Source organism: Cryobacterium gelidum, from assembly GCF_004403985.1.
GTDB classification, from domain to species: domain Bacteria; phylum Actinomycetota; class Actinomycetes; order Actinomycetales; family Microbacteriaceae; genus Cryobacterium; species Cryobacterium gelidum.
In genome coordinates this window covers 1-113,603 of record NZ_SOHL01000003.1, presented here as the reverse complement: position 1 = coordinate 113,603, position 113,603 = coordinate 1, and the positions used below count along the sequence as shown (strand labels likewise).

Annotated in this window: 114 protein-coding genes, 5 tRNA genes and 3 pseudogenes (1 of these 122 running past the window's edge); 69 read left to right on the top strand and 53 right to left on the bottom strand. The window is 64.2% G+C overall.

The features are described from left to right. The 3 genes from E3T50_RS00720 to orn form a co-directional block, all read right to left on the bottom strand. Positions 1-170, bottom strand: partial view of a metallopeptidase family protein gene (locus tag E3T50_RS00720; RefSeq protein ID WP_134462352.1) — the 5' end (the start) only. 181 nt of this gene lie to the left of the window's left edge; 170 of the gene's 351 nt are visible here — the first part of the coding sequence; the start codon lies at positions 168-170; the stop codon falls past the left edge of the window. Between the two features lie 52 nt (positions 171-222). Next, positions 223-298 (bottom strand) — tRNA-His (locus E3T50_RS00715). A gap of 44 nt (positions 299-342) precedes the next feature. Further along, a complete protein-coding gene (orn, locus tag E3T50_RS00710; protein WP_134550131.1) occupies positions 343-1,017 on the bottom strand; it encodes an oligoribonuclease in 675 nt (224 codons plus the stop codon). Between the two features lie 82 nt (positions 1,018-1,099). Here orn and E3T50_RS00705 point away from each other — a divergent pair, with 82 nt between their 5' ends. The 12 genes and pseudogenes from E3T50_RS00705 (at position 1,100) to E3T50_RS00655 (ending at position 10,595) form a co-directional block, all read left to right on the top strand. Then, positions 1,100-1,360: a thioredoxin domain-containing protein gene (locus E3T50_RS00705; RefSeq protein WP_134462332.1), complete on the top strand. Its 261-nt coding sequence runs from the start codon at positions 1,100-1,102 to the stop codon at positions 1,358-1,360. A gap of 3 nt (positions 1,361-1,363) precedes the next feature. Then, complete coding sequence (locus tag E3T50_RS00700; protein WP_241990678.1) at positions 1,364-2,875, top strand: ABC transporter substrate-binding protein; 1,512 nt, start codon at positions 1,364-1,366, stop codon at positions 2,873-2,875. A 102-nt stretch (positions 2,876-2,977) separates the two neighbouring features. Then, positions 2,978-3,925, top strand: coding sequence for an ABC transporter permease (locus tag E3T50_RS00695; RefSeq protein WP_134550130.1), 948 nt, complete (start codon positions 2,978-2,980; stop codon positions 3,923-3,925). Next, positions 3,922-4,803, top strand: a complete 882-nt coding sequence (locus tag E3T50_RS00690; protein ID WP_134550129.1) for an ABC transporter permease — start codon at positions 3,922-3,924, stop codon at positions 4,801-4,803. The genes E3T50_RS00695 and E3T50_RS00690 overlap by 4 nt, the downstream gene beginning before the upstream one ends. Next, positions 4,800-6,575, top strand: coding sequence for a dipeptide ABC transporter ATP-binding protein (locus E3T50_RS00685; protein WP_134550128.1), 1,776 nt, complete (start codon positions 4,800-4,802; stop codon positions 6,573-6,575). Before E3T50_RS00690 ends, E3T50_RS00685 begins: the two co-directional genes overlap by 4 nt. A gap of 51 nt (positions 6,576-6,626) precedes the next feature. Further along, a tRNA-Arg gene (locus E3T50_RS00680) sits at positions 6,627-6,702 on the top strand. Between the two features lie 190 nt (positions 6,703-6,892). Further along, positions 6,893-7,513, top strand: a pseudogene (locus tag E3T50_RS16905) (IS3 family transposase); the annotation flags it as partial. Between the two features lie 4 nt (positions 7,514-7,517). Then, a pseudogene (locus E3T50_RS16900) lies at positions 7,518-7,688 on the top strand (IS3 family transposase); the annotation flags it as partial. Positions 7,689-8,200: 512 nt separating this feature from the next. Continuing rightward, entirely contained in the window at positions 8,201-8,653 is a 453-nt protein-coding gene (locus tag E3T50_RS16080; protein WP_166784161.1) for a hypothetical protein, read from the top strand. A gap of 399 nt (positions 8,654-9,052) precedes the next feature. Beyond that, on the top strand, positions 9,053-9,571 hold the full coding sequence (locus tag E3T50_RS00665) for a GNAT family N-acetyltransferase (protein ID WP_134550126.1): 519 nt from the start codon (positions 9,053-9,055) through the stop codon (positions 9,569-9,571). A 75-nt stretch (positions 9,572-9,646) separates the two neighbouring features. After that, positions 9,647-10,111, top strand: coding sequence for a cytidine deaminase family protein (locus E3T50_RS00660; RefSeq protein WP_198417917.1), 465 nt, complete (start codon positions 9,647-9,649; stop codon positions 10,109-10,111). Positions 10,112-10,193: 82 nt separating this feature from the next. Further along, positions 10,194-10,595 (top strand): NUDIX domain-containing protein, encoded by a 402-nt coding sequence (locus E3T50_RS00655; RefSeq protein ID WP_134550125.1) that lies wholly within the window; start codon positions 10,194-10,196, stop codon positions 10,593-10,595. Between the two features lie 22 nt (positions 10,596-10,617). On the opposite strand, the gene E3T50_RS16895 is transcribed toward E3T50_RS00655, so the two are convergent. The 5 genes from E3T50_RS16895 to E3T50_RS00630 form a co-directional block, all read right to left on the bottom strand. Continuing rightward, a complete protein-coding gene (locus E3T50_RS16895; protein ID WP_420898703.1) occupies positions 10,618-11,109 on the bottom strand; it encodes a GNAT family N-acetyltransferase in 492 nt (163 codons plus the stop codon). Between the two features lie 147 nt (positions 11,110-11,256). Then, entirely contained in the window at positions 11,257-12,453 is a 1,197-nt protein-coding gene (locus E3T50_RS00645) for a Fic family protein (protein WP_134550124.1), read from the bottom strand. A 316-nt stretch (positions 12,454-12,769) separates the two neighbouring features. Beyond that, on the bottom strand, positions 12,770-13,162 hold the full coding sequence (locus E3T50_RS00640) for a hypothetical protein (protein WP_134550123.1): 393 nt from the start codon (positions 13,160-13,162) through the stop codon (positions 12,770-12,772). A gap of 646 nt (positions 13,163-13,808) precedes the next feature. Further along, the gene (locus E3T50_RS00635; RefSeq protein WP_241990677.1) at positions 13,809-14,261 is read right to left on the bottom strand and encodes a DUF6176 family protein; all 453 of its coding nucleotides are present in this window, start codon (positions 14,259-14,261) and stop codon (positions 13,809-13,811) included. A gap of 134 nt (positions 14,262-14,395) precedes the next feature. Continuing rightward, entirely contained in the window at positions 14,396-14,884 is a 489-nt protein-coding gene (locus E3T50_RS00630; RefSeq protein ID WP_134550122.1) for a MarR family winged helix-turn-helix transcriptional regulator, read from the bottom strand. Positions 14,885-14,949: 65 nt separating this feature from the next. On the opposite strand from E3T50_RS00630, the gene E3T50_RS00625 reads away from it, so the two are divergent. Continuing rightward, entirely contained in the window at positions 14,950-15,831 is an 882-nt protein-coding gene (locus tag E3T50_RS00625; protein WP_134550446.1) for an EamA family transporter, read from the top strand. A gap of 49 nt (positions 15,832-15,880) precedes the next feature. Here the strand turns inward: E3T50_RS00625 and E3T50_RS16715 are convergent, their stop codons facing one another. From E3T50_RS16715 to E3T50_RS00595, 8 genes are all read right to left on the bottom strand, one after another. Next, positions 15,881-16,012, bottom strand: a complete 132-nt coding sequence (locus tag E3T50_RS16715) for a hypothetical protein (RefSeq protein ID WP_255409517.1) — start codon at positions 16,010-16,012, stop codon at positions 15,881-15,883. After that, the gene (locus E3T50_RS00620; protein ID WP_134550121.1) at positions 16,009-16,524 is read right to left on the bottom strand and encodes an RNA polymerase sigma factor; all 516 of its coding nucleotides are present in this window, start codon (positions 16,522-16,524) and stop codon (positions 16,009-16,011) included. Before E3T50_RS00620 ends, E3T50_RS16715 begins: the two co-directional genes overlap by 4 nt. Beyond that, on the bottom strand, positions 16,521-17,123 hold the full coding sequence (locus E3T50_RS00615) for a hypothetical protein (protein WP_134546472.1): 603 nt from the start codon (positions 17,121-17,123) through the stop codon (positions 16,521-16,523). The genes E3T50_RS00620 and E3T50_RS00615 overlap by 4 nt, the downstream gene beginning before the upstream one ends. A gap of 192 nt (positions 17,124-17,315) precedes the next feature. Continuing rightward, positions 17,316-17,471: a hypothetical protein gene (locus E3T50_RS16075; RefSeq protein WP_166784164.1), complete on the bottom strand. Its 156-nt coding sequence runs from the start codon at positions 17,469-17,471 to the stop codon at positions 17,316-17,318. 415 nt (positions 17,472-17,886) lie between these two features. After that, on the bottom strand, positions 17,887-18,279 hold the full coding sequence (locus tag E3T50_RS00610; protein WP_134550120.1) for a HipA domain-containing protein: 393 nt from the start codon (positions 18,277-18,279) through the stop codon (positions 17,887-17,889). A 9-nt stretch (positions 18,280-18,288) separates the two neighbouring features. Next, positions 18,289-18,936, bottom strand: a complete 648-nt coding sequence (locus E3T50_RS00605; RefSeq protein ID WP_134550119.1) for a dihydrofolate reductase family protein — start codon at positions 18,934-18,936, stop codon at positions 18,289-18,291. 1 nt (position 18,937) lies between these two features. Then, positions 18,938-19,276: an ArsR/SmtB family transcription factor gene (locus tag E3T50_RS00600; RefSeq protein WP_134550118.1), complete on the bottom strand. Its 339-nt coding sequence runs from the start codon at positions 19,274-19,276 to the stop codon at positions 18,938-18,940. Between the two features lie 189 nt (positions 19,277-19,465). Then, complete coding sequence (locus tag E3T50_RS00595) at positions 19,466-20,047, bottom strand: AAA family ATPase (protein WP_338145323.1); 582 nt, start codon at positions 20,045-20,047, stop codon at positions 19,466-19,468. Positions 20,048-20,234: 187 nt separating this feature from the next. Between E3T50_RS00595 and E3T50_RS00590 the strand changes: the two genes are divergently transcribed. Beyond that, a complete protein-coding gene (locus E3T50_RS00590; RefSeq protein WP_166784160.1) occupies positions 20,235-20,930 on the top strand; it encodes a DUF6578 domain-containing protein in 696 nt (231 codons plus the stop codon). Positions 20,931-20,985: 55 nt separating this feature from the next. Here the strand turns inward: E3T50_RS00590 and E3T50_RS00585 are convergent, their stop codons facing one another. Genes E3T50_RS00585 through E3T50_RS00575 form a run of 3 tightly spaced genes read right to left on the bottom strand, consistent with a single transcriptional unit; the run spans position 20,986 to position 22,504 of the window. Next, positions 20,986-21,330 carry a YciI family protein gene (locus tag E3T50_RS00585; protein WP_134550115.1) on the bottom strand — a complete coding sequence of 115 codons (345 nt, stop codon included), beginning with the start codon at positions 21,328-21,330 and terminating at the stop codon, positions 20,986-20,988. Positions 21,331-21,376: 46 nt separating this feature from the next. Beyond that, positions 21,377-22,165 (bottom strand): alpha/beta fold hydrolase, encoded by a 789-nt coding sequence (locus tag E3T50_RS00580; protein ID WP_134550114.1) that lies wholly within the window; start codon positions 22,163-22,165, stop codon positions 21,377-21,379. Between the two features lie 42 nt (positions 22,166-22,207). Continuing rightward, complete coding sequence (locus E3T50_RS00575; RefSeq protein ID WP_241990676.1) at positions 22,208-22,504, bottom strand: DUF1905 domain-containing protein; 297 nt, start codon at positions 22,502-22,504, stop codon at positions 22,208-22,210. 115 nt (positions 22,505-22,619) lie between these two features. On the opposite strand from E3T50_RS00575, the gene E3T50_RS00570 reads away from it, so the two are divergent. Next, on the top strand, positions 22,620-23,282 hold the full coding sequence (locus E3T50_RS00570; RefSeq protein WP_134550113.1) for a TetR/AcrR family transcriptional regulator: 663 nt from the start codon (positions 22,620-22,622) through the stop codon (positions 23,280-23,282). Between the two features lie 304 nt (positions 23,283-23,586). Here E3T50_RS00570 and E3T50_RS00565 read toward each other — a convergent pair. Continuing rightward, positions 23,587-24,083, bottom strand: a pseudogene (locus E3T50_RS00565) (hypothetical protein). Between the two features lie 360 nt (positions 24,084-24,443). Here E3T50_RS00565 and nadE point away from each other — a divergent pair. Next, positions 24,444-25,265: an ammonia-dependent NAD(+) synthetase gene (gene nadE, locus E3T50_RS00560; protein WP_134550112.1), complete on the top strand. Its 822-nt coding sequence runs from the start codon at positions 24,444-24,446 to the stop codon at positions 25,263-25,265. An 80-nt stretch (positions 25,266-25,345) separates the two neighbouring features. On the opposite strand, the gene E3T50_RS00555 is transcribed toward nadE, so the two are convergent. Together E3T50_RS00555 and E3T50_RS00550 are read right to left on the bottom strand one after the other, a co-directional pair. Next, positions 25,346-26,110, bottom strand: coding sequence for a hypothetical protein (locus tag E3T50_RS00555; RefSeq protein WP_134550111.1), 765 nt, complete (start codon positions 26,108-26,110; stop codon positions 25,346-25,348). An 85-nt stretch (positions 26,111-26,195) separates the two neighbouring features. Beyond that, positions 26,196-26,444, bottom strand: a complete 249-nt coding sequence (locus tag E3T50_RS00550; RefSeq protein ID WP_241990675.1) for a DNA mismatch repair protein — start codon at positions 26,442-26,444, stop codon at positions 26,196-26,198. 143 nt (positions 26,445-26,587) lie between these two features. On the opposite strand from E3T50_RS00550, the gene msrA reads away from it, so the two are divergent. The 5 genes from msrA (at position 26,588) to E3T50_RS00525 (ending at position 30,616) form a co-directional block, all read left to right on the top strand. Next, entirely contained in the window at positions 26,588-27,112 is a 525-nt protein-coding gene (msrA, locus tag E3T50_RS00545) for a peptide-methionine (S)-S-oxide reductase MsrA (protein WP_134458931.1), read from the top strand. Positions 27,113-27,317: 205 nt separating this feature from the next. Further along, positions 27,318-27,848 carry a single-stranded DNA-binding protein gene (locus E3T50_RS00540; protein WP_134550110.1) on the top strand — a complete coding sequence of 177 codons (531 nt, stop codon included), beginning with the start codon at positions 27,318-27,320 and terminating at the stop codon, positions 27,846-27,848. A 134-nt stretch (positions 27,849-27,982) separates the two neighbouring features. Beyond that, positions 27,983-28,438 carry a DUF6993 domain-containing protein gene (locus E3T50_RS00535; protein WP_134550109.1) on the top strand — a complete coding sequence of 152 codons (456 nt, stop codon included), beginning with the start codon at positions 27,983-27,985 and terminating at the stop codon, positions 28,436-28,438. Positions 28,439-28,443: 5 nt separating this feature from the next. Beyond that, positions 28,444-30,126 (top strand): energy-dependent translational throttle protein EttA, encoded by a 1,683-nt coding sequence (gene ettA, locus E3T50_RS00530; RefSeq protein ID WP_134458937.1) that lies wholly within the window; start codon positions 28,444-28,446, stop codon positions 30,124-30,126. A gap of 19 nt (positions 30,127-30,145) precedes the next feature. Beyond that, positions 30,146-30,616, top strand: coding sequence for an acyl-CoA thioesterase (locus E3T50_RS00525; RefSeq protein WP_134550108.1), 471 nt, complete (start codon positions 30,146-30,148; stop codon positions 30,614-30,616). A gap of 21 nt (positions 30,617-30,637) precedes the next feature. Here E3T50_RS00525 and E3T50_RS00520 read toward each other — a convergent pair whose 3' ends face one another. After that, positions 30,638-31,117, bottom strand: coding sequence for a Rieske (2Fe-2S) protein (locus E3T50_RS00520; RefSeq protein WP_134550107.1), 480 nt, complete (start codon positions 31,115-31,117; stop codon positions 30,638-30,640). A 142-nt stretch (positions 31,118-31,259) separates the two neighbouring features. On the opposite strand from E3T50_RS00520, the gene E3T50_RS00515 reads away from it, so the two are divergent. After that, entirely contained in the window at positions 31,260-31,769 is a 510-nt protein-coding gene (locus tag E3T50_RS00515; protein ID WP_134458943.1) for a sigma-70 family RNA polymerase sigma factor, read from the top strand. Further along, a complete protein-coding gene (locus E3T50_RS00510; protein ID WP_134550106.1) occupies positions 31,766-32,482 on the top strand; it encodes an anti-sigma factor family protein in 717 nt (238 codons plus the stop codon). Before E3T50_RS00515 ends, E3T50_RS00510 begins: the two co-directional genes overlap by 4 nt. 6 nt (positions 32,483-32,488) lie before the next feature. Here the strand turns inward: E3T50_RS00510 and E3T50_RS00505 are convergent, their stop codons facing one another. Next, positions 32,489-33,364 carry an acyl-CoA thioesterase gene (locus E3T50_RS00505; RefSeq protein WP_241990674.1) on the bottom strand — a complete coding sequence of 292 codons (876 nt, stop codon included), beginning with the start codon at positions 33,362-33,364 and terminating at the stop codon, positions 32,489-32,491. A 65-nt stretch (positions 33,365-33,429) separates the two neighbouring features. On the opposite strand from E3T50_RS00505, the gene E3T50_RS00500 reads away from it, so the two are divergent. From E3T50_RS00500 to E3T50_RS00485, 4 genes are all read left to right on the top strand, one after another. Continuing rightward, positions 33,430-34,110: a DUF8185 domain-containing protein gene (locus E3T50_RS00500; RefSeq protein WP_338145322.1), complete on the top strand. Its 681-nt coding sequence runs from the start codon at positions 33,430-33,432 to the stop codon at positions 34,108-34,110. A gap of 39 nt (positions 34,111-34,149) precedes the next feature. Next, a complete protein-coding gene (locus E3T50_RS00495) occupies positions 34,150-35,571 on the top strand; it encodes a flavin monoamine oxidase family protein (RefSeq protein ID WP_338145321.1) in 1,422 nt (473 codons plus the stop codon). Positions 35,572-35,638: 67 nt separating this feature from the next. After that, complete coding sequence (locus E3T50_RS00490) at positions 35,639-36,286, top strand: FMN-dependent NADH-azoreductase (protein WP_134550104.1); 648 nt, start codon at positions 35,639-35,641, stop codon at positions 36,284-36,286. Positions 36,287-36,363: 77 nt separating this feature from the next. Further along, entirely contained in the window at positions 36,364-36,942 is a 579-nt protein-coding gene (locus tag E3T50_RS00485; RefSeq protein ID WP_241990673.1) for an alpha/beta hydrolase family protein, read from the top strand. Between the two features lie 136 nt (positions 36,943-37,078). Here E3T50_RS00485 and E3T50_RS00480 read toward each other — a convergent pair whose 3' ends face one another. The 4 genes from E3T50_RS00480 to pepN form a co-directional block, all read right to left on the bottom strand. Then, entirely contained in the window at positions 37,079-37,588 is a 510-nt protein-coding gene (locus tag E3T50_RS00480) for a DinB family protein (RefSeq protein ID WP_134550103.1), read from the bottom strand. A gap of 179 nt (positions 37,589-37,767) precedes the next feature. Further along, positions 37,768-38,175: a globin gene (locus E3T50_RS00475; RefSeq protein ID WP_134459414.1), complete on the bottom strand. Its 408-nt coding sequence runs from the start codon at positions 38,173-38,175 to the stop codon at positions 37,768-37,770. 98 nt (positions 38,176-38,273) lie between these two features. Continuing rightward, positions 38,274-39,389 carry a mechanosensitive ion channel family protein gene (locus E3T50_RS00470; RefSeq protein ID WP_174844706.1) on the bottom strand — a complete coding sequence of 372 codons (1,116 nt, stop codon included), beginning with the start codon at positions 39,387-39,389 and terminating at the stop codon, positions 38,274-38,276. A 225-nt stretch (positions 39,390-39,614) separates the two neighbouring features. Beyond that, positions 39,615-42,161 (bottom strand): aminopeptidase N, encoded by a 2,547-nt coding sequence (gene pepN, locus E3T50_RS00465; RefSeq protein ID WP_134550102.1) that lies wholly within the window; start codon positions 42,159-42,161, stop codon positions 39,615-39,617. Positions 42,162-42,251: 90 nt separating this feature from the next. On the opposite strand from pepN, the gene E3T50_RS00460 reads away from it, so the two are divergent. Beyond that, positions 42,252-43,265 carry a DUF2332 domain-containing protein gene (locus E3T50_RS00460; protein WP_134550101.1) on the top strand — a complete coding sequence of 338 codons (1,014 nt, stop codon included), beginning with the start codon at positions 42,252-42,254 and terminating at the stop codon, positions 43,263-43,265. 134 nt (positions 43,266-43,399) lie between these two features. Here the strand turns inward: E3T50_RS00460 and E3T50_RS00455 are convergent, their stop codons facing one another. From E3T50_RS00455 to E3T50_RS00435, 4 genes are all read right to left on the bottom strand, one after another. Continuing rightward, positions 43,400-44,992: an AAA family ATPase gene (locus tag E3T50_RS00455; protein WP_134550100.1), complete on the bottom strand. Its 1,593-nt coding sequence runs from the start codon at positions 44,990-44,992 to the stop codon at positions 43,400-43,402. Positions 44,993-45,163: 171 nt separating this feature from the next. Further along, the gene (locus tag E3T50_RS00450; RefSeq protein ID WP_134458963.1) at positions 45,164-46,669 is read right to left on the bottom strand and encodes an SDR family oxidoreductase; all 1,506 of its coding nucleotides are present in this window, start codon (positions 46,667-46,669) and stop codon (positions 45,164-45,166) included. Positions 46,670-46,839: 170 nt separating this feature from the next. Further along, positions 46,840-47,265, bottom strand: coding sequence for a GNAT family N-acetyltransferase (locus E3T50_RS00445; protein ID WP_134550099.1), 426 nt, complete (start codon positions 47,263-47,265; stop codon positions 46,840-46,842). Between the two features lie 839 nt (positions 47,266-48,104). Further along, positions 48,105-49,673: an MFS transporter gene (locus tag E3T50_RS00435; RefSeq protein ID WP_134550097.1), complete on the bottom strand. Its 1,569-nt coding sequence runs from the start codon at positions 49,671-49,673 to the stop codon at positions 48,105-48,107. Positions 49,674-49,836: 163 nt separating this feature from the next. Between E3T50_RS00435 and E3T50_RS00430 the strand changes: the two genes are divergently transcribed. From E3T50_RS00430 to E3T50_RS00415, 4 genes are read left to right on the top strand one after another with little or no spacing between them, the layout of a single operon-like run. Continuing rightward, complete coding sequence (locus E3T50_RS00430) at positions 49,837-50,457, top strand: mycothiol-dependent nitroreductase Rv2466c family protein (RefSeq protein ID WP_134550096.1); 621 nt, start codon at positions 49,837-49,839, stop codon at positions 50,455-50,457. Between the two features lie 9 nt (positions 50,458-50,466). Then, positions 50,467-50,970 (top strand): ribose-5-phosphate isomerase, encoded by a 504-nt coding sequence (locus E3T50_RS00425; RefSeq protein ID WP_134458973.1) that lies wholly within the window; start codon positions 50,467-50,469, stop codon positions 50,968-50,970. Position 50,971: 1 nt separating this feature from the next. Beyond that, complete coding sequence (locus E3T50_RS00420; protein ID WP_134550095.1) at positions 50,972-51,973, top strand: Fpg/Nei family DNA glycosylase; 1,002 nt, start codon at positions 50,972-50,974, stop codon at positions 51,971-51,973. A 60-nt stretch (positions 51,974-52,033) separates the two neighbouring features. Beyond that, positions 52,034-53,626, top strand: a complete 1,593-nt coding sequence (locus tag E3T50_RS00415; protein ID WP_134550094.1) for a multicopper oxidase family protein — start codon at positions 52,034-52,036, stop codon at positions 53,624-53,626. Between the two features lie 71 nt (positions 53,627-53,697). Here the strand turns inward: E3T50_RS00415 and E3T50_RS00410 are convergent. After that, positions 53,698-53,771 (bottom strand) — tRNA-Gly (locus E3T50_RS00410). Positions 53,772-53,955: 184 nt separating this feature from the next. Here E3T50_RS00410 and E3T50_RS00405 point away from each other — a divergent pair. The 5 genes from E3T50_RS00405 to clpX all read left to right on the top strand — a co-directional run bounded on the left by E3T50_RS00405 (position 53,956) and on the right by clpX (position 58,388). Next, positions 53,956-54,029, top strand: a tRNA-Pro gene (locus E3T50_RS00405). Positions 54,030-54,072: 43 nt separating this feature from the next. Beyond that, positions 54,073-55,473, top strand: coding sequence for a trigger factor (gene tig, locus E3T50_RS00400; RefSeq protein ID WP_166784163.1), 1,401 nt, complete (start codon positions 54,073-54,075; stop codon positions 55,471-55,473). A 181-nt stretch (positions 55,474-55,654) separates the two neighbouring features. Beyond that, on the top strand, positions 55,655-56,251 hold the full coding sequence (locus tag E3T50_RS00395) for an ATP-dependent Clp protease proteolytic subunit (protein WP_134458979.1): 597 nt from the start codon (positions 55,655-55,657) through the stop codon (positions 56,249-56,251). A gap of 27 nt (positions 56,252-56,278) precedes the next feature. Continuing rightward, the gene (locus E3T50_RS00390; RefSeq protein WP_134550093.1) at positions 56,279-56,977 is read left to right on the top strand and encodes an ATP-dependent Clp protease proteolytic subunit; all 699 of its coding nucleotides are present in this window, start codon (positions 56,279-56,281) and stop codon (positions 56,975-56,977) included. 133 nt (positions 56,978-57,110) lie between these two features. Further along, entirely contained in the window at positions 57,111-58,388 is a 1,278-nt protein-coding gene (gene clpX / locus E3T50_RS00385) for an ATP-dependent Clp protease ATP-binding subunit ClpX (protein WP_134458983.1), read from the top strand. A gap of 37 nt (positions 58,389-58,425) precedes the next feature. Here the strand turns inward: clpX and E3T50_RS00380 are convergent, their stop codons facing one another. Further along, on the bottom strand, positions 58,426-59,196 hold the full coding sequence (locus tag E3T50_RS00380; protein WP_134550092.1) for a hypothetical protein: 771 nt from the start codon (positions 59,194-59,196) through the stop codon (positions 58,426-58,428). Positions 59,197-59,289: 93 nt separating this feature from the next. Beyond that, positions 59,290-61,353 (bottom strand): M3 family metallopeptidase, encoded by a 2,064-nt coding sequence (locus E3T50_RS00375; RefSeq protein ID WP_134550091.1) that lies wholly within the window; start codon positions 61,351-61,353, stop codon positions 59,290-59,292. Between the two features lie 63 nt (positions 61,354-61,416). Here E3T50_RS00375 and E3T50_RS00370 point away from each other — a divergent pair, with 63 nt between their 5' ends. After that, complete coding sequence (locus tag E3T50_RS00370) at positions 61,417-62,250, top strand: methyltransferase domain-containing protein (RefSeq protein WP_134550090.1); 834 nt, start codon at positions 61,417-61,419, stop codon at positions 62,248-62,250. A gap of 35 nt (positions 62,251-62,285) precedes the next feature. Here the strand turns inward: E3T50_RS00370 and E3T50_RS00365 are convergent, their stop codons facing one another. The 7 genes from E3T50_RS00365 to E3T50_RS00335 all read right to left on the bottom strand — a co-directional run bounded on the left by E3T50_RS00365 (position 62,286) and on the right by E3T50_RS00335 (position 70,903). Continuing rightward, on the bottom strand, positions 62,286-62,498 hold the full coding sequence (locus E3T50_RS00365) for a hypothetical protein (RefSeq protein WP_241990672.1): 213 nt from the start codon (positions 62,496-62,498) through the stop codon (positions 62,286-62,288). Between the two features lie 60 nt (positions 62,499-62,558). After that, positions 62,559-63,005: a GNAT family N-acetyltransferase gene (locus E3T50_RS00360; RefSeq protein ID WP_134550088.1), complete on the bottom strand. Its 447-nt coding sequence runs from the start codon at positions 63,003-63,005 to the stop codon at positions 62,559-62,561. Between the two features lie 8 nt (positions 63,006-63,013). Then, positions 63,014-65,608 carry a valine--tRNA ligase gene (gene valS, locus E3T50_RS00355; RefSeq protein WP_134550087.1) on the bottom strand — a complete coding sequence of 865 codons (2,595 nt, stop codon included), beginning with the start codon at positions 65,606-65,608 and terminating at the stop codon, positions 63,014-63,016. 126 nt (positions 65,609-65,734) lie between these two features. Continuing rightward, on the bottom strand, positions 65,735-67,384 hold the full coding sequence (locus E3T50_RS00350) for a dipeptide ABC transporter ATP-binding protein (protein WP_134550086.1): 1,650 nt from the start codon (positions 67,382-67,384) through the stop codon (positions 65,735-65,737). After that, on the bottom strand, positions 67,381-68,241 hold the full coding sequence (locus E3T50_RS00345) for an ABC transporter permease (RefSeq protein WP_134550085.1): 861 nt from the start codon (positions 68,239-68,241) through the stop codon (positions 67,381-67,383). Before E3T50_RS00345 ends, E3T50_RS00350 begins: the two co-directional genes overlap by 4 nt. Beyond that, positions 68,238-69,215: an ABC transporter permease gene (locus tag E3T50_RS00340; RefSeq protein WP_255454245.1), complete on the bottom strand. Its 978-nt coding sequence runs from the start codon at positions 69,213-69,215 to the stop codon at positions 68,238-68,240. Before E3T50_RS00340 ends, E3T50_RS00345 begins: the two co-directional genes overlap by 4 nt. After that, positions 69,200-70,903 (bottom strand): ABC transporter substrate-binding protein, encoded by a 1,704-nt coding sequence (locus tag E3T50_RS00335; RefSeq protein WP_134550084.1) that lies wholly within the window; start codon positions 70,901-70,903, stop codon positions 69,200-69,202. The genes E3T50_RS00340 and E3T50_RS00335 overlap by 16 nt, the downstream gene beginning before the upstream one ends. Positions 70,904-71,289: 386 nt before the next feature. On the opposite strand from E3T50_RS00335, the gene ileS reads away from it, so the two are divergent. The 4 genes from ileS to ndk all read left to right on the top strand — a co-directional run bounded on the left by ileS (position 71,290) and on the right by ndk (position 76,964). Next, the gene (gene ileS, locus E3T50_RS00330) at positions 71,290-74,700 is read left to right on the top strand and encodes an isoleucine--tRNA ligase (RefSeq protein WP_241990712.1); all 3,411 of its coding nucleotides are present in this window, start codon (positions 71,290-71,292) and stop codon (positions 74,698-74,700) included. A 100-nt stretch (positions 74,701-74,800) separates the two neighbouring features. Further along, the gene (locus E3T50_RS00325; protein WP_134550438.1) at positions 74,801-76,171 is read left to right on the top strand and encodes a bifunctional folylpolyglutamate synthase/dihydrofolate synthase; all 1,371 of its coding nucleotides are present in this window, start codon (positions 74,801-74,803) and stop codon (positions 76,169-76,171) included. Continuing rightward, complete coding sequence (locus tag E3T50_RS00320; RefSeq protein ID WP_134550083.1) at positions 76,168-76,545, top strand: DUF4233 domain-containing protein; 378 nt, start codon at positions 76,168-76,170, stop codon at positions 76,543-76,545. The genes E3T50_RS00325 and E3T50_RS00320 overlap by 4 nt, the downstream gene beginning before the upstream one ends. Then, positions 76,542-76,964, top strand: coding sequence for a nucleoside-diphosphate kinase (gene ndk, locus E3T50_RS00315; protein WP_134550082.1), 423 nt, complete (start codon positions 76,542-76,544; stop codon positions 76,962-76,964). Before E3T50_RS00320 ends, ndk begins: the two co-directional genes overlap by 4 nt. 74 nt (positions 76,965-77,038) lie before the next feature. Here the strand turns inward: ndk and E3T50_RS00310 are convergent, their stop codons facing one another. Then, positions 77,039-77,638 (bottom strand): vitamin K epoxide reductase family protein, encoded by a 600-nt coding sequence (locus tag E3T50_RS00310; protein ID WP_166784162.1) that lies wholly within the window; start codon positions 77,636-77,638, stop codon positions 77,039-77,041. A gap of 316 nt (positions 77,639-77,954) precedes the next feature. On the opposite strand from E3T50_RS00310, the gene E3T50_RS00305 reads away from it, so the two are divergent. Beyond that, a complete protein-coding gene (locus tag E3T50_RS00305) occupies positions 77,955-80,831 on the top strand; it encodes an Rne/Rng family ribonuclease (protein WP_241990711.1) in 2,877 nt (958 codons plus the stop codon). Between the two features lie 232 nt (positions 80,832-81,063). Then, positions 81,064-81,441, top strand: coding sequence for a hypothetical protein (locus E3T50_RS00300; RefSeq protein WP_134550081.1), 378 nt, complete (start codon positions 81,064-81,066; stop codon positions 81,439-81,441). Positions 81,442-81,475: 34 nt separating this feature from the next. Here the strand turns inward: E3T50_RS00300 and E3T50_RS00295 are convergent, their stop codons facing one another. Beyond that, positions 81,476-81,748 carry a DUF4031 domain-containing protein gene (locus E3T50_RS00295; RefSeq protein WP_134550080.1) on the bottom strand — a complete coding sequence of 91 codons (273 nt, stop codon included), beginning with the start codon at positions 81,746-81,748 and terminating at the stop codon, positions 81,476-81,478. Between the two features lie 242 nt (positions 81,749-81,990). Between E3T50_RS00295 and rplU the strand changes: the two genes are divergently transcribed. From rplU to E3T50_RS16885, 15 genes are all read left to right on the top strand, one after another. Then, on the top strand, positions 81,991-82,299 hold the full coding sequence (gene rplU, locus E3T50_RS00290) for a 50S ribosomal protein L21 (protein WP_104081810.1): 309 nt from the start codon (positions 81,991-81,993) through the stop codon (positions 82,297-82,299). A gap of 18 nt (positions 82,300-82,317) precedes the next feature. Next, positions 82,318-82,575: a 50S ribosomal protein L27 gene (gene rpmA, locus E3T50_RS00285; protein ID WP_035836705.1), complete on the top strand. Its 258-nt coding sequence runs from the start codon at positions 82,318-82,320 to the stop codon at positions 82,573-82,575. Between the two features lie 162 nt (positions 82,576-82,737). Next, complete coding sequence (gene obgE / locus E3T50_RS00280; protein ID WP_134550079.1) at positions 82,738-84,420, top strand: GTPase ObgE; 1,683 nt, start codon at positions 82,738-82,740, stop codon at positions 84,418-84,420. Continuing rightward, a complete protein-coding gene (proB, locus tag E3T50_RS00275; RefSeq protein ID WP_134459017.1) occupies positions 84,417-85,223 on the top strand; it encodes a glutamate 5-kinase in 807 nt (268 codons plus the stop codon). Before obgE ends, proB (E3T50_RS00275) begins: the two co-directional genes overlap by 4 nt. Positions 85,224-85,368: 145 nt before the next feature. Further along, entirely contained in the window at positions 85,369-86,175 is an 807-nt protein-coding gene (gene proB, locus E3T50_RS00270; RefSeq protein ID WP_134550078.1) for a glutamate 5-kinase, read from the top strand. A gap of 45 nt (positions 86,176-86,220) precedes the next feature. After that, positions 86,221-87,489 carry a glutamate-5-semialdehyde dehydrogenase gene (locus E3T50_RS00265; RefSeq protein WP_134550077.1) on the top strand — a complete coding sequence of 423 codons (1,269 nt, stop codon included), beginning with the start codon at positions 86,221-86,223 and terminating at the stop codon, positions 87,487-87,489. A 119-nt stretch (positions 87,490-87,608) separates the two neighbouring features. After that, positions 87,609-87,824 carry a hypothetical protein gene (locus E3T50_RS00260; protein WP_134459023.1) on the top strand — a complete coding sequence of 72 codons (216 nt, stop codon included), beginning with the start codon at positions 87,609-87,611 and terminating at the stop codon, positions 87,822-87,824. Positions 87,825-87,839: 15 nt separating this feature from the next. Next, positions 87,840-88,433, top strand: coding sequence for a nicotinate-nucleotide adenylyltransferase (gene nadD / locus E3T50_RS00255; RefSeq protein WP_134459025.1), 594 nt, complete (start codon positions 87,840-87,842; stop codon positions 88,431-88,433). After that, entirely contained in the window at positions 88,430-89,434 is a 1,005-nt protein-coding gene (locus E3T50_RS00250) for a hypothetical protein (protein ID WP_134550076.1), read from the top strand. Before nadD ends, E3T50_RS00250 begins: the two co-directional genes overlap by 4 nt. A 124-nt stretch (positions 89,435-89,558) precedes the next feature. Then, positions 89,559-89,960, top strand: coding sequence for a ribosome silencing factor (gene rsfS / locus E3T50_RS00245; RefSeq protein WP_134550075.1), 402 nt, complete (start codon positions 89,559-89,561; stop codon positions 89,958-89,960). A gap of 73 nt (positions 89,961-90,033) precedes the next feature. After that, positions 90,034-90,109, top strand: a tRNA-Ala gene (locus tag E3T50_RS00240). A 318-nt stretch (positions 90,110-90,427) separates the two neighbouring features. Then, the gene (locus E3T50_RS00235; protein ID WP_134459031.1) at positions 90,428-90,772 is read left to right on the top strand and encodes a histone-like nucleoid-structuring protein Lsr2; all 345 of its coding nucleotides are present in this window, start codon (positions 90,428-90,430) and stop codon (positions 90,770-90,772) included. 36 nt (positions 90,773-90,808) lie between these two features. Beyond that, positions 90,809-91,213: a YchJ family protein gene (locus E3T50_RS00230; RefSeq protein ID WP_134550074.1), complete on the top strand. Its 405-nt coding sequence runs from the start codon at positions 90,809-90,811 to the stop codon at positions 91,211-91,213. Between the two features lie 113 nt (positions 91,214-91,326). Further along, positions 91,327-91,524: a PGPGW domain-containing protein gene (locus E3T50_RS16890; RefSeq protein WP_198417916.1), complete on the top strand. Its 198-nt coding sequence runs from the start codon at positions 91,327-91,329 to the stop codon at positions 91,522-91,524. A 3-nt stretch (positions 91,525-91,527) separates the two neighbouring features. Then, positions 91,528-91,668: a PGPGW domain-containing protein gene (locus tag E3T50_RS16885; RefSeq protein WP_420898702.1), complete on the top strand. Its 141-nt coding sequence runs from the start codon at positions 91,528-91,530 to the stop codon at positions 91,666-91,668. Between the two features lie 35 nt (positions 91,669-91,703). Here E3T50_RS16885 and E3T50_RS00220 read toward each other — a convergent pair whose 3' ends face one another. After that, complete coding sequence (locus E3T50_RS00220; protein ID WP_134550073.1) at positions 91,704-92,084, bottom strand: hypothetical protein; 381 nt, start codon at positions 92,082-92,084, stop codon at positions 91,704-91,706. A 181-nt stretch (positions 92,085-92,265) separates the two neighbouring features. On the opposite strand from E3T50_RS00220, the gene E3T50_RS00215 reads away from it, so the two are divergent. From E3T50_RS00215 to E3T50_RS00190, 6 genes are all read left to right on the top strand, one after another. After that, the gene (locus E3T50_RS00215) at positions 92,266-93,300 is read left to right on the top strand and encodes an LLM class flavin-dependent oxidoreductase (protein WP_134550072.1); all 1,035 of its coding nucleotides are present in this window, start codon (positions 92,266-92,268) and stop codon (positions 93,298-93,300) included. 132 nt (positions 93,301-93,432) lie between these two features. After that, positions 93,433-95,619 carry a glycogen debranching protein GlgX gene (glgX, locus tag E3T50_RS00210; RefSeq protein WP_134550071.1) on the top strand — a complete coding sequence of 729 codons (2,187 nt, stop codon included), beginning with the start codon at positions 93,433-93,435 and terminating at the stop codon, positions 95,617-95,619. An 11-nt stretch (positions 95,620-95,630) separates the two neighbouring features. Next, on the top strand, positions 95,631-98,039 hold the full coding sequence (gene treY, locus E3T50_RS00205; protein ID WP_134550070.1) for a malto-oligosyltrehalose synthase: 2,409 nt from the start codon (positions 95,631-95,633) through the stop codon (positions 98,037-98,039). Continuing rightward, a complete protein-coding gene (gene treZ, locus E3T50_RS00200; protein WP_134550069.1) occupies positions 98,036-99,796 on the top strand; it encodes a malto-oligosyltrehalose trehalohydrolase in 1,761 nt (586 codons plus the stop codon). The genes treY and treZ overlap by 4 nt, the downstream gene beginning before the upstream one ends. 64 nt (positions 99,797-99,860) lie before the next feature. After that, positions 99,861-100,388, top strand: a complete 528-nt coding sequence (locus E3T50_RS00195; RefSeq protein ID WP_134550068.1) for a hypothetical protein — start codon at positions 99,861-99,863, stop codon at positions 100,386-100,388. After that, entirely contained in the window at positions 100,385-101,131 is a 747-nt protein-coding gene (locus E3T50_RS00190) for an enoyl-CoA hydratase/isomerase family protein (RefSeq protein ID WP_134550067.1), read from the top strand. The genes E3T50_RS00195 and E3T50_RS00190 overlap by 4 nt, the downstream gene beginning before the upstream one ends. Before the next feature lie 87 nt (positions 101,132-101,218). Here the strand turns inward: E3T50_RS00190 and E3T50_RS00185 are convergent, their stop codons facing one another. The 7 genes from E3T50_RS00185 to E3T50_RS00155 form a co-directional block, all read right to left on the bottom strand. Continuing rightward, entirely contained in the window at positions 101,219-102,637 is a 1,419-nt protein-coding gene (locus E3T50_RS00185) for an HNH endonuclease signature motif containing protein (protein WP_478213420.1), read from the bottom strand. Positions 102,638-102,962: 325 nt separating this feature from the next. Continuing rightward, a complete protein-coding gene (locus tag E3T50_RS00180) occupies positions 102,963-104,357 on the bottom strand; it encodes a DUF2079 domain-containing protein (protein WP_134550065.1) in 1,395 nt (464 codons plus the stop codon). Between the two features lie 166 nt (positions 104,358-104,523). Further along, the gene (locus E3T50_RS00175; RefSeq protein WP_134550064.1) at positions 104,524-105,921 is read right to left on the bottom strand and encodes a dihydrolipoamide acetyltransferase family protein; all 1,398 of its coding nucleotides are present in this window, start codon (positions 105,919-105,921) and stop codon (positions 104,524-104,526) included. Then, positions 105,921-106,940 carry an alpha-ketoacid dehydrogenase subunit beta gene (locus tag E3T50_RS00170; protein WP_134550063.1) on the bottom strand — a complete coding sequence of 340 codons (1,020 nt, stop codon included), beginning with the start codon at positions 106,938-106,940 and terminating at the stop codon, positions 105,921-105,923. The genes E3T50_RS00175 and E3T50_RS00170 overlap by 1 nt, the downstream gene beginning before the upstream one ends. Further along, positions 106,937-108,091 carry a pyruvate dehydrogenase (acetyl-transferring) E1 component subunit alpha gene (gene pdhA, locus E3T50_RS00165; protein ID WP_134550062.1) on the bottom strand — a complete coding sequence of 385 codons (1,155 nt, stop codon included), beginning with the start codon at positions 108,089-108,091 and terminating at the stop codon, positions 106,937-106,939. Before pdhA ends, E3T50_RS00170 begins: the two co-directional genes overlap by 4 nt. 110 nt (positions 108,092-108,201) lie before the next feature. Then, entirely contained in the window at positions 108,202-108,690 is a 489-nt protein-coding gene (locus tag E3T50_RS00160; RefSeq protein ID WP_134550061.1) for an Lrp/AsnC family transcriptional regulator, read from the bottom strand. Between the two features lie 7 nt (positions 108,691-108,697). Further along, positions 108,698-109,552: an oxygenase MpaB family protein gene (locus tag E3T50_RS00155; RefSeq protein ID WP_241990671.1), complete on the bottom strand. Its 855-nt coding sequence runs from the start codon at positions 109,550-109,552 to the stop codon at positions 108,698-108,700. 194 nt (positions 109,553-109,746) lie between these two features. Here E3T50_RS00155 and E3T50_RS00150 point away from each other — a divergent pair, with 194 nt between their 5' ends. Beyond that, positions 109,747-110,307 (top strand): YceI family protein, encoded by a 561-nt coding sequence (locus tag E3T50_RS00150; protein WP_134550060.1) that lies wholly within the window; start codon positions 109,747-109,749, stop codon positions 110,305-110,307. A gap of 235 nt (positions 110,308-110,542) precedes the next feature. Here the strand turns inward: E3T50_RS00150 and E3T50_RS00145 are convergent, their stop codons facing one another. After that, positions 110,543-110,833, bottom strand: coding sequence for a DUF4287 domain-containing protein (locus E3T50_RS00145; RefSeq protein ID WP_134550059.1), 291 nt, complete (start codon positions 110,831-110,833; stop codon positions 110,543-110,545). A 158-nt stretch (positions 110,834-110,991) separates the two neighbouring features. Between E3T50_RS00145 and E3T50_RS00140 the strand changes: the two genes are divergently transcribed. From E3T50_RS00140 to hxlA, 3 genes are all read left to right on the top strand, one after another. Next, positions 110,992-112,026 (top strand): NAD(P)H-dependent flavin oxidoreductase, encoded by a 1,035-nt coding sequence (locus E3T50_RS00140; protein ID WP_134550058.1) that lies wholly within the window; start codon positions 110,992-110,994, stop codon positions 112,024-112,026. A 168-nt stretch (positions 112,027-112,194) separates the two neighbouring features. Further along, complete coding sequence (hxlB, locus tag E3T50_RS00135; RefSeq protein ID WP_255454244.1) at positions 112,195-112,776, top strand: 6-phospho-3-hexuloisomerase; 582 nt, start codon at positions 112,195-112,197, stop codon at positions 112,774-112,776. Positions 112,777-112,815: 39 nt separating this feature from the next. Continuing rightward, entirely contained in the window at positions 112,816-113,439 is a 624-nt protein-coding gene (gene hxlA / locus E3T50_RS00130; protein WP_134550057.1) for a 3-hexulose-6-phosphate synthase, read from the top strand. Positions 113,440-113,603: the final 164 nt, after the last annotated feature.

Genomic DNA, 113,603 nt, shown 5'->3' with positions numbered 1-113,603 from the left:
TCGGTCAGGGCAACTCCGTCGTACAGACCCAGGATGTCCAGGGTGCCGTCTTCGGGACGGTCTTCGACCACGAAGATCACATTGTCGAGTCCATCGACCATGTCATCGGGCAGCAGGTCGAGCTCATCGACGACGAGTCGCTCGAATTCGGCCGCGTCCAGTTCCAACATCATCAAATCTTGGCCATAGCGTGCACCGATCGTTGAAAGTGCGGTGTTTCATTGGGGTGAGTAACGGGGATTGAACCCGCGACCTCCTGGACCACAACCAGGCGCTCTGCCAACTGAGCTATACCCACCATGCGTCCCTACGTTTACAACGCGGGGCAACTCCGCAATCCTATTACACCTCGGGGGCGAATAAGTGCACAACGTCGCTGGCGTGCGACTTGGCTTCGTCGCTGGTCGGCCCGGGGTCGGCGACGAACACCGTCTGGCGGTAGTACGCGAGCTCGCGGATCGATTCGAGAATGTCGGCGAGGGCGCGGTGTCCGCCGTCTTTGGCCGGGGCGTTGAAGTACACCCGCGGGTACCAGCGCCGGGCGAGTTCCTTGATCGACGACACGTCGACGTTACGGTAGTGCAGCTGGTTGTCGAGGCGAGGCATGTAACGGGTGAGGAAGGCGCGGTCGGTGCCGATGGAGTTTCCGGCGAGCGGGGCCTTCTGCTCGGCGGGGATGAATTTCAACACGTATTCGAGAACCTGAAACTCGGCCTCGGCGGCGCTGACGCCGTTCGGGATCTCGGTGAGGAGGCCCGAGGACGTGTGCATGTTGCGCACGAAATCGCCCATATTTTCGAGGGCGGAATCGTTGGGCTTGATGATGATGTCGAGGCCGGGGTCGAGCACATTGAGGTCGTAGTCGGTAATGACGACGGCGATCTCGACCAGCTCGTCGCGGTCCAGGTCAAGCCCGGTCATCTCGCAGTCGATCCAGACCAGGCGGTCGGGACTTTTCGACGCCGGGGCGGTCGTGGGGGCGGTCGTCGGTGAGATACCAGTCGTGCTGTTCGTCATGGTTCGAGTCTACCGGTGGCCTGCGACACGGCCTGTAAACTTGAAGGCCTCCGATCTTTAACGCGCGACCTGCGAGGCCCTGATGGAATTCACACTGTATTCGTCGTCTTTCTGCGAACCATGTATGCAGACGCGCGCGGTCCTCGCCGAGGCGAAACGACTCGTACCCGGCGCCACCGTGCGCGAAGTCGACGTCGCTGCCGCACCGGAGGAGGCTGAGGAGCTGCATGTGCGCAACACCCCCACCGTCATCGTGACGAACGGGGCCGGAACCGAAGTTTTTCGCGCGGCCGGTGTTCCGACCCTGGCTCAGGTTCTCGTCGCCGCAGCTAAAGCGCTCTGAGCGGTGAGAGCACTCACCCGGCGTCGGGTCGTTGCCAGCATTTCGACGGCCATGCTGGCCTCCCTGGGGCTGGTCGGATGCTCGGTTGGGACCGCATCCACCGGCACCGAGCCCGACACGTCGTTGACCGTGGGCCTGCTGGCCACTCCCGGTAACCTCGACTACACCACGACCGCAGGGGCGGCGATTCCGCAGGCGCTGCTCTACAACGTGTATGAGGGACTGGTGAAACTCGACAACGACGGCACCATCATGCCCCTGCTCGCCAAGTCGTGGACGGTCAGCGGAGACGGGTTGGTGTACGACTTTCAGCTCAACGAGGGAGTCACCTTCTCCGATGGGTCACCGTTCACCGCCGCCAGCGTCAAATTCAGCCTCGAACGGGTGAAGGACAACTGGAGCGCCAACGGTCCCGCCTACCTCGATCCGATTGCCCAGATTGAGGTGGTCAGCGACAGTCAGGTCCGCATCACCCTGTCGAAGCCGAGCAATAGCTGGCTGTTCAACATGAGCGGTCCGGTTGGCACCATGTTCACTGAATCCGGCATCGCCGACCTGGCCACCGATGCGGTGGGTACCGGTCCGTATACGGTCAGCTCCTTCAAGACGGGCGACAGCCTCGTGCTCGCCACCAACGCCGACTATTGGGGTGAGGCCCCGTACATGAGCGATGTGACGCTGCGCTATTTCACCGATGCGACCGCGCAGACCAACGCCCTGCTCAGCGGCGACATCAGCCTCATTTCGGGCATCTCGCAGTTCCAGCTGGTCGACCAGTTCAAGTCAAACGCCGATTTTCAGGTGCTGGAAGGCGCCAGCACGGGTGAGGTCACTCTGTCGATGAACAACGCCGGTGCCGCCTTCAGCGATGTGCGGGTGCGGCAGGCGGTCATGTACGCGATCGATCGTCAGGCCGTCCTGGACACGGCGAACAGCGGCTACGGTCTGCTGATCGGCTCCATGGTGCCGCCAACTGACCTCTGGTACGACGCGAGTCTGGCCGATCTTTACCCGTACGATCCCGACAAGGCGATCGAACTGCTCGACCAGGCCGGAGTCAGCGACTTGAGTGTGGCGTTCAAGATTCCCAACCTTCCCTACGCCGTGGCCGGCGCTCAGGTGGTCAAGGATCAGCTCGACAAAGTGGGCATCACCGCCAATGTGACGGTGCTGGAGTTTCCCGCCGTGTGGCTGGACGAGGTCTTCGCCAACCACGACTACGACATGTCGCTCATCATGCACAGTGAGCCGCGCGATGCGACCAGCTTCGCCGTTCCCTCCTATTACGCGGGCTACGACTCGCCCGAGGTGATAGCAAAATTCGCTCAAGCGGATGCTGCAGACGCGGCCACCCACGTCGAGCTGATGCGGGAGGCGACGAGGACCATGACCGAGGAAGCCGCTGCCAACTGGCTCTACCTGCAGCCGGCCATCTCCCTCGCCGACGCCGATCTGCTCGGCGTGCCGAAGAACACCCCGAGCCTCGCGCTGGATCTCTCGACCATCGCACGCTAGCGCCCGTCGAATCCGGTACGCGTTCGGTTGATGTTCGGGTGGTTGGCGCGACACTGACTCAGTATCGTGCCCACCGTAGATCAGTCAGAGGAAAGTCCCGTTATGGTTCTTGTGGTGCTGCGTCGCATCGGCCTGTTCGCCGCCACGGTCGTCGTGGCGTCGATTGTGACCTTCCTGATGCTGTCTATCCTGCCCGGCAACGCCGCGCGCATAGCTTTGGGCGTGCAGGCGACCGAAGCGGATGTCGCCGCCCAGACCAAGGCCATGGGGCTCGACCGCCCCGCGGTCGTGCGCTACCTGGACTGGTTTGGGCATGTGCTCGTCGGCGACTTCGGCACCTCCACCGTGTCGCGTCGAGCGATCGGCCCCGAAATAACGGATGCCCTCGGCATCACGGTGATCCTCGTACTGACCAGCGTCGTGCTGGCCCTGCTCTTCGCGGTTCCGTTCGGAATCCTATCCGCGGTCCGGCAGCGAAAGCCCGACGGCGCGATCCTGTCGGGCATCAGCCAGATCGGGGTCGCCGTACCCGGGTTTCTGGCCGGGATGCTTCTCGTCACGGTTTTCGCCGTGACGCTGCGTTGGCTTCCGGCCGGTGGGTGGGTTGATCCGGGCGACGATCTCGGGGGATTCCTCCAGCACCTGATTCTGCCCGCGATCGCCCTCGGCAGCGTGCAGGGCGCCGTGCTCAGCCGGTACGTGCGATCGTCGGTTCTCGAGGTCACGCGTGAAGACTTCATCCGCACCGCCCGGGCCAAGGGCCTCGGTGTGGGCAGGGCGCTGTTCCGGCACGGGTTGCGGAACGCGGCCGTTCCGGTGATGACCGTGCTCGGGCTGCAGATCGCCTCCCTGCTGGTGGGCGCCGTCGTGATCGAGCGGGTTTTCAGCCTTCCCGGCCTCGGCAGCCTGCTGCTCGACAAGGTCGCGCTGCGTGACCTGCCCGCAGTGCAGGGCATCGTGCTGGTTCTCGTCGTGTTCGTGCTGCTGCTGAACTTTCTCGTTGACCTCGCCTTCACGGTGATCGATCCCCGACTGCGGAGCGCATCATGACCGCCGTAGATCCCCGTGGCCCGGCCGCGACCGGGCCACGGCGACGCCCCGTGACCGCCGGCAGGAACGGCGGAGCAACGCTCTGGGCCGGCCTGGTACTGGTCGGCCTCGTAGTCCTGGCCGCCGTCGTGTCGGTGTGGTGGACGCCGTTCGACCCGGAAGGCGTCTTCCCGGATTCCATCCTGCAACCGCCCGGCACCGCATACCTCCTGGGCACCGACAGCTTTGGGCGAGACGTCTTCAGCTCCATCCTCCGCGGCGCCCAGATCGCCCTGCTCGTGGGCACCGTTGCGGTTGGCATCGCGGCCGGACTCGGCGTTCCCTTCGGCATCGTGGCCGGCATGAATCCCGGCCGACTCGACCAGTTCATGATGCGCGGTAACGATATCTCACTCGCCTTCCCCGCACTGCTGCTCGCGATCATCTTCGGGGCCATCTTCGGAGCTGGCACGATCACCGCCATGGTCGCACTCGGCATCGGCACGGCACCCGCGTTCGCACTCATCGCCCGCAGTGGCACCATGCAGATCATGAGCCGTGAGTATGTGCTGGCGGCCCGTGCCGCGGGCAAGAGCGGCCTATTCATCGGGGTGCGGCACATCCTGCCCAACATCAGCGGCATGCTCATCGTGCAAGCCTCCGTCTCGTTCGGCATCGCGGTTCTCGCCGAGGCCGCGCTGTCGTATCTGGGGCTCGGCACGCCTCCGCCCACACCGTCCTGGGGGCGCATGCTCCAGGAGGCACAGGGCTACCTCTTCGTCGAGCCGCTGCTCATCCTGTGGCCGGGAATCGCCATCGCCATCTTGGTGCTCGGCTTCAACCTGCTCGGTGACGGCCTGCGCGATCGCTTCGACCCCAGGATGCAGGTGAAACGATGACCCCGCCCACTCTCAGCGTGAGGGACCTGCGGGTCGGTTCACCCTTCGCCGAGCTGCTGCACGGCATCAGTTTCGATGTCGCTGCCGGCGAACGCGTCGGCCTCATCGGGGAATCCGGGTCGGGCAAGTCGCTCACGGCGACATCCGTCATGGGACTGCTGCCGGAAACGCTCACCGCCACCGGCACGGTGCGTCTGAACGGTGTCGACGCCAACCTGCTCACGGCGCCCGAACGCAGCCTGAACCAGCTACGCGGCAACACACTGGCGATGGTCTTCCAGGAACCGATGACCGCCCTGAACCCGCTGATGCGGGTAGGCGCCCAGGTTGCCGAAATCATGACGGTGCATCACACCGAACCGGGACGGCGTCAGGCCTGGGAACGCGCCGTCACCCTGCTGGCCCAGGTTAAGCTGTCGAACCCTCGTGCAGCGGCCCAGGCTTTTCCGCATCAGCTTTCCGGGGGGCAACGCCAGCGTGTCATGCTCGCGATGGCGATGGCCAACAATCCGCAGCTCTTGCTCTGCGACGAACCCACCACGGCGCTCGACGTCACCGTGCAGGCGGAGGTACTGAAGCTCCTCGCAAATCTCGTCGCCGACCGGAGCACCGCGCTGCTGTTGATCACCCACGACATCGCGGTGGTCGCGGAGGTGTGCCAGCGGGTGCTCGTCATGTACCAAGGCAATATCGTGGAGGACGGGCCGGTTGCACGCGTGTTGACCGCGCCGCAGCACGCGCATACCCAGAAACTGATTGCGGCTTCCGATCTCTCCGCGGTCGACGCTCGTGGCCGGCTGCACACCAGGTCACGGCCCGTCATCGTCACCCCGATCACACCGGCCGTAGACTCCGCACAGCGCACGATCGAAGCGGATGCCACCGCAGCGCCGATCCTGCCGCACCGGGCCGCACACCAGCACCTCGAACGCGGTGGACCACCGGTGATCTTCAACGCGGTAGCCGGAGCGCCGGCCATCCGGGTGCGCGCCCTGAGTCGGCAGTATCGGCGGCGCGGGGGCGGCGGCCTGTTCGCCCCGGCACCGGTCGTGCACGGCCTGAGGGACGTGTCGTTCGACGTAGCCGAGGGGCAACGGCTTGGTATCGTGGGTGAATCGGGTTCGGGTAAGTCCACGCTCATGCGCATCCTCTGCGCCCTCGACCGGCCGAGCTCGGGCACGGTCGACGTGCTCGGGCAGCCGATCGGGACAGCCTCGGAACGACAACTGCGCGATTTTCGCAGTCAAGTGCAGATCGTCTTTCAGGACCCGATGGGGTCCCTGGATCCGCGCATGAAGGTGCGCGACATCGTTGCCGAACCCCTGCACAACGTGAACCGGGCCGAAGTACGAGCCCGGGTCGAAGCCCAACTGAGCGCCGTCGGGCTCGACGCCGACGTGATGGGCCGGCATCCACATCAGTTCTCGGGCGGCCAACGGCAACGCATTTCGATTGCGCGGGCTCTCATCTCCCGGCCGCGAATTCTGGTGGCCGATGAGGCGGTCAGCGCCCTCGACGTGTCGGTTCGGGCCCAGGTGCTCAACCTGCTGGCCGACCTCGTCGATGAATACCAGCTCACCCTCGTGTTCGTCTCGCACGACCTCGGCGTCATCCGCCACCTGTGCGACACTGTGGCCGTCATCTCCGACGGACGCATCGTCGAAGGCGGACCCACGGCCGACGTCTTGGACCACCCCCTGCACCCGTACACGCGGCAACTGGTCGGTGCGATGCCGTCGATGCACCAATTGGCCCGGCGCGTCAGCAACTGATCTTCAGCGGCGACCGAAGCACGCCGGCGACCTGTAACCTTGAACAGTCCCGCCCCCGTAGCTCAGTGGATAGAGCACCGGCCTTCTAATCCGATTGTCGTAGGTTCGATTCCTACCGGGGGCACCAAAGGCGATACTGGCTCAGACGCTGTACTTCCCCGTAACTACGCGGATCTTGCGGCATTCTGGACGGTCCTCTACGGCATTGACTCGTGCAGCGTAGTCACAGGCGCAGCGTACTGGGCCGTCCCGTGCCGTAAAGGCTAGGCCCACCTGAAGGCCCACCTAGGCATACCAGGGGGAGCAGGAGAATTCAAATGACGAAAGCCAAGGAGCCGAAAGCTGAAAAGCGGGCGTCGCCAGGGGCCGGGTCCTTCAAATGGGATGCGAAGCGTGAGCTCTGGGTGGGACGGCTGACTCTGCCAATCGACCCGACAACCGGCAAGCCACGCCGACAGGCCAAAACAGTTGCCAGGACCATGAAACGCTTGGGTTTGGCGGGGATCTGCCCGAAGAACTGGAAGACAACCACCGTCATCGACCACGCGGACGCCTACCCGGTGGATGCCGTGAAACGGAAGTGGGATACCGGCGCGTTGAACCAGGTTTGGGTCGGCGATATTACCTACCTGAGGACGTGGGAGGGGTGGGTCTATTTGGCGACGGTCATCGACGCCCACAGTCGCCGCGTCATCGGTTGGGCTACCGCCGACCACATGCGCACCGACCTCATCCAGGATGCCCTCACCATGGCCATAGTCCTGCGTGGGGACCGCCCGGAGACTGTGATTTTTCACAGCGACCGCGGAACCCAATACGCATCGGCTCAGATCACCGAATTCGCCGCTGCACATTGCATCACCCGGTCGATGGGATACACCGGAATTTGCTGGGACAACGCCATGGCTGAGAGCTTCTTCGCAACACTGAAAACGGAAGTTCTACTACCGACGAGTCTGGCCCACCCGGGCCCGAGCGATTCGAGACGTCGCAGCGTGGATCGAGGACCGTTACAACCGTCGCCGTCGCCACTCCTCGATCGGAGACGTCACGCCTGTGGACTTCGAGCTGCAATACTCGTCACAGGCCGCAGGGATCCAACTCGCCGCTTAACCCGTGTCCACTCTCCGGGGCCAAGGCCAAGCCAAGGGGAAACGATCACCCACGCAATACAGCCCAGTGGGACGACGACCCACAGAAGTATGCCGCGCACGATAAGAAGAACGAGGCTAGCGAACACGCCAAGTGTCTTCGAACTCACGGTAAGCCCCCCAGAATTCTTCCGATACATCCACCAAATGGTACGACACCGAGAACGACGTCGCCGCCGAACTCTAACGGGCTCTTTAACGAGCAGTCCGGCGTGGCAGTCTCCCACTTTCACGCCGGGCGCTCCGCGGGCACCGGCACTAAGAACGGAAGTATAGATATCAACGCGTGAAGAGTTACGACGATGTTGCTTACTCTGGGGTAGAGACAGGGTGTTGGTCGACCGTTACGCTGCAGGCAGCTGCATTGGGCAGTTTGCGACGAATTTTATGGTTGTTGCTTGGGGTTTGGGGTTTGGGGTTTGGGGTTTGGGGTTTGGGGTTTGGGGTTTTGGGTTTTGGGTTTTGGGGGATGGCGTGAAGATTCTTGGTGCGATCCTGGTTGGCGTCGTTGTCTTGGCTGTGACTGCGTTTTTCATTGTCAGGTCCCTGGAAGACCGGGCTACCGACGAGTTTGTTTCGCAGGTGTCACGGCTGGATATTCCCCCGGGCTGGACGCTGTTGGATGACATTGTTCGCCGCGAACAGTTCCTGTGCGTGAGTACTAATCCCTGTCCGAGCATTGCCCGGCGTTGGGAGGCGGATACGGCGGTGACAGTCGAGGATTTGGAGCAGATCGCTGCTCCGGCGGGTTTGGTGTTTTCCGTGGAGGGGACGTGCCAGCGGCCAGCTAATGCCACCGGCTCTACGACCTTGTGTAGTGGGCGGGCAGTTCAGGACGGCTATGGCTATCAGTTGAGGGTGAGCAATGATTCCCCCCAAGGAAATCAGCAGATATTTCTATCTGTTCGTCCTTCGAAAGCCTCCTGACTTCACGGGAAACTTGGCAGCGGACCTGATTGGCAGATTGAAGTCGTTCGAACGAATGCGTGGCTGAAGCGTCCTTTTCTTTAGTGCATAGGTTCTGCTCCATCGCGAAACGGGGGTACTTCCGATGGATGTCGGCCTGTCGCGTAAGACCGATTCGGCGCGGCAATGTGCCTGGTCGGCGTTTTAACCTTTTCTAGGTGTCTGCTTGAGCCGCAAAATCGGGAGAATTCTGTGAGCCGAAGAATAATTCTTCTGCTGTCATTACGGCCGAGTCGCCGTCCCGTTCCGTGCTTGCCGCACAAGTAACGCCGTGCACGAGGCCCTGGAACACAGGGCGGCGAATTCGTCCCGCAGACGGTTCGGCTTACGAAGATCTCAGGACTCTGCCATTGTCAAAGAATGGACTGGCCCGCAACTGAACCCATTATTTCTCTGCGACTTTTGTTGGAGCCGCTGTCGGTGGAGCACGCGGCTGCGATGATCGAGGTTCTGGCCGATCCTTCGCTCTATGACTACACCGGCGGAGAAATACCCTCACTGAAGCTGCTGGAAAAACGTTATGCCGCGCAAACCGTTGGGCACTCTGAAGATGGTTCGCAGTGGTGGCTGAACTGGGTTGTCATTGAGCGAGACATAGGAAAACTGGTGGGGTTCGTACAGGCAACCGTCGAAGACGACGGGTCGAATCTCGTGGCTGACATCGCTTGGGTCATTTCACCAAACTGGCAAGGGCAAGGAATCGCGTCTGAAGCCGCTCAAGCGATGGTCGCCTGGTTGCGATCACACGGAGTCCGCTGCCTTACAGCGCACATTCATCCCGACCATCAGGCCTCCATGAAGGTGGCGCAAAATCAAGCCCTACACGCGACCTCATCGAAGAAGGATGGTGAAACTCGCTGGGAATCCCAGCAACCCTAGAGCGTCCGCTAGGGGTTCGGCTTACGGACATGCGAGCCATGCCTTGGGTTCGGTTCGATCCGTAGGATTACTGTCATGCTCCCAAACGCTGAACTCGCAGTACCGACGGCCGAAGACCTTGAGCTCGTTCAGCTCGCAAGGGAGACCATCGACGCAAACACGGATGCCGGGCCCGATGAAGATGGTGCTCACACGATGGGCGCGGCAGTTCGAGACGCCGACGGCCGTATGTTCGCTGGCGTGAATCTGTTCCATTTCACCGGTGGTCCGTGCGCCGAGCTGGTTGCACTTGGTGCGGCGCGTGCACAGGGCGGGCGAGAAATCACGACGATCGTCGCTGTGGGCAATCATGGGCGCGGTGTTGTCGGACCATGCGGGCGTGACAGGCAGGTCCTGTTCGATTACTACCTGGGCATCAGGGTGCTGCTCCCGACCGCCGAGGGCGTTCGGGTCGCCACCATTGAGACCCTGATGCCGTTTGCGGCAGCATGGACCATGGAGGGCGGCACTCAGCAGTTCGACGAGGAGCGGTTTCGCTGACGTTGAGCGGAATTGAATGAGGTTCGACACCCGGGCGTGGGTCCTGTCGCCCCAGCTGGTGGGCTGTCCGTAGGCTCGTCTCATGGAAGAACACGTGACGCATCATGTGTCGTGCGGATTGCTCGTTCGCGCGGGGCGGGTGTTTCTCGTGCATCGATCACCATCGAAGGCCTGGTATCCCAATGTTTGGGACCTCCCGGGAGGTCATCTCGAACCGGGAGAGACGAATCGCCAAGCTCTTGTGCGTGAGCTTCGAGAAGAGTTGAGCGTGGAAATCGCTCCACCCAGCGGAAACGCGTTACTGACGCGTCAAGAAGCTGGCCTCTTCCTGGAGGTCTGGAGGGTCGAGGAGTGGGACGGTGACATCATCAATGCCGCGCCGGATGAACACGATGCCGTCGGCTGGTTCAGTCTGGACGAGGCACTATCTTTGGACCTAGCTGATGGTGACTACCCAGCGCTCTTCAAGCAGGTGCTGAGCTGATTCCTGCTCGGTAGGGGTTTGGCTATCGGGCACCCAAATCATGTAGATCGCGGACATATGCCTGGCTCGGGCGTCGTAAAAGAGAGTGCAGGAAGGGTTCGCCTAGCGGTCGCCATCCCATCTTCTCGTAGAGGTGAACCGCCGTATGGTGATCAGCGAGTACGTGCAGTACGGATTGGACGTGGCCGCGTAGGGCTAACTCGTTGGTGAGAGCCACGAGCAAGTTGGCGCCGAGCCCGCGGCCTTGAGCACCGGGGGCGACGGCGAGGAGGCCGATCACGGGCGCGCCTGGCGGATCACCGACCAGACCGCTGCCGGGCCTTGTGGCGAGCCCGAATCCAACTAGTCCCGCGGATGTGTCCTCGGCCACGATCCAACACTCTGAAGAGCCAAATTTCGGTCGAGCACGCTCTGCTACTCCGACGACAGCCGCGCCGTCGCGCGCCCTGCAAGCGTCAACCCACAATGCAACGCATTCCTCAATATCCGCCGCAGCACCATCCCGATACTTAATTTTGGTCCCTGCGCTCGGATTCTTTATACGTCGAGTTTCTCATCCGATGTGATCGCGTCCTGTCGCGGTGGAGGTTCCCTTTGAGACATTGCGCGCCCCGCCCCCCGGCTCTGCATGTTGTCCCTAACCGGCGACGCGGAACACCCGCTATCGGCGCCTCTTCGCCCGGGCGCCGAAATCGTCAAGGACCCGAACGACGTCTTTGGCGAGCCAGATTCGATTTCGCCGTCCGTCGGTAATTTGAGTCAGAATGTCAGCGTCAACGAGTCGGTCGATAGCGACCTGAGCGTTGACGGTCGAGACGCCAAGCTCAGCCGCGGCTGCGGTTGCTCCGATCACGGGTTGACGAAGCAGAACGCCTATCAGTCGATGGGCCGCCGAGTCTCGTCTTGCGGTGATGCGCCCGCGCCAATCGACCTGCACAGTTTCTAGATCCACTACGAGGATGCGTCCGTTGTGCACCGCGGCGAACGATGCCTCCGCGATGGAGCGGATTATCGGGGCAATATCCCCGGACCGGTATGCGCTGAGGGACTCGAAATATCGACTGGTGTCGTGGAGCAGCCCCGCGGACACCGGAACGGCCACATTGTGAGTGAGCTTCCCCGCGCGCAGCATCGCCTGAATAAGCGCGCGACCGACCCTTCCGTTGCCGTCAGGGAACGGGTGGATTGTTTCGAATTGAGCGTGAGCGATCGCGGTCTGAGCGAGCAAAGGAAGGTCGTCGCGGCTGGCGAAGGCGACGAGATCATCCATGAGCTCGGGGACTCGATCGTGATGCGGTGGCACAAACTGTGCGGTGTGCGGCCCGAGGTTCCCGCCTCCGATCCAGACCTGTCGGTCACGCCAGTGACCAACGATGTCCGGATTGCTGTGCTCGAGGAGTGCGCGATGCATTTCCAGGATGGCGTGTCCGTCGATGGACTCGGACAGTGCCAGGGCCGCTTGCATCGCTCGGACGTTGCCGACGATAAGCTGTGCGTTCTTCGAGGCGTGCTCACCGAGCTCCGCCAGGGCGATCTGGCGTGCTCCGCTCGTGAGATTCTCAATCTCTGAGCTGGAGGCGCTCTCCGTGCGCAGGAGAATGGATGCGAATGGTGCCGCGATCTGTCCCACTTCGGCATCGAAGCGGGCAAGCTCACTGGCGGCCTCTTCGGTCACCGCGTGGAGTTCGCTGCTCAGTGGGATATCGAGATCGGCAATGAATGCGGGCACCGATGCCAAGTACGGCCCGGATGCCAGACGCTTCTGCGTTCGTGAGCCATAGTCGTCTTGGACGCTGCGCCAGGGCCGTTCCTCATAACCGATCGGCGCCCAGGGTAACTTTTCGTCAAACGTGGCCATGGATTGACTATACCAATGCTTAGCGATAGAGCCATAGTTATGTGCTCGTCCTATTCTGACTTATCCCGTACGCCGGATCTAAGGGCTGAAACGCAATTGTTCGTCCCGTAGAGGGTTCCCCTTGCGGCAGTGCTCGAGCGCACGTGCGATGGCCAGTGCTGTGACTGTTGACGCTTTGTGGGGCGTTCATGATCGCTATTTGGCACATCGAACTTGTTGCCCTCGGCGCTCCCGGGCGGGCTTCAGTGTCTTGCATCGCATGGGTTCGAGACATTTACGGCAATGCAGGGCACCCCGACACGGGGCATGCGACGTCTCAGTCGCTCGTGTCCCCAAGGTTTGCAAAGCTCTCTAGGCGGCGATGCAGAGTGAACCGCCGGTCATCGGGCAGCTTTTTCCCGCGCATGGTGACCACTGCCGCACCCAGGTCAGCGATTGCCACAAATCCTGGTGGGTGCATGTGCCGAACTCGAAGAGCAAAGCCAATCCCGTCGACGACGATCTGAGTGAACTCCCATTCCGCCCAGTCCACGGCCCTGGCTTGCTCGGCAATCTCCTGCATCCTTGTGGCCAGCAACTCTCGCGGATAGGTCTCCCTGAGCATCACGAGTAAAGACTCCTCAACCGCTAACCCGGCAATCGTTCGAGCGTCGTCAACGACTCCAGTCACGCGTCCCGCATCGTTCATCAGCTGACCGGTGCGTTCCATTGTGTGGACGATGAAAGCGGATGGACCGACGTCGACTCCCACACGGACTGATATGTCCGAACCGGACGTGGAACCAGCGTCCCAGGCAATCGGAACGGACGGATCAGCGGGGCTCAAGAGGATCATTCTGTCCGCCTTCGTTGGGTAACGCGCTATGACCTGGGCCGCGATGGGTCCCGGGCCTAGGGCCGATCGAATCGCATGGTGGGCCGCGCCGCGGGAGGTGTCGAAGCTTAGGATTCACCTAATCGAGCGCCGGCCGCAACCCTTTTGAACGCTCCCGGTGAATTTGGGGGCAAGTGTCTCGTAACGCAAGTGCCTTAAACCACATGGGTTTTGATCCAAATGATTGCCTTGGTCACTCAGGGGCCGAATTCGTGGCATTTCATATCCCTAGGTCGACAGGCAGACGGGCATCAGTCCGACCAAATGGCGCGGAGGACGCGGATGGCTTCCTCAAGGTCGATGTCTTCGCGTTTGCTGGTAATCCATCACCGACGATGTCACCGAAGCCGCCGCTAGCATCCCCGTCATCGGAAACTAGCGCCACAAAGCGCCGCCACAAAGCGCTAATAGTCACAAACCGATCTGGACTCGAACCTCGCGTCCCGTAAGGGGTTCCCCTTGCGGGCGGGATTGTCGGATGTCAGTCGATGGATCCGGTTTTCGCCCAATGAGTCATGATCGCTCCAATATGGTTGGGAGTCAGCATGAACTTTGGGGTCATTTCCTCCCAACCAGGCGCCTTCACCCGGCGGCTGTAAGCACCGTGATCCGCGCTCATCTGAAGTGACTCGTCAAGTACGCCACCGTTGGTCCCCATCAGGCTTACGTGGTAAATCCATAGTCGCCCATCTGCTTCCTCGTGTTTGAATGTCGCTTCAAAGACCTGACGCTCATTGGAGAGTGCCTCTTCATGTTCGCCGTAACGATCGTTGACGGCCGCCATCCATTCCTCAAACTCGTCTTCTTTCCCCGAAACGACAGGAGCCCGGCTCAGTTCTAAACGCATTCCTTCCGGAACGGAAGTCGGCATAGGATGTCCCGGAAAATCTCGCGGTTCCGGGTGGAACGGGGTGAAGGGCACTTTTTCGGTCATGAGGATAGTTTCCCGCGCTGTTGGTGCATGGCCCGCAGAGGGTTCGTCCAACGGGACTGACCGTGGTTGCATCGTCTGTGAGTGGCGCTCGAAGACACGGTGGTCGGAGAATGCTTTTCCGGACAGGGAAATCATCAAAAACTGGCTGCGGTGCTGAGTCGCTGCAGGAGTTCCGCGAGCAGTGTCTGCTCCGCGAGGCTGAGGACGGCGGTGATGGCGCGCTCGGTTTCGAGGTGATCTGGCAATGCCGTCTCGATAAGATCTCTTCCAACATCGGTGAGCGCGACGAGTGTGCCACGGCCGTCGTCAGGGTTTGCCTGGCGCACGACAAACCCCCGGCTCTCCAATTTGTTCAGTCGCTGGGCCACTGCGCTTGTTGAAATCATGGCCTCACGTGCCAGCTCCAGCGGGGCGATCCGATAGGGGGCACCGCTTCGCAGGAGAGTTGCGAGCACGTCAAAGGAAGCAGCATCCAAACCGTGCTGGGCAAACGTACTGGCCAGTCGCGATTCCACGACGAGGGCGGTGCGACTTAATCGACCGACGACGGCCATCGGTGAGACATCAAGGTCGGGCTTTTCTGTATTCCACTGTTCAATGATTCGATCGACTTGGTCCGGCATAGAGTCATAGTACCAATTGCTAAGCACTTAGGTATAATGGCTAAGTGCTTAGCAATCGAACTTTCATGTTGGTAACAACAGCCTTGGCCCCGGCGCTTTGGGGCACGACCTACCTGACAACCACGATGCTACTGCCGGAGGATCGGCCACTGCTCGCGGCTACGTTGCGCGCACTTCCTGCGGGAATCCTCCTACTCATACTCTGCCGAAGGTTGCCACGCGGCGCATGGTGGTGGAAATCTTGGGTCCTTGGCATGCTCAACATCGGAGCGTTTTTTGCGTTGCTCTTCATCGCGGCCTACCGACTCCCTGGCGGTGTGGCCGCAATCATGGGAGGGATTCAGCCACTCGTCATCGCCCTTCTGGCCAGCCGCGTGCTCCACGAGCGATTGACAAGCCGGGTGGTCACCGCCGGCGCTACCGGCCTGATCGGCGTGTGCCTCATCGTGCTCCAAGCCCAAGCCCGCCTCGACGCCGTCGGCCTACTGGCCGCTATCGGCGGAACACTCTCCATGGCATCCGGGATCGTGCTGACCAAAAAATGGGGACAGCCCGCGCCCCCGCTCACGACCACTGCATGGCAGCTCATCGCAGGAGGCCTCTCCCTCCTGGTCCTTATGCTCGTGATCGAGGGCCTTCCCATCGCTCCGCTGACACCGCCGAACATTATTGGATACACCTATCTCTCGGTCATCGGTACAGCGTTCGCCTACGTCATGTGGTTTCGTGGAATCGCACGGCTTGCCGCAAGCACCACGGCTTTCCTTGGCTTACTCAGCCCCGTCGTAGCCATCCTCCTCGGCTGGCTAATCGCCAGCGAGAACCTCACCCCAATGCAGATAGCCGGGATCGTCATCGTCCTCAGTTCAATCTCCGCCGCCATCATTTCCAAACCCGCACAAGCTGCCCGTGCTTCAAAAACACTTGCCGAGGAGCCTGCCCGTTAGGGGTTCGCGTTACGGGCGGTGTTCTGCGCCGCGCGCCGGTGCCTGGCGGTCAGGGCGTAAGCCGAGCAGCGCGCCTCAGTACCGCATCCTGATCGAGCTCGGTATAGGTCGTTGGAATCTCGATCGACGTAGTGCCGGTCAGTTCGACGGCGGCTGGGTCGACCGTCTTGTGGAGTCTCATTGAATGAGCTCGACCTGGCTGCCCAGAACGTGGGCTAATTCCCGCTTCGCGCGATGGTACCGACTGCGGACCGTCGACGCCGGCAACCCCAGATACTGGCTAATCTCCGCCAAGCTAAACCCGTCCCAGTGGACTGCGCGAATGACTTCCGCGAGGTCCGGGTCGAGGCGTTGGATCGCGTCCAGAACGTCGAGACCGGCAGCGGCATCGTTGTTGGGAGGCAGCACACCCACTGACTCGCGTAGGCGCTCGGCGAGGCGCGAACGGCGCCGTTCTCCACGTGAGTGGTTGAGGACGACATTGCGTGCGATCCCGAATAGCCACATTCGTGCCTCGACGGGATTGGTCGGGACTCTCGCCGCGCCTTTCCACGCGGCGATCATGGTGTCCGAAAGGGCGTCCGGCGCGTCGTTGCTCCCGACGCGGCGTTCGAGGTACCGCAGCAAGTCTCTCGCGTTTTGGTCCAGTGCGTTGGTGAGGCGTTCGTCGCGTGCCCTACGAACAGCGCTCACTGATTCGTGCCCTCGCAGGTGATGACGCCCTCGAAATAAGGTCGCTGAGCGCTGTCGAACCCGTGCTGTTGGAGGTCGGCGTCCAGCTCGTCGGCCATCACACCCACCACCCCCGAGGAGTATCGGCGGTCGCGGTCGCCTTCAGGAGTCTGTGCCAGTGTTTCCCCGTGGACGGCAACGACTCGTGCGTCGACCTGCGCAGTCGTCGGAACGGGTGCAGAGGCAAAGAAGGCGCGGGCCGCGTCCATGATCTCGGGATCTGCGTTCTGCAGGTTCCCGATCAGGTACTCGCACTGCGCGCCGCTGGGAAGAGTGATCTGCATCGTCGCGTCCGGCTGTTGCGCCCAGGAAGGCCACTCAAAGTTCGTGACGGCGGCCGCGACCCCGGTACCCCCGAGGACCAGTGCGAGCGCGACGCCGGAAATGGCAAGCCGCCGGCCCAGACGACTCTTGACATCCCGAGCGGCTTCAAAACGCGCAGCTCGAGTGGCTTCTTGCAAGGCTGCGTCTGTCATCAGCGCCGAGAGTGGCGCCGGCGCCGCGGCGCGATCGAGCAGATCGTTGAGTGCATCGTCGCGAAAACTCGAGGACGGATCCATAGGAACTCCTTACATCGGGGATGTCTACACACTGAATATGTCCACCTGGCGCCGAAACGACGACGGCCCACACTCAATTGGACCGCGACTGGTGCCCGCCACGATTTTTCCGTACTGCTCAGCGCGCAAGCGAGCCGATCCACGTCCGTCCCGGTGAGGGTTCGGCTTACGGAAGGTTTTAAATGTCGATTCCTAGAGGCCTAAGTTTCGGGACGCGCCGATGCCGTACGGGCTGAGCCGCTCAAGGAGTGGCGTTTCGATGATCGCGGCAAGATGCTCGTAGCCGTTGGCGTCCGGATGATCTCCGTCGCCCTCGCGGATTTGGCGTCGCCAGACGGAGTCGGCCACGGTGCTCTCAATACACTCCAAATAAGAGGCCCGTCGGCAAGATGGCCCAACGCTCTGTAAACCGCCAAGAAAGCTCAACGCTGTCGCGTGTCCGAAGTACGGTGGCAAGACTTTCGGATTAGGCAATGGCGACTTCCGCGGAATTCCGGGAGTCCGGAGCTGGCAAAATGTCCGAAATGGACTGTCACGCGACACCTCGTGTCACGCGACACGCCCGTTCGGATTTCTGCCACCCAGTTCGGAGAAACTGCCTACTCAGATCAGACTCGATGTATTTCGATGGCGAGCTCCAGCTTTCCAAACTGCTAGCGCTGATTGAGTCGCCGTGACCCGCGGCTATCTCGAATCTTGGTCTACAAACAAATGACTGTCCTCACGTTAAGTGAAATTGTTCTCTATGCGCGACGCCCGCTCGCTACCGGCGGATACTCCGCAAGTCCGCTGCCACCTCTGCCTGCGCCGCCGCCGGGATACCTGCCTCGGCAGCGTGCTCCGACCAAGACGCCACCGCATCGTTGACCTCCGCAATGATCGATGTGGCTCGCTCGAAGCCGTGCCGTTCGGAGACGACGACGAAGTCTTTAAACTCGGCGTCGGAGAACTTGCCGTTGACGCTCATCAAATGCTGCGAGGTCCAGATACTTTTCGGGTTGTAGGCGTGCGTCACGTCGTAAGCCGAAGATAGGGACCATGCGCCGTCGGAGTCCATGAGGAATGAGTGATTCTTGGTGTGGTCGTCGTCGAGAGGAACGGGGTAGTCGCGGGTCAGGGTGAACCCGGCGCGGGCGAGTCGGCATTCGATCGTCATGAGTGCGTCCTATCGTGCGAAGTCAACGTGGATCGTGCCACTCTCGGCCACTTCCGTTGTTACCTTGTGGGTGAGGTCGAGGCTGGGCAGGTCGTCCCACAGTCGAGTGCCCCGGCCGAGGAGGATCGGGGCGACCATGAGATGCAAGTGATCGACCACGCCGGCGCGCAGGAAGTCGCGCGCGGTGCCGACTCCACCGCCGACGCGCACGTCCAGGCCGCCGGCAGCCTCGGTCGCCTCCGCGAGCACGTCCTCAATTGCGGCGTTGCGGAAGTGGAACGTTGTTCCGCCCTCCATCGGGATCGACGGACGCGGTGCGGTGTGGGTGAGGACGTAGACCGGGGTGCCGAACGGCGGCTGGCCACCCCACCAGCCCTTCCAGTCCGGATCGTCGGGAAACGAGTGCAGGCCGAACATGGTCGCGCCCATGATCTCGGCGCCGACGCCCTCGAAGAACGCGGCGGCGTAGGAGTCGTCGATGCCGGTCGTGCCGTTGCCGCTGGCGTCGTCGAAGACGCGCTCGTGGAAAGTGCGGGTCGCGGCGTAGGCCGCAGTGAGGCGCCCCCAGTCCTCACCCATCGGATTTTCGAGGGCGTGGTCGGTCGTCGAGGTATAGCCGTCCAGCGAGAGGAACAGGTCGATGCGAACGCGGGTCACGTCAGGTTTCCTTCGGGGTGGTACGGGTCATGTGGATGCCGAGCCGGTCGGCTTGGTGTTCGGTGGGGGTTCGTTGCTCGCCGAGCCACAGGTGTAGGACGTCGAGGGCGCCCGGTCGCAGGCTCACGGTGCGGACGCGCCCATGCTTCTGTGACGTGACCAGTCCCGCGTTCTCGAGGACGCACAGGTGCTGCATGAGCGACGGCAACGCCATCGAGAACGGTGCCGCGAGTTCGGACACGACTGCTGGGGCCTTCGCCAACCGTTCCACGACGGCCCGGCGCGTCGGATCCGCGAGAGCGCGGAGCACGGCATCGAGCTCGTCGTGATACTTAGGCACATGCCTAATTATTCTTGAAGGGCAGGGATTCGTCAACCGGCTCACGCCAGGAACGTGTCTCGCATTTGAAGCTTCTCCGGAATTGATCGTTTAGCACCAGTGTCATTTTCCGTCCTCGCCTGCACAAATCATCCACACCGACGTCGACCCTTGCTGCCGTCCTGTATGGGGAACCTCATACGCGACGATTTAGGTTGTGTGGCGGAGGAATCGTTCAGGGGCGTCCAAGAATGCACGCCAGTTCCGCACGAGGTCGAGGTCATCGTATTCACAGGCACGGATACCCCACTCACCAATCTCATACCGATCCGCATCGGGGTAGGCAGCCAGCACTGGGGAGTGCGTCGAGAGAAGAACTTGCGATCCGCCATTGATGAGATCACGGAGGAGACCGATGAGTGCGAGACAGCCAGGAAGAGAGAGCGCAGACTCGGGCTCATCAAGAATCCAAAGCCCGTGCATTTCAGACCGGGCCACCACCAAGTCCAGAAATGACTCACCGTGGCTGCGTTGGTGAAACGAGCCAGTATCGCCGATCGACTCAAGATAGGTGAAGAGTCCGTGCATCGTTTCCGCCCGCAGGAAGAATCCCCGCCGCGATGCTCCGCCGCCGCGAACGAGTTGTAAATGGTCGGCGAGGTTGGACTCGGAAGGATAAGTGCGAGTCATGGCGTTGGTGGATCCGCCCTCGGCGTTCATACCAAATGCCATTGCGATGGCCTCCACCAAGGTTGACTTGCCTGAGCCGTTGTCGCCAACAAGGATCGTCATCGGTCCCAGCTCGAGCCCATCGTCCAGGAGCCGTCGTACCGGCGCGAGGGTAGCCGGCCACGCTGCGCGATCCATGCGATTGGGCGGGTACTCCTCAACGCGCCGCAGAGGCAAAGCATTGATGGGCGAACTAGCTGGCTTCGCAGGCTGTTTCACGGCGTGAGGTGACGGGATTGTGTCTCGGTCAATGCCATTGCCCCAGTTTATGGCTCGGGTGGCCAAGGCCATCGTCGCCCTCAAGACGAACCCTGAGTTGAACTGGTACGAGGTTCCGGCGGTGGATCCTCAAAGGCTTCGGCTCGTCGGCGCGTGTTCGGCTAGCGTGGGCATTATGACGCGCGTGTGGTTGACGGAATGGGAATGGGCGTGCTGCGGCGATCCTTTTGCCGTCGGCGATGAGGTCGACTTCGGTATCGATACGCGAACGCCGCACGCTGCTGTCGCTGACATGCTCGGAATGGAACTTGTCGCCACGGTGGACGCCATGGAGTCGCACCATGAAGAGGAGTTCACCGATCGTGTGCGCGGCAGGGCCGTCGCGGTACATGCGGTCACGCAGGACGTCGTCGAGCGTCGGTCACTACGTCGGCCCGGCCACGGCGCCCCGCCGGCATCGATCAAGGCGTCAGACGGCGACGAGGGGGCGATGGTCGGCCGCTATTTCGACAATGGGGCGTTCCTCGCAACTTCGCCCTCGCGATACATGATCGAGGTCGAGCCAGTTCCGAATACAGCGATGTTGACCCCGGCTCAGGGCGTTCGGCTGCGCATCGATGAAGGTGACGAACCGCTTCCCGACGTCGGAGAGTTCGCCGGTCCACGACCCGAGAAACGCCGACGCTCCCTAGAGGGCTGGCTCGTCGACGTCCAGGAACACGCATAGGGTGTCCGCTCGCGAAACCCTGAGCGGGCGGTGCTGAGGACGAAGTGGTTTTCGATCAGCCATGCACGAGGGCGCGCTCTTCTATCGGTGCGAACCTCGCCTCGACGAATCGACCGGCGAGTTCAGCGGCTCGCTCAAGATGACCGCACTCGGTCAGGTAGTAGCCACCGACAAAGTCCTGGCCTTTCGTGAATGGGCCATCGGTGCGGGTCGTCGCTCCTTCGTGTGTGCGGACGACGGTTGCCTCGACCACGCTCAACTCGCTGGTGTCGATGAGCGCTCCCTCGGCCGCGAGCTCTTTCTGGATGTCGTCGTGAACCTTTCGGAACTCCTCCCGATCAGGACCTTCGATGGCTGCTATCGTGTTGGCATTGTTGTAAAGCGTCAGCAGGAATTTCAATGGACCTCTCCTTCGATACGGTGGCTCATCTCAACGTGCATGGGTGTCATTTCGACGATGTGACGAACGCGGCAAGTTCGACGGCCATCGGCTCGGGCTCCCACGAGTGGTTGGCGCCTGGCATCCGCTTCTGTGTCGCGCCGGGTATCGCCGCGACGATCGCGTCGGCCGCCGTGATCATCACCGGGAAAGTCTCCTGACCAATCAGCACCTCAACGGGAACCCTGATGCTGGCAAACAATTCTGGGAGCGGCGCAGACTCGGCCCACGCGAGCGATTCCCCGTCGGGGCGGAGGCTACCAACTTGGGCAACCAGGCCCGGCCACATCTGAGAGGTGCGCACACCGGCGAGGAACTCCGGCGGCATGTCTTTCATGTAGTGGATCAAGGCACCCTCAAGGTCACCTGCGGAGATTCGTCGGTCCACTTCGTCGGCCCATTCCCGCGCCTCGCCGTCCTGTGGCCCAAGCGGTGCCTCCCAGAGGACAAGTCCGTCGACCGGCAGGCCTGATACGGCAGCCGCCAAAGCGATCGAGCAGCCGGAGGAGTGCCCACACAATACAGCACTTCCGCCAGCGATTTCGAGAAGCGCCACAACAGCAGCAAGTTCCCGCTCGAGGTCGATCCGCCCGTCAACCATGCTTTCGCCGCGACCCAAACGGTCATAGACGATCGTCGAGATGCCTAACTGTGCCGCCAACTCCGCGGTCGTCGTTGTTGACGGGTCGATGGCCCGGAAGGGTCCGGCTCCGGCAATAAAGATCAGCGCGGGACCGGATCCCCGTCGGTCGAAGGCGACCCGATCGCCCTCGGATGTTGTTACGAATTCACTCATGCGAATGTTCCTTGTCTGTGTGTGCCCTATCGGTTGTCATTGTCAGCTCAGTCGCTGTCGTAGGTGCACGATCACCTGATCACCCTCGTCTTTGCCGACGACTTTTCGCAGCTCAGCTTTGATCGGCACCATGTGCGTGCCATCTCCCACAGGCAGCAGTGTCGCGTGAAAGGCATGACCGTCCATGGTGCCGGCTACCTTGACCGGCTTCCGGGTGCCGAAGAACTCGCCTGAGTCCGGCATGACCACGATGGTCCAGCCGCTAGGACCGATATTCCTGCGAATCACAGCGCTGAACACAGCGTCGATGTGCCGGGAGGAATCTTCTGGAGCAATCACGATAGTTAATACTCCCTAAACCGCTGATCAAACTAGACCGTTCAGTACTACATGCAAAAACTAGACTGTGTAGTACGCGAAATCAAGCAATACCCGACCCTGAATGGGATTGTCCATGGCACAGGCCACCGCACGGAACCTTGCGTCGGGTGCGCCCGAGGGTGGGCAACGATCGGCGCGTAAGCGTCAAGCGATCCTTGGCGCAGCGGAGGATGCATTCCTCAAGGGTGGCTACCTCGGTACAAACATGGACGAATTGGCCGCTCAGTCGGGGGTGTCGAAACAGACTGTCTATAAACACTTCGGCAGTAAAGAGGCGCTATTCGTCGATCTAGTGACGACCATGACAAACGAGGCGGGTGGCCGCGTGCACAACGAGGTCCCCGATCCTGCAGATGAGACGGAACTAGCGAACTATCTCCAGAGCTACGCCGAACGGCAGCTTGCCATCGTCACGACCCCGCGGCTGCTGCAGCTTCGGCGGCTCGTCATCGGCGAGGTCGGCAGGTTTCCCGCACTAGCCATGGCGCTCTACGAGAGCGGGCCACAGCGGGCAACGTCAGCACTCGCAATGGTTTTCGAGCGCCTGGCCGATCGCGGCCTGCTCGAGATTGACGACCCGTCCGTCACCGCATCACAGTTCAACTGGCTGATAATGTCCGCGCCGCTCAACGAGGCCATGCTGCTCGGTGATGCAGCTATACCGAACAAAGCCCAGCTCCACAGTCACGTCGCCGAAGGCGTTCGGTTTTTCCTTGCCGCACACGGAAGACGATGAATTCGGATACACCCACCGGACTGCTTTCATCCAATAAGAACAGCGGAGCTTTTCGCGTAGCCTTGCAGCCCGCAAGCCGGACCTTCAACGGGCATTTCCGCGCCGTTACGGACTTCGTCGCTTTCAACGATCCTGAGTGTCGCGTTTGCCCGGCCCGATACAGTGCCCGATGACCGGGGTTCAAACGCATCAACGACAGAAGCCGGACTGCGAGCACCAAAAGACGCGACCGGCCGTACATGTATGCGCGGTCCAGACTGCTGGTGGGCAAGCGCTGATCCGAGTCGCAGGCCCAATCGGGGGATCAGGGAGAGACGGCACGCGCGTAGAAGCTGGCCTCAGCCTCGCGGCGCTTGGAAACGTCGTCCACGACGAACTCCACAAAGTCCTCTTCGCGGTCGTGGATCACGATGTCTACAACGGCGTCCGCGGGTGCCTCGCCTGGCCAGGCCGTCTGGCGCGTCGCCCGGTCCCGATCCAACCGCGTCCCTGACACTGCCACCCAGTCGCGGAGGCGCTGGCGGGCATCCGCAAAGTCGCGATGCCATCCAAACGGGGCGGAGCCGTGCTGGTCGGGGTCGTAGGCACCGAGCCAGTGCAAGTGCAGCGCGGAAAGACCAGTTCGGGGTGCCGGTGCCAGAACGGCGGCACAACGGATGCCGGCAGCCCGTAGGTGCGTCGCAGCCAGTTCACCCACCGGTTGAGCCCGATCCATTCGGCCTCGGCGTCTTCGGCGCTGAGGAGGTTCCAGTTGATCGGATGCGGCGGCTCGGCGGTGGGCGGCCCGTCGAGATCGTCCAAGGAATTCTCTCGGAACGAGTCGTTGTGATCGCCGGACGCCCACTCTGCCGCAAACGCTACCGATTCGTGGTGAGGCGCCGTGGCTGCGCGTCGATTACAGGTACGGCTCACGCGCGCGCCCATTGCCTTAGAGGCGTCCGGCATCGAGCGCGAATCCGGTCAACCCGCCTCACGGGGTACGACGACTCACCCGACGGCCGACCGCGTTTAAGCATGCCTAAATTTGCACCATTTGCAGGGCGTGGTCAAAGGAATTTCTAATCCGATTGCCGAAGGTCCGATTCGCATCGGGGACACCATGGTCGTGGTTTCGTACGCAGGGGTAGCAGCGCAATTTGTCGAGGATTGCTAGATTCAAGTATGCGAGAACAACAGGCGCGAATCATCGCGGAGCTCAACGTCTCACCCATTATCGACCCCGCCGCCGAGGTGCACCGCCGGGTGCAATTTATCAAAGAATATCTCAAGCACACCGGCGCCCAGGGCTTAGTGCTTGGCATCAGCGGCGGGCAGGACTCCACGCTCGCCGGTCGGTTGTGCGCGCTGGCGGTCGACGAACTCGTCGCCGAGGGTCATCCGGCCACCTTTGTGGCCGTGCGCCTGCCCTACGCGGTGCAGCGCGACGAAGCGGATGCCCAACTCGCCCTGGAATTCATCCGTGCACAATCGCAGGTTACCTTCAACATCGAACTCGCTGTCGACGGGTTCGAAAGCGAATTCCTGGCCAGCGTGGACGTGGCGATGAGCGACTTCACGAAGGGTAACGTCAAGGCGCGCTCCCGCATGATCGCTCAGTATTCTCTGGCCGGCCAGCTCGGCCTGCTCGTGGTCGGCACCGACCATGCTGCCGAAGCGGTCACCGGATTCTTCACCAAGTACGGTGACGGGGGCACCGACATTTTGCCGCTGACCGGGCTGACCAAACGACAGGGCCGCGCCCTGCTGACGGAACTGGGCGCGCCCGACCAGCTCTATCTCAAGGACCCCACCGCTGATCTACTCGACCATGCTCCCGGCCAGACCGATGAGGCCAATCTGGGGTTGCAGTACGAGCACATCGATGATTTCCTCGAAGGGCAACCGGTGCAGGACGAGGTGGCCGCAGCGATCGAGTCTCGCTACCTGAGCACCGAGCACAAGCGCCGAATGCCGGCCTCGCTGTTCGACGCCTGGTGGCAGTAGCGTCGACACCACCCGGCGTTGACAACAAACGAGCCGGTCAGCGCGGAGAAGACGCCGACCGGATCGTGCACGTCGTGCTTCTAAAGCGTCGGCGCCGCAGACGACCGCGTGAGCGGGTCCGTACTGCGCACCTCGAGCTTGTTCACGTCGTCGAGCAGGCGCAGCGTCTCCGTCGACGCGTCAGATGTCGACCCCGGAGATGTGGGCGCTGGGGTGCGGTTCACGGTCGCGGGGGTCAGCGGTGAGGCCCGCAACGGAGCCGGGGCAGAATTGGTCGCGTTGTACTGGTCGTGGTGCTGCTGGGCCACCCAGGCGTCCTGCTCGGCCAGCAGGCCCTTCTCGGTGGAGGAGTTCTGGGCGTTCCAACGATCCAGATCGCCCTGGAAGAGTTTGCGTGCCCGTGCCGGCTTGTTCTGCCACTCGACCAGGCGGTCACGAAACTCAACCAGTGCCGGTTCCAGCTGGTAGCCGAAGGTGGCGGAGGTGCGCTTGAGTTCGTACAGTTCGTGGGCGGCCCAGTTCGCAGCGATTGCCGATCCGCGAATCGGCAGCAAGCGCACCTGAATGTCGGCCTGGCCGACCGCCCGGTCGCTCATGACCTGCTCCTGCGGTGTCAGAGAATTCCACACGGATGCCTCGGTGGCGGCATCGACGAGCGTCGCGATCGCGGCCACCCGGGTCTCGCGATCACGCTGGGAGATGAGACGTTTGATGGCCCCCCGTGAGATCAACGCGGCCAGCACGCTCGCGACGACGATCGCGCCAATGAAGACGACCGCCGTGTAGACCGTCGGTTGAGTGCTGACATCGGTAAACCAGGCTACGAAGTTATTCCACCATTCCATGTGGTGGATTTTATCCGCGCCGAACCCTGTTCCCGGGGACCAGACGCGGCGTGCCCCCACGCGGTTGTCACGATTGGGTGCCGCTCTAGCGAAAGCAATCGACCGCGTCTTCGATGCGACAGAACACGCCCAAGTCCCGAGTTCTGGTTGCAAAGACGACGCGCCTGGCACTGAACCGATCGCCGTCGACGCCATCGTGGTGTTCGAGATAGCCGATGACGGCGCCGGACGGGTCGACGATACGCCACAGCCCATCGCGCACACGGATGAAGGTGCGCCCTCGAACGTTGGGAGTTGCTGCTCGAGGAGGTATGGGTGCGATGAGGGTGGTCATGTGTGCCCCTTCGTTGTATCTCAGCTGCCCGCGGTTGGTGCTTTCACGGTATCGGCGACCACTGACATCCGCTCGTGGCGAACACGTCCCGAGAACACGGGTTCGACCTGTGAACCCGGCGACCAAGGAGTTACAGTGGATCGATGCAAACTTTTGTGATCGCAGGTGGATGTTTCTGGTGTCTCGATGCTGTCTATCGGGTCTTACGCGGGGTTAGCGCTGTCGTGTCGGGGTACACCGGCGGTACGTCCGCCAACCCGAGCTATGAAGCGGTCTGCACGGGGCGCACCGGCCATGCCGAAGCCGTCGCGGTGACCTTCGACCCCGAGGTCATTCCAGCCAGCGTCATCCTCGACGTATTCTTCACGCTGCACGACCCGACCCAGCTCAACCGTCAGGGTCACGATGTCGGTACCCAGTACCGATCGGCGATGTTCTACACCGACACCGAGCAGAAGCAGTTGTTCGAAACGGCCCGCGACCGGGCAAGCGAATGGTGGGGTTCCGGCATCACGACCACGATCGAACCACTCGGCGTCTACCACGAGGCCGAGGACTACCACCAGGACTTCTTCGCCAAGAATCCAGGCCAGGGCTACTGCATGGCGGTCGCCGTGCCGAAGGTCAACAAGATTCGCAAGTCGTACTCCGAATACCTCGTCAGCTGACTCCTCCTCCCGAGCCATTCGGCAGCGGAATTGTCCACGGATTCGAAACGGCTCAAATCTGGGCGTCGTTCCGGGCGTCACACTCGCAGTGTGCGACCCGGGATCGACGAAGACTGGCACGAGTTGTCGTTCCCGGGTCGTGTGCGTCGACTGCCTGCTCGACGCTTGCGAACGCGTTCACGCGATAACCGTGCCGGGAGCAACTATGAGCGACCAGATCACGGTATCCGGAATCATCGGCACCGTCCCCCGCAGGACCGTCGCCAACAATGGCGCCCCGATCACATCCTTTCGGCTGGCCTCCCGCCAGCGTCGTTTCGACCGGGCCAAGAACAACTGGGTCGACGACGACACCAGCTGGTACTCCATCACGACGTTTCGTCAACTGGCCCTTAATGCGGCTCAATCGCTGCACAAGGGCGAGCACGTCATCGTGACCGGTCGATTGCTCATTCGCAACTGGACCAACGCGGAACGCTCCGGAATCGACGTGGAGATTGTCGCAGTCTCCGTCGGCCACGATTTGTCCTGGTACACCACCACGCCGGTGCGGAGTGTCGCGCCGGCCCGAGCTGACACAGAGAGGCCTGAGCCGGAGCCGGTTGACTGGATCGAATCGGTCGAATCGACCATCGCGCACGAGGCGGAGAGCGTGCGTCCTGATCGTTCAGGAGACGGCTTCGTTCCAGTCGAGACCGACGCTGATCGGGATGCGTACGCGAGTTTAGACTCGTAGCATCGTCCACGAACGTGGACCGGGGGAGGCGGATCTTGAGCGCGGCAGAACTACGACAGCAGGATGCGAGTGCACATGCGGTTCGAAGGCACGGGCGCTTCAGGCGGTTGACCGCGGCGGCTGTGGGTGCGGTCATGCTCCTCGGCGGTGCACTGACCGGTTGCGCCGTCGGCCCGGCCGAGCCGGCCGCCCCGGTGACCGCGACCTCGGCTGCAGCCTCACCCTCAGAAAAGCCGTCGGCCACGCCGGATCCCGATCCGGCGCTGTCGCCCGATGGAAGCGCGAGCGAGAATCTTGCTTACTTCAACTCTCTGGCAACGGCCGTCACCAAGGCCAACTCCGCCGCCGACGGACGCGCCTACATCGACGCGCTCGTGGTCGGCGGGTTTGACCGCACCGCCATGGAGGTGACCTTCGATCGCACGCAGGCCGGCCTCGTCGCCGACGCGGTGCAGTTCTCGGTGCGTTTCGCTGGCGAATGTCTGATCGGCCAGATTGGGCCGGCCGGCGACGGCTTCCGCAGCATGGTTGCGCCAATTTTGTCGACCGGTTTGTGTCTTGTCGGGGCCACCCGGCAAATAGACTGGTGATTACTATGGCCGAATTTATTTACTCAATGGTCCGCGCTCGCAAGGCGATCGGCGAAAAGCTGATTCTTGACGACGTCACCATGTCCTTTTTTCCCGGTGCGAAGATCGGTGTGGTCGGCCCGAACGGTGCCGGAAAGTCCACCATTCTGAAGATCATGGCGGGCCTGGACACACCCAGTAATGGCGAGGCGAGACTCTCCCCGGGCTACACCGTTGGCATCCTCATGCAGGAGCCGCAGCTCGACGAGAGTAAGACCGTGCTGGAGAACGTGCAGGAGGGCGTCGGGCCGATCAAGGCCAAGGTCGACCGCTTCAACGAGATCAGCCTCGCCCTCGGCGAACCCGACGCAGATTTCGACACGCTGCTCGCAGAAATGGGCGTGCTGCAGGAAGCCATCGATGCAGCGGATGCCTGGGATCTCGACTCCCAGCTCGAACAGGCTATGGACGCCCTGCGTACCCCGCCGGGAGACTCCGAAGTCTCCAACCTGTCCGGTGGTGAGAAGCGCCGCGTTGCGCTGACCAAACTGCTGCTGCAGAAGCCCGACCTGCTCTTGCTCGACGAGCCCACCAACCACCTCGACGCCGAGAGTGTGCTGTGGCTCGAGCAGCATCTCGCCAAGTACCCGGGCGCTGTGCTCGCCGTGACCCACGACCGGTACTTCCTCGACCACGTGGCCGAGTGGATCGCCGAGATCGACCGCGGGCACCTGTATCCGTACGAGGGCAACTACTCCACCTACCTCGAGAAGAAGCAGGAGCGCCTGCTCGTGCAGGGCAAGAAAGACGCGAAGCTGTCGCGTCGTCTCGCCGACGAACTGGAGTGGGTACGTTCCAACGCCAAGGGTCGCCAGGTGAAGTCGAAGGCGCGACTGGCTCGCTACGAGGAGATGGTCACCGCAGCCGAAAGCACGCGCAAGCTCGACTTCGAAGAAATCGTGATTCCGGTCGGCCCGCGACTCGGCGCCCAGGTAATCGACGCGACCAAGCTTGAGAAGGGCTTCGACGGGCGCGTACTCATCGACAACCTCAGCTTCACCCTGCCGCGCAACGGCATCGTGGGCATTATCGGCCCGAACGGTGTGGGAAAGACCACGCTGTTCAAGACCATCGTCGGCCAGGAGCCCCTCGACGGCGGCGATCTGAAGATTGGCGAAACGGTCGACATTTCCTACGTCGACCAGGATCGCGGAGGCATCGACCCGAACAAGACGCTGTGGGAGGTCGTCTCCGATGGCCAGGACTACATCCAGGTCGGCAAGACCGAGATTCCGTCGCGCGCCTACGTGTCGACCTTCGGTTTCAAGGGCCCAGACCAGCAGAAAAAGGCCGGTGTGCTCTCCGGTGGTGAGCGCAACCGGCTGAACCTGGCCCTCACCCTGAAGCAGGGCGGTAACCTGCTGCTCCTCGACGAGCCCACCAACGACCTCGACGTCGAAACCCTCGGTTCGCTCGAGAACGCGCTGCTGGAGTTTCCGGGTTGCGCCGTGGTGATCACTCACGACCGGTGGTTCCTCGACCGGGTGGCCACGCACATTCTCTCCTACGAGGGTACCGACGACAATCCGGCCAACTGGTACTGGTTCGAGGGTAACTTCGAGTCGTATGAGCAGAACAAGATCGAGCGTCTCGGACCCGACGCGGCCAAGCCGCACCGCTCTGCCTACCGCAAGCTCACCCGCGACTGAGACGAAGCACGGACAACTCGTGAAGCTGCACGTACCGATTCGCCTGCGCTGGTCCGACCTCGACGCCTACGGTCACGTCAACAATGCCGAGATGCTGCGCCTGCTCGAAGAGGCGCGCATCCTGGCGTTCTGGGTGACCGAAGACGATGGGGCGATCGGCGCGAGTACAGCGGTGCTCGACGGTCGCCCTGGGGCGGCAACCCTGACGCTCATCGCACGGCAGGAAATCGAATATCTCGCGCCGGTACCCTACCTGCGCCAGCCGCTCGACGTGCGACTGTGGCTCGGCAAACTCGGCGGGGCCAGCCTGGACGTCTGCTACGAGGTCTACAGCCCGGACGGTGTCACGCCCGAGCTGTTGTACGCCCGGGCGAACACCACCATCGTGCTCGTCGACGCGGCAAGCGAGCGACCGCGCCGCATCAACGACACCGAACGTGCGGCGTGGACACCATACCTCGACGCACCGATCGAGTTTGCGCGGCGCTGAGCCGCACCGGATGGCTGGTCGTTAACCAGCCATCACCGCGCCGCCATCGACCGTGATGGTCACCTTGTCGAGCGCCCGCGGGGCCGGGCCGCCCAGTACTTTCCCGGTGGCGAGGTCAAACCGCGATTGGTGACACGGGCAATCGAATTCGGTTGCCGCCGGCGCCACCTTGCATCCTTGGTGGGTGCACTTGGCGCTGAAACCGACGACCGTGCCGGCCGTGGGTTGGGCCAGCAGAATCGGTTGACCATTCAGTGTGGCCGCAATGCCGCCACCGACTGGAATATCGGCGAGTTTTGCGACTTCGGTTGCCGGTGCCGACGCGCCGGAACCAGAGGCCGAGCCACTCGGATCGGTCGTAACAGGGCCGGCGGGCCCTGCGCCCGCGCCCGGGCTGCTGGTGGCCGGGGTGCTGCTACAGGCAGCCAGGGCCACCGCTGCAGCAGTGCTCCCGCCGGCCAGGATCATGTTGCGACGGGACAGGTCGAGTTCCGGTGTCATGATTCTCCTCGAAAGACGTGTTCGCGGGTAGGTTTGCGTTGCTGTACTTATCAACGAAGCGGTATCCGATTCCGTTCACTGAGTCCGGGATGTAATTGAACCACGTTCTCTGGATATCCGTGTTAAGCAGGGGAGGTAGGTCATGGCAGATGAACGCGCCGAACTCTTGCAGGCCCTCCACGACGAGCACGCACCGCTGTTGTGGCGCTATGTCGTGCGGTTGACCCACGACCCTGCCCTCGCCGACGACGTCGTGCAAGAGACTCTGCTGCGTGCTTGGCGGCGCCCCCGCTTGCTCGATCAGACCGAGGTGTCGGCCCGCGCCTGGCTGTTCACGGTGGCCCGCAACCTGGTGATCGATGACCGGCGCTCGGCCAGGGCCCGGCACGAGATATTGACCGACCAGCTTCCCGAGGTGCCCACCGACGACCAGACCGACGCGTTGCTCGATGCCTGGCTGGTCGCGGATGCCCTTCATGACCTCTCACCCGACCATCGGGCGGTCATTGTCTGTGCGTATTATCGAGGCCAGTCCGTGGCCGAGACCGCGCGGGACCTGGTCATCCCCGAAGGGACCGTGAAATCCCGGCTGCACTACGGCCTGCGAGCCCTGCGGCTCGCCCTGCAGGAGCGAGGAGTGACGGAGCGATGACCACTCCAGCAGACCTCTACACCGACTGGGACGGCGCCTATGTGCTCGGCGCACTGTCGCCGGGCGAGCGCCGTGACTATGAACGGCACCTCAACGACTGCGTTGCCTGCAGCCTGGCGGTCGCCCACCTCGTCGGCCTTCCGGGGCTGCTCGCCCAGGTTCCACTGGAACAAGCCCGGCAACTTGGCCATTCGGTCGATAGGACAGCGGAGGTGTCGCCCCCCGCCGATCTGTTGCCCCGGCTGTTGCGGGCGGCCCAGGCGCGCAGCCGGCGAACACGCTGGATCATCGCCGCGGCCGCGGCCGCGGCCGTGGTCGCGGCGGCCGCGATCGCGGCATCCGCTGCCTTGGTGCTGCCGGGCTGGCTTGAGCAGCCGCGCGTCAATGCCAGCGAACCGGCCGTGGCCATGACCGCGGTGGTTCCCAGCCCGCTCACCGCTACGTTTCGCCTGACCGGCGAAGACTGGGGCACCCGGATCGACGCCACCTGTAATTACGCAGAGAGCGGCAGCGATTTCGGTGCGCAGCCCTACGCCCTGTTCGTGACCGACCGGGCCGGCACTGAGAGCCTCGTCGCCAGTTGGATTGCCGGTCCCGGCACCACGATCAGCGCGGCCGGCACCACAAGCGTGGCCGAAGGCGACATCGCGAGTGTGGACATTCGGTGGATGCCCGACGAGCGCGTGCTGCTGGAATCCACGCCGAGCTGGTAGTGCGAGCTATTCCAAAATGATGGGGACGCGCAGCATGCCTTCCTGCGCAACGGTGGCCAGGAGCACGCCGTCCCGACTGAAGATGCTGCCGGTGGCGAGGCCGCGGCCGCCCTGCGCACTGGGTGAATCCTGCACGTAGAGCAGCCATTCGTCGACCCGACCAAATCGATGCCACCACATGGCGTGGTCCAGGCTCGCCACCTTGAGGCCGGGCGACGACCAGGCGACACCGTGCCGGCGCATGATCGGCTCCATGATCGAGTAGTCGCTGGCATAGGCCAGGGCCGCGCGGTGCAGGTCGGGGTCGTCGGGCAGCGGGGAGAACGTCTTCATCCAGACCGCCTGCCGGGAGGTATGTTCACCATTGACCTTGAGGTAGATCGGTGAGGGAACATGCCGCATGTCGAAGGGGCGCTCGCTCGCCCAGTATCGGGCCACCGAGTGGTCGATGTGCGCAAGCGAATCGGATGCCGTCGGCAGGCTTTCCGGGTCGGGGATATCTTGCGGCATCTCCAGGTGGTGTTCCAAGCCCTCATCGGCGTCTTGGAACGAGGCGATCATCGACAGGATCGGCACGCCACCCTGGTAGCACTGCGTGCGACGGGTGGAGAACGAGCGGCCGTCGTGAATACGCTCCACCGAAAAGGTGATCGGCGCTTTGACGTCGCCGGGACGCAGAAAATAGCCGTGCATCGAGTGCACGTGGCGTTCGTCGGGCACCGTGCGCATGGCGGCGACGAGTGACTGCGCCAGCACTTGCCCGCCGAAGACGCGGCCGAGGGGCATCCACTGTGATGGACCGGTGAAGATGTCCTCGTTGGTGCGGGCACCGGTGTCGGTCAGATCGAGAACGGCCAGAAGGCCTTCCATCGGCTTGTGCATGTTCTCTCCTCGGGCAAATTCGCGTCCGCGGCATGCGGGTGTTTCGTCTCTTGGTAGTTTAGAAGATGATGAGCCAGTCATTCACTCTTACCGATTCCCAGTCCCTCAGCGACCTGATCGTATTTCTTTCTCGTTCCGGCCGCGTTCTCGACGGTTCCGTGCGCCTGATGGCGTCCGAGGGCGTTCTCGCGGTGTACACCGCCATCTTCTATCCGCGTGGTCTGCTCGATGCGAGCCCGACCGTGCTTGGTTTGCGAACCTTCGCATTGAAGGAGCCGGTCGACCTCGACAAGGTGGTGCCGGTGCGGTCGCTGCTGGAACGCCTCAAGCGTCTCGAATCCACTGCTAGCGACCTGACTCTGCCGGTCACGGTGACCGTTCCCCTCGAGGTGAACACCGTGACCTGGGCGGGGATCTCCCCGCCCAAGGGCGGCTGGGAACCGCACGGCCAAATGTCGGCAGCACACCTCGAGGCGGCCGCTCGGGAGGGGATCGACGAGGTCGCCACCGCCGTGCCGGAGGGCACCGGAGAGCTGATCGTGGAACGCGTGCGCTCCGAGGTCTGGGGCCGTCAGATCGAGGGGATCGAATTCGTGCCGACCGGCGCCGGTTTCGCAGCGTTCAGCCTCGGGTTTCTCTCCGACGTCGAACCGGTGCAGCTCTACGAATCCGGTCTGTGGACCCGCCTCAGCACAAGTCGCGGCCACGTTCTGGTGCGGCGCAAGCCGTGGACCCTCAAGGTCTAGCCGGCTCCCGGCCCCGAGGGCATTAATGAATACCTCTCGATGGAGTACACTCTCGTTTCCGCGTTTGAATTCACCCATCAGCCAGGAGCAACCATGATCACGATTGAGCGCGATGTCGTTGTTATCGGTGCCGGGGCCTCGGGTCTCACCGCCGCCACCGCACTGCAGAAGGCCGGTCTCACCGTGGCCGTGCTCGAAGCTCGTGACCGCGTCGGCGGACGCCTGTGGACCAACGAGATCGAGGGCGCCATGCTCGAGATCGGCGGCCAGTGGGTTTCACCCGACCAGCATGCCCTCAAAGCCATGTTGACCGAACTGGGCCTGACCACCTATCCGCGCTACCGCTCCGGTCGGAACGTCTACATCAACGGTGCCGGCGAGGTCAGCCGGTTCGACGGCGAGATCTTTCCGGTGCCGGCGGGGACCGAGGCACAGATCGTCGGCCTGATCGACCAGCTCGACGCCCTGGTGGCCGAGATCGACCCGGATAGCCCGTGGGAGCATCCGCTCGCCAAGGAACTCGACGCGGTCTCGTTCAGCCGCTGGCTCGAGACGCAGACCGACGACCAGGAAGCCCGCGACAACATAGGCATGTTCATTGCCGGGGCCATGCTCACCAAGCCAGCCCACGCCTTCTCGGCCTTGCAGGCGCTGCTCATGGCGGCCAGCGCCGGGTCGTTCAGCAACCTCGTCGACTCCGATTTCATTCTTGACGAGCGGGTTGTCGGCGGGTTGCAGCGGGTGCCCCTGGTGCTGGCCCAGAAGCTCGGCGCCGATGTGTTCCTCGGGCAGCCAGCGCGCAGCCTGAGCTGGAGCGATACCGGCGTCACGGTCGTCGCTGACGGTATGACGGTAACCGCCCGGCACGCCATCGTGGCCGTTCCGCCGCCTTTGATCAGCCGGATCAGCTTCAACCCTCCCCTCCCGCGTCGCCAGCAGCAGCTGCACCAGCACCTGTCCATGGGCTTCGTGATCAAGGTGCACGCCGTCTACGAAACGCCGTTCTGGCGTGCCGACGACCTCTCCGGCACCGCGTTCAGCCCCTACGAACTCGTGCACGAGGCCTACGACAACACCAACTATGAGGACCCGCGTGGCACCCTCGTGGGTTTCGTCTCCGATGAAGAAGCGGATGCCGTCTTCGCGCTCACCGCGGATGAGCGCAAGGCGCGCATCCTCGAGTCCCTGTCGCACTACTACGGTGAGCAGGCGCTGCACCCGGTCGTCTATTACGAAAGCGACTGGGGCTCGGAAGAATGGACCCGCGGCGCCTACGCAGCGAGCTTCGATATGGGCGGCCTGGTGCGCTACGGCGCCGAACTGCGTAGCGCCGTCGGCCCGATTTCCTTCTCGTGCAGCGACATGGCCGGCAAGGGTTATCAGCACGTGGACGGCGCCATCCGGGTGGGGCAGGACGCGGCTGCGGCCATCATCGCCGAACGCGAGTCGGCCGTCGGATAAGGCTTCTGGTCGGCGAAGCGGCGCACCCGGGTGGTAGCAACGGGCGGCTCGCCCTTAGGCTTTGGGCATGCCCAGACTGTTGCAACTCGATTCGTCCGCAGACCTGACCACATCGCGTTCGCGAGCGATCACCGAGACGTTCGCCACTGCCTGGCGCAGTCTCGGCGAAGACCACACCGTCGTCCACCGAGACCTGCACCGGGAACCGCTGCCCCACCTCAAGGATGCCGCGCTGCACTTTCCGCCCAGGTTGCGACCGAAGGGTGCGAGCCCCAGCCCTCGGCAGGAGGAACTTCAGCGCGTTTTGATCGCGGAACTGGTGGCGGCTGACGTGCTGTTGATCGGCGTTCCCTTATACAACTATTCGATGCCGTCGACTTTGAAGGCCTGGGTCGACTACATTCACCTGCCGACGGTGACAGCCCCGGTCGACGATCCCGCCAGCCAGCAGCCCCTGGCCGGTCGCCCGGCCGTGCTCGTGTCCACCCGCGGAGGGATCTACGACGCGGGTTCACCAACCGAGTTTGACGACCATGCGCTGCCCGCGCTCACCCTGATTCTGGGCAATGCGCTGGGAATGACGGTCGAAACTATTGTGGCCACCCGCACTCTCAGTGAACGATTTGGTGCCCCCACCGACGAGGTCGCCGCGCAACATCGGGAGTTGGCCGCGGCGCACGACACCGCTGTTCAGGCTGCCCGCCGCCTGGGCTGACCGGTTCCTGAATCTTCGAATAGTCCGCTCGTCGAGCTCGAAAGGGCATTCGCTATGCGGGCGGGTTGGCTGGCACCGTGGACAGGTTTCCACCAGTCGAACCATACGACACCGGAATGATGGATGCCGGTGACGGCCATCGTGTGTACTGGGAGACCAGTGGCAACCCCACGGGAACGCCCGTGCTCATCCTGCACGGCGGGCCGGGCTCAGGTACAACACCGGGAGGACGCCGAAACTGGGACCTTGATCGGTACCTCATCATCCAAATGGATCAACGGAACTGCGGCCGCAGCACGCCGCTGGCGAGCGACCCGACGGTGAGCCTCGACACCAACACGACGCAGCACCTCATCTCCGACATTGAGCAACTGCGGCTGCACTGGCTCTACCACGAGACCGGTCGTTATCTGCCCGCGCAGTGGGCACGTTTCCGGTCGGGTGTTCCCGACTCCGATCGGGACGGAGATCTCGTGGCGGCCTACAACCGCCTGCTCAACGAATCTGGTGACGTTGAGGTTCAGCGTTCGGCCGCGCAGGGGTGGTGCGACTGGGAATATGCCTCAGTCTCCTGGGAGCCGGGATGGTCACCGAGTGCCCGATTACACGAGCCCGACTTCCGGCTGCAGTTCGCTTGCATCGTGGCCCGATGCTGATCTTCATGTTATCCACGATGGCGGGCACCAGGGGAATCAACGGATGATGCAGCTCATCCTCGAGGCTGGGCGTCGATTCGAGGATGCTTTGTAGAACAGCCTGGCCCTGTCATGCCGAAAAGCGTATGGTCTGCCGCTATTCGCCGACGGCACCATCGATGGCCTCTCGAAGCAGGTCGGCATGGCCGTTGTGCCTGGCCGCCTCCTCGATCAGATGGAGGAGGATCCAGCGCAGGTTCCAGCGCTGCCCGTCGCGGTTCACACCTACTGAGAGGGTGTCGAGATCAATGCCGGCGACTGCCCGCCGACTGCGCTCGCACGCGGCTCGGTACAGGTTTCGCAGCTCCGTCGGGTCGTCGTGCTGCGCGCTGTGGAACTCCCAGTCCCGGTCGTCGTCCCACGGCGCACTAGCCCACGGTTCCTGCTCCGGAAGGCCGAGGAAACGCGATTGAATCCAATCATCTTCCACGAGTGCCAGGTGTTTCAGCAGGCCGGACAGCGTCAGCGTCGACGTGGCAATCGGCTGACTCAGCTGTGCAGCGTTGAGTCCGTCGGTCTTGATCAGCAGCGTCGCACGGTGAAAGTCGAGAAATTCCAGCAGGGTGCTGCGTTCGTTCGCGGCGAGCTGAGGGTCGGTACGGTCCAAGCTCTCAGCCTCCCACTCCGCAATCACGACACCATGGCCAGCGTGATGTTCCCTGTGGAAATCATATTCCACGGCGTCCAATTGTGATCAGCAACTCGGGCCGCCAGACTGCGCGTCGCGATGCGCGCCAAAACCTCCGGCTACGGAGTAGCGATAGGGCAGTCCGAAACGCGTTGCGCCTATTCTTCGAAGCTGTTCACCATCGCGAAGGCGGCGCGTTCCAGATAATCCCACAGGATGCCCTGTTGCAGCGGCGGCAGGTTGGCCGCGTCCACGGCAACGCGCATGTGGCCAAGCCACCGGTCGCGGGCATCTGGATTCACCTTGAACGGAACGTGCCGCTGGCGCAACCGGGGGTGACCGCGCTGCTCGCTGTAAGTCCCGGGGCCGCCCCAGAACTGCTCGAGAAACATGACCAGACGGTGTTCAGCGGGGCCGAGGTCGTCTTCGGGGTACATCGGCTTCAACACCGGGTCGGTGGCCACGCCCACGTAGAAGTCATGCACGAGCTTTTCAAAAAACGGGGTTCCGCCGACCTCGTCGAAGAACGTCGGTACCGCGGCAGCACCGTGCTCGCCCGCGCGCAGGTGTACGCCGGCGGGGGAAGGAGACTGGTCGGTGGGGTGTCGTTCAGTGGTCACGGGGTGCGGCTTTCTTCTGTGGGCAGTTTGTTTCGGCGCAACGGTCAGTCAATGCCGTCGCCGCGGATTTCAGGGTCTGGCGTATGCAACGGGGCCGGAACGCTCGTAGCCTTGCGCGGCCCGCGGGGCTTTCGCACCGCGACCGGGCCGGCGCGTACGCCGTCGACGTCGGGCACGGCGGCGGCGGCATCTTCGGCCGCGTCACCCTCGGCCGGTTCAATGCCCGAACCGTCGATGGTGCCGTCGCCCGTGGTCATGACCACGCTGTTGAGTGGGGTCAGCGGCACGCCCATACCGTCGAGGGCCTTTTTCATGTGCAGGCGCAGATCACGGGCAAAGTCCCACTTGGCCGAGACCCGGGTCTTGACCACGAGCCGGGTGACGAGGGCTTCGGCGCTAATCGACTCCAGGCCCCAGATCTCGGGCTTTTCGAGAACGAACGCGCGCCACTTACGGCTCGAGGCGAGGGCACTGGCCACGCGCAGAAGTTCGTCTTGTACAGCCTCGACGTCGGAGCTGTATGGAATGGCGAGGTCGATGATGACCCGGGCCCAGCCCTGCGACATGTTGCCGACCCGCAGAATCTCGCCGTTGCGCACGAACCAGAGTGTGCCGTCGATGTCGCGTACCTGCGTGATCCGAATTCCGACCGTCTCAACGACACCGGATGCGAAGCCCACGTCGACGATGTCGCCCACGCCAATCTGGTCTTCCACGACCATGAACAGGCCGTTGAGAATGTCCTTGACGATGTTCTGGGCGCCGAAACCGAGGCCGGCGCCGAGCGCCGCGGTGAGCAACGCGAAGGAACCGAGAATGTCCTTGTTCAAGGTGGTGACGATGAGCAGCAGGGCGGTGATCAGAATGAACACGTTCACGACGTTCGCCAGCACGGCGCCGAGCGTGCGCGAGCGCTGCACGACGCGCACCGCGGCCAGCGGCGACACGTTTAGCGCCTGGGTATCGTCAACCTTTTGATTCTTCTTGACGCCGGAGACGATTTGCTGCACCACCCGGCGAATAACGAATTGCAGGGCCCAGCGCAGCGCGAATGCGACAACGATGATCATCGCGACAGCGAAGATCTTTTCCCAATAGCCGATCCACGGAATTTCAGCAAAGTAGGCACCGAGGTCGGTCCAGAATGTTTCCCAGTTCATATCCAAGCCAGTCTACCGAGGGGCCTCGGCTGCACCCGAGCGGAGGCTACGGCGGCGGTGCTCCGGCCCAGACACGCGGCCTGCGCACCCCCGGTGTGAGCACCGCAGGAGCGGCATCCTCTCGGTTTGCGTGGAGTTTGCTGTGAACGTGAGCGGGAGACAAGAAATCCCGCGACCAGCCTGTGGCCGGCCGCGGGATTCACGGTGTGGTGGAGTACGAGTGAACTAGACGGCGTCGCGGGCCTGTACCTGAAGCGATCGCTCGACCCCGGCCAGATTCTCGACCACGAGACGGCGCAGGGCGGCCGGCTCGGGGTTCGCATCGAGCCAGGCACGTGTCGCGTCGGCGAGAGCCTGGTTGTTCAGCGGTGCCGGGTAGAGGCCGATCACGAGCTTCTCGCCGATCGAGAAGCTGCGGGCCGCCCACACCGACTGCAGCATGTCGAAGTAGGTCGTCACGAACGGTGCGAGCAGGCTCGAGTCGCTTACGCGCAAGAATCCGGCGGCCGTCGTGCGCACTATGGTCGTCGCGGCCGTGTCCACGTCGATGAGCGACGACCAGGCAGCGAGCTTGCCCTCGGCCGTGGGGAGTGCCGCCCGGGCGAGGGCAGCCGACTGAGCGCCGGTGGCAGTGTTGTCGGCGGCGAGCGCCGTGTCGACCTCGATGGCGCTGGCCCGGCCACCGGCCACGAGAGCGGTGAGCAACTCCCAGGCCAAGTCGGTGTCGACGGTGAGGCCCGCCAGCACGATGCTGCCCGAACGCAGGGCGGCCACGTTGTCGAGCTGCGCCGGGGTGGCCGCGACCGAAGCGAAGAACTTCACAAACTGGAACTGAGCGTCGCTGCCGGCCGCCGCGCTCTGGGCGAGCGTCCACAACGCGTCGGCGACCTCGGCCGTGACGGTGGCGCGGTGCGGCTCGGCCACGTAGTAGGTGGCGGTGAGCACGACCTGGCCGAGCACGGTGCGCAGCGTCGTCGACTCTGTCTCGGTGGCCACGTTGTTCAGTACCAGACGCACGAAGTCGCGCGCCGAGGTTTCTGCATCGCGCGTGGCGTCCCAGACCGAACCCCAGACCAGGGCGCGGGCGAGCGGGCTCTCGATAGCCGCGAGGTGCTCGAGAGCACAGGCCTCCGATGCCGGGTCGAGGCGCACCTTGGCATAACTGAGGTCATCGTCGTTGAGCAGGATCAAGTCGGGACGCTGGCGGCCGACGAGGGCGGGAACATCCGTTCGCTCACCGTCCACATCGAGCTCGACCCGGTGCGTGCGCACAAGCTTGTGAGAGTCGTCGAAGGTATAGAAGCCGATGGCCAGGCGGTGCGGTCGAATGGTGGGGTAGTCCGCCGCGGCGCTCTGCAGCACGGTGAAGGCGGTGATCGTGCCGGCAGCATCGACCGCGATCTCGGGGCGCAGCGTGTTGACGCCGGCGGTTTCCAGCCACAGCTGGGCCCATCCGCTGAGGTCCCGGCCGCTCGCGGCCTCGAGTTCCACGAGCAGGTCGCGCAACTCGGTGTTGCCCCACTGGTGCTTCTGAAAATAGGACCCGACGCCGGTGAAGAACGCCTCGATACCCACCCAGGCGGCGAGCTGCTTGAGCACCGAACCGCCCTTGGCATAGGTGATGCCGTCGAAGTTGACGAGCACATCGTCGAGGTCGCGGATGGTGGCGACTACCGGGTGGGTCGACGGCAGCTGGTCCTGCTTGTAGGCCCAGCTCTTCTCCATCACGGCGAAGGTGGTCCAGGCCTCGTGCCACTCGGTCGCCTCAGCGGTGGCGATGGTCGAGGCCCACTCGGCGAAGCTCTCGTTGAGCCAGAGGTCGTTCCACCAGGTCATGGTGACCAGGTCGCCGAACCACATGTGGGCAAGCTCGTGCAGGATGGTCACGACGCGGCGTTCCTTGATAGCGTCGGTTACTTTGGAGCGAAAAATATAGGTTTCGGTAAAGGTGACCGCACCGGCGTTCTCCATGGCGCCGGCATTGAACTCCGGCACGAACAGCTGGTCGTACTTGTCGAACGGGTAGGCGTAGCCAAACTTCTCCTCGAAGTAGGCGAACCCCTGGCGTGTCTTCTCAAGGATGTAGTCGGCGTCGAGGTATTCGCTGAGGCTTTTGCGGCTGAACACGCCGAGCGGGATGGTGCGCCCGTCGCTGGAAACGAGCTCGCTGCGCACGACGGCGTACGGACCGGCGATGAGCGCGGTGATGTAGCTCGAGATGGTGTGCGTGGGCGCAAATGCCCACGTGCTGGTGCCGTTGCCGGCATCGGTAGGCTCGGGCGTGGTGGAGTTGGAGACGACCTGCCACACGCTCGGCGCGGTGACGGTGAAGGAGAATTCGGCCTTGAGGTCGGGCTGCTCGAACACGGCGAAGACGCGGCGGGAGTCCGGTACCTCGAACTGGCTGTACAGGTAGACCTCGTTGTCGACCGGGTCGACAAAACGATGCAGACCCTCACCGGTATTGGTGTACAGCGCGTCAGCGACGACGACGAGCTCGTTCTCGCCCTTCAGATCATCGAGCGCAATACGGATGCCGTCGCTCACGACGGCCGGGTCGAGCGCGACACCGTTGAGGGTCACCGAGTGCACCGTGGCCGTGATGGCGTCGATGAAGGTCGAGGCGCCGGGGGTTGCGGTGAAGCTCACCGTGGTCGTGCTGCCAAACGTCGTGGGACCGGTGGTGAGGTCGAGCACAACGTTGTAGCTCGCAACGGTGACGAGCGCTGCGCGCTCCGACGCTTCAATGCGGGTGAGGTTTTCTCCAGGCAACAGGTTCTCCAATTCGATTCACGATCGTGAGGCTTTGGCATTCGTAGTGCCATCGCACCCCGCAAGCCTAACCATGATTACGATGTCGGCATGAGAGAGAGCACTGATCCGCTGGTCGACACCAGTGCGCGCTATCGGGCCTTCGCCGAGGTCGAAGCCCGCGGAATGAGCGCCTGTTATGAACGGTGGGCTGCTGGCGTCGCGGTCGATCCCCGGCTTGTGACGTTGATCGACCAGCTGCCGCCGACCAAGCGGCAACCGAACCTGCTGTTCGGCGCGGCGCGGCTGCACGGCGCTGCGGCAGGGGAGTACGCGCCGTTCGCGGCGTGGCTGCGCGAGCACTGGGCCGACGTCGCCGCGACCTGCCTCACCCATGTGACGCAGACCAACGAGCCCGGTCGGTGCGCCGTGCTGCTTCCGGCTCTGGCGGCGCTCGCCGGGCCTCTTGCGATCATCGAGGTGGGGGCATCCGCGGGTCTCTGCCTGCACCCCGACCGGTACAGCTACCGCTATCGGTTCGCCGACGATGACGCTGAGAGCGGCGGCGGCGAGCGGATGCTGCACCCGGCTGGCGGTCCGAGCGCGGTGGTGCTGGACTGCACGGTCAGCGGCCCGGCGCCGCTGCCCGAGCGAATGCCCGAGATCGTCTGGCGGGCCGGCATCGATCTGGGCCCGCTCGACGTTCAAAGCGACGCGGACGTGGCCTGGCTCGAGGCCCTGATCTGGCCGGAGCACGACGACCGGCGGGCCCGACTTCGGGCTGCCGTGACCGTGGCGCGCGAGCAGTCGGTCGAGATCGTGCGCGGGGATCTCAATGACGAGATCGCCGCACTCGTGGCCCGGGCACCGGCCGGGGCGACCGTGGTCGTATTCCATACCGCCGTGCTCGCGTACCTGAACGAGACCGACCGCCTGCGGTTCGCTGCGCAGATGATGCGGTTGCCGGTGCGCTGGCTGTCCAACGAGGGGCAGAGCGTGGTGCCCGGGGTGTTGGAGCGGCTGGGGGAAGCGCCGGCGGAGGCATCCGCTTTCATTCTTGCCCTGGACGGCGAGCCGATCGCCTTGACCCAGCCGCACGGCCGCTCGTTACACTGGCTGGGGTAACGGAGGCGGACGAGCCGCTAGCGGCAGAAGTGGCTCGAAATCCGGCGGTGGTCACAGTTGCAACTGCTCAAGAAACACCGTACTCGTTCGGGGAGTTGTCCGTTACGGCGATGGCCTGAACGGACAGGCGCTGGTTATCGGTGTTCGTCACCGTCGTCAGTCTTTCCCGGATCGTCACCCGGAGCGTCGGCGGGTGGCTCGGCTGACGGCTCCGCTGACAACGGCGCCGCGCTACCGGTTGTCCAGCCGAAGGAGGCGGATTGCCGCGTCATCACGGCCGCCGAACCGTGCATCGGAACGTAGCTGCCGTTCGGCCCATCGCTCGACTCCTCGTCGGGCTGCCAACGTTCGGTGTCGCCAGTGCGGGTGCCGAGGAGCCGTCGGGTCAGGGATTCGACCGCCGACAACAGATCGTCGAGGGCCACCTGCAGGTCGTTGTCGTCGACGGTGTCGGCGCGGAGGGCAGCGCGAAGCACGGCCCGGCGAATCAGCTCCTTCGCGAAGGAGCCCGTCACTCCTTCCGCACGGCGGGCAGCGGCGTTGAGGGCAGCCGGGCTGAACGGCAGCCCTCCCGCATAGCGTCGGAACAGTCGCTCGCGTTCGGCAGGGGCGGGCAAGGGTACTTCGACGGCGAGGTCGACCCGGCCTGGCCGTTCGGCAAGGGCGCGCTCGAGCACCTCGACCCGGTTGGTGGTCATGACGAAGGCCACATCGGCGTCGCCGTCGAGTCCGTCGAGAGCGTCGAGCACCTCGAACAACAGCGGCTGCGGAGTGGCATTGCGTTGCATCGCGACCAGGTCGATGTCTTCCATAACGACGATGGACGGCGCAAAGGTGCGTGCGATCTCGGCAGCCGCAGCGATGTGCACGATGCTGCTCCCGGTGAGCAGCACGGCGGTGATGTCCGGTGTTTCGCTGAGCAGGTGGCGCACGGTGAGGGTTTTACCGGTGCCGGGAGCACCGTAGAGCAGTACACCGCGCTTCAAATGTTGCCCGGCGGCGAGCAAGACCTGGCGCTGCTCGCCGATTCCGATGACGTGGTCGGTGATGGTGCCGAGGATGCCCTCCGGCAGCACGATGGCGGCCGTCGGTACGACGGGTCGTTCCAGGAAGGTGATTCCGGCTCCGGCTCCGTATTCGGTTTGCACGAACGAGAGCACCTGTCCGCGCAGCACGCTGTGCTCGATCATGAGTGCGCGCAGGTGCTCGAGAAAACCGGTGACCGTGCGCGGCGACTCGGCCATGATTTCGAGCTCGGCCGTGTTGCGCCCGAATTGCGGGTTCGCTGCGCGTTGCAGCACGGCAATCGGCTCGCCGTCGAAGCGGATGAGCCTCAGGCCGAACGAGACCACCTGGCGGGTCGACGTCGGTCCGGTCGCCCGGGCCGAGTAGTCCACCGGTCCGGGCCCGAAGCCCTGGAACGGGCTGGCCACGAGCTCGGACAGCGTCGAGTGAAACCGCTGCTGCCCGCCCGATACGCCCAGAAGTGCGGCCGGATCCGCGCCGGCCAACGTGCTCAGGGCTATGTCCGCGTCGACGAGGCGATGATCGGCCAGGGTCTCCGACACGACCGGCAGTGTCGACGCGTTGGCGCCGAGAAAGGCGCTGATGCGGTCGCCGAGCGGTGTCAGGCTCGACCCGGCCCGGTCATCCGCCGCAGATACGACCCGTTCCATGAAGTGTTTGAAGGCGCGCACAACGTCTCGGTCGAAAGTGTCCTCGGTCATGTCGTTCTCCTGTTCTCGTGGCAGCCCTGTCGAACCTAGCGGGCCTGGGCGATGATTGCCGAGGCCGAGGCCGAGGCCTAGGCCTCAGCGACCGCGACCGCGTCGGTGTGCGAGTCATCTCGATTTCGACCCAGACGCCTGAGGCGCATTCCAGCAGCTGACGGCCCTGTGCTACCAGGCGCCGGGCTTGTAGTCCTTCAGAAAGACGCCGTAGAGGTCTTCGCCATCCTCGCCGCGCACGATCGGGTCGTAGACCCGGGCGGCACCGTCGACCAGGTCGAGCGGTGCGTGGAAGCCCTCCTCGGCCAGGCGCACTTTGGTGGGGTGTGGGCGTTCGTCAGTGATCCAGCCGGTATCGACGCTGGTCATGAGAATGCCGTCTTCCAGCATCTCCTTCGCGCTCGTGCGGGTGAGCATATTCAGGGCGGCCTTGGCCATATTGGTGTGCGGGTGGCCGGGGCCCTTGTATCCGCGACCAAACACGCCTTCCATCGCCGACACATTCACAATGTAGGTGCGCCGGGCAGTGGATGCGCTCAGCGAAGCCCGCAGGCGGCTTACGAGCAAAAATGGTGCCGTCGTGTTGCACAGCTGCACTTCGAGCATTTCCAGCGGATCCACGTCTTCGACGTTGGCGGTCCAGCTGTTCACGTCGTGCAGGTCGGGAACAAGCCCGCCGGCGTCGATGGCGGTGCCGGCAGCGAGGCGTTCGAGTGAACTCGACCCGGCGGCAAGGGCCAGCCGAGTGAGGTCATCCGCTGTCAGGGCGCCGGCACCGGACGCCGCCGCGAGTAGCGGGTGCGTCGAGACCGACGCGGCGAGAGCGAGCGGATGCGCATCGTTCGTGTGCCCAAACGACACGATCTCGGGCAACGGACCGTCGGGCAGCGGAGAATCTTCGGCCTCGACCAGGGGGGAGTAGGAGCCGCGAGAACGACGCACGGTCTGCGCTGCGTTGTTGATCAGAATGTCGAGTGGGCCCTGGGCGGCGACGGAATCGGCGAGCGCGATCACCTGGGCCGGGTCACGCAAATCGATGCCGACGATGCGCAGGCGGTGCAGCCAATCCTTCGAGTCGTCCATCGCGGCGAAGCGGCGAACGGCATCGCGCGGAAATCGCGTGGTGACGGTGGTGTGGGCACCGTCGCGAAGCAGCCGCAGGGCGATGTACATGCCGATTTTGGCACGGCCGCCGGTGAGCAGTGCGCGTTTGCCGGTGAGGTCGGTACGAGCGTCACGCTTGCCGTGACTGGAGAGGGCGCAGTTCGGGCAGAGCTGGTGGTAGAACGCGTCGACCACGGTGTACTTCTGCTTGCAGATATAGCAGGCGCGCGGAACGAGTAGCTCACCGGCGGTCGCCGCGCTGGTACCCAGGGAGAGCTGAGCGCCGCGCGTCTCATCGTCGATGCGGGTGGGCGCGCCGGTGGCGGTGGCAGCGATGACGCTGCGATCGGCGTCGGCGATCACCGCGCGCTTCTCGATGCGTCGCACCATCTTGACCGACTTGAACATCTTCGCGGTGGCCTGACGCACCGTGACGAAGTCGGGGCTATCCGGGTCGATGTCGGCCAGGGAAGCTAGTACGCGGAGGGTGACGGCGAGCTCGTGCGGGTCGATTCCGGCGAGCTCGGTGGCCGGTGCTGCCGACTGGGCGGCGATAGTGGGCGCAGAGGTCATTAGAGGATTCTACGCGGACCGACTGGGAGCATCCGTTTCAGGGGAACACCTGCGCTCGTGCGCGAGACGCGAACGAGCCGGCCCCACCGTATTCGAGGTCACCACGACTGTACGACGCCTGTACGACGCCTGTACGACGCCTGGCCCGCGGAAATGCCGCGGAGCGCGCGCTAGCGGGCGCCGCTCAAGATCATCAGCTTCTGCGGGTCTGGAAACGGCGTGAATCCCACCTGCTCGTAGAGGCCGTGCGCGTCCAGTGTCGAGAGGAGCACTCGCTTGAGGTGCATGGGCCAGAGAGTGTCGACGACCGCTTGCGCGAGGAAGAGACCGAGACCTCGGCCTCGGGACGGGCGGTCGATGTACACGTCACACAACCACGCAAACGTGGCATGGTCGGTAACAACCCGGGCGTAGCCGCACAAACCGCCAGCGCTATCGTAGACGCCAAAGTTCAATGAGCCGCCAGCTGCGCGTTGAACGGTCTCCTTGGACCGGCCGAGTGCCCAGAACGCATCCGTCGAAAGCCAGTGGTGAACCTGCCGCAGATCGATGCGGCCGAGGTCGGTGTCAACGGAGTACTCCTCGTTCGTGGGCATAGCTCCGCGGTAAACGGTGGATCACGCGCGCCGGCAGTCTGAGGTCTGGGGCGAGCATTTCGGTTGGCTCGCCCATGATCTTCAGAGCCGGATAGTGGCCGCGTCAGGCAATGTCGTTGTTCTCGTGGCAGAAGTTTCGGGTCGGGTCGTTTCGGCCGCCTGGCTCGTCTTCAAAGACGGAACGGATTTCGCTGGATTGTGGGGTGGTTCGACTCTGGTCGAGGGGAGAAGGCCGTCGTTCGACGGTTGGTCTGTCACGCTGGCCGTTCGATGAACCGATACGTACCTCGGTGCAAGGTTGACTTAGACGTGGCACGCCGGTTTAATATCGGTCAGCTGAACCAGAGATTTCATTCTTCTGCGATCAACGTAAGGGGACACGACGTGGAACATTCACCAGTCGCCAGGGAGCTCGCTTTGGCGGACGATCGCCGCATCCGGGTCCGCCGACGCGGGAACCTCCTCGTTGTTCTCGGATCACTATTATTCGTCGGAGCCTGGTTGACGATTCCCTTCGGAATGTTCCTGGCATTAACCGCGGTGTCTGGTGGGTCGCTTGCGCTCCTGGCCGTCGGAGCCATTTTTCTCCTGGCGAGCATCGTGTCGGTTGTCGGGGGCATACGAGTGCGAAGGCAGTCAGTGCGTGACCACGCACCAGCAACAGCGTTCGGGAAAGCCAATCCAGCCTTCGACGGCGATGGCAAAACCTTGCCGACCGGAGGAGTTCCGCTCAGCTGGATCGGAAACGTGCCAGCGTAACGACGATGCACGGCATCAGCCGGACCTGAAAGGGTCAGGCCCGACTGTGCCGATTGTCGCTCGCGGGTGCGGGGAGGCCCCTAGAGCCTCGCCGGCTCCTGCATGGGAATGGCGTTGGTCGGGGGCTCGTAGGTATGGTCAAAGGGCATTTCGTCGGTGTCGAGCAGAGGGTTGTCGTCCTGCGTCTTGACCAGCTCGTGCGCTTCGTGCTCGGTGTTCACACTGGGCATTGAGCCCGGCAGCGGGCGATTCGCCGATTCCCTGAGGAAGTAGATAGCAATCGCGCCGACCAGCGAGGTGCCGATCAGGTAGAACGCCGGCATCATGTCGTTGCCGGTGCTCACGATGAGTGCCGCGATGATGAACGGTGTGGTGCCACCGAAGATAGCGACCGCAAAGTTATACGAAATTCCCATGGCACCGTAACGGCTGGCTGTGGGGAACAGTGCTGGAAGCGCCGAGGCAATGGTCGATACATAGAACGTGACCGGGAAAGCGATCATCGCGAGACCGAGCAGGGTCGACCAGACCGACCCGAGTCCGATGAGCAGAAAGGCCGGATAGGCCAGCACAATCGTGCTGACCGCGCCGATCCACAGCACCGGCCGGCGGCCAACCCGGTCGGACAAACGTCCGGTGAGCGGGATACACAACGCCATGATCACGAGAATCGGAATGGTCAGTGCCGTGCCGTGCAGTTCGTCGTAGCCCTTATTCTCGGTGAGATAGGTGGGCATATACGAGGTGAGGGCGTAACCGACCGTGTTCGCAGCGGCGACGAGCACCATCGCGATAATAATGTTGCGCCAGTACGCCTTGAAGATGGCAATCGGGCCCTTCGGGGTGGCGGCCGTGGCACCGACGGGGTTCTTCTGGGCTTCTTCCTGCGCATCGAGTGTGGCTTGGAATGCCGGGGACTCGTCGATCTTCATACGGAAGTAGATCGCGATCAGGCCGAGCGGTCCGGCGATGAGGAACGGAAGGCGCCAGCCCCAGGCCTCCATCACATCCTGACCGAGCGTGAGCTGCAGCACAGAGACGAGGGCAGCGCCGATGGCGAACCCGAGGTAGCTGCCCATGTCGAGGAAGCTCGCGAAGTAGCCGCGCTGCCTGTCGGGCGCGTGCTCACTGACGAAGGTCGTCGCACCGGCGTACTCGCCACCGGTCGAGAAGCCCTGTACGAGCTTGACGAACACCAGCAGAACCGCTGCCCAGACCCCGATCTGCGCGTAACCGGGGAGCAGGCCGACGGCAAACGTCGAGGCGGCCATCAGAATCAGCGTGGTGGCGAGCACCTTCTGGCGGCCGATTCGGTCACCGAGCCAGCCGAAGAAGACGCCGCCGAGCGGGCGGGCAAAGAATGTGGCGGCGAAGGTGCCGAGCAGAAACAGGGTCTGAACGGAGGCGTCGGCCTCGGGCAGGAAGACCGGCCCCATGGTGGTGATGAGGTAGCCGAAGATACCGACGTCATACCATTCCATCGTGTTGCCCACGATGGTGCCGCCGAGGGCACGTTTCATGATTGGTTTGTCAACGACGTTAACGTCGGACACTGCGATACGGCGGCGTCGGAGACCCTTCTTGGGCCGGAGAAAACCGGAGCTGGTCCGGCCGGAATTCGTGTTGGACGTGCTTCGGTCAATGGGCATGTTATTTCTCCCGGGGAGATATTGTGCTTGCGACGTGTAGCTACACTGCGTGGTGCAGATTTTTTCAACCCCGCTACGATACCCGAATGGGGGGCAAAGCCCTAATAGCAGGTCGCAGAGACGGCGATGACCGAGCCGCAATGAACCCGCCTAGGCTGGTCAGATGACCGATTCAGTGGATTTCTGGTTTGATCCCTCGTGCCCCTGGGCCTGGATGACTTCGCGCTGGGTCGACGAAGTCGCCCGCCTGCGTGAATTCGACGTGACCTGGCACGTGATGAGCCTCGCCGTGCTCAACGAAGAACAGGAGGTGAGCGAGGACTATGCGGCGTTCTTTCCGCGGGCGCTCAAGTACACCCGCCTCGTGGCCGCTGCTGCTGAACTGCACGGCCAGCCGATGGTCAAGGCGCTCTACGACGCGCTCGGCGAACGGATTCACCCGGGCGGCAACACGAACCCCGCTGAGGTCATCCCGGCCGCGCTCGCCGAGGTCGGCCTGCCAGCCGCCTTCGCGGCTTACGCCGACAGCAGTGAGTATGACCGCCAGATGCGGGCGAGTCACTTCGACGGCATCAATCGGGTCGGCCAGGATGTGGGCACCCCGGTGATCGCGGTCAATGGTGTCGCCTTCTTCGGCCCCGTCATCTCCCCGGCACCCATGGGTGATGCTGCACTCGCCCTGTGGGACGGCGTCGTGGCGCTGGCCAGTTACGACGGATTCTTCGAGCTCAAACGCAGCCGCACGCGCGAACCGATTTTCACCCGGGCGGCCAGTTCTAAATAGACTGACCACATGCGCATCCACATCGCCACGGACCATGCAGGTCTCGACCTCAGCCACCACTTGAGCACGCACCTGCGTGCCGCCGGCCACGAGGTCATCGACCATGGGCCCACGGGCTACGACGCCCTCGATGACTACCCCGCGTTCTGCATCAATGCCGCGCAGGCCACCGTCGACGACCGTGAACGCGGAATCGAGGCGCTCGGAGTCGTGTTCGGCGGCTCGGGTAACGGCGAGCAGATGGCCGCGAACAAGGTGTCCGGTGTGCGTGCAGCCCTGGTCTGGAACCTGAGCACCGCCCGGCTAGCGCGCGAACACAACGACGCCAACGTCATCTCGATCGGCGCCCGCGAACACACGATCGCGGAGGCCACCGGCTTCATCGACGCCTTCATTGCCGAGCCGTTCAGTGACGAGGAGCGTCACGAGCGTCGAATCCGTCAGCTCGGTGAATACGAGCAAACGGGAACGATCGCGGGAAAAGGCGTGAACGTCGAAGGCGTCGTGCGCTGAGGTGCCCGAGGGGCACTCCGTTCACCGCATCACCCGACAATTTCAGCGCAATTTCGTCGGTCACCGGGTCACCGTGACGTCACCACAGGGCCGCTTTGCGGCCGGTGCCGAGCAGCTTGACGGCCAGACGATAACGGATGCCCGCGCCGTCGGTAAGCAGATGTTTCTGGAGTTCGACCATGGACTGTGGCTGCGCATCCATTTGGGACTGTACGGTGCCTGGGATTTTAACGGTGAGATTCTCATGGATGCCACGATGGCCTCGGCCAACGGCCGGATGGGCCAGACCAACCAGCACGGTACCGAGCTCCCACCGCGACTCGCAGGCCCGACTTTTGACGTGGATGGTGAAAATTCGATCTTCAGCATCGGGGCGCCGCGCAGTACCCGGGTGCGCATGTCGGAGCGGGAGAAGGAGATCGACTTCACCGACACCTTTCCCCCCGAGCCGGTCGGCCAGGTGCGGGTGCGGCTGCTGACCGACACGGTGTGCGCCGACCTGCGCGGACCGACCGCGTGTGAGGTGCTCGACCCGGCCCAGGTCGCCGCCGTCCTCGCCAGGCTCGGACCCGACCCGGAACTGGACAACACCCCCGAGGCCGAGGAACGCTTCGTGACCGTCGTGCGCAAGAAGCCGACGCCGATCGGCCGACTGCTGATGGACCAGAGCGTGGTCAGCGGCATCGGCAACGTGTACCGCGCCGAGATGCTCTTTCGTGCCGGTCTCAACCCACACACCCCGGGCAAGTCCCTCGGTGACGACACCGTGCGCGCCCTCTGGCAGGACTGGGCACACCTTTTACACATAGGGGTGGCAACCGGTCAGATGATGACCATGGACAAGCTCGAGGGCGCGGGATACCGACGTGCCATGAAGCATCGGGCCGATCGGCACTGGGTATACAAACGCGAAGGCCTGCCATGCCGCGTCTGCGGTACGCATATCGTGCTCGAAGAAATGGCGGCCCGCAAACTGTACTGGTGCCCGCGATGCCAGGCGTGACCGCTCCTGCTCGCCAGCGCGGAGGTGTCAGAGCGTCGGGCAGGCTGCGAAAATAGAACCATGCTCCACCGTCGATTTACCGGCCCCCGCCGTCGAGTTGCAACCCTGGTCAGTGGTGCCGTCGTCGGCGCGGTCGTGCTGGTCGTGGGCGTGACCGCGTGCGCGAGCGACACGGGCGCCGGCGTGATTGACACCGTCGGCACCATCGACTTCGTGAATCCACTCGCGATCCCGCCCCTGGCCAGGTCGACCATGAATGCCGCGGGTGAGCGAGTCTTTGACCTCACCGCCCAGGCGGGTACGACCGAGTTCGTGCCGGGCGTCAGCACCGACACCTGGGGCTACAACGGTAGCTACCTCGGCCCGACCCTCGTCGCCGAGCGCGGCGAAGACGTGCGGATCAACGTGAATAACGACCTCGACGAGGCAACGACCGTGCACTGGCACGGTATGAGCCTGCCCGCCGAAATGGACGGCGGCCCGCACCAGATGGTCGAACCGGGAGTCCAGTGGAGCCCGAACTTCACGATCGACCAGCCCGCCGCGACGCTCTGGTACCACCCGCACCCCGACGGCAAAACCGAGCATCAGGTGGAGATGGGCCTGGCCGGCTTGTTTTTGGTGCAGGACGACGAAGAGGCGGCACTCAACCTACCGCGCAGCTACGGCGTCGACGACATTCCCGTGGTGGTGCAGGACCGGCGTTTTGATGCGAAAGGTCAGTTCGCCACCGACGTGCGCGGCTACATCGGTCCGATCGGCGATGAGCTGCTCGTCAATGGCACACTCGCACCGTTCCTTGACGTGACGACCGAGGTCGTGCGACTGCGCCTGGTGAACGGGTCGTCGGCGCGCGTCTATGACTTCGGGTTCAGCGACGGCCGGTCCTTTGACCTGATCGGAACGGACGGGGGACTGCTCACTGCGGCGGCACCGATGGCGGGCATCCGCTTGTCACCGGGGGAGCGGGCCGAAGTTCTCGTGCGACTGACGCCGGGCGAGACCGTGAACCTGCAGTCGAGCCCGCCCGATCTGGGCACCTCGGCCAAAGCCGCGACCCGCAACGCCGGCGATGACACGCTCGACGTGATGGAACTTCGCGCGGCCGACACACTGAGCAGCATCGGTGACACCTCCAAGAAGCTCGCGACCATCGAACCCTTGCAGCGAGAGGATGCCACGGCCGAGCGCTTCTTCACCCTCAACGGCTACACGATCAACAATCGCCTGATGGATATGACTCGCATCGACGAGACCATCGACGCTGGCGCCACCGAGGTCTGGACCGTCGACAACGCCATGCCGTTGCCGCACAACTTTCACGTGCACGCCGTGCAGTTTCAGGTGCTGCGCGTGGGCACCGAGCCTCCGCCGGTCGAACTCCTGGGGTGGAAGGACACGATCTACCTCGAGCCCGGGGTGCGCTACGAACTCATCATGCAGTTCCCGGAATATACGGACCCTGACTTTCCATACATGTTCCACTGCCACATGCTGTCGCATGAGGATGCCGGGATGATGGGTCAATTCGTCGTGGTGAAGCCCGGAGAACGGGCCGGCATCCCTCCGAGCGCGCACAACGCCAAGGGGCCGCAGTCGAACCTGGCCGTCGACCGCGGACCGCGTGTGCTCGGGGCGGCCCACGGTCACTAGCTGCGAGCATCCGTTTAATGGACGAAAGCCGCCAGCGTGACGCTGGCGGCTCTGGTGCAGTTACCGCACTGTGGAGGGGACGACGGGAATCGAACCCGCGTCATAAGTTTGGAAAACTCAGGCTCTACCATTGAGCTACGTCCCCAGGCCCAATACTTGAGCACTCGAACAGCGTAGTACAGGAAACCGGGTGCGGAATGCCAGTCCGCGCGTATCCGCTCGACAGGCGTGCATTAGACTGGCCGAGGTCAATCCGCCTGTCGTGAGCTTTCGCCTGCGCCAACAGATTGGTTCCCCAACAAAGTAGTACCAACGGGTCGAAGTAGATCCGGGGCGTAGCTCAGCTTGGTAGAGCGCTCGTTTTGGGGGCGAGAAGTCGCAGGTTCAATTCCTGTCGCCCCGACATTACCCGCAGCACACCGTTTCAATACACAGGAGAGTCCCGAGTGAAGTCCACGGTCGAAAAACTGAGCCCCACGCGCGCCAAGCTCACCATCACGGTGAGCCCCGATGAGCTGAAGCCAGCCATCACCCATGCCTACGGCCACATTGCCGAAGACATCAACATCCCCGGTTTTCGTAAGGGAAAGATTCCGCCCGCGATCATCGACCAGCGCGTCGGCAAGGCTGCCGTTCTGGAGCACGCCGTCAATGAAGGTCTCGACGGTTTCTACCGCGCGGCCGTCGAAGAGAACAAGCTGCGCCCGCTGGGTCGTCCCGAGGCCGACATCGTCGAATGGCCGAGCAACACAGACTTCTCCGGTGACCTGCTCCTCGCCATCGAGGTCGATGTGCGCCCCGAAATCGACCTGCCCAGCTACGACGGCCTCAAGCTCACCGTCGATGCCGTCGCGGTTTCCGACGAGGAAGTTGCCGAAGAACTCGACAAGCTGCGCAGCCGCTTCGGCACGCTGATCACCGTCGACCGGCCTGCCAAGACCGGCGACTTCGCGCAGATCGACCTGAACGCTGCGATCGACGGCGAAGAGGTCGACACTGCGAGCGGTATCTCCTACGAGATCGGTTCCGGCGACCTCATCGAGGGCATCGACGAGGCGCTCGATTCGCTCAGCGCCGGCGAGACCACCACCTTTAACTCCGACCTCATGGGTGGAGACCACGAGGGTGAGACGGCCGAGATCACGATCACGGTCATCGCCGTCAAGGAGCGCGAGCTTCCCGAGGCCAACGACGACTTCGCGCAGATCTCGAGTGAGTTCGACACGATTGGCGAGCTGACCGAGAGCCTCAAGGTCCAGGTCGAGAAGTCCAAGGCCTTCGGCCAGGGCAGTCAGGCCCGCGAGCGTCTCATCGAGACGCTTCTCGGTTCGGTAGAGGTTCCGATTCCCGCCGCGATCATCCTCGACGAGGTGAACCGCCACCTCGAAGGTGAAAGCCGCCTCGAAGACGACACGCACCGCGCCGAGGTCACTGAAGCCAGCGAGAAGACGTTCCGTCAGCAGATCCTGCTCGACACGATCGCCGAAGCTGAGCAGGTCAAGGTTAGCCAGGACGAGCTCACCCAGTACCTGATCCAGGGCGCCAGCCAGTACGGCATGGACCCGAGCGAGTTCGTGCAGACGCTCAACACCAACGGTCAGATTCCGTCGATGGTCGCCGAGGTTGCCCGCAATAAGGCTCTCGCTATTGCCCTGGGCAAGGCTGAGGTCGTTGACTCCAACGGCAAGCCCGTCGACCTGAGCGAATTCACCGGTCCGGTTGACGCCGACGACGACGCTGCTGTCGAAGATGCCGCAGTCAGCGACGCCGACGAGGCTTCGCCCGCCGACGCTGACGTCGCGGTCGAAGAGAAGCCCAAGAAGAAGAAAGTCGCTGCCACAAAGTAGGCGCGAGCGCAGCACCGTCTAAGGGCGTGCACGGGCCGACTGGATTCCTTCCAGCCGGCCTTTTGCATGCTGCGAGGAACTGTGTTCGACGGCTCGTAATCTGCCGAGGGCGAACAGAGCCGTTTTGGCTCGCCGGCTCCGATAGATTCATTGAGAAGCGACAACTGAAACGGAGCACGACATGGCCGACCCGACACCCACTAACGGTGTATTTGACCGACTGCTGAAGGACCGCATCATCTGGCTCGGCTCAGAGGTCCGTGACGAAAATGCCAACGAGATCTGCGCCAAGATCCTGTTGCTGGCAGCCGAAGACTCGAAGCGCGACATCTACCTCTACATCAACTCTCCCGGCGGTTCGATCACCGCCGGAATGGCGATCTACGACACCATGCAGTTCGTACCGAACGACATCGTCACCGTCGGAATCGGTATGGCGGCCTCGATGGGTCAGTTCCTGCTCACCTCGGGCACCAAGGGCAAGCGCTACATCACCCCGAACGCCCGGGTGCTGTTGCACCAGCCGTCCGGCGGATTCGGTGGCACCGCCGCCGACATCCAGACCCAAGCCCGCCTCATCCTCGACATGAAGCAGCGACTGTCGGAGATCACGGCAGCGCAAACCGGCAAGACTGCCGAGCAGATCAACGCCGACGGTGACCGCGACAACTGGTTCAGTGCTCAGGAAGCCCTCGAGTACGGATTCGTCGACCACCTCCGCGCCTCCGCTTCGGACGTCATCGGCGGCGGCGGCACCGACCCCGACGCCACCAAGTAGTGCACCGAAACTGAACAGGAAGAAATCATGACTATCCCCACATTCGGTGGAACGGCCTACAGCTCGATGGGCGGCTCGACCACGAACTTGACTAATTCTGGCGCGCCCGAATCCCGTTACATCCTGCCTACCTTCGAAGAACGCACCGCCTACGGGTATAAGCGCCAGGACCCGTACGCCAAGCTGTTCGAAGACCGCATCATCTTTCTCGGCGTTCAGGTGGACGACGCGTCCGCCGACGACGTGATGGCCCAGCTTCTCGTACTCGAGAGCCAAGACCCGGACCGCGACATCACGATGTACATCAACTCTCCCGGTGGATCATTCACCGCCATGACGGCGATCTACGACACCATGCAGTACATTCGCCCGCACGTGATGACCGTATGCCTCGGCCAGGCAGCGTCCGCTGCGGCCGTGCTGCTCGCTGGCGGCACCGCGGGCAAGCGTCTCGCCCTGCCGAACGCCCGCATCCTGATTCACCAGCCCTCGGTTGGCGGCCAAGGCGGCGGCCAAGCCTCGGATATCGAGATCCAGGCGGCGGAGATTCTGCGCATGCGGGTCTGGCTCGAAGAGACCCTCGCTCACCACTCCAACCGAAGCGTTGAGCAGGTCAACAAGGACATCGACCGCGACAAGATCATGAGCGCGGCAGAAGCCCTCGAATATGGTCTCATCGACCAGGTCTTGACCAGCCGCAAGAACCTCCCGATGCTCGTCAAATAGCCTGTGGCCTGAAACAACAGGAACGGCGTGTCGCCTTCGGGCGGCGCGCCGTTTCGGTTTGTGGCGTGCTGCACGTAACTGTCGGATGCACAGGCTAGGCTCGAGTGCAGCGAGACCAATGGAGGAGGCTGACATGGCCCGAATCGGTGAAAGTGCCGACCTGCTCAAGTGTTCCTTCTGCGGAAAGAGCCAGAAGCAGGTGCAACAACTCATCGCCGGCCCCGGCGTGTACATCTGCGATGAATGCGTCGAGTTGTGCAACGAGATCATCGAAGAGCGCCTGGCTGAAGCTGGCTCTGAGGCCAGCTCTGGCGAATTCGACCTTCCCAAGCCCAAAGAAATCTTCGGCTTCCTGGAGGAATACGTCATCGGCCAGGAACCCGCCAAGCGCGCCCTCGCCGTGGCCGTGTACAACCACTACAAGCGCGTGCGGTCCCGGGCGACGCTCACCGCCGCCGAGGCAATCCACGACGACGTCGAGATCGCCAAGTCGAACATTCTGCTGATCGGACCGACTGGCTGCGGCAAGACCTACCTTGCCCAGACGTTGGCCAAACGCCTCAACGTTCCCTTCGCGGTAGCGGATGCGACGGCGCTTACCGAGGCGGGCTACGTCGGCGAAGACGTAGAGAACATCCTGCTCAAGCTGATTCAGGCCGCAGACTACGACGTCAAGCGGGCCGAGACCGGCATTATCTACATCGATGAGATCGACAAGATCGCCCGCAAGGCCGAGAACCCGTCGATCACGCGCGATGTGTCGGGCGAAGGCGTGCAGCAGGCGCTCCTGAAGATTCTCGAGGGCACGATCGCGTCGGTGCCCCCGCAGGGTGGCCGCAAGCATCCGCACCAGGAATTCATTCAGATCGATACTACGAATGTGTTGTTCATCGTGGCCGGCGCTTTCGCTGGGCTCGAAGATATCATCTCGTCTCGCGCCGGTAAAAAGGGCATCGGATTCGGGGCTCCGCTGCACATCAAGGGCGACGACATCAACCTGTTCAGTGAGGTTCTGCCGGAAGACCTGCACAAGTTCGGGCTGATTCCCGAGTTCATTGGCCGACTTCCCGTCGTGACGACGGTCACCCAGCTTGACCAGGTAGCGCTCATGCAGATCCTGACCGTTCCCAAGAACGCACTGGTTCGGCAGTACCAGCGCATGTTCGAGCTCGACGGCGTGGAGCTGGAATTCGAGCAGCCGGCTCTGGAAGCCATCGCGGACCTCGCCGTGCTCCGAAAGACCGGCGCCCGTGGGCTGCGCGCCATCCTCGAAGAGGTGCTTGGCCCGGTCATGTTCGAGGTGCCCTCCAGCACCGACGTGGAGCGAGTCATCATCACCCGCGACACCGTGCTGAACAACGCCCCCGCCGAGATGGTGCTGCACACTACTCGCCAGGTGAAGTCGGCCTAACCAAAATCGGGCACCGGGGCGTGTTTCAAGCATGCGCTCACGGGTATACGGTCGTACATTTCAAGGCAGTGTTGGCCTCTCGGCCGAATCGAGTGCGCACCAGTATTCCAGCGGTCGTGCGTTCAACGGTCAGCGCTGACAGGGCAGCGGCCAGCGCGAGGAGCGCGCCGGTCACCTCGAGCCCCTCCTCGATACCGACCAGCAGATGGTAGGGCAGACTGGTCCGCGCGAGGTCGTCGAGTTGTCCACGGATCACGATGCCGCCGATGGCCTCGAAGCCGACCGCTCCGAGCAAAAAAAAAGTCCCGGCGACGATGAGTCGACGACGCAGCTGTCGATCAATTCTTCGGGCGATCCAGAGGACGATCAGGCCGACCACGATGGCTACGGGCACACCCACGCTGAGCCAGGCGAAAGTGAAATCGGTATCGAAATCAAAGCGGGCAAGTTTTTCGTGCAGTTGCGCGATCTCGTCGGCGGACAGCATGAGGGCGAGGGCGGCGAGTACGAAATAGGGCGCACTGCGGTGTCGCTCATTTCGAGCAGCGAAGCCGACGGCGGCCAGGGATACCCCGATGCCGGCCAGGAGCAGGCCAGAAGCCCAAGCCCACAGATTTGCTTCACCGTCAGCGTAGAGCAGACCAGCCAGCCCGCTCAGACCACGCCAGGTCGGGGCCGTGCTGTCGATGTTCTCCCGTAAGAAGTGCGCGACGAGCCCGACCACGAGCATGGCAGCGAAAGCGGTGGCGGCGACCCAGAGAACCCGCCGCCGACCCGTGCCCTGAGCGAGAACTGTCTGATTGTCCATGGCCATGGAGCCTACTGCCGGCACGCCCGCCGCGCATCCTCAATTTTGGGGCAGACGGATGGTCTATCTCGGTTGGCCGCGAGTGCGCTGCGCCTAGTTGAGACCGCGGCGGTCGAGCAGCGGCTGCAGGTCGGCGTCGCGGCCGCGCCAGTGGCGGTACGCCTCGAGCGGATCCTTGGTGCCACCGACTCCGAGCAGGCGGTTGCGAAAGCGTTCGCCGTTGGCGCGCGTCAGGCCGCCATTGTCCCTAAACCATTCGACGGCGTCGGCGTCGAGCACTTCGCTCCAGATGTAGGAGTAGTAGCCCGCGTCGTACCCGCCCGAGAATGTGTGGGCGAAGTAGGTGCTCGAGTAGCGGGTGGGGACGGACGTGTTGTCGAGGCCGACCGAAGCGAGGGCATCCGCTTCGAACCGCGCCACGTCGGTGATAATCGTGCCGGCGTCGATGCGGTGCCAGGCCTGGTCGAGGAGAGCGGCCGCGAGGTATTCGCTGGTCAGGAAGCCCTCGTTGAAGGCGGCCGACGCCTGGATGCGGTCGACGAGCTGCTGCGGCATGGCCTCGCCCGTCTCGTAGTGGCGGGCGTAGTTGGCGAGCACCTCGGGCCAGAGCATCCACATTTCGTTGACCTGGCTGGGAAATTCCACGAAGTCACGGTAGACATTGGTGCCGGAGAATTTGGGGAAGGTCGCGCGGGCGAGCAGCCCGTGCAGGGCATGGCCGAACTCGTGGAACAGGGTGGTCACCTGGTCGTAGGTGAGCAGCGTGGGCTGGCCGGCGGCCGGTTTGGACACGTTGAGGTTGTTGCAGACCACGGTTGTGTCGGTGCCGAGCAGCGTGGACTGGGAGACCAAGGCGTTCATCCAGGCCCCGCCGCGCTTGGAGTCGCGGGTGTAGAAATCGCCGATATACAGCCCGACCGGGGAACCGCCCTCGGTGGCGACCTCGAAGACCCGTGCTTCGGGGTGCCAGCCGATCAGGTCGGGCCGAGCGGTGAAGGTGAGCCCGTACAGCCGGTTGGCGGCATAGAACACCCCGTTGGCGAGCACGTTTTCGAGCTCAAAGTACGGGCGCATGGCCGCGGTATCGACGTCATACTTGGCCCGGCGCACCTTCTCGGTGTAGAACGCCCAGTCCCAGGCGGCCAGCTCGAACCCGGCGCCCTCCGCATCGATCACGGCCTGCAGGTCGGCCTGCTCCACCCGCGCATTGCGGGCCGCGACCGGCGCGAGGCGGCCGAGCATATCCCAGACGGCGCCGGGAGTCTTGGCGGTTTCGTCGGCTGTCACGTAGGCGGCATGGCTATCGAACCCCAGCAGCCGGGCGCGCTGGGCGCGCAGGTGGGTGATCTCGATCACGAGCGGGCGGTTATCGTTGCCAGCTCCGGCCGCATCGCTGCGAATGCCGCGCGCTCGGCTCGCGGCGAGCAGCCGTTCCCGCACCCCCCGGTTGGTGAGGCTCGCGAGGTATGGGTGCGAGGTGGGGAGCACGAGACTGATCAGGTATTTGCCGTCGAGCTGGCGTTCCCTGGCGGCCTCGGCCGCGGCCGAGATCTCGCCGTCAGTGAGCCCGTCGAGGTCGGATACGTCGTCGATGATGAGTGCGAGTTCATTGGTGTCGGCGAGCAAATTCTTGTCGAAGCGTGTGGTGAGGGTCGACAGACGCGCGTTGAAATCACGCAGCGTCTGCTTCTCATCGTCGCTCAGCCCGGCCCCGGAGAGCGTGAACTCGGTGAAGTAGCGGTCGACCAAGTAGAGCGACTCGGCGTCAAGATCGAGGCTCGTGCGCTGGGCGTGCAGGGTGGCGATGCGCGAGTACAGCGCAGGGTCGAGACGGATCGTATCGGCGTGGGCAGCCAATAACGGCGCGAGTTCTTCCTCGAGTCCAGCGGTGAAATCGCTCGAATCGGACGAGCTCTTGTTGAAGAAGACCTCGGCGACCCGCGCGAGCGTCTGTCCGCTCCGCTCCAGGGCGAGGAGCGTGTTCGCGAAGGTGGGGGCATCCGTGGTGCCGGTGATGACGCCGACCTCGACGAGCTGTTCGGTCATGCCCCGGAGGAAAGCCGGCCGGTAGTGCTCGTCGGTTATCTCGGTGAAGGCCGGTAATTGGTAGGGCAGTGTGCTGCGGGCGAAAAAGGGATTGTTCGCGGTGGATGCCATGCCTCCACACTAGCCACAGCCGCCGGCCCGGCCGGCCCGGCTGGCTGCGCGTAGGATCTCACCATGACACACCTGAACGAAAGCTCAGAGTCCGCCCCACGTGATGAATACATGCACGGGCACCATGAAAGCGTCCTGCGCTCGCATACCTGGCGCACGGTCGCCAACTCGGCCGCTTACCTGATTCCGGAACTGCGCAGCGGGGGCGTGTTACTCGATGTCGGCTGCGGCCCTGGCACGATCACCGTCGACCTGGCCCGCCGGCTTGCTCCGGGCCGGGTCGTCGGCATCGACGCGTCGAGGGATATCGTCGATCGTGCGGCCGGGTTGGCCGCCGACGACGGGGTGCACAACGTGAGTTTTCAGGTCGGTGACGTCTACGCGCTCGACTTTGCGGACGCGACCTTCGATATCGTGCACGCGCACCAGGTGCTGCAGCATCTGGCCAATCCGATCGCAGCGATGCGGGAAATTCGACGGCTGCTGCGGCCCGGTGGGGTGTTCGCCGCCCGTGACGTTGACTACGGGGGAGTCATTATCGCCCCGAGCACTGGTGGCCTCGCCGACTGGATACGGGTCTACCGCGAGGTGCACTACTGGAAAGGCGGAGACCCCGATGCCGGCCGATCGCTCAAGGCGTGGGCACGAGGAGCGGGGTTTACCGACGTGCGCAGCAGCGCATCCATCTGGTGTTTCGCCTCCGATGCGGAGCGTGAGTGGTGGGGCGAATCGTGGGCGGTGCGGGTGACCGAGTCCAGCTTCGCGGCACACGCAATCGAATCCGGGGTGGCCGACCTGGCCGATCTCCAACGGATGGCCGCGGCCTGGCGCGAGTGGGTGCGTGACCCGAACGGTTGGTTCGGAATGCCGCACGGCGAAGTTCTCGCCCGCGCCTGACCGAAAGACAGAGACCCCGACCACCACCGCGTGGCTTAGATCCATTCCTCATCGTCGTCATCGACGGCGGTCGATGGCTGCGTGATGGTCGCGCTGTCATCCACCGGGTTGAAGCGGATGACGGTGCCATCGTCGAGCTCGATCACCGGCTTGGCCTCGAGCCACGTCAGCGTCCACCGCCAGGTGCTGGTATCAACGGCCAGGGCCGTCAGATCCTCTTCGACGGCCCGCACGGCGATTTCGACCACGTGTGGCAGCCCAGTCGGCAGAGTGCTGCCGAGGGGCCATCGGGTGCCCAACTGCATGGTCTAGACGTCGATTTCGTAGGTGACCCAGTCGGTCCGGGTACCGAGCTGGTCGTAGAGCACCTGTGCGGTCGCGTTGTCAGCGCCGGTCAACAACTGAATCTGGGATAGCTGGTGCTGACGCGCGTAGGCCTTGCTGAATTCCATCAACAGGGTGCCGATACCCTGACCGCGAGAGTCCTCGGCAACGTAGAGATCGTCGAGGAACAGGGCGAGGTCGCCGCTGAGCGTGCGCGGCACGGTACGGTAATGCGCGAAGCCGACGAAGTCACCGTCGTCGTTGACCGCAACGGCACCGGAGAGGGCGTTGTTCGTGTCGATGATCCAGCTCCACACCTGCAGGGCTTTCTGATCGGTCAACTCGCTTTCGTAGAACGTACTGTAGCCCTCGAACAGGCCCAACCAAGCGAAAAAGTCCTTATCGCCCAGCGGGCGCACAGTTACTGACATCTGGTCTCCTAGCTTTCCAACACGGTGGCAAACACGATATCGGTAACAGCGAGTTCGCTGCCCTCGACAAAAGTCAGTTCCTGAATGCGACCGACTGCTTTGAGATCGGCGGCGGCCAGGGTAAGGAGTGCGATCTCGGCGGGTGCACCGCAGATCACAGCGGAGTCCACCTCAGATTTTTGCGACGCCTTCGCATCCGTTTTGGCACGACGGATACCGGTCAGTGCGCGGCTGGCCAGATCGAGCAGGGCGATATTGCCGGTGGCGATGTCGTCGCTGCCGAGCAGGTCGGCCGCGACCGGCCACGGCGCGGTGTGGACCGAGCCGTCGTTCGACCAGGACCACGCCTCTTCGGTGGCGAACGGAACGAAGGGTGCGAACAGGCGCAGCAGGGTGGCCAGCGCGGTGCGCAGAGCGGCAACGGCCGACGCCTGTTCCGGGCCGGGCTCGCCGTAGGCGCGTTCCTTGACCAGCTCGAGGTAGTCGTCACAGAAGGTCCAGAAGAAACTCTCCGTGGTCTCCAGCGCGCGCGCGTGATCGTAGTTCTCGAACGCGGTCGTAGCCTGGGCGACAACCGCGGTGAGGCCGGCCAGCATGCTCTGATCGACCGGTTCGGTGATCCGGGCTGTACGGCTGCCCTGCGACATGGAGACGAACTTGCTGGCGTTGAGGATCTTGATGGCCAGGCGCCGGCCGATCTTGATCTGCGTCGGGTTCTTCGGGTCGAAGGCGGCATCGGTGCCGAGGCGAGAGGATGCCGCCCAGTAGCGCACCGCGTCGGAGCCGTGCAGCTCGAGCATGTCGGCCGGGGTGACCACGTTGCCCTTCGACTTTGACATCTTCTTACGGTCGGGATCGACGATGAAGCCACTGAGTGCAGCGTGCTGCCACGGTGACGTGCCGTGCTGCTGTTCCGCGCGCAGCAGGGTCGAGAACAACCAGGTGCGAATGATGTCCTGACCCTGGGGGCGCAGTGAGTAGGGGAAGACCAGGTTGAACAGCTCCGGGTCGCGCTCCCAGCCACCGGCCAGCTGCGGGGTGAGCGAGGAGGTGGCCCAGGTGTCCATGACGTCGACTTCGCCGATGAAGCCGCCGGCCAGGCCGCGCTGGTCTTCGGTGTAGCCGGGTGCCACATCCGATGAGGGGTCGACCGGTAACAGGTCGCGGGTGGCGACGATCGGCTGGTCGAAGACGGGATTGGTGTCGGCGTCGAGCGGGTACCAGACCGGCAGCGGCACGCCGAAGAAACGCTGGCGGGAGACGAGCCAGTCGCCGGTGAGACCATTGACCCAGTTCTCGTAGCGCACCTTCATAAATTCGGGGTGCCAGGCCAACTCGGTGCCGTGTTCAAGCAGTCGGGCACGCAGTTTTTCGTCGCGGGCACCGTTGCGGATGTACCACTGCCGGGTGGAGACGATTTCGAGCGGCTTGTCGCCCTTTTCGAAGAACTTGACCGCGTGCACGATCGGCTTGGGATCGCCGATCAGGTCGCCACTAGCTCGGAGGAGCTCAACGACCGCCTGCTTGGCGGAGAAGACGGTCTTGCCGGCGAGTTCAGTGTAGGCGGCGCGGCCGGTTTCGGAGGTGATCGCCTCGGGAACCTCGGCGATGATGCGGCCGTCGAACCCCATGATGGCGCGGTTGGGCAGGTCGAGTTCGCGCCACCAAACCACGTCGGTCACATCGCCGAAGGTGCAGATCATGGCAATCCCTGAACCCTTGTCTTTCTGGGCGAGGTGGTGGGCGAGCACGGGAACGTCGACACCGAACACCGGGGTGGTCACGGTGGTGCCGAACAGGTGCTGGTACCGTTCGTCATCGGGATGCGCGACGAGCGCCACACAGGCCGGCAGCAACTCGGGGCGGGTCGTCTCGATCTCGATCGTGCCGCCGTCGGGCTTGGCGAATGACACCCGGTGGTACGCGGCGGGCATCTCTTTGTCTTCGAGCTCAGCCTGCGCTACCGCGGTGCGAAAAGTGACGTCCCACAGGGTGGGGGCCATGGCCTGGTAGGCCTCGCCGCGTGCGACGTTGCCGAGAAAGGCGAGCTGCGAGGTGAATAGCGCCTCGTGGCCGATGGTGCGGTAGGTCTGGGTCCAGTCGACGCTCAGGCCGAGGGTGCGCCAGAGCGCTTCGAACTGCTTCTCATCTTCTTTGGTGAGGGTTTCACACAGTTCGATGAAGTTGCGACGGCTGATCGGAAGCTGGTCGGCGGCCTTGACGCTCTTGCCGTCGCCTCCCTCGAACGGTGGAACAAAGTTCTCGGTGTAGCGAAGCGAGGGGTCGCAGCGCACACCGTAGTAGTTCTGCACGCGACGCTCGGTGGGCAGCCCGTTGTCGTCCCAGCCCATCGGGTAGAACACGTTCTTGCCGCGCATGCGCTGAAAACGGGCGACGACGTCGGTGTGAGTGTACGAGAACACGTGGCCGATGTGCAGCGAGCCCGACGCGGTCGGCGGAGGGGTGTCGATCGAGTAGATCGTCTCGCGGGTGGCGTTCTCACGAGCGAAACGGTAGGTGCCGTCGGTCTCCCAGCGGTTCTCCCATTTAGCTTCGAGCCCTTCGAGGGCGGGCTTTTCGGGGACGCGGTCGGCGTGGGTCATAACTCTCCGGTTCGGTATATGCAGCACCGTGTCGATGGTGAGGTGCCTGAGCGTGCCCATCTAATCTACCCGATCGGGTCTTTTTCCCCGAACGCGGGCTTCTCAACAGCTGTGGAAGAGCCCCGGTCAGGTCGATAGTCGGGGTACGGCGGCGAGCAACTGCGCAGAATACTGATGCTGCGGCGCGGCGAAGACTCGTGCCGCCGGTCCGATCTCCACGATGCGCCCCGCCCGCATGACCGCGATGTGATCACTGACGTGCTGCACGACACCGAGGTCGTGCGAGATGAAGACCAGGCTCAGGGCACGCTCCCGCTGCACGTCGTCCAGCAGATCGAGCACCTGGGCCTGCACGCTCACGTCGAGAGATGAGACGGGTTCGTCGCAAATGAGAATCTCGGGCCGGCCGGCCAACGCCCGGGCAATGCCGACCCGCTGCCGCTGTCCGCCGGAGAGCTCAAGCGGTCGTCGGGGCAGCACGGTGGCGGCGAGACCGACCTCGTCGAGCAGGGAGCGCAGCCGCGCCGTCGTCTGCGGCGCGCGCTGCCCATGCCGCACGCCGAGGGCATCGGTGAGGACCGCGGCGACGCTCCACCGCGGATCGAACGAGCCCAGGGCATCCTGATAGACAGCCCCCACGGATGCCCGCAGCCCGCGCCGGGTCTTTTCGCTGGCCGCGCTCCACGGCTGGCCGAACACCCGTACCTCGCCGTGTTCGGGCGCCAGCAAAGCGAGCAGGAGGCGCGCGGTCGTGGTTTTGCCGGAGCCGGACTCGCCGACGATTCCGAGTGTGCTGCCGCGGTTCAGCGCGAACGAGACATTGTCGACGGCGAGCTGTCGGCTGCCGTCCGGGCGTCGAAAACTCTTCGCCAGCTCGATCGCTTCGAGAACGACGGTGCGGTCATGAGGAATCCCTGTGGGGGTAACGGCCGAGGTGCCGGGAATGCTGGGTGTGTCGCGCCGCTCGGCTGGGCTGAGCCGGGTGCCGCGCGGCTTGTCGGCGGGGATAGCCGCAACCATTCGCCGGGTCTGCTCCTGTCGGGGCGACCCCAAAACCTGCGCGGTGCGGCCGGTTTCCACGAGCCGGCCGTCGTGCATCACCGCGACCCGGTGCGCGATGCGACTCACGACGGCGAGGTCGTGACTGATCAGCAGTACGGCGGTGCCGCCCAGGGTGATGCGCTCGAGCAGCGCCAGAATCTGCGCCTGCACGGTCACGTCGAGCGCCGTCGTCGGTTCGTCGGCGATGAGCAGGGGCGGGTTCAGCGCAATCGCTGCGGCAATGAGCGCCCGCTGGCGTTCGCCGCCCGAGAGCTGCCCGGAGAGCTTGCGCACCTGCAACTCGGGGTCCGGCAGCCCGACGGCGTCGAGCAGCTCGAGCACGCGACGTGCACGCGCTGTGGCACCGAGCGTGGTGTGCAGGCGCAGCGAGTCGGCAATCTCCCGGCCGATCGGTCTCAGCGGATCGAGCGAGACCAGGGCGTCCTGCAAGACCAATCCCACGTCTCGGCCGCGCCGTGCACGCCAGGCGCGGTCGTTCAGGCCGAGCACGCTCTGCCCGCCGAGCTCGAGACGGTCGGCGGTGACCCGGGCATGCGCCCCGGCGAGCCCGAGTACGCTGCGGGCGGTCACGCTCTTACCCGAGCCGGATTCACCCACGATGGCCAGGCACTCGCCCGGAGCGATGTCGAAGGACACGCCGCGAACCAGAGGCTCGGCCGTGCCGAACCCCACCCGTAGATTGCGCACGGTCAGCGCTGCCGGTGCTTCACTCATGCGTGCCTCATTCGACGATCGATGCTGCGGCCGAGCACCGTGGCGGTCACGGCGGTCAGCACGATGAACAAGCCCGGAAAGAAGCTCATCCACCAGGCCGAGGTGATGTACGTGCGCCCGGCCGAGAGCATGGCGCCCCACTCCGCGGTCGGCGGCTCGGCGCCGAGCCCGAGGTAGCTGAGCGTTGCGGCCCAGACGATGGCTTGGCCGACGCCGAGGGTAGCGAGCACGAACAGGGGCGCGAGGGTGTTGGGCAGAATGTGACGCAACAGAATCTGCCACCGGGTGCGCCCGAGCACGGTCGCTGCCTCGACAAACGCTGCCGACCGCACGGTGATCAGCTGGGCGCGAATAATGCGGGCGTACCCGGGGGCGGTCGACAGTCCGACGGCGATCGTCGCCGTTGCCACGCCGGGGCCGAAAATAACGATGAAGAGCAGCGCCAGCAACAGCCCGGGAAATGCGAACAGCACCTCGAGAAACCGGTTCATGGTGAAGTCGACGACGCGGCCCAGCATTCCGGCCAGCGTGCCGAGCACAATGCCCAGGGACAGGCCGACCGCGGTGGCGGCAGCACCGATCACCAGGGAGTACTGCGTGCCATGCACCACCCGGGTGTAAATGTCCCGTCCCGATTCGTCGGTGCCGAAGCCGTGGGCGAGGTTCGGCGGTTGAAACGCTGACAGCGGGTCGATGGCGAGGGGGTCACCCGGGGCCAGAAAGTGCGGTACGCTCGCCGACACTAACAGGAGCAGGGCGAGAACGCCGGCCGCTGCCTCGGCCGCGCCGAGACGCCGCGACGGGCCGGATTGGCGGGATTGGGCCGCGAGGCCGGCTTGCACTTCGAGGTCGCTCATGTCAAACGCAATCGGGGATCGACCAGGTGGCTGGCGGCATCCGTCAACAGAGTCATCAGAATGTAGACGACGGCGACGGTCATGACGACGCCGATCACTACCGGAACATCGCGCAGGGTGACCGCGTTGAGCAGGGTGCGGCCAAGTCCCGGGCGGGCAAAGATGGTTTCAACGACGACCGCGCCGCTGATCAGCGAGCCGAACGCCCACCCGGAGAGACTGATCGCGGGGAGGGCGGCGTGGCGCAACGCGTGGATCCAGAGCACCCCCAGCTCGCTCTCGCCCCGGGCGCTGGCCGAGAGCACGAAGGGACTCTCCAAGGCGACGAGCAGCGATTCACGCATGATCTGGCCGAGAAAGCCGGCCAGGGGAATCGCCAGCGTGAGCACCGGCAGTACGATCCCGGCGACGCCGCCGGTACTGATCGGCGGAAGCACACCGAGCCCGATGCTGAACACGACGATCAACGAGGTCGCGAGCCAGAAATGCGGCAGCGCGGCCGCGACGATTTCGAGGCTCGACCCCACCCGGGCGGCGATCGTGCCGCCGCGGGTCGACCAGGTGGCGAGAGCCAGAGCGAGCAGCCAGGCCAGGGTGAGGGCAAGAACGGCCAGCAGCAGGGTCCCGCCGAGCTGGCTCAGCACGAGTGGTCCGACGTCCATGTTGAGGGCGTACGACCGCCCGAGATCGCCGGTCGCGAGGCGGCCGAGCTGGGTGAAATACTGCACGATCACCGGCTGGTCGAAACCGTACTCGGCGCTCACTATCGCGAGGGCTTCGGGCGAAGCCTGCGATCCGGGGCCACCGAGCACCGCCTGCGCCGGGTCACCCGGAATGAGGCGCACGGCGAGGAAGGTGATGGTAGCCACCATCCACAGCACGAAGACCGCGCCGGCCAACCGGGCTGCCACACGGCCGAGCACCCGCACGAATGTCCGGAGCGTGGCCCGGCGACGCCCTACCGGTTCAGCCACGCGTCGTAGAGCGTGGGCACGGAAACAGTCGGCAGGGTGCGCAGGCCCACCACGTCACTGCGCAGCAGAAAATGATTCTGTTGGTCGTACAGCGGCAGGATGTAGAAGCCCTCCAGAATGCGGTTTTGGGCGTCGGCATAGAGCGAGGTGCGCTGGGCGGTGTCCGCGGTCTGCGCCGCCGTAGTGAGCAGTTCATCGATTGCGGGGTCGTTGACCTGGGCGTGATTTGCGAAGTAGCCGCTCGGTGCTGGCACGATGCTGTCGGAGTGGTACAGAATGCGCAGCACATCGGGACCGACCTTGGTGTACGGCGCGCTCACAGCGTCGTAGTCGTTGCTGCCGAGGGCGGCGTACCAGCTGGAAAGGTCCATCGGGCTCAGGTTGACCTCGAAACCGGTGGCCTTCGCCGTGGCCTGAATCTGCTCGAACACGCTCTGCTCGGCCGGAATGGACTGGTTGGTGCTCACCGGAAATTCCACCGACAGCCGCACGCCATCTTTCACGCGGTACCCGTCGGCATCCGTTTCGGTCCAGCCGGCGGCGTCGAGGAGTTTCTCGGCGGCGGCGGGGTCGTAATCGAACAGGGCGGCGTTCGACACCGCGGTGGCCTCAACGCTCGACAGTGCCGAGTACGACCGGGTCGCCGTGCCCTGGAACAGGCTCGACACGGAGTCGTCGGCATTGATCGACCGGATGAACGCCTCACGAACGCGCACATCGTTGAAGGGGGCCTGGCCCGAGTTCAATTCGATGCGGTTGGAAGAGCCGGGCCGCGGTGAATCGAGATGCTCGATGGAATCGCTCTGCTCGGCCTGCACGATCGTGTCGGGCTGGGCGTTGTCGATCACGTCGACCTCGCCAGACTGCAAGGCCGCGTACCGCGAGGCGGAGTCGGGGATGAACCGCCAGATAACCGTGTCGAGGTAGGCAGGTCCGGAATGGCCGGCATCCTCTGGCGGGGAAACATAGTCATCGTTGCGCACCAGTGTGATGGCGTTCTGCTTCACCCAGCTCTTCACGATGAAGGGGCCGGTACCAACCGGGTCGGCACAGTTGTCGTCCTGGCTGCGTTCGAGCGCTGCAGGTGATTCGATGGCGAGCCACGGCTGGGACAGCGATTCCAGCAGGGCGCTGTCGGGTTCGCTGAGGGTGAAGCGCACAACGGTGGGGGAGACCGCTTCGGTGCCGATGACCTTGCCGAGGGCGAGATATCCGGTCGATGACAGTGTTGTAGGGTCTTGCACATGAGCGATGTTGGCCTGCACAGCGCTCGCATCGAAAACCGTGCCGTCGGTGAAGGTCACGTCGTCGCGCAGGGTGAATTCCCAGGTCAGGCCGTCGTCGCTCGCAGTCCAGGATGCGGCCAGCCAGGGGATGATTTGGCCGTCGGCGTCGCGGGACACGAGCGATTCCAGGTACTGGGCACTGACCAGTGCCTGGGGAAAGTTTCCGCCGACGTGCGGGTCGAGGCAACTCGGTTCGGCGTCGCCCGAGGCGTAGGTGAGCGTGCCGCCACTTTTGGGTTCCCCGACCGATTTGTTCGAGCCGCCCGAGGTGCAGCCGGCTACGAGCAGCCCGAGGATGATCAGGCCGGCGAGGGGACCGAGCGCGCGAGTCGTGCGCCGGGTAACGGTTCGCGCCGGCGTGCCAGTTGGGGCGGGGCTAAGGAAGGCGGGCCGAGCAGGCATTCACAAACTCTTTCCCCGGCATTCGCTGCCGAGTTGATACCACGTTGAACCGGCTCCTCGTGCGAATGAACCGGCCTTTAACACTAACGCCGCCTGCGTTCCGGTAGAGTCAAACGCGAATGACAATGACCCGGCTATCACCGGGAAGTCTTCGGAAGAACGGATGCTCACCCCCGGGGGAACATCTCAGTAGAACCGAACGAGTCGGGCCCGTTACAGCCTGTGAACAAGCGGTCACCCGGCAGTTGTGGGCGGCAAGCGAGGTGGTACCGCGGCGATTTCTACAGAATCGTTCGTCCTCGTGGAGCAGGGCCCCTGTGACCCGTCCCGGTAGGAGAAGTAATTTGTACCCCAAGAACCGCAACGCCCCGAGTGGCACCACCCCTCTGAACGGCGAGCCAACGCCCGGCGCGAACATCGTTCCGTCGCCGAACTTTCCCGCGCTGGAAGCCGACGTGCTCGCCTTCTGGAAGAGTGACGACACGTTCCAGGCGTCGATCGACCAGCGTGACGGCGCCGAGGAATGGACCTTCTACGACGGACCACCCTTCGCCAACGGCCTGCCCCACTACGGCCATCTACTCACTGGCTACGCCAAAGACCTGTTCCCGCGGTTTCAGACCATGCGCGGCAAGCAGGTGCACCGCCGTTTCGGCTGGGACACCCACGGCCTGCCCGCCGAGCTCGAGGCCGAACGCAAGCTCGGCATCACCGACAAGAGCCAGATCGAAGAGATGGGCCTGGCCGCGTTCAACGCTGTCGCTCGCGAGTCGGTGCTCGAGTACACCAAGGACTGGGAAGAGTACGTCACTCGCCAGGCCCGCTGGGTCGACTTCGACAACGATTACAAGACCCTCGACATCACATTCATGGAGTCGGTGATCTGGGCGTTCAAGAAGCTGCACACCAAGGGCCTCGCCTATGAGGGCTACCGGGTACTGCCGTACTGCTGGCGCGACCAGACCCCGCTCTCCAATCACGAACTGCGCATGGACGACGATGTCTACAAGATGCGCCAGGACCAGACCGTCACGGTCACCTTTCCGCTGATCGGCGCCAAAGCCGAAGCGCTTGGCCTCACAGCGGTCCGGGCCCTGGCCTGGACCACGACCCCGTGGACGCTGCCGACGAACTTCGCGCTCGCCGTAGGCCCCGCAATTGTCTACGCCGTGGTGCCAGCCGGCCCGAACGGCACGCCCGACGCTGAGGTGCTGCGCGAGGGCACCGATTCGTCGGCCACCGCCCTGCAAGGTTCGGTAGAAGTACTCGGCGCCGAATACCTCATCGCGATCGACCTGGTCGGCAACTACGCGAAAGACCTCGGCTACGAGAATGCAGCGGAGGCATCCGCTGCCGTATCGCGCACCGTGCTCGGCAGCGAACTCGATGGGGTCTCCTACGACCGCCTGTTCGACTACTACGCCGACGCATCGATCTGGGGCACCCAGAACGCGTGGCGCATCCTCGTCGCCGACTATGTCACCACGAGCGACGGCACCGGCATCGTGCACCAGGCGCCCGCCTACGGCGAAGAGGACCAGAAGATCGGTGAGGCCGCAGGAATCCCCGTCATCCTCTCGCTCGACGACGGCGGAAAGTTTCTGAGTGACATTCCTGAAGTGGCCGGTCAGCTCTGGAGCGACGCCAACAAGCCGCTCACCGCGTTGCTCAAAGCCAACGGCCGGCTGCTGCGCCAGGCCAGCTACGAGCACTCCTACCCGCACTGCTGGCGTTGCCGCAACCCGCTCATCTATAAGGCCGTGTCGAGCTGGTTCGTGCGCGTCACCGACTTCCGCCCGCGCATGGTCGAACTCAACCAGGAGGTGAACTGGGTTCCCGAAAACGTCAAGGACGGCCAGTTCGGCAAGTGGATCGGCAACGCCCGCGACTGGTCGATCAGCCGCAATCGGTACTGGGGCTCGCCCATCCCGGTCTGGAAGAGTGACAACCCCGATTACCCCCGAACGGATGTCTACGGCTCGCTCGACGAGCTCGAGGCGGACTTCGGCGTGCGCCCCACCGACCTGCATCGCCCCTATATTGACGAACTCACCCGGCCGAACCCTGACGACCCCACCGGCCAGTCCATGATGCGCCGCATCGATGACGTGCTCGACGTCTGGTTCGACTCCGGCTCGATGCCCTTCGCCCAGGTGCACTATCCATTCGAGAACCGGGAATGGTTCGAAGCGCACAACCCGGCCGACTTCATCGTCGAGTACATCGGGCAGACCCGCGGCTGGTTCTACCTGCTGCACGTGCTCTCTACTGCACTGTTCGACCGACCAGCGTTCAAAAACGTGGTCAGCCACGGCATCGTGCTCGGCAACGACGGCCAGAAGATGAGCAAGTCGCTGCGCAATTACCCCGACGTCAATGAGGTCTTCGACCGCGACGGCGCCGACGCCATGCGCTGGTTCCTGATGAGCTCACCGGTGCTGCGCGGCGGAAACCTTGTCGTCACCGAGGAAGGCATCCGCGAGGGGGCCCGTCAGCTCATGCTGCCGCTGTGGAGCACCTGGTATTTCTTCTCCCTCTATGCCAACGCCTCCGGTGCGGATGCCGGGAGGTCCGCGGGCTACGACGCCACCTGGCGCACCGATTCCACCGACGTGCTGGACCGCTACCTGCTCGCCAGGACCCGCGATCTGATCGTCGGCGTCACGAACGACCTCGAAGCACTCGACAGCACCGTTGCCGCCGCGCGCCTGCGTGACTTCGCCGACGTACTCACCAACTGGTATGTGCGGCGGTCGCGCGACCGGTTCTGGGGCGGAGCCCCTGAAGGGGCCACCGCCCACCAGGCCTTCGACACCCTCTACACCGTTCTCGAAACGGTCTGCCGCGTCGCTGCCCCGCTGTTGCCCCTCGTGACCGAGCGCATCTGGCAGGGCCTCACCGGCGGCCGCAGCGTGCACCTTGAAGACTGGCCTGATGTCACACTGTTTCCCGCCGACGACGTTTTGGTCACCGCGATGGATCAGGTGCGCCTGATCAGTTCCACCGTGCTGTCGCTTCGCAAGCAGGCCGGCCTGCGGGTGCGCCTGCCGCTGACCAACCTCACCGTCGTCACCGACAACACCGAGGCACTGACGCCCTTCGTCGGCATCCTCCGCGACGAACTCAACGTGAAGACGGTCACCCTGATCGAGCTCGAAGACGACAGCGCCGCCGCCTACGGTGTCACGAGCAAGCTGGTCGTGAACGCCCGCGCCGCCGGACCGCGTCTCGGCAAGCAGGTACAGCAGGTCATCAAGGCCGCCCGCGCCGGAGACTGGAGCGAGATCGACGGCGTCGTCACTGCCGGCGGCATCGCCCTCGAGCCGAGCGAATTCGAACTGACCCTCGAGGCGAACAGCGAAACCGGTGACGGAGAGGCCGCGCTGGCTCTGCTGCCCGGCGGCGGTTTCGCGCTCCTCGCGACGAGCACCACGCCTGAACTCGAGGCTGAGGGCTTCGCCCGTGACCTCATTCGAGCCGTGCAAGACACCCGCAAGTCGGCCGGTTTTTCGGTGAGCGACCGCATCCGTCTCGACCTGGTGTTTGAGAGCGAAGCGGATGCCGATTCCTTCGACCGTGCCCTCGGGGTCAACGTGGCCGCAGAAACCCTCGCTACGAGCTTTTCCACCCATCGCCCGTCGACCGGGAAGATTGCCGCCCAGTTGCCGTCAGAGTGGCTCGAAGCCCGGGTCGGCGCTCCCGTCGAACACTACGTACGATTCGAAGCCGACCACTATGTCAATCTGGGCGCCGTCATCGTGGCCGTCGCACGCGTGAACGGAGCCATCCTTGTCTGAGAACGACACCCCCACCGGCGGCACGCCCGCCGACGGCACGCCCGCCGACGACAGTACCGACTGGAAGAACATAACCGGGCGCGGCGACGAGGAGGAGCCGATGAACCAGCCGGCCCCGCTCGATGCCTTCCGCGAGGCCGGAGACGCCGTCTTCGCCGAACTCATGCAGCGTGTGGGGGAGGCCCAGCCGCAACCGCGCCTAGCGCCTACCCGGCGCGCCCTCGATTTTCTCGGTGACCCGCAGACCTCGTACCCGATCATTCACGTGGCCGGAACCAACGGCAAAACCAGCACGAGTCGCTTGGTCGAGAGCATTGTTCGGGCCTACGGGCTGCGCACCGGCCTGCTCACCAGCCCGCATCTGGTGCGGCTGAACGAGCGCATCGTCATCGACGGCGAACCGATCAGTGATCAGATCCTCGCCGCTAACTGGGCCGACATCCAGCCCTACCTACAGCTCGTCGACGCCGAACTCGACGCCGCCGGCGAAATGCCGCTGACCTTCTTCGAGGCGCTCACCGTGCTCGCGTACGCCTGCTTCGCTGACGCGCCGGTGGATGTGGCCGTGGTCGAGGTCGGCATGGGCGGCGAGTGGGACTCCACCAACGTTGCCGATGGACAGGTCGCGGTGTTCACTCCGATCGCGCTCGACCACACCCTGCGCCTCGGCAAGACCGTCGCCGAGATCGCCCGCACCAAGAGCGGCATCATCAAGCCGGCAGCTTCCGTTGTCTCCGCAGCGCAGAGCGCCGACGTGCAGGCCGAACTCGACCGTGCCGCCGAGCTGAGCGAGGCAACGCTCGCCCGCGAAAACGAGGGCTTCGAACTTATTTCGAGTACCGTCGCTGTCGGCGGGCAGGTCATCTCGGTGCGCGGTCTCGCCGGCACCTACACGGACCTGTTCCTCCCGCTGTACGGCACCCACCAGGCCCACAATGCGGCGCTTGCCATCGCCGCCGTCGAGTCGTTCCTCGGCGCGGGCAGCCAGGCGCTGGTCGGCGACCTGCTCGCCGAAGGCCTCGGCACGGCGACCTCGCCCGGTCGCTTGCAGCTCGTCGGCATTGAACCGACCGTGCTCGTAGACGCCGCGCACAACCCGCACAGCGCCGGCGCCCTCGCCGCCGCCCTCGAGGACTACTTCGATTTCGATGACATCGCCGTGGTTGTCGGGATCCTTGCGGACAAGGACGCTCGGGGCATCATCGCAGCCCTCGCCCCCCAGGTCGACCGGTTCTACGTCACGGAGCCGCACTCCGAGCGCGCCGTGCGCATGGACGACCTCGCCGACAACATCGCCGAGTGGACCAGCGATGAGGTCACCTTCCGATTCGACGACCTGGCCGGCGCCCTCGACAGCGCCCGCGAGTGGGCCGCCGAGGCCCCCAAGCGTGCCGTGCTCGTCACCGGGTCGATCGTACTCGTCGGTGAAGCGATCACCCTCGCCGCCGCCGGTGAGTGGATGGAGAAATGAGCGGTCCTCGCTCGGTCACGCGCAGCCTCGCCACCATCCTGCTCGGCTTCGAGACGATCGTCGTCTTCCTCGGCGCCGTCGTCACCCTCGGCCTCGTGTCTGTCGCGACGGAACCCGGCCCCGTTTCGCCGCTCGCCGTCATCATCGGCGGCGTGCTGCTCTGCCTGGCCATGATCGTCCTGATCGGACTGCTGCGCTTTCGCTGGTCCTACCCGATTGGCTGGCTGATGCAGGCGATCATCATAGCTACCGGGTTCATCACCCCGGCCATGTTTTTCGTTGGCGGCCTGTTTGCCGCCATGTGGACCTACTGCATGATCACCGGTTCACGAATAGATCACACGCATCCAGATCAGCACAAGGAGATTGAATGAACACCAAGGTCGAAGAAACCCTCGTTTTGGTCAAGCCCGACGGCGTTGCCCGCAACCTGACCGGCGAGATCCTGCGCCGCATCGAGGCCAAGGGATACTCCCTCGTCGACGTGAAGCTGGTCGAACCCGACCGCTCGCTGCTCGCCGCGCACTACGCCGAGCACGCGGGCAAGCCGTTCTATGAACCCCTCGTGGATTTCATGGAAAGCGGCCCCATCGTCGCGTTCCGCATCGCTGGCAACCGCGTCATCGAGGGCTTCCGTGCCCTGGCCGGCACGACAGACCCCACCACCGCCGCGCCCGGCACTATCCGCGGCGACCTCGGTCGCGACTGGGGCGCCAAGGTTCAGCAGAATATCGTGCACGGCTCAGATTCGCCCGAATCCGCCGCTCGCGAGCTTGCCCTCTGGTTCGACTGACCCAATCTGGATTGCCCCGTCTCGGCTATGAGGCGGGGCGATTCGTGTTTAGGCAGCGCCGCGACTCGCCTGGCCTACAAACGGTTCAACACGTCCATGTTGACCTGCGCGACGACGAAGAACACGATGTAGCAGACGATGGTGATGACGAATATCCAGGAATAGGCGGCCTCGGCGACGCGGCGAACGGATGCGCCGCCCGGCAGGTTTCCCACCGTGAAGTTGTACAGGGTCACGGCTAGAAAGGCCGGAATAGTCACCGCCCAAGTCACCATGCACCACGGGCACAGCACATCGAGCACGAAAATGCTCTGTCCGATCAACCAGATCACGAAGACCATCGCCGCGAGCATGCCGAGGTTCAGGCCGACCCAGAACCAGCGGGTAAATTTGGCCCCGGCCAGGATCGCCATACCGATCGTGATGACGACGCTCCAGGCGGCGAGCCCGATCAGCGGATTCGGAAAGCCCAGAACGGCACCCTGCGGGGAGGCAAGATTGGTCGCGCAGCCAATGAGAACGCTGAAGCTACAGCTCAGTTGAGCGTTCGGATCTTCCAGGAGGTGGATCTTGTCGAGCGTCAGGGCGAATGCCGCTGCAAACGCGATGAACCCGGCGAGGATCAGGAAACTGGCCAGGCCGGTTGGTCGCGGAGAATGCTCTGTCTCTGGCACTCTTGCGATTATGCCACTCGTGCGGCGTGGCTTTGTGCGATTACATGCGATAATCAGTCGTAGTCGTTGGGCCGCGCTCAAGCAGACGCCACAGTGCTTAATGAGTACAGAGCTTAATGGGCAACAGTCGCCCAGTAGAAGGGTCCCACGACCCGAAGTATTAGCAGCCAGAGCACAGTCCCCGAGCACTAACAGGGGTCAGAGCCGGTTGCCGCAGTAAAACATTCGCGAGGTTTTTACGAAGGTGAGGACCTCGCACGAGAGAGTAACCGGTGGATGGCGCGGTCATCCACAGCGGTCAAGGAGCGCACCAGTGATGGTGGAAGACAACGAAAACAAAAAACGCAAGAGCCTGTTCGGCACTCGCAAATCAACCAGGAAGACGCAGGTGTCTGCGCCGACCGTCGCCCCAGTGATCGAGATGCCCGCTGTGCCGGCCGCCGAAGTTGAGCCTGCGCCGGCCAGGGTGACAATCGCGGAGTACAACAACGTCACCGGAGCACAGCAGATGAACGACTCGACGCCCGCAAACGACTCGACTTCGGAACGGGCCGCTGCCCCGGTGCGGCCGTCCTTCTCCCTGCTGTTCCAGGCACCGGAGATTCTGCCCATGCCAGCGCGCACGGGCATCCGCTCGCTGCCGCAGCACCCACTGGACGACGACGACGACGATGAAGAAGAGGCCACGACGGTTCGCCGCCGCGCTCGTCGCCGCACCGGCGACGAGAACCGTTCGGGCACCGACGATCCCGCCAACACGGTGGTCAAGGTGCGCGCCGCGCGCGAACCGGAACTCATCACCGAACCCCAGCGCATCAAAGGGTCCACCCGGCTCGAGGCAAAGAAGCAGCGACGTCGCGACGGTCGAGACGCCGGGCGTCGGCGCCCCGTGATCACGGAGGCCGAGTTTCTCGCCCGCCGAGAGTCCGTCGACCGTCTCATGGTCGTTCGTGCCAAGCACAACAAGATCCAGATCGGTGTGCTCGAGGACGGCGTGCTGGTTGAGCACTACGTCGCGAAGAACCAGGATGCCTCGCTGATCGGTAACGTCTACCTCGGCCGCGTGCAGAACGTGCTCCCCAGCATGGAAGCCGCCTTCGTCGACATTGGACGCGGACGCAATGCTGTCCTGTACTCCGGTGAAGTCGACTGGGACGCAGCCGCCGAGAACTCCGGCAGCAGCAACCAGGCTCGCCGCATCGAGCTCGCGCTCAAACCGGGCGACAAGGTGCTCGTGCAGGTGACCAAAGACCCGATCGGGCACAAGGGCGCCCGCCTCACCAGCCAGGTCTCGCTGCCCGGTCGCTACCTCGTCTATGTGCCCAACGGGTCGATGAACGGCATCAGCCGCAAGCTTCCCGACACCGAGCGTGCCCGCTTGAAGAAGATTCTCAAGGAGGTCCTGCCCGACAACGTGGGCGTCATCGTGCGCACCGCCGCCGAGGGAGCTACCGATGAGCAGCTCACCGTCGACGTCGACCGGCTGCGACTGCAGTGGGCCAGCATCGCCGAGCAGGTCGAGTCGGCACAGGCGCCAGCCGAACTGCACAGCGAGCCCGACCTGCTGGTCAAAATCGTGCGCGATGTCTTCAATGAAGACTTCCAGCGCATGGTCGTTTCCGGCCCCGACGTGCGCTCCACAATTGAGACCTACCTCAGCCAGGTCGCTCCCGACCTGCTTGAGCGCGTGGAAACCTATGAGGGCGAAGTCGATGCCTTCGACGAGTTCCGCATCTCGGAGCAGATCGAGAAGGCCCTCGACCGCAAGGTCTGGCTGCCGTCCGGCGGATCCCTCGTGATCGACCGCACCGAGGCCATGACCGTCGTCGACGTCAACACGGGCAAGTTCGTCGGCAGCGGCGGCAACCTCGAAGAGACCGTGACCAAGAACAACCTTGAAGCGGCCGAAGAGATCGTGCGCCAGCTGCGCCTGCGTGACATCGGCGGCATCATCGTGGTCGACTTCATCGACATGGTGCTCGAGAGCAACCGCGACCTCGTGTCCCGCCGCCTGATCGAGTGCCTCAGCCGGGACCGCACCAAGCACCAGGTGGCCGAGGTCACCTCGCTCGGACTCGTGCAGATGACGCGTAAGAAGCTGGGCCTCGGACTGCTGGAATCGTTCAGCGAAAACTGCGAGGCCTGCGCTGGCCGTGGCATCATCGTGCACCACGACCCGGTCATCAAGCACCGCCAGAGCGCCCAGCCGCCGCAGGAACGCCGTCCACGTGCCAAGAGTGGCAGCAACGCCGCCACCAATGGTGGCAGCGGCAACAACGGTTCAAGCAATAACCGCGACAACGCATACAACCCGGCGCAACGTGACGGTGCCAACCGTGATGCGTACTCCGGCAGCAACGCCGGGTCGGACGCGCCAAAGAGTGGGCAGGGCACCCACGGCATTACCGAAGATGCCAAGCACGCCCTTGCCCTGATCGCCGCGCGCACCATCACCCGCACCGGCTCCATCGCGATCGTGCCCGCGCAGGCCGCCGTTGCAGCGGAGGCTGAAGCCGCGACGGTCACGCCCGTCGCCACCGAGCCGACCAGTACTGAGCAGGCCGGCACTGAACAGGCCGGCACTGAACAGGCCGGTTCTGAGCAGGCCGGTACCGAGCAGGCCGGTACCGAGCAGGCCGGCACCGAGCAGTCCGGTTCTGAACAGGCCGGCACCGAACACGACGCCACCGACCGAGCCGAATCAACAGGCACCGAGCGCTCGCGTGGCCGTCAGTCGCGTTCACGCGGCCAGGGTGGTCGCGGCCAGCAGTCGCGGTCTGAACAGGCCCGCGCCCGCCAGGCCAGCAACGAGCAGGCCAGCACGGAGCAGGCCAGCACGGAGCAGGTCGGCACGGAGCAGGCCGAACCGGCGGCATCCGCTGCCCCGGTGATTGAGCCAGCACTGGATGTGCCGGCCCGGGCGCCTGCGACCGAGCATTCGGAATCCGTTGATATTCTTGACATTCCGGTCAGAAAATCGACGCGCACCGCTCGGCGTCCGAGCAAGCAGGCCACCGACGAGCTGCTCGATTCGGTGCTCGACTCTCTGCCCGAACCTAAGTTGCCCGGCCAAGGGCGCGCGCGCAGCCGCCGCGTCACGACCGCCGGCGGCTCCACCGGTCAGGCCATTGTGACCGCGACCGGCGCGGCGACGGCAGCGTCGGCACCCAGCCAGCCGCCGCACGGCGGTTAGGTCGAGACCGGGTGCGAGATGCCGGTTAGACGATAAATCAATCGGCGGGCAGCTCCCTCTCCTGCGGCGACGGCCCCTCGGCCTCACCGGCGGGGAGTTGGCGGTGCTCGCCGTTTGTGTGCGCACCGTCGATGTCCAGCCGAAGGATCCCGATGACGCCTGATCGCCCTCTAGGGCGACGCCCGTTCCGCAATATCTGCTCGATCTCTCGCAGGGCACCGAGCGCACCATCGTGCCGCAGATCGTGGAAGGCACCACCGAGTCCACCGCACAACTTCGGTTTCTCGCCGGTGGAGATGGTGGTTACGTGCAGGGAGTCACCAGGTTCGACGCGGCGACCGGCGCCGAGCGCCAGCACCTGTCGCTCGTGCAGGACGCTGAGGTTTACACCGTTCACCTGCCGGCATCCGCTACAGAAACCATTGTCGGCTTCGAACTCTCGCCGAACGACCAATACCTGGCCGTGCACATCGTGCCCAACCGCGAGACCGCTGCGTCTGACGGATACCCGGTGAGCGCGCAGACGACGGATGCGACGACCCTGTTTGTGAACGTAGCGACCGGTGAGGTGCGCCGCAGAGTGCTCGGCTTCGATGCCACGTGGCCGTAGTCGCCGCAATGACCACGCGCGGACCAGGCGGGCGCTACCGCCCGCGACGTTCCCGGGCTGTCACGCGCAGCCCGCTGCAGCGCAGTCGCACGATCATCTCGCGAAAGCTTACGGGGAGCGCCCCGGCCGCGACGAGGTCGCCATAGCGGGTTTCAGGAACGTCGTAGTGGTCGAGGTCGAAACTTCGCCGGGGAATGCCGGCGGCTTCCGCGAACGCGTGCAGTTCGTCAAGATTCGAGTCGCTCACGAGGTGCGCCCACACCGTTCCGTGCGCCGGCCAGCTAGGCTGGTCGATAAGAATTGACATGATCGAAGTCTACGAGCCGCACTGTGTCCCAGACACGCCGCGGTTCCGACACGCCGCACCGTTGGTTTGACCACGGGTAGCGGATCAGGTAAAGTCAACCCTTGGTGTGCGTAGGGCAAAATCAACGCAAACACCAAGATTTTCTGAGTGCACTGGGCCAACCGGTTTGTGCGCCGCAGTCAATTTACAGCAGTGAATTTTCAGATTCGGAGCCTCGGGCTCCCCAGAGATTGGTACGTAAAGTGGTTTACGCAGTTGTGCGCGCCGGAGGGCGGCAGGAGAAGGTAGAGGTCGGTACCATCGTGACGATGGACCGAATCAAGGCTGACAAGGACGGCAACGTCGAGCTGGCCGCCGTGCTTCTCGTCGACGGCGACAAGATCACCTCTGACTCGACGTCACTGGCCAAGATCAAGGTCACCGCCGAGGTTTTGAACAACCTTCGCGGCCCGAAGATCGTCATCCAGAAGTTCAAGAACAAGACCGGGTACAAGAAGCGTCAGGGGCACCGTCAGGAGCTCACTCGCGTTCAGGTTACCGGCATCGCCTAGGCCTGAGGAGATAGACAGATGGCACACAAAAAAGGTGCGAGTTCCACTCGCAACGGTCGTGACTCGAACGCCCAGCGCCTCGGCGTAAAGCGCTTCGGCGGTCAGGTTGTCGGCGCGGGCGAGATCATCGTTCGTCAGCGCGGCACGCACTTCCACCCCGGAGTCAACGTCGGCCGTGGCGGCGACGACACGCTCTTCGCCCTGGAAGCTGGCTCCGTGCAGTTCGGCGCCAAGGGTGGCCGCAAGGTCATTAACATCGTGGTGGCAGCCGAGTAGGTCGTCGCAGTACAGCATTTAGCACAGCGTCAGGGCGGGCTTCGGTCCGCCCTGACGTGTTTGTTCGTCGAAAGTTTTTTGCATCAACCAGCGGTCCGACCGCATCCGTTTCATAGCACCGTGTTTTGAAGCATTTCTTGCGCCACCTGAAAGGGGCACTCCATGGCCACATTCGTTGACCACGTGACGCTGCATTTACGAGCGGGCAATGGAGGAAACGGATGCGTTTCGGTCAAGCGCGAGAAGTTCAAACCACTCGCCGGCCCCGATGGCGGTAACGGCGGCGGCGGCGGAGATCTCGTGCTCGTCGCCGACCCGAGTACGACCACCCTGCTCGGTTACCACCGTTCACCGCACCGCAGCTCCGATAACGGCGGCCCCGGCATGGGCGACCACCGCAACGGCCACAACGGCGATATGCGCGAGCTCATGGTTCCCATCGGCACCGTGGTCAAGGACGTGGAGGGCAACCAGCTCCTCGACATGAACGAACCCGGCCTGCGCCTCATCGTCGCACCCGGCGGCCAGGGCGGGCTCGGCAACGCTGCCCTCGCCTCAACCAAGCGCAAGGCTCCCGGCTTCGCGTTGCTCGGCACGCTCGGCTGGGAAGGTGACGTCTACCTCGAACTCAAGACCGTCGCGGATGTCGCGCTTGTCGGGTATCCCTCCGCTGGCAAGTCCAGCCTGATCGCCGCCATGAGCGCAGCCCGGCCCAAGATCGCCGACTACCCCTTCACTACGCTGCACCCCAACCTCGGCGTCGTCGAGTCCGGTGAGTCGCGTTACACCATTGCCGACGTGCCCGGCCTGATCGAGGGTGCGAGTGAGGGCAAGGGCCTCGGTCTCGAGTTTCTCCGCCACGTCGAGCGCTGCACCGCGCTGCTGCACGTGTTGGACTGCGCTACGCTCGAGCCCGGCCGCGATCCGATCAGCGACCTCGACGTCATTCTCGGCGAACTCGACGCCTACCCGGTACCCGACGGCCAGAAACCGCTGCTGCAGCGTTCCCAGCTGATCGCCCTGAACAAGATCGACGTGCCGGAAGGCCGCGAGCTTGCCGCGTTCGTCAAGGCCGATCTGGAAGCCCGCGGCTACCGCGTGTTCGAGATCTCCAGCGTCACCCACGAAGGCCTCAAGCAGCTCAACTACGCCCTCGCGGAAGTTGTGGAACGGGGCCGCGCCGAGGCTGCCGCAGCCGAGGCGCAGAAGCCGCGCATCATCATCCGTCCGAAGGCCGTCGACGAGGGTGGTTTCGTCATTAAAGTCGAGGGTGGCACCTTCGGCAACATTTACCGCATTCTGGGCACGAAGCCGGAACGCTGGATTCAGCAAACCGACTTCACCAACGACGAGGCCGTCGGCTTCCTCGCCGACCGGCTCGCCAAACTCGGTATCGAGAACGAGTTGTACAAGTCGGGTGCCATCGCGGGCTCGACCGTCATCATCGGCCCAGGCCACGGTGTCGTTTTCGACTGGGAGCCCACTCTCACGTCAACCGCAGAGCTCATCACCGCCCCGCGCGGAACCGATTCCCGCCTCGATGAGCCCAAGCGCCGCACGAGTAACGAACGCCGCGAAGAATACTTCGGCCGGATGGACGCCAAATCGTCGGCTCGCGCCGAACTCATTCGTGAGCGTGAAGCCGGCATGTGGCAGACCGGTGAAGAGGAATACAACGAAGACGTGCGCCTCGCCGACGTCGAGTTGACGGTCAACGGGGGAGTTGCTCCCGCCGACACCGCCTCGGCTGACGAGGCCGAGACCGGTACTGAAGCCGAGACCGAGGTCGACAGCAGCAGCGACAACGGCAACGAGGTCGACACGGCGGAGGAAGTTCCGAAGTGAGTGGCTTAGCCAGAGACAACGTAGCGGGCGCCAAACGCGTCGTCGTGAAGGTTGGATCGTCGTCGATCAGCGGCGCGAACTCCGACCAGATCACGCCACTCGTTGACGCCCTGGCCGAGGCCTACGGTCGCGGTACCGAGGTCGTGCTGATCTCCTCGGGCGCTGTCGCGACCGGTATGCCGTTTCTCAACCTCGACAAGCGCCCCAGCGACGTCGCCACTCAGCAGGCGGCCGCCGCTGTGGGGCAGAACGTGTTGATTTTTCGCTACCAGGAGAGCCTGGACCGCTACGGCATCGCGGCCGGCACGGTGCTGTTGACCGAGGGCGACGCCCTCAACGAACCCCACCGCAGCAACACGCGTCGCGCACTCGAACGCCTGCTCGATCTGCGTATTCTGCCCGTCGTCAACGAGAACGACACCGTCGCCGTCTACGGTTTGCGGTTCGGCAGTAACGACCGCCTCGCCGCGCTCGTGGCGACCCTCATCCACGCCGACCTGCTGATCATGCTCAGCGACGTTGACGCGCTCTACACCAAGCCGCCGCACCTGCCTGGTGCGGAGAAGCTCGACTTTATCGCCGCGGATGACCCGCTCGATGGTTTTGAATTCAGCTCGAGTGGAGCAACCGGTGTCGGCACCGGGGGAGCGAGCACCAAGGTAGTCGCCGCACGACTCGCCACCAAGGCTGGCACCGCCGTTCTGGTCACCTCGACCGAACTGGCCGCCGCGGCCCTGCGCGGCGAGCACGTGGGCACCTGGTTCGAGCCGACAGCCAGCGTGGAACGGCGCGCCCTGCTCTGAACCGGTGCGCTGGTCCGCTGCGCTAAACTATTTTTTGGTTGCGCGCTGCGTGGTCACAATTCACGCCGGAAGGCCAGTTGCATGTGGGGTTGCGCGTAGTGAACAGCTTCAGTGTGAGAGTCCTCAGCCGAAGAATCACCGTCCGATGAGGGCGCACTCGCAGCAGGTCGTTCGTTCGGCGGCGCGCATCGTGGTCAAGGTGGGCTCGTCCTCGATCAGCGGAGAGAATTCCGGTCAAATTGCGCCACTCGTTGATGCCTTGGCCGCGGCTCATGCTCGAGGCGCTGAAGTGGTCCTGGTCTCATCGGGTGCGATCGCGATCGGTATGCCGTACCTGCAACTGCAGGAACGCCCGACCGACCTGGCCACGCAGCAGGCGGCGGCATCCGTTGGTCAGAATCTGTTGATCTTTCGGTATCAGGACAGCCTCGACCGGTACGACATCGTGGCCGGCCAGGTACTGCTCACAGCGAGTGACCTCGACAATGCCACCCACCGCGGCAACGCACAGCGTGCCATGGAACGTCTGATGGCGTTGCGTATTCTTCCGATCGTCAACGAAAACGACACGGTCGCCACCCACGAGATCCGATTTGGCGACAACGACCGGTTGGCGGCCCTCGTCGCCACGCTGATTGGCGCCGACCTGCTCGTGCTCCTCAGTGATGTCGACGCCCTGTACACCTGCCCGCCGGATCAACCCGGGGCCGAGCGAATCAGCCTTGTTGCTTCCGGTGATCCGTTGGTCGGAATGGAATTCGGCGCAACAACCGTCAATGGTGTCGGCACCGGAGGAGCCAGCACCAAGGTGACAGCGGCGCGCATTGCGGCCCAGGCCGGAACTGCTGTGCTCGTCACGGCGACCGGCCTGGTGGCCGAGGCGCTACGCGGCGAACCGGTCGGAACCTGGTTTGAACCCCGGATCGCGCCGGCAACACCGCGTATCTCCTGAGCAAACCCGACAGTCTCCCAGCACCGCCTCCCGTAAACTAGGCCCATGTTGCAGTCTTTGAACGATGTAGACCAGCTCACGCCGACCCTGAAGGCCGCTCGCACCGCGTCCCAGTCGCTCGCCTCGGCGCCGACAGAGGTCAAGAACACAGCGCTCAAACTGATTGCCCAGTCGTTGCGCGACCACGTCGAGCAGATCGTCGTGGCCAACCAGGCCGACCTCGCTGCCGCAGCCACCAACGGTCTCGCCCCCGGATTACTCGATCGCTTGAAGCTCGATGCGCCCCGCATAGCGGCCCTCGCCGACTCGGTCGACCAGATAGCCCTGCTCACTGACCCGGTCGGCGAGGTCGTGCGAGGCAGCAGCTTGCCCAACGGCATCAAGATCAGCCAGGTGCGCGTTCCGTTCGGCGTTATCGGTGTCATCTATGAGGCTCGCCCCAACGTCACCGTGGACCTCGCCGCGCTCGCCCTGAAGAGCGGCAACGCCGTCGTACTCCGTGGCGGCTCCGCAGCCGAGAACAGCAACCGGGTGCTCATCGATCTCCTACAGGTGGCCATCGCCGCCGCCGGACTCAACGCCGACTCGGTGCAGACCATCGACCCCTTTGGCCGGGCCGGCGCCACCGAACTCATGAAGGCTCGCGGGTACGTGGACGTGCTCATTCCTCGCGGCAGCGCCAACCTCATTCAGACCGTGGTCAGGGAGTCCCAGGTGCCGGTCATCGAGACCGGTGCGGGAGTTGTGCACGTCTTCCTCGACGAGACGGCGACCAAAGAGTGGGCGATCGACATCGTGCACAACTCCAAGACGCACCGTCCGAGCGTCTGCAACGCTCTCGAAACGCTGCTGGTACACCGCAGTGCCGCCGAACGGCTACTGCCTGACGTGCTTGCCAGGCTCGCGGAATCCGGTGTCTCCATCCATGCGGATGCCCGCACCCGCGCGCTGTACCCCGACGCTATTCCGGCGACCGACGAGGACTGGGCGACCGAATACATGAGCCTCGACATCTCGGTCGCTATCGTTGACTCGCTCGATGAGGCCATCGCCCACATTCGCCGCTACTCCACCGGGCACACCGAGTCGATCATCACGAACGATTTGCAGAACGCGGAACGGTTTTTAAACGAAGTCGATTCTGCCGCGGTCATGGTCAATACCTCCACCCGCTTCACCGACGGCGGCGAGTTCGGCTTCGGCGCTGAGGTGGGCATTTCCACTCAGAAGCTGCACGCTCGTGGACCGATGGGTTTGCCCGAGCTGACCAGCACAAAGTGGATCGTGCGCGGCACGGGACAGGTGCGCGCGTAGTTCGGGTCAGATGCGCAGGTCCGGCTAGAATAAATCGACGGCGTGAGTCGCCAGGCCCGCGACCTGTCGCAGCCACCTCAAGCCGTGCCTGACGGGCGCGGCCCGTGAATGGAGAACCGATGTCTTTTGTGAGTGCCGTACTGACCGAGGTCGGGCACGTCGCCCTGCCGTTGCCGATTATCGCGTACCCGCTGGTGGCGGCCGTGCTGTTTCTGGCCCTCGGCGTCGTGGTGTGGAGCTTTCGCGATGTCGCCAATCGCCACAGCGCCAAGGCTAATGCCTACGCCGCCGCGCACGGCGGACACGCTGGAGCCTCCAGCACCGGTGGCCACTAGAAGCCTGATCTTAACGTGACAGTTCGTCGTCCGCGCATCGGCGTGATGGGCGGAACGTTCGACCCCATCCACCACGGTCACCTCGTGGCTGCCAGTGAGGTCGCGCAGAGTTTCGACCTCGACGAGGTTGTCTTCGTGCCAACCGGAGAGCCCTGGCAGAAGAGCGGAGTGACCCGCGGGGAGCACCGCTACCTGATGACAGTAATCGCGACCGCTTCCAATCCGCGCTTCACCGTGAGTCGGGTCGATATTGACCGGGTTGGGCCCACCTACACCATCGACACGCTGCGCGACCTGCACGAAGAACGCCCCGACGCTGAGTTGTTCTTCATTACCGGCGCGGATGCGATCACGCAGATCCTCGGGTGGAAAGACGTGCGGGAGCTCTGGCAGTTGGCACACTTCGTCGCTGTGAGTCGCCCGGGTCATGAGCTGAGCGTTTCGGGTTTACCGAACCAGGACGTAAGCTTACTGGAGGTGCCGGCACTGGCTATTTCGTCCACTGACTGCCGGGCACGCGTCAATCGGGGTTTCCCGGTCTGGTATCTGGTCCCCGACGGGGTTGTCCAGTACATCTCAAAGCATCATCTGTATCGGAGCGTGGCATGACGGTGGGAGACTCTCAGCCGCTCAGCCGACGTCAGGCGCGTGAACTCGCCCGCGACCAGGGCGCCGAAATCGCCGCCGCGCAGGATGGAATTCCGTCCCTCGATGTTCCGGAGCTGGCGCCGGCAGCGCTTCGTCGCGCACCGGCCGGCAGCGCTTCATCGCGACGATCGAGTCGGAATGACATCGTCGAAAGTTCGGACGAGTCCACAGCTGCCGCCGCAGCCAGCGCCAAAACGGCGCCCGCTCCAGCCAAAAACAACCAGTCGGGTCCAGCGTCGCGCATCCTGAGCCGGCGGGAATTGCGCGCTGCACACCAACGCGGGGAAGAAGAAGCGGCCAGCACGTCGGATTTGCCGTCTTCAGAACACCAAGCGGTCGATGCTGAGCTGGTCGAAGCCGAGCTGATCGAAGCCGAGCCGAGAGAACCCGCCGCGGACATCGCCGAACCCGAGCAGATGCACGCCGAACCGGTCGTGAGCGCAAGCTCTAAAACCGATTGGACACCACCCATCGGGCACTGGTCGGTCGACGCGGATGGCGCGCAGGCCGAGATGGCACAGCCCGACCAATCCCTCGACGAACTGATCAATCGCGGTATCGGGGCCGGTGGCATTCCCACGACCACCAACGCGCTCATCTTGCCGGCGATTCCCCACCAGGGCAACAGCGTCAGTCCGATTTCCAATACGGGCGAGATCATGATCACCGGGTCGTTCGACCTGCCGCGCAGTCTCGGCTCGACCGGCGCCCACCCGAATCTGTTCGATTCGTCGGAAATGGACCACATGATGGACCAACTCGACGCCGATCAACTCGGCGGGGACTCGGCCCCGGTCAGCGCAAGTCGCGCCGTCAGCACTCATGCTTCCACGCGGGACATGTTGACCCCGCCCAAGAAACAGCACGCCTCGCTTCCGATAGTCCTGGTTATCACGACGGCCGCCCTGGCCGTCGGTGTTCTAGCGCTCTTCGTGACCGGTTACCTGTTGGGTATTTTCTAGTGGCGCGCCATGCGCGGCCACTTCGCTCCCGCTTCGCGCGCCCGTGCAGCTCGCCTTCTTTCGTTCCCCCCATCATCGCTACGGGTGCATTCTCGCCTCGCGGCACAATCTCAAGGATTCATTCATGACCACCTCACCTCACGCCCTCGAGCTACTCACCATCGCCGTCGCCGCCGCCGACTCGAAGGGAGGGGAAGATCTGGTTGCCCTCGACGTCTCGAACCCGCTTCCCCTGGCCGATATCTTCTTCATCGTCACCGGTCGCTCGGAGCGCAACGTCGTTGCCATCGCCGGTGAGATCGAGGACAAGCTGATCGAGGCCGGTCACAAGCCGCTGCGTCGTGAGGGTCGCGCTGCCGGCCGCTGGGTTCTCGTTGACTTCGGTGACCTGGTCGTGCACGTCTTCCACGAAGAGGAGCGCCAGTATTACTCCCTGGAGCGCCTCTGGAAAGATTGCCCGGTAATCCCGACCGGGATTCCCGCCACGGTGGCGGCAGAAGAGGTCGCGGAAGAGGTCGCGGAGTAGCTTTGGTTTCGCAGATAGCATTCTGTGTTGTAAGCTAACAAAGTTGTTTCGGAGAAATCCGGAACAGCAATCTGGGTCCGTGGCGCAGCTGGTAGCGCACCTGCATGGCATGCAGGGGGTCAGGGGTTCGAATCCCCTCGGATCCACCAGATAGGAAATAGCCCCGACATCGTCGGGGCTATTTTTTTTATTGTTTTCGCTGACGCTTTCTCTGGCCTGCCTTCTTCTGGTCTGGCGTTCTTGTTGAATATTATGAAAACGTCGCCATGACCTGCGCCACGGCAGACGGCGACCTGCAACCGGCCGACTGTGCTCTTGATCCATAGCGCAAGGGAATGATTGCAGAAGAAATATTGCGCGGCGGGTATCGGAAAGGGAGTCGGGCAGCGATAATTCGTTAGTGGTAATGCCACGCCGCGAATGTATCCATCCCGAATATATTCGATCCCTCATTGGAGAATCCCAGAATGAAGAAGACCACGGTTCAACTACTTGACGACCTCAACGGCGCCGTTATCGAGAATGGCGACGGAGCGACAGTTTCCTTTGCCTTTGAAGGCGACTCATATGAGATCGATCTGTCCGCAGAGAATCTTGCTGCATTTCGAGCTGCAATGAAACCGTATACGAATGTTTCACGTCGAGTGGGTTATGTGCCCGCCAAGCCGCGCGTTGCCAGTTCCGCCGGTTCAGATCGGGCCGAATTGCAAGCCATCCGCGCGTGGGCTGCCACGAACGGTATACAGGTATCCGACCGCGGGCGCATCTCTGGCACCGTACGCGAGGCCTTCGCCAACGCACAGGCTAAATAGAAAGCCGACGACGTCACGCAATCTGCGCCACTAAACATGATTGCCCAGGACGAGCGGTGTCCCTGCCTGAGCGGGGAAACCTATTCCGCCTGCTGTGGCCGATTCCATAGCGGTACCACCGTACCGGCCACGGCCGAATGGCTCATGCGGTCGCGGTACAGCGCCTTTTGCTGCGGCAATGCGCAGTACCTGCTGAACACGTGGCATCCGCTCACTAGGCCGGGATCGCTCGAACTGGACGCGCAGCTAACATGGCGACGGCTTGATATCGTACGTACTGAACATGGCGGCCTTCTTGACGAAGAAGGCGTCGTGGAATTCATAGCCCACTATCGTGAAGGGGGCATACCGGGGCAGCAGCACGAGATCAGCCGCTTTCGCAAGGTCGACCGGCAGTGGTATTACCTCGATGCCGCGCCGGATAGTGCGCCTGCCGGATAGTGACGCTGCCGGATAGTGCGGCTGACGGATAGCGTGTGGTACTCGCCACCAGCGACTTTGCCACAGACGCTATTCGGCAGCGACTTCCCAGAAATTTACCTTAGGTCGCGTGAATGTTTGAGCACCTGTCCGGCGATATTGCCAGCGGCAACGACCCCCGGCATCCGGTGCGTCGTGCCCTCCGAAGCGCTCGCGCCTGGGCTGACTGGCATCCCTGCCTACTTTTCGCCTATCGCCTTGGCGTCGGTCTGCTCGGCACGATCATTGTCGCAGTCGGCGTCATTCTGATTCCCTTGCCGGGTCCTGGCTGACTTATCGTCTTTCTGGGCCTGGCCGTGCTCGGAACAGAATTCTCCTCAGCCCGTCGGCTTGGCGCGTTCCTCAAGCGCATTCTCGCGCGAGCCTCGGCCGGGTGGCGCGCACGCCGCGAACGTCGGCTGGTCAGTCCGTCCTGACCGGTCGGGCCGATCGCCATCCGATCCGTGCTCGCTCAGCGCGCGCCGAGAAAGAGTGCCGCCAGGAGCGCGACATACACGACGACGAAGATCGCCGGCGTGAGAAATCGTACGACGTTGACCCACTTTCCCATGGCTACGATGCATTGGGCAAGTGCACTGGGCTGGTCGAGAGCGCGCAGGTCGGCAATGACGGCGAGTCCTTCGTTCGCAGCGGCGATTTGGGCCAGTGCCCCCAGAATGCCCGATGCGAGCAGAATGCCGGCCGTGGCAATGCGCACCGCCGGGTCGGCGGTGGCCAGTCCCACAGCGAGAAAGCCGATGACGGCCGTCAACAAGAACGTGGGCGCTGCCTGAGCGGCAATGATGTGCCCCCGTGCTTTTCCCCAGGCGGTGATCAGGGCGGATTCAGTCATGGTGGTCTCCAGTCGTCGGGTACCGGGCCGGTACGTGGCTCTATTCTGGTGGCTCATGCCGACGGACCGGTTCTGTTCGCCAGGCAAGTCGAGGTTGATGGAATAGCCAATGTCTGGCCGCGGTTGCAGCGCTATATGCTTTTGCATAGAGAAGTCTATTGCTGTGAGAGGCCGTAACCGCGTGACGTACAAACTTGAACTGGGACTCGATACCTTCGGAGACGTCACGTTCGACGGCGACGGGCAACCGCTCGATCAGCCGCAGGTGCTGCGCAACGTCGTGGCAGAGGCCGTTTTGGCCGATCAGGTGGGCCTGGACTTCTTCGGTATCGGAGAGCACCACCGCGCTGATTTCGCCGTCTCCGCTCCTGAAGTTGTGCTCGCGGCCATTGCCGGCCAGACCAGCCAGATTCGACTGGGCTCAGCCGTGACCGTGCTCAGCTCCGACGACCCGGTGCGGGTATATCAGCGATTCGCGACCCTCGACGCCGTGTCGAGCGGGCGGGCGGAGGTCATCCTGGGGCGTGGCTCGTTCACCGAGTCCTTTTCCCTCTTCGGCCTCGACCTGGGCGACTACGAGCAATTGTTTGAAGAGAAACTGGAGCTGTTCACCGAGTTGCTGAAAGAAGCGCCGGTGACCTGGACGGGACAGACCCGGCCAGGGTTGAACAACCAAACGGTGTTTCCACCAACCGAATCCGGTTCGATCAAGACTTGGATCGGTGTCGGTGGCAGCCCCGAATCGGTCATCCGCGCCGCGCACTACGGCATGCCCCTCATGCTCGCCATCATCGGAGGCGCCCCGCTCGCATTCGCACCCCTTGTAGACCTGTATCACCGCGCCCTGGCACAGTTCGAAAAGCCCACGCTGTCGATCGGGGAGCACTCGCCCGGCTATGTCGCCGCGACGGATGCCCAGGCGCGCGAGGAAATGTGGCCGCACTACGAGGCCATGCAGAACCGCATCGGTCAAGAACGCGGTTGGGGCCCCGCCACGCGGGAACGCTTCGAGCAGGATGCCGGCCCCGATGGCGCTGTCTTCGTCGGCTCGCCCGAGACGGTCGCCACCAAGATTGCCACCGTCGTCAAGGGACTGGGCTTGTCCCGCTTCGACCTGAAATACAGCATCGGCACCCTGCCGCACGAGAAGCTCATGAACAGCATCGAGCTCTACGGCACCCGGGTGGCGCCACTAGTGCGCGAGCAGCTCGGCTAAGCCGGCTGGGAGGGCCCCGGTGACCGGATGCCTGTAGCGTATTCTCAAAGCGGTATCCGGTCATGCGTTTGCGCGCTGCCCTGTCGCTGCCCTCGCACGCGACCGTGTCCCATCTTCGTCCCGAGGAGACTCATGGAAACCTGGCCCGGAACCACCTACCCCCTCGGGGCAACGTTTGACGGGAGCGGTACCAACTTCGCCCTGTTCAGCGAAGCCGCCCAACGCGTCGAACTGTGTCTTATCGACGACGACGGCCGTGAGACGCGGGTGGAGGTGCGGGAGTCATCCGCTTTTATCTGGCACTGCTATCTGCCGCTCGTACAACCGGGCCAGCGCTACGGCTATCGGGTGCACGGCGACTACAACCCGGCGGCAGGCAACCGGGCCAACCCGAACAAGCTGCTGCTCGACCCCTACGCCAAGGCGACCACCGGAGCTATCGACTGGGATCCGTCGCTGTTCTGCTACGACTTCGATGACCCCGACGCGCCCAACAACGAAGATTCCGCCGCGCACGTCATGCTCGGTGTGGTCGTGAACCCATTCTTCGACTGGACCGACGACCGGTCTCTGCGCACTCCATACAGTTCGTCGTTCATCTACGAGGCCCACGTCAAGGGACTCACCCGGCTGCAAGAGTTGGTGCCCGAATCCCAACGTGGCACGTACGCCGGGCTGGCGCACCCGTCGGTCATCGATCACTTGCAAAAGCTCGGCGTGACCGCCATCGAGCTGATGCCGGTGCACCAGTTCGTCAACGACGGCACTTTGATGGAGCAGGGCCTCAATAACTACTGGGGCTACAACACCATCGGATTCTTCGCGCCGCACAACGCATATTCATCGACCGGTGACCTGGGCCAACAGGTGCAGGAATTCAAGGGAATGGTGCGCAGCCTGCACGCCGCTGGCATCGAAGTCATTCTCGATGTGGTCTACAACCACACCGCCGAGGGCGATCATATGGGGCCAACCCTGTCGTTCAAGGGGATCGACAATGAGGCCTACTACCGTCTCATGGACGACGATAAGCGCTATTACATGGACTACACCGGTACCGGAAACACCCTCAATGTGCGCCACCCGCACGTGCTTCAGCTCATCATGGACTCTCTGCGGTACTGGGTCACTGAGATGCACGTCGACGGCTTTCGGTTTGATCTGGCCTCCGCCCTGGCCCGCGACCTGTATGACGTCGACAAGCTCTCCACCTTCTTCGAGCTCGTGCAGCAGGACCCGATCGTCTCGCAGGTCAAGCTCATCGCCGAGCCGTGGGACGTGGGGCCCGGCGGCTACCAAGTGGGTAATTTTCCCTCGCAGTGGTCGGAGTGGAACGGCCAGTACCGCGACACCGTGCGGGATTTCTGGCGCGGCGAGCCCTCGACACTCGGCGAGTTCGCCTCCCGCATCGCCGGCTCGGCCGACCTCTACGAGCACTCCGGGCGCCGGCCGATGGCCTCGATCAACTTCGTCACCGCTCACGACGGCTTCACGATCGCCGATCTGGTCTCCTACAACGAGAAGCACAATGAGGCCAACGGTGAAGACAACAAAGACGGCGAGTCGCACAACCGGTCGTGGAACTCCGGCGCTGAGGGTGCCACTGACGATCCCGACATTCGCAGCCTGCGCGCCCGGCAGGCACGCAATTTCATCGCTACCCTGCTGCTCTCGCAGGGGGTACCGATGCTGCTGCACGGCGACGAACTCGGCCGCACCCAGCTGGGGAACAACAACACCTACGCCCAGGATTCCGAACTGAGCTGGGTGCACTGGGATGAAGCGGATGGTCCGCTGATCGAATTCACGGCGGCCGTTTCCCGCCTGCGCAAGGAGCACCCGACGTTCCGGCGCAGCCGGTTCTTCGATGGGCGCCCCGGCAAGCGGGTGGCAGGGGAATCGCTGCCCGACATCGTCTGGCTGAACACCGACGGTGAGCCGATGGCGTCAGAAGACTGGGACGCCAACCTTGCCCGCACGGTCGCCAAGTTTCTCAACGGAGCCGGAATCCGCGAGCGGGACGTGCGCGGCCACGACGTCACTGATGTCAATTTTCTGCTCTTGTTCAACGCAGACGCCGAGGATGTCGACTTCGTGCTCCCGCCCGACGAGTACGCCCCGGCCTGGGAGATTGTGGTTGATACTGCGGGCGTGGGTGCCGATTCCATTGCCCACCCGGCCGGGGCGATTCAGACGGTGGTCGGCCGTTCGCTCGTAGTATTACGCGCGTATCAGGAACCCGAAATAGCGCCGGATCACTCCGTGGCGGCTTCGCTGGCCGTTACCACCGGGCTCATCACCCTGCCCGGTCGCAGCTGAAGGCCGGACCGGTGACCTTCGACACACACCGATCGGCGACGGGGCCCGTAGCCGGGCCGCTGTCGACCTATCGCCTGCAGATCACGGCCGGCTTCGACCTCGATGCGGCCGCGAACATCGTCGGCTATCTTCGCGATCTCGGCGCCGACTGGGTCTACCTGTCGCCGCTGCTCAAAGCCGAAGCCGGATCGGATCACGGTTACGACGTCGTCGACCACTCCCTGGTCGACCCCGCGCGGGGCGGGGCGGATGCCCTGGACCGGCTGGCGACGGCGGCGCACCAGGCCGGCCGGGGCATACTCGTCGACATCGTTCCGAACCATGTGGGGGTCGCGACCCCGGCGCACAACGCGTGGTGGTGGGATCTGCTGCAGAACGGCGAGCAGTCCCGCTATGCCGAGGCCTTCGACGTGGACTGGGCGTTCGGCCACGGCAAGATTCGCATCCCCGTCCTCGGTGACCCGGAATCCGGTGACGATGAAGGCGGCACTGTCCGTGGCGCGCTCGACCGGCTTGAACTCGTCGACGGCGAGCTTCACTACTTCGACAATCGCTTTCCGCTGGCTACCGGAACCGCCGACGACGGTGCCAGCCCGGCCGACGTGCATGATCGGCAGCACTACGAACTCGTGAACTGGCGGCGGGCCGACGCCGAGTTGAACTATCGCCGGTTCTTCGCCGTGAACAGCCTGGCCGGCATCCGCGTCGAGGTGCCGTGGGTGTTTGACGAGTCGCACCGAGAAATTTTGCGCTGGGTGCGAGACGGTCTTGTCCAGGGGTTGCGGGTCGACCACCCCGACGGCCTCGCCGACCCGGCCGGCTACCTCGACGTGCTTCGCCGGGCCACCACGGGCACCTACGTGCTGGTTGAAAAAATTCTTGAGGGGCGTGAGCAGTTACCAACGAGTTGGGCGGCGGCCGGCACCACCGGATACGACGCCCTCGCCGACGTCGACCGGGTACTTGTCGATCCGGCCGGCCAAAACGCCCTCGATGCCCTCGAGGCACGGCTGCACGGCGGCGACGCCCCCGCGTGGGCCGACCTGGTCTACCGCAACAAGCGCGCGGTGGCCGACGGCATTCTGCGCTCCGAGGTGCTGCGAATCTCACGTCTCGTGCAGAACGACGATCATAGCGTCGGCGACACCGCCGACGCCGTGGCCGACCTGCTGGCCTGGTTTCCGGTGTACCGCTCCTACCTGCCCGTGGGCGGGGACAACCTGCAGGCGGCGGCGCGGTGGTCGACAGCGCACCGCCCCGACCTGCAGGTCGAGATCGACCGGCTGCTGCCCCTGCTGGGCGACCCGGGGCATCCGGCGGCCGTGCGCTTTCAACAGACCTCGGGCATGGTCATGGCCAAGGGTGTCGAAGATTGCGCCTATTACCGGTTCAGCCGGCTGACCTCGCTCAATGAGGTCGGTGCCGATCCCGACGAGTTTGCCGTATCGGTCGCAGACTTTCATGACCGACAACGCACGCGCGAGGCGGCTTTTCCGCGCTCGATGACGACCCTGTCGACCCACGACACCAAACGTGGCGAAGACGTGCGCGCGCGCATTGCGGTGCTCGCCGAGATACCCGCCGAGTGGGAGGCCGGGTTCGAGCAGCTCCGGGCGGGGCACCCGCTCGCAGATGCCCCCTTCGAGAACCTGCTCTGGCAGGCGATCGTCGGTGCCTGGCCGGCCAGCCGGGAGCGGCTCGCGGCCTACGCCCTCAAAGCGGCCCGGGAAGCCGGGACCTCGACCACCTGGACGCAGCCGAACGTCGATTTCGAAGCGGCCCTCGACGAGCTTGTCACTTCCGCCGTCCAGTCGGGGTCGACCCGCGACCTCGTCACCGGCCTGGTCACGCGCGTGCAACACGCCGGCTGGAGTAATTCGCTCTCGCTCAAGCTGATGCAGCTGACCATGCCGGGAGTTCCCGACGTATATCAGGGGAGTGAGCTGTGGGAGACCTCGCTCGTGGATCCCGACAACCGTCGGCCGATCGACTACGAGCTGCGCCGCGAGCTGCTGACCCGCATCGACAGCGGATGGCTCCCTTCCATCGACGAGAGCGGCGCGGCCAAGTTGCTGGTCACGTCTCGTGCCCTGCGGCTGCGCCGCGACCGGCCAGATAGCTTCACCCGCTACGCCCCGGTACCCGCATTCGGGGCGGCCGCGGGTCACGTCGTGGCATTCGACCGCGGGGGAGCGATCACGCTGGCTACGCGGCTGCCGATCGGGTTGCTGACTGCTGGCGGCTGGGGCGACACGACGATCGCCGTGGCCGGCCGCAGCTACATCGATGTGCTCACGCAGGAGAGCTTCGATGGCCCGATTCTGCGTGTCGGCGACCTGCTCGCGCGTTACCCGGTGGCGCTGTTGGTGGCCGCCGATGACCGAACAGCCCTACCCACCCCCACGGGACGACACGCATGAACGATCAGGAATTTTCCGTCTGGGCGCCCGACGCGCGGGCGGTGCAGGCGCAATTGGGCCAGGACAGGCTCGAGCTGGTGGCGCGGGATGACGGGTGGTGGGAGCTGCCGGCATCCGCTCGCCTCGGCGTCGCCGGCACCGGCGACGTGGACTATGGGTTCATCGTCGATGGGCGCGGGCCGTTCGCCGACCCGAGATCACGGCGCCAGCCCGCCGGGGTGCACGCCCTGTCACGTACCTTCGACGCCTCCGCCCATGTCTGGCACGACACGAACTGGACCGGCCGCCAGCTCGCCGGCGCCATCATCTACGAACTGCACCTCGGAACCTTCACCCCGGAGGGAACCCTCGAAGCGGCCGCCGGCCGGCTCGATCACCTGCAATCGATCGGGGTCGATTTCGTTGAACTGTTGCCGGTGAATGCCTTCAACGGCACGCACAACTGGGGCTACGACGGCGTGCTCTGGTACGCCGTGCACGAGGGCTACGGCGGCCCCGCCGCCTATCAGAATTTTGTCGACGCCTGCCACCAGCGCGGCATCGGCGTCATTCAGGACGTCGTCTACAACCACCTCGGGCCTAGCGGCAACTACCTGCCCGAGTTCGGTCCGTACCTGAGCGAGGCCGCCGGTAACACCTGGGGATCCTCGCTCAACCTCGACGGGCCGCACTCCGACCCGGTGCGCCGATACATTCTCGACAACGCGCTGATGTGGCTCGGCGACTACCACGTAGATGGCCTGCGCCTCGATGCGGTGCACGCGTTGCGCGATGCGAGGGCCACCCACCTGCTCGAGCAACTCGCCGTGGAGGTCGCCGCGTTGAGCGTCGAAACGGGGCGACCCCTCACCCTGATCGCCGAATCCGACCTCAACGACCCCCGACTCGTCACGCCGCGCGAGGCCAACGGCTATGGCCTCGACGCACAGTGGAGTGATGACTTTCATCACGCCGTGCACGTCGCCCTGACCGGCGAAACCACCGGCTACTACGCCGATTTCGAACCGCTCGGCGCCCTCGCCAAGGTGCTCACCCACGGGTTCTTTCACGACGGAACGTACTCGAGCTTTCGGGAGCGCACCCACGGCCGCCGCATCGACCTCGAGCGGATGCCCACCTGGCGGCTGGTCGTCGCCTCCCAGAACCACGACCAGATCGGGAACCGTGCCGTCGGCGACCGACTGAGCGGGCAGCTCGATACCGGCCAGCTCGCGATTGCGGCCGCGTTGACCCTGCTCGGACCATACACGCCGATGTTGTTCATGGGTGAAGAGTGGGGAGCCACGACGCCGTGGCAATTCTTCACCTCGCATCCCGAACCCGAGCTCGGCGCCGCCACGGCCACCGGCCGCATCAACGAGTTCGCCCGCATGGGCTGGGATCCGGCGCAGGTACCCGACCCGCAAGATCGGCAGACCTTCGAGCGCTCCAGACTCGACTGGAACGAGGCCGCCGAACCCGAACATGCCCGCCTGCTCGGGTTCTATCGCGAGCTGGCCGTGCTGCGACGCACCCATCCGGATTTCACCGACCCCCGATTCGACCAGATCGCCGTTGCATTCGATGCGAACGAGGGGTGGTTGCGGCTGCACCGTGGCAACACTAAGATTTTGTTCAATCTCGGTGCGCAGTCAGTGCGCGTGCCCGCCGGTGCGGGAGAGGTCGTGTTGTCTTTCGCGACCGGTGACCAAGCCGTGCGGGGCCGGCTGCCCAACGCCGTGCAGCTGGCCCCGCACTCCGTCGTCATCCTCGCCTGATCCGGTCTGGCAAGATAGGGCTCACCGCTGCACGAACAGGCAGCAGACGGGTGAGGAACCACGCATGGGATCGTTTCTGTCGCCGACAACGACCGCCGCACTGGAGCGATTGCTCGCGCTGCAAGCAGATGTCGACTGCGCGCCCCTAGAACGGCTGCGCGCCATCCGCGCCCTGCAGAGCGCGCTCGAGCACGACCCAGCCACGCTCGTCGCCGTTCGCGACGCCCGCACGGCCGCGAAATCATGGGACGAGATCGCCGACGCGACCGGGCTCAAGGCCCCGGCCGCCAAATGGCGCTGGGGTGGCACCGACGATGAGATCAGCGCCCGCCTGGAAGCGGGCCGCAAGCGTTCGGTGCGGCCGAGCAGTGTTCCGACCGGCCTTCCCGGCCTGTCCGTCGCTGAGGCTGCTGCCGCGCGCGGCGTCAGCGCCCAGGCCATCTATCTGCAGGTGCGCCGCGGCACCCTGGTCAGCCGCACCGTGACCTTGCCCGACGGTCGCAGCTACAAACGTGTCTTTCCAGTTGCTGCCCCCGGTGCCAATCTCAGCGCCGATCTGACCCCAGACTTCAATGGAGACGTCCCGCAATGACCAATATGCCGACCACCCTGACAATCGACCGCCGCGCCGACCGGGTGCACGTCGAGCTCAACCGGCCCGACGTGCGCAACGCGATCGACCAGAGAATGATCGAGGAGTTGCACGCGATCTGCGCCGAGCTCGAGCAGCAGCCGCGCATCCTCATCATCAGCGGCGCGAACGGTGTCTTCGCGTCGGGCGCCGACATCGCCCAACTGCGCGAACGCCGCCGCGACGACGCGCTGCTCGGCATAAACTCCGGGCTGTTCTCCCGCATCGCGAAGCTGCCGATGCCGGTCATCGCCGCGATCGACGGCTGGGCACTCGGCGGCGGCGCCGAGCTCGCCTACGCGGCCGACTTTCGCATCGCGTCAACGAGTGCCCGGCTCGGCAATCCAGAGACAGCGCTCGGCATCCTGCCCGCCGCCGGTGCGCTCTGGCGCCTGGCCGAGCTGGTCGGAGAGCCAGTGGCCAAGGAGATCATCCTGGCCGGGCGCATCCTGAGTGCCGCGGAGTGCCTGGCCGTGCACCTGGTTACCGCGGTGCACGACCCCGACGACCTGCTGGCCGCCGCACACGCGCTGGCCGACCGCATTGCCGCACAGGACCCGCTCGCGACGCGCCTGGCCAAGGAGGTTTTCCATGCGCCGCGCGCGTCGCATCCGCTGGTCGACAACGTCGCCCAGTCGATCCTGTTCGAGTCCGACGCCAAATTCACCCGAATGGATGCCTTCCTCGCCCGTCGCAAGCGCTGACTCGGCTCAAGTCCGCGGGCTGGGAGCGCGCCGCGCGATGGAGTCCTGGCTTCCGAACATTGAGATCGGCACTTGAGCACACGCATGCTAGATGCGCCAGGGTGGATCAGCACTGGGGGAGCTGGTGCTGGTGCTGGTGTTGGCGCGGTGGGTGCGGGCTGGTCGCCAGGTTTGGGTGGGGTCCCAGATGAGTGGTCCTTGTATCTGGGGTCTTCCTCGGACCATGCGGATTTTCCATCCGGCGGTGTCGATGGTGTGGTGGTGGTACCAGCATAAAAGGGTGCCGTTACCAATGTTGGTGGGTCCGTTTTGCTGCCAGGGGGTGACGTGGTGTACTTCGCACCAGCGGGCCGGGATGGTGCAGCCGGGGATGATGCAGCCCTCGTCGCGGGCGGCAATGGCAGCGCGTTGCCTGGGGGTGAAGCAGCGGAGTGTGTCGCCGAGGTTGAGGACGTTGCCGTTCTGGCCGAGCAGTACTTGTTGGTAGCCGCCGGCGCAGATGAGTTCACTGACGCGGCGGAAGCTGAGGGGGGCGTCGACGCCGTCGATCCAGCCGACGCCGCGGCCGTGTTCGAGGTCGACCGCGTTGATGTGCACCATGACGGTGGGGGCGGCGCCGCCCATGGTCGGGGTGTGGGGGTCGCGGGCGGCGGATTCGAAGATGGTGCGGAGGATGTCGGCGCGTTTCTCCCCGCCGGTGCGACGGTCGCCGTCGAATCTGTCATCGCCGCTGAACGGTTCGTCGCTGAACGGCTCAGTGCCGGTGCCGGTGCCGGTGCCCACACCAGGTTCGCCGTTGAGCAGTTCGGTTGGCAGAAACCTGGGTGTGGTCGACCGCGCCGACAGGTAGGTGTCGAACAGGGTGTCCATGATGCCGCGGAGCTCGGGGGTGACGTCGGCGCGCAGCGGGTAGAGCCCATTGCGGAGCAGCCCGAACGTGAGGGTGCTTGTCGCTTCGACGGCGTCGTCATTGGGGGCGGTGCCGTCAGGGTCGAGGCGCCCTTGCCACTCCAGGGCTTGGGCCCGCAGCAGGTCGGGCGCGAAGCGGATCCCCGCGCCGGGTAGCCCGGCGGTGTCTGGGGTGATGGCGCCGGTCGCCGAGGCGACGAGGGCGCGTTCGACCCGGTCAAGGTCGTCCTGCCCGACCCGGCCGTGCAACGCGCTCAGGGTGCTGGCGATGATCTCCGCCGACTCGATGCCGAGGTCGCCGCTGTTGAGGCCGGCGGCGATGACCCGGTAGCGGGCCGGCACCGGCAGCCCGNGGGCAGGCACCGGCAAGCCAAGCGGCGTGCGTTCCACCGCGGTCTCGCCAAGCTTCAGACGCCGTTTGGCTTCGCGGGCGGAGATGCCGGCGAGGTGGCTGATGAAATCGACCCGGTTGCGGCATCCGTTCCTGTAGGCGAGCGACCCGGTGCCGAGGTCGGTCTCGGCACGGGCGCCGATGTCGGTGGTGGCTCGGAGCCTGGCCCCATCAACCTTGCGACCGAGAGCTTCCAGGGCTGCCATTACCGCGATGGCTTCGGTGTCGTCGAGGTGACCAAACCGCACCCCGTCCAACGCTGCAGCCAGAATCGCACCGGCTTGGGTAATTGCCGCGACCCGAGAAACCTCGGGATCCGGCACGGAGTCGGCTGCGGCGGGCGGGGCGGTGAGGGTCATGGCGGCGGTGCCTCCTTCACCCACAATTCTACCGCGATTCGCCCTCAAAAACGATAAAATCTCAGGCAAACTATGATGTCTTATAAGAGTTGTCTACGACTAGCGAAGCGAGAGCGGGTCCCTGGTCTACCAGGGACCCGCCGTTCGGGCCGCGCCCGAAAATCACAGCGGGTCAGCGAGTCCGATTTTCTGAGCGCGCGATCTCGTAACCGCCGGCGGCATAGATCGTCGTGAACGTCACCCCGGGATGCAGGGCCTCGGCCACGATTTGCGCCGACGTCCATTCAGCAGGCAGACCGCCGGCTGCAAGGTCGATCACGAGGTAGTCCGGCCGGGGATTCTTGTTGCCGAGCCAATAGACATCCGTTCGTTCCACGAGATAGTTCATGAGCCCGATGTCTGATTCGACCCGGGCACCATCGGGAACAACCCGGAGGGCGGCGGTCGCGGCAGCGGCGCGATCCGTCGAAAAGTTGACCGGGACATTCGTCAATCTGAACAGTGGCAGCGTCGTGGCGAGCACCAGCGCAGCAACAATCGACACCGCTGCCGCCTGCCTCCCATAGCCGCGCAGCCAGCGCCGCCGACTCGTGCGCACGAGGGTGATGCCGTCGAGGGCCGCGCAGAACGCGATCGGCATGAGCACGGCGCTGTACTGCCAGGTGGGACCCCAGTAGCCCGTGTTGTCGGAGAGAAAGCGCCAGGCGAGCGTCGGGAGGAGTACGAGCGCGAGCGGTGACCGCACCGCGATGACTCCGGAGGCTAGCAGGAGCAGCCCCAGGGTCATGCTCTTCTGCGGCTGAATCGCGGCGGCAGGGTCGCCCAGAATGCCGGGCAGGTCGATGCTGCTCGAATATTCCCAGGCCCCGTGCGGGTTGAGCAGCGGCAGAATGATCAGGCTTGCCAGCGCGAACCAGCCCACGCCCCAAACGGCCAGCCAGATGCCGAGGGGTCGACGGCTGCGCACGGCCAGCACGATGCCGAGGGCCGCTACGGTCAGTCCGAGGTCCTCCTTCACGAACACGAGCGGCATCGCCCAAATCAGACACGGCACCCACTTGCGGCGGAGAAAGGCGGTCAGCGATAACGCCAGCAGTGGTACGGCAAATGCTATTTCGTGGAACTGCGCCTCCACCGCACCCTGCAGACCCCAGCTGAACGCAAATGCGAACCCGAACAGCGTGCCGGTTCGGGGCCCGAGCAGCCGAATGGCACCGTCGGTCAGGGCCGCAGCGGCGAGCCCGAACAGTGCGTTCTGCGCCACCAACAGGGTGAAGGCGTGCGGGAATAGAGCGAAAATCGGTCCGAGCAGTACCAACAGCGGATGAAAGTGGTCACCGAGAAGGATGAAACCCTCGCCCTTGATCGTGACGATCGGAGCCTCGAACGCGGCGTATTGCCGGGCCAGCTGCGTGAAGATGCCAAGGTCCCAGGAGGGTGTAGCGAAACTGTGCCATTGCAGGGCCGACAACACGGTGTAAACCGCGGTGGTCACGATCCCGACGCCGGCTGGTAGCAGGAGCGGCCGTAGCGCGGGCCGGAGGTCACCGGCGCGTATTCCCCTCATTCGACCACGGTAACGCACCGGGTCATTCGCCCTTGCAGAGTTCCTGGGCGACACGGGACCTCATCGGGCCGGGTCACACGTCCCTGCCGTCTGACATCTGGGTATCGCCCGGATCATCCTCATGGCGCCTTCGACTCCCCGTGCGAAGGTGTTTCTTCCGTGGGTGTCACAGATCGGCCAGCAGGCTCACCGGGCTTTCGATGCAGCGGGCCACAAAGGTGAGAAACCCGGCGGCGGTTCCGCCATCGCAGACACGGTGATCGAACACCATCGACAGTTCCACGACGGTGCGTACCGCGAGTTCGTGGTCGACCACCCACGGCCGCTCGATCATGCGTCCGATTCCGAGGATCGCCGCCTCCGGGTGGTTGATGATCGCGGCCGAGCCATCGACGCCGAGAGACCCGAAGTTGTTCAGGGTGAAGGTTCCGCCGGTGAGCGCGCTCGGCGCAAACGTGCCGTCCGGGGACTGCGCCACGAGCTCCGTCAGGGAATCGCGCAACTGCCGCGTGCTCATGGCGTGCGCGCCGTGGATGACGGGAACCATCAGCCCGCGCGAGGTCTGCGCGGCAATGCCGAGATTCACCGCGCCGTGCTGCAGAATTTCCTGGCTCGCGGTATCGACTGAGGAATTGAGCACTGGAAATTGGCGCAAACCGGCCACGGCGAAGCGCGCGATGAGCGTCGTCACGCTGAACCGCTCACCGGTCGCATGCAGCAGCTGATCGCGGGCCGCGAAGAGGGCGGTCGCATCGACATCAAGCCAGATAGTGGCCTCGGGAATTTCCCGCCGCGACGTGCTCAGTCGCTGGGAGACAGCCTTACGCAGCCCGGAGATGGGAATGCGGATGTCGGCGCTCACCTCGTTGCGGGCGGTGGGTGCCGAGTGGGCAAGCGGCATCGCCACGTCGGAGGCCGGCGCCGACGACGCGGTCTGTGCGCGAATATACCCCTCGACGTCGCTGCGCAGCACGAGAGCGGTGCGCCCGCTACCGGCATCGCCGCTGCCGGCCAGCATGCTCGCGTCAAAGCCATTGTCGCGGGCGAGTCGCCGCACGATCGGCGACACAACCGGGGAGCGGCGAGCCGGGTCGAGAATGACCGGCGAAGCGGATGCCGGCGCCTCGGTCGAAGGCGGGGCATCCGCTGCCCCGGGGCTGGGAACGTTCGGCGTGCCGGCGCTGCCGAAACGACCGGCGGCTCCCGGTCGCGCCGGCCGCGTACTCTCGGTGGTGCCGTAGCCCACGAGGACCGCTCCGGAGCCTTCGGACGGTGCGCCGGTCGCCGCGACGGCCGGAACCCCCACCACGTCACCGGCCCCGATCGATGCGTCGGCCACCGTCAGCAGAACCTGCCCGGCGTGTATGACCTGCCCGGGTTCACCGAACAGGCTCGCCACGACGCCACCGTAGGGCGACGGCAGCTCAACGATCGACTTGGCCGATTCCACCTCGACCACGGCCTGGTCGATGACAATTGTGTCGCCGGGAGCGACCAGCCAGGCCACAATCTCCGCCTCGGTCAGGCCCTCACCCAGGTCGGGCAATAGAAATTCGCGGCTCATCAGGACCACTCCCAGGTCGACAGTGCGGAGAGAATGCGGTCGGGAGTCGGCAAGAAGTACTCCTCGAGTTTGGGCGACGGGTAGGGAATGTCGAAGCCGGTGATGCGCAGAATCGGTGCGGCCAGGTAGAAGAAGTTGCGCTCGGTCAGGCGCGCGGCCACCTCGGCGCCGTAGCCGCCGAACTGCGCTGCCTCGTGCACGACGGCGGCCCGCCCGGTCTTGCGAACGGATGCCCCCACCGTTTCGTCATCGAACGGTGACAGGCTGCGCAGGTCGATGACCTCGATCGAGAGTCCCTCCGCGACAGCCTGCACGGCCGTGGCGAGGGCCGTTTTCACGGTCGGCCCATAGGCAATGAGCGTGACATCGGTGCCCTCCCGCAGCACGACCGCCCGGTTCAGGGGCTCGGTCTGCACCGGCAGGGCCAGCTCGGCCTTGCTCCAGTATCGGCTCTTCGGCTCCATGAAAATCACCGGGTCGTCGCTTGCAATGGCCTCGCGCAGCATGGAATAGGCGTCGGCCGGGTTCGACGGGCTTACCACGGTCAGTCCGGGCGTCGCCGTCCAGTAGGCCTCGGAGGAATCGGAGTGGTGTTCTACCCCGCCGATGTCGCCGGCGTACGGAATGCGAATGACGATCGGCAGCGGGATCTTGCCGCGCGTGCGGTTGCGCATCTTGGCCACGTGCGACACGATTTGCTGAAAGGCCGGATAGCTGAATGCGTCAAACTGCATCTCGACGACCGGACGCAGGCCGTACATGGCCATGCCGATCGCGGTACCCACAATGCCCGCCTCGGCCAGCGGTGAGTCGCTCACCCGGGTTTCGCCGAATTCGGCGTAGAGCCCGTCGGTGACGCGAAACACGCCGCCGAGCGGGCCGACGTCTTCGCCGAACAACACGATGGAAGGATCATCGACCATCGCATCGCGAATGGCCGCGTTGAGGGCGGCGGCCATGGTGAGGTTGTCCGGCGGGCGCACGGCCGTACCGGTGTCCAGGGTCGGCTGCGGGCTCATCGGCTGTTCTCTTCGTTCGAGGCGCTGCTCAGTGCAGCGGATGCGGCGGCATCGCCGTCGATTTCGGCCGCCAGAACGGCGCGCTGCTCGGCGAGGGCGGCGCGGGGAGTGGAATAGACGTGCTCGAACAGTTCCAGCGGATCGATGACGGCCTGCTCGCTCATACAGTCTCGGGTGGTCGTGGCGAGTTGCTCCGCGGCCGCCACGATGTCGGCGCGCACCTCTGCGGTGAGGGCGCCCTGCGCAACGAGGTACTTCTCCAGGCGTTCGATCGGGTCGCGGTTGCGCCACAGGTCGACGTCGGCGGTCTTGCGATAGCGGGTGGGGTCATCCGAGTTGGTGTGTGCCTCGATGCGGTAGGTCAGGCCCTCGATCAGGGTGGGGCCGCCGCCGCTGCGAGCGCGGTCCATAGCCGCCGAGACGACGGCGTACATGGCGGCGACGTCGTTGCCGTCGACGTAGTAGCCGGGCATGCCGTAGCCGATCGCCTTGTCCGCGATGGTGCGGCAGGCCATCTGCTTGTCGAGCGGCACGCTGATGGCGAACTGATTGTTCTGCACGAGGAAGACGACGGGAGCCTGCCAGACGGCGGCGAAGTTGAACGCCTCGTGCGCGTCGCCCTCGCTCGTGGCGCCGTCGCCCAGCAGGGTGAGCGCCACGGTGTCGTCACGCTTGAGCTTCGACGCGGTGGCGAGGCCGACGGCGTGCAGCGCCTGGGTGGCCAGCGGCGTAGCCTGCGGGGCGATGCGGTGCTTGGGATAGTCGTAGCCGCTGTGCCAGTCGCCGCGGAACGAGGCAAGGATGTCTTTGGGCTCGACCCCCCTGGTGAGCAGCGCAATGCTGTCGCGGTAGGTCGGAAACAGCCAGTCCTGCGGGGCGAGCGAGGCGACGGCCGCGATCTCGCAGGCTTCCTGGCCGAGCGCGGAGGGATAAGTGGCGAGGCGACCCTGCCGGGTGAGTGCGGTGACCTGCACATCGAACCGGCGGGCCACGACCATCTGTCGGTAGAGGCCGAGCAGCGTCGCAAGAGCCGGCAGGGTGAATCCGCCGCTCTCACTTTCGGCGACCGCGTGACCGGTGTCATCGATCAAACGAAGGGGTGGGGGTGCGGGCACGGCGGTCAGGCTCCGGCTCTCGACATTGAGGCTCATGAGGCAATGGTGCGCCCTTTTTCGAGCGGTGCGCTGCGCTTTTTCGTAGTTGTGAACGATTGGCCGACCAGATCGCCCACAACGACCACGTGGCACGATTGAGATGTGAATTAGTGCCAGGCGTCCGGGGTTGCGCCAGGCGCATGCCCGATGATCTCGTCGAGGATGAGATGTGATCGGGTGGAAATCACCCCGGGCATGGTGTGGATATCACGCAGAATGGCCTGGCTGAGCTGTTCGTGGTCGGGAGCGCTCACCGTGAGGATGATGTCGATGTCGCCGCTCACGGCCTGGGCTTTCTCCACAAAGGGCAGTGCGGCCAATTGCGCGGCAATCTCGCCCCAGGCCACATCGCCGATCTTCACGACCACGAGCGCCGACACGTTGAGGCCGAGCGCCTTACGGTCGGTCTGGGCGCCGAAACCGGTGATCACGCCGTGGCTGATCAGCTTCTGCACCCGGGTATGGGCAGCGGTGCGGGATATGTGCACCTGCAGGGCCAGTTGGCGCATCGAGAGTCGCCCGTCGAAGCTGAGCTCGGCGATGATCTGGCGATCAACGCCGTCGAGTCCGGGGTGGGGGATCTGTTGTTGCGTCATTGGACTCTCACAGTATCGGCGACGTGGCCGATTCGTGTGGCCCTGCGGTGCGCGGGTCTGCCGTGAGCCCGGCGGATTTGCGCAGCCCGCGCAGATAATGATTCTTGGGCCAATGGCGCAGCACCCGTGGCAGGCGGGGATAGATCACGCGGATGCCGCTCAGCACCCGATCGAAGCGCCTCTGGCGCCGCCTGGACCAGGGGAGTTCGAACAACACCCGAACCCGTGACGGTAGCAGTCCGGCGGTCAGGAGGCGGGCCAGCGGCAGGGCGGCCCGGTACCAGAGCGGAGCCGTGCGCGAATGCAGCAGCTCGAACGCGACCGCACGGGTGGTGGCATCCGTTTTCAGCAGCCGCAGTTGCTCATTCCAATACCGGCGAAACGCGATGCGGTCGGCCGGCCACAGTTCCGGCGGCACCTGCAGCGCGGTGCCGAGGTGGGAGTAGTCCCGGTACACCGCGTCGGCGCTCTCCTCGTCGAGCGGGCCGTACACCAGGCTGTGCAGGTGGGTGGCCGATTCGTACAGCGTCGCGGCGACCCAGAGCTGCAGCTCGGGGGTGAACGCGTTGTACCCGGGTGAGGTGCCGGTTGAATGGACGGGAACGTGCGCGTGGTTCACCCGCGCCGCCATGGTGGCAGCAAGCTCCGCATCGCCGAAGACGATGGCGTAGACGTAGCTGAGCGTGCCGTTCAGTCGATCGAGCGGTCGATCGGCGAAATGACTGTGCTCGGCCACGCCGTGGCCGATGGCCGGATTGGCCAGCTGCAGCAGGATGGCCCGGCCTCCGGCGGCAATCAGGATGCCCTCACCCGCGACTCCCGTCATGCTCGGGGCCATCGTGCGGGACCGACGTTTGCTCACAGCTACCTCCCAATAAACACGCAGAACCCCGTGACACGCTGAGTGTATTCTGTCGGCCTGCATGCAGGCCCGGTCTGAACGTGCGATCAGGAGGAGATGAATTCTTGTCTTCTCGGGAATACGACTGTCTTCTATGCGCTTGCATGTATCCGAGGGCGACAATTCTTGGGCCCACACACTGGAGGAGAATTTCTATGAGCGAGACCACCGTAACGAGCATCCCCGGCTTCAAGGCCGGGTCCTGGACAATCGACAAGACCCACAGCTCGGTGAGCTTCAGCATTCGCCACATTGTCATCAGCAAGGTCAAGGGCACCTTCGAAGACTTCGACGCGACCTTCGTGACCGGCGAAAACCCGCTCGAGACGAGCGTCACCGCCTCGGCCAAGGTCGTCTCCATCAACACCAACGAGCCCAGCCGCGACGGTCACCTCCGCACCGGCGAATTCTTCGACGCCGAGACGTACCCGACGATCGACTTTGTGTCGACCGGTGTGCGCGAAGTCAAGGGGGAGTACCTCGTCGATGGCAACATCACCATCAAGGGCGTCACCAAGCCGGCCACCTTCGAGCTCGAGTTCGGCGGCTTCGGCGGAGACCCCTACGGAAACTACAAGTTCGGTGCCACGGCCAAGACCGAGGTCAACCGTGAAGACTTCGGCCTCACCTACAACGCCGCCCTCGAAACCGGCGGCATGCTGCTCGGCGACAAGGTCACCATCACCCTCGAACTGCAGGCCGCGCTCAACGCGTAACCCGTAGCTTTCTAGCAGGGCCCCACCTCGGTGGGGCCCTGCTCTCGTTAACCTGCCGTGACCGGGATGAGGGGCATCCGGTCACGTCGCCGTCAGTGTCGGCGGCCAGCAGCTGCGGAGCCAGCACGCCCAGGTCGCCCAGCCCACTGCAGTACGGCGGGTGAGACAGAGACGGAAGTCATCTCCGCAAGCCACGCGCTGGCCGCGAACTGCTGCGCGCTGCGTCTGCCGAGGCTCAGACCGGGCGGGCGTCCTTGCCATCGAGCCACAACTCGACAGTCTCGTCGCGGTGTACGCCATCTGAGCCAACATGTTTCTCGCTGATCGTCGCACCATTTTTGATGACATAGACGAGGGCCATGGCGTGGCCGCGACCCAGTCCGTAGTCGGCCTTGAGCCAGTCGATGATGGCACCGGCCTTCGTGGGCGGTGCGTCGAGGCCACGTTCGTGCGCGAGGGCGACCAGCGCGCGCGGCGTGAACCCCGTCTTCTCTTCGATCGCGGTGAGGTAAGCCTGAAATGACATGGGGTCTCCTGACGTCGGGGCGCACTCGTCAGTATGCGGGAGCCGGTACCGCGGGGCTAGGGTGAAATGATGCCCGTGCATTAATCCCGGCGCGCAACGAGCATAAGATCGCCGATCCAGTCATTAGAACAATGCTCTAACAAAACGAGGAGATTCCCGTGTTCACACTGAACAACCTGGAGATTCCGATTCTCGCGGCCCCCATGGCCGGCGGCGCCTCAACGCCCAACCTCGTGGTCGCCGTGGCGGACGCTGGCAGTCTCGGCTTTCTGGCGGGCGGCTACAAAACCCCGCAGGCGCTGGCCGAGCAGGTCTTTGACGTGCAACAGCGCACCGAGAATGTCTTTGGCGTCAACCTGTTCGTACCGCAGTCGCCCCTGACCGATCGGGGCGCCGTCCTGGCCTACCGCGACGCACTGGCACATGAGTACAAAACTGCGTTCTCCGAAATTGTCGCCGAGGACGACGACTGGTTCGCCGAGAAGGTGGCCGTGGTCATCGAGTATCAGGTTCCGGTGGTCTCCTTCACCTTCGGATTGCCTCCGGCAGATGTGGTGACACGGATGCACGCGGCCGGGTCGTACCTGATCGCCACGGTCACCTCGGTTGAGGAAGCTCTCCAAGCGGTCAAGCGTGGAGTCGACGCACTCTGCGTGCAGGGTCCGGAAGCCGGCGGACACCGGGCGACCTTTCAGACGCAGGGCGAACCGGGCGCCCTGGCATTGGGCGAGCTCTTGACCGCGATTCGTGCGGAGGCGGCACTGCCCCTGATCGCGGCGGGCGGCATCCATTCGGGGGAGCAGATCGCCGCGCTGCTCGCGACCGGTGCCGAGGCCATTCAGCTGGGCACGGCCCTTCTGCGCACCGACGAATCGGGCGCGACCCAGGCCCATAAAGACGCGCTGGTCGAGTCGCGATTCACCGAGACAGTAATCACCCGCGCTTTCTCGGGTCGTCCGGCGCGCGCCCTGCTGAACGCCTTCATCGTCGACCACGGCGATAACGCACCGAGCGAGTACCCCCAGGTGCATCACCTCACCAAGGGTCTTCGTGCGGATGCTGCCCGCCGGGGTGACGCCGACGGGCTCGCCCTCTGGGCCGGCACCGGGTACCGCGCTGCGACCGCGGGTTCAGCCCAGTCTGTCCTTAAGGCTCTCTGGGTCGAGGCAACAGCGGCGATCGCTCGCCGTTAGCCGTGCGACAGCTCAGCTGGGCGTCCAGCGGTCGCGGCAGCCAGTTTGAGTCAGGTTCTTCCGCGGACTGCAGACTGGATTGCCGTGTTTGGGTGTTGCCGCCACGGCCGTAGTGAACAAGAATTGGGGTGGGTCTGGCGGCCCGGTGGGGCAACAGAGGAGACGTTCGTGACTGAGCACGCCGAGCACGCGCAGACAGCCCTGAGCGCCAATCTGGTTCTCGTTCGGGCGGAACTCGACGCCATGACGGACAGATATGACATCAATCGCGCCGAACCTTTTATCGGGTTGATTCAGCAGGCGAAGCGCGTCTTTGTCATCGGTACCGGGCGGAGCGGATTGGTGTTGGAGATGGCTGCGATGCGCCTGATGCACCTGGGGCTGACCGTGCATGTGGTGGGGGAATCTACGACGCCGGCGATCCGATCCGGTGATCTGTTACTGGCCGCCTCAGGGTCTGGAACGACGTCGAGCGTGGTTCGGGCGGCGAAGACGGCGTCGCGTCTGGGGGCGAAGGTCGCGGTGTACACCACTGATGAGTCTTCAGCCCTGGCTATCCTGGCTGACTGTGTCTTCCTCATCCCCGCGGCCAAGAAAACGGATCGTCGCGCGGTGCTCTCCAAACAGTATGCGGGCAGCCTGTTCGAACAGGCGCTGTTGATTACTACCGAAGTCGTATTTCAGACTCTGTGGGATCGTCATGGCAGTTCAGCCGATGAGTTGTGGCCGCGGCACGCCAACCTCGAGTAGTTCCACCACCACCACCACCACCACCAGAGAGAGAATCCCATGAAACTACAAGTTGCAATGGACGTGCTCACGCTCGAGGATGCGCTCGCTCTCGCGGGCAAAGTTGCCCCGTACGTCGACATCATCGAACTCGGCACCCCGCTGGTGAAGAATGCCGGGCTGGCGGCCGTGACTGCCGTGAAGAAGGCGCACCCGGACAAGATTGTTTTTGCAGATCTGAAAACCATGGATGCCGGTGAGCTCGAGGCAGACATCGCTTTCTTGGCCGGTGCAGATCTCGTCACCGTGCTCGGTGTTGCGGATGACTCCACTATCGCGGGCGCCGTCAAGGCCGCCCAGGCCCACGGCAAGGGAATTGTCGTCGACCTCATTGGCGTTGCCGACAAGGTCACTCGCGCTAGGGAGGCCTTGGCGCTGGGAGCAAAGTTCGTGGAGTTCCATGCGGGCCTCGATGAGCAGGCCAAGCCAGGGTACGATTTGAGCGTTTTGTTGACCGGCGGCGCGGAAGCTGGGGTGCCTTTTTCCGTGGCAGGTGGTGTGAACTTGGACACGATTGGCCGGGTGCGCGAGGCTGGCGCGGAGGTTGCCGTTGCCGGGGGTTCCATTTATGGTGCCGCGGATCCCGCCGCGGCTGCCAAAGAGCTGCGGGCTGCAATGGGCTGACCCACCACATCGGGGCCGTTTGCGGAACGCAGCTCGCGCTGCGCTGACTAGGTGTTCTTCCCACGGTGGTTGTGTGCGTGGCGAGTTGTAAAAAGGTGAGGACCTCCTGTATCGATTGGGTTACCACACTCACTCGATGCCACGGAGGCCCTCATCTCTCACGT

Coding starts and splice junctions, on each gene's coding strand:
- E3T50_RS00335 (WP_134550084.1), bottom strand. CDS start 70,903: ATGCCTGCTCGGCCCGCCTTCCTTAGCCCCGCCCCAACTGGCACGCCG.
- E3T50_RS00320 (WP_134550083.1), top strand. CDS start 76,168: ATGAGCGGTCCTCGCTCGGTCACGCGCAGCCTCGCCACCATCCTGCTC.
- E3T50_RS00345 (WP_134550085.1), bottom strand. CDS start 68,241: ATGAGCGACCTCGAAGTGCAAGCCGGCCTCGCGGCCCAATCCCGCCAA.
- E3T50_RS00235 (WP_134459031.1), top strand. CDS start 90,428: ATGAAGAAGACCACGGTTCAACTACTTGACGACCTCAACGGCGCCGTT.
- E3T50_RS00455 (WP_134550100.1), bottom strand. CDS start 44,992: ATGACCGAGGACACTTTCGACCGAGACGTTGTGCGCGCCTTCAAACAC.
- E3T50_RS00555 (WP_134550111.1), bottom strand. CDS start 26,110: ATGGAATGGTGGAATAACTTCGTAGCCTGGTTTACCGATGTCAGCACT.
- E3T50_RS00690 (WP_134550129.1), top strand. CDS start 3,922: ATGACCGCCGTAGATCCCCGTGGCCCGGCCGCGACCGGGCCACGGCGA.
- E3T50_RS00610 (WP_134550120.1), bottom strand. CDS start 18,279: ATGACGATCGAATGCCGACTCGCCCGCGCCGGGTTCACCCTGACCCGC.
- pdhA (WP_134550062.1), bottom strand. CDS start 108,091: ATGAGCCTCAATGTCGAGAGCCGGAGCCTGACCGCCGTGCCCGCACCC.
- E3T50_RS00295 (WP_134550080.1), bottom strand. CDS start 81,748: ATGTCAATTCTTATCGACCAGCCTAGCTGGCCGGCGCACGGAACGGTG.
- E3T50_RS00510 (WP_134550106.1), top strand. CDS start 31,766: ATGACCACTCCAGCAGACCTCTACACCGACTGGGACGGCGCCTATGTG.
- E3T50_RS00665 (WP_134550126.1), top strand. CDS start 9,053: ATGGACTGGCCCGCAACTGAACCCATTATTTCTCTGCGACTTTTGTTG.
- rsfS (WP_134550075.1), top strand. CDS start 89,559: ATGACCACCTCACCTCACGCCCTCGAGCTACTCACCATCGCCGTCGCC.
- ettA (WP_134458937.1), top strand. CDS start 28,444: ATGGCCGAATTTATTTACTCAATGGTCCGCGCTCGCAAGGCGATCGGC.
- E3T50_RS00470 (WP_174844706.1), bottom strand. CDS start 39,389: ATGAACTGGGAAACATTCTGGACCGACCTCGGTGCCTACTTTGCTGAA.
- E3T50_RS00705 (WP_134462332.1), top strand. CDS start 1,100: ATGGAATTCACACTGTATTCGTCGTCTTTCTGCGAACCATGTATGCAG.
- msrA (WP_134458931.1), top strand. CDS start 26,588: ATGCAAACTTTTGTGATCGCAGGTGGATGTTTCTGGTGTCTCGATGCT.
- E3T50_RS00505 (WP_241990674.1), bottom strand. CDS start 33,364: ATGCACAAGCCGATGGAAGGCCTTCTGGCCGTTCTCGATCTGACCGAC.
- E3T50_RS00250 (WP_134550076.1), top strand. CDS start 88,430: ATGACGGTGGGAGACTCTCAGCCGCTCAGCCGACGTCAGGCGCGTGAA.
- E3T50_RS00695 (WP_134550130.1), top strand. CDS start 2,978: ATGGTTCTTGTGGTGCTGCGTCGCATCGGCCTGTTCGCCGCCACGGTC.
- E3T50_RS00445 (WP_134550099.1), bottom strand. CDS start 47,265: ATGCCCACGAACGAGGAGTACTCCGTTGACACCGACCTCGGCCGCATC.
- E3T50_RS00640 (WP_134550123.1), bottom strand. CDS start 13,162: ATGGAACGCACCGGTCAGCTGATGAACGATGCGGGACGCGTGACTGGA.
- E3T50_RS00460 (WP_134550101.1), top strand. CDS start 42,252: ATGAGAGAGAGCACTGATCCGCTGGTCGACACCAGTGCGCGCTATCGG.
- clpX (WP_134458983.1), top strand. CDS start 57,111: ATGGCCCGAATCGGTGAAAGTGCCGACCTGCTCAAGTGTTCCTTCTGC.
- rpmA (WP_035836705.1), top strand. CDS start 82,318: ATGGCACACAAAAAAGGTGCGAGTTCCACTCGCAACGGTCGTGACTCG.
- E3T50_RS00175 (WP_134550064.1), bottom strand. CDS start 105,921: ATGAGCCGCGAATTTCTATTGCCCGACCTGGGTGAGGGCCTGACCGAG.
- hxlA (WP_134550057.1), top strand. CDS start 112,816: ATGAAACTACAAGTTGCAATGGACGTGCTCACGCTCGAGGATGCGCTC.
- E3T50_RS00655 (WP_134550125.1), top strand. CDS start 10,194: ATGGAAGAACACGTGACGCATCATGTGTCGTGCGGATTGCTCGTTCGC.
- E3T50_RS00645 (WP_134550124.1), bottom strand. CDS start 12,453: ATGGCCACGTTTGACGAAAAGTTACCCTGGGCGCCGATCGGTTATGAG.
- E3T50_RS00195 (WP_134550068.1), top strand. CDS start 99,861: ATGGGATCGTTTCTGTCGCCGACAACGACCGCCGCACTGGAGCGATTG.
- E3T50_RS00260 (WP_134459023.1), top strand. CDS start 87,609: ATGTCTTTTGTGAGTGCCGTACTGACCGAGGTCGGGCACGTCGCCCTG.
- orn (WP_134550131.1), bottom strand. CDS start 1,017: ATGACGAACAGCACGACTGGTATCTCACCGACGACCGCCCCCACGACC.
- E3T50_RS00515 (WP_134458943.1), top strand. CDS start 31,260: ATGGCAGATGAACGCGCCGAACTCTTGCAGGCCCTCCACGACGAGCAC.
- nadE (WP_134550112.1), top strand. CDS start 24,444: ATGCGAGAACAACAGGCGCGAATCATCGCGGAGCTCAACGTCTCACCC.
- E3T50_RS00430 (WP_134550096.1), top strand. CDS start 49,837: ATGACCGATTCAGTGGATTTCTGGTTTGATCCCTCGTGCCCCTGGGCC.
- E3T50_RS00265 (WP_134550077.1), top strand. CDS start 86,221: ATGTTGCAGTCTTTGAACGATGTAGACCAGCTCACGCCGACCCTGAAG.
- E3T50_RS00350 (WP_134550086.1), bottom strand. CDS start 67,384: ATGAGTGAAGCACCGGCAGCGCTGACCGTGCGCAATCTACGGGTGGGG.
- E3T50_RS00495 (WP_338145321.1), top strand. CDS start 34,150: ATGGAGTACACTCTCGTTTCCGCGTTTGAATTCACCCATCAGCCAGGA.
- E3T50_RS00305 (WP_241990711.1), top strand. CDS start 77,955: ATGGTGGAAGACAACGAAAACAAAAAACGCAAGAGCCTGTTCGGCACT.
- E3T50_RS00490 (WP_134550104.1), top strand. CDS start 35,639: ATGCCCAGACTGTTGCAACTCGATTCGTCCGCAGACCTGACCACATCG.
- ndk (WP_134550082.1), top strand. CDS start 76,542: ATGAACACCAAGGTCGAAGAAACCCTCGTTTTGGTCAAGCCCGACGGC.
- E3T50_RS00550 (WP_241990675.1), bottom strand. CDS start 26,444: ATGACCACCCTCATCGCACCCATACCTCCTCGAGCAGCAACTCCCAAC.
- E3T50_RS00415 (WP_134550094.1), top strand. CDS start 52,034: ATGCTCCACCGTCGATTTACCGGCCCCCGCCGTCGAGTTGCAACCCTG.
- E3T50_RS00625 (WP_134550446.1), top strand. CDS start 14,950: ATGTTGGTAACAACAGCCTTGGCCCCGGCGCTTTGGGGCACGACCTAC.
- E3T50_RS00395 (WP_134458979.1), top strand. CDS start 55,655: ATGGCCGACCCGACACCCACTAACGGTGTATTTGACCGACTGCTGAAG.
- proB (WP_134550078.1), top strand. CDS start 85,369: ATGAGGGCGCACTCGCAGCAGGTCGTTCGTTCGGCGGCGCGCATCGTG.
- E3T50_RS00170 (WP_134550063.1), bottom strand. CDS start 106,940: ATGAGCCCGCAGCCGACCCTGGACACCGGTACGGCCGTGCGCCCGCCG.
- valS (WP_134550087.1), bottom strand. CDS start 65,608: ATGACCCACGCCGACCGCGTCCCCGAAAAGCCCGCCCTCGAAGGGCTC.
- E3T50_RS00325 (WP_134550438.1), top strand. CDS start 74,801: ATGAACCAGCCGGCCCCGCTCGATGCCTTCCGCGAGGCCGGAGACGCC.
- E3T50_RS00145 (WP_134550059.1), bottom strand. CDS start 110,833: ATGTCATTTCAGGCTTACCTCACCGCGATCGAAGAGAAGACGGGGTTC.
- E3T50_RS00590 (WP_166784160.1), top strand. CDS start 20,235: ATGCCATTGCCCCAGTTTATGGCTCGGGTGGCCAAGGCCATCGTCGCC.
- E3T50_RS00535 (WP_134550109.1), top strand. CDS start 27,983: ATGCTCCTCGGCGGTGCACTGACCGGTTGCGCCGTCGGCCCGGCCGAG.
- E3T50_RS00160 (WP_134550061.1), bottom strand. CDS start 108,690: ATGACGCAACAACAGATCCCCCACCCCGGACTCGACGGCGTTGATCGC.
- E3T50_RS16890 (WP_198417916.1), top strand. CDS start 91,327: ATGTTTGAGCACCTGTCCGGCGATATTGCCAGCGGCAACGACCCCCGG.
- glgX (WP_134550071.1), top strand. CDS start 93,433: ATGGAAACCTGGCCCGGAACCACCTACCCCCTCGGGGCAACGTTTGAC.
- E3T50_RS00220 (WP_134550073.1), bottom strand. CDS start 92,084: ATGACTGAATCCGCCCTGATCACCGCCTGGGGAAAAGCACGGGGGCAC.
- E3T50_RS00595 (WP_338145323.1), bottom strand. CDS start 20,047: ATGACGATCCTTGTTGGCGACAACGGCTCAGGCAAGTCAACCTTGGTG.
- E3T50_RS00190 (WP_134550067.1), top strand. CDS start 100,385: ATGACCAATATGCCGACCACCCTGACAATCGACCGCCGCGCCGACCGG.
- E3T50_RS00570 (WP_134550113.1), top strand. CDS start 22,620: ATGGCACAGGCCACCGCACGGAACCTTGCGTCGGGTGCGCCCGAGGGT.
- E3T50_RS00425 (WP_134458973.1), top strand. CDS start 50,467: ATGCGCATCCACATCGCCACGGACCATGCAGGTCTCGACCTCAGCCAC.
- treZ (WP_134550069.1), top strand. CDS start 98,036: ATGAACGATCAGGAATTTTCCGTCTGGGCGCCCGACGCGCGGGCGGTG.
- E3T50_RS00390 (WP_134550093.1), top strand. CDS start 56,279: ATGACTATCCCCACATTCGGTGGAACGGCCTACAGCTCGATGGGCGGC.
- E3T50_RS00230 (WP_134550074.1), top strand. CDS start 90,809: ATGATTGCCCAGGACGAGCGGTGTCCCTGCCTGAGCGGGGAAACCTAT.
- E3T50_RS00370 (WP_134550090.1), top strand. CDS start 61,417: ATGACACACCTGAACGAAAGCTCAGAGTCCGCCCCACGTGATGAATAC.
- E3T50_RS00380 (WP_134550092.1), bottom strand. CDS start 59,196: ATGGACAATCAGACAGTTCTCGCTCAGGGCACGGGTCGGCGGCGGGTT.
- E3T50_RS16715 (WP_255409517.1), bottom strand. CDS start 16,012: ATGAGACTCCACAAGACGGTCGACCCAGCCGCCGTCGAACTGACCGGC.
- E3T50_RS00540 (WP_134550110.1), top strand. CDS start 27,318: ATGAGCGACCAGATCACGGTATCCGGAATCATCGGCACCGTCCCCCGC.
- E3T50_RS00360 (WP_134550088.1), bottom strand. CDS start 63,005: ATGTCAGTAACTGTGCGCCCGCTGGGCGATAAGGACTTTTTCGCTTGG.
- E3T50_RS00450 (WP_134458963.1), bottom strand. CDS start 46,669: ATGACCTCTGCGCCCACTATCGCCGCCCAGTCGGCAGCACCGGCCACC.
- E3T50_RS00500 (WP_338145322.1), top strand. CDS start 33,430: ATGATGAGCCAGTCATTCACTCTTACCGATTCCCAGTCCCTCAGCGAC.
- E3T50_RS00150 (WP_134550060.1), top strand. CDS start 109,747: ATGAGCGAGACCACCGTAACGAGCATCCCCGGCTTCAAGGCCGGGTCC.
- E3T50_RS00580 (WP_134550114.1), bottom strand. CDS start 22,165: ATGAGTGAATTCGTAACAACATCCGAGGGCGATCGGGTCGCCTTCGAC.
- E3T50_RS00630 (WP_134550122.1), bottom strand. CDS start 14,884: ATGCCGGACCAAGTCGATCGAATCATTGAACAGTGGAATACAGAAAAG.
- E3T50_RS00520 (WP_134550107.1), bottom strand. CDS start 31,117: ATGACACCGGAACTCGACCTGTCCCGTCGCAACATGATCCTGGCCGGC.
- obgE (WP_134550079.1), top strand. CDS start 82,738: ATGGCCACATTCGTTGACCACGTGACGCTGCATTTACGAGCGGGCAAT.
- E3T50_RS00180 (WP_134550065.1), bottom strand. CDS start 104,357: ATGAGGGGAATACGCGCCGGTGACCTCCGGCCCGCGCTACGGCCGCTC.
- E3T50_RS00615 (WP_134546472.1), bottom strand. CDS start 17,123: ATGGATCCGTCCTCGAGTTTTCGCGACGATGCACTCAACGATCTGCTC.
- E3T50_RS00435 (WP_134550097.1), bottom strand. CDS start 49,673: ATGCCCATTGACCGAAGCACGTCCAACACGAATTCCGGCCGGACCAGC.
- E3T50_RS00375 (WP_134550091.1), bottom strand. CDS start 61,353: ATGGCATCCACCGCGAACAATCCCTTTTTCGCCCGCAGCACACTGCCC.
- E3T50_RS00635 (WP_241990677.1), bottom strand. CDS start 14,261: ATGACCGAAAAAGTGCCCTTCACCCCGTTCCACCCGGAACCGCGAGAT.
- E3T50_RS00660 (WP_198417917.1), top strand. CDS start 9,647: ATGCTCCCAAACGCTGAACTCGCAGTACCGACGGCCGAAGACCTTGAG.
- E3T50_RS00685 (WP_134550128.1), top strand. CDS start 4,800: ATGACCCCGCCCACTCTCAGCGTGAGGGACCTGCGGGTCGGTTCACCC.